The organism is Pseudomonas sp. Larv2_ips, from assembly GCF_963879675.1.
Classification (GTDB): domain Bacteria; phylum Pseudomonadota; class Gammaproteobacteria; order Pseudomonadales; family Pseudomonadaceae; genus Aquipseudomonas.
Window position 1 is genome coordinate 984044 of record NZ_CAWOAW010000027.1, and the last position, 115343, is coordinate 1099386.

Here is a 115343-nt window from a genome sequence, read left to right on the forward strand (position 1 = left end):
CCGACACCTATCTATCTGATTCACAGAAATCCAAATGTGGGAGTGGGCTTGCTCGCGAAGGCGGTGGGTCAGTCAGCTCATTTATCACTTACACACCGCCTTCGCGAGCAAGCCCGCTCCCACAAGTTGACCGCGTTCAGCCTTCAGCACCGCACTGCTTGGCTTTTCTGTGGGAGCTGGCTTGCCTGCGATGCGGACACCTCGGTGTATCAGGCACAACCAGTTGATGCCATCGCAGGCAAGCCAGCTCCCACATTTGATTGAGTTCATCTTCAAGAACCAGGTCGGCTGTCAGGCCGCCTCGCCTTCGCTTTTGATCTAACCACTCAGGTCGGCTACCAGGCCGCCGTGCTCTGCTGTTGATCTTGATCTGCTTTTGATTTTGATCTTAGGCGCCCCGTTAAACCACGCTGGCCGAACGCAGGCTTGAATCCGTGGGTAACCCGGCAGGACGCCGGGTTAGCCGTGTTGGGCCATGGATGGCCCGTCACGGCGGCCCACGGATTCAAGCCTGCGTGAGGGCACACCGAGCCCAGGCGAGGTGCCGAGTGGTGGGGCAAGAGCCCTTTGGTTACTTTGGGGCTTTTCCAAAGTGACCCGCCGTAAGGGCGGAACCCATACCCGCCATCACCCAAAAAACGGATATACACCCCAACCCTTAGCGATCAAAAAAGCCTACCCCCTGGCCGGCCCATTCCCGATCTGCCACACAAACGGCGGCTCAGTCCCGTTAATCACCCAGTCCCCGACAATCCGCGCCTTGTAGATCACCGGATTATGCGACGACACCGTCCGGGCATTCCGCCAGTGGCGATCGAGCGCTTTACCCTGGCGCACATCCGACGCCCCCAGCGCATTGAACAACTCCGTGGTGGCCCGCTGCACCAGCGCCGACACCACCACCTGCGCCGTCGCCGATTCAATCTCGGCTGCCACATTCGCCTCCCGCTCGGCCACCTCATCCCCCGCAAACCGCGCCAGGTACGCCTGTTGCGCCGGCACCGCCGCCTTCAACGCACTGGCCTCGGCGGCATACACCAGCGCCGCCACCTCACCCACCACTTGTTGAACCTGCGCATCCTGGCTGACATGCGCGGCATTGCCGTGGCTGTAGATGCGCTTGCGACTGCGCACCTGATGAGCCACGTCGCTCAGTGCCGCACGACCAATCCCGGCCAGGCTCGCCAGCAACACCAACTGATAAAACGCGGTCTGGTACTTGAACCGAGTGGCAAAGTCGATGACGTTTTCCGCGTCCACCACGGCATCGGTAAAACGGCTGGTGCCGCTGCCGGTGGTGCGCTGGCCAAAGCCATCCCAGTCATCGCTTTGCACCACGCCAGGCTGGCGCGTGCGGGTGGCGGCGATCACATCGGCGCCGGTATCGCTGCGCTGGGCGTACACGTCGATCCAGTCGGAGAAAAGGCTGCCGGTGCTGTAGAACTTTTCACCGTTGAGTTTCCATTTATCGCCGTCGGGGCTCACTTGAGTGGCCACCTCGCCAATGGCCACGTTGCCGATTTCGGTCCAGGCGCAGCCGACGATGTCGCCGTCGACAAAGCGCTTGAACCACAGGTCGCGGCCAGCGCTGGGTGGCGCATTCAGACGGTCCTCGGCGAAGGCGAAATGCCCGCGCAACGCCTGGGGCACATTCGAATCGGCAGCGGCCAGCTCGATCAGCAACTCGAACAACTGCGGCAGCGACGCGCCACCGCCGCCGTATTCCGCCGGCACCCGCACTGCGCCAAAGCCGGCCTGCTTGAGCCATTGGATCGGTTCATAGGGCAGGGCGCGGGTCTGTTCGCGCGCTACCGCACCCGCGGCAATGCGCTCGAATATCGGCCGAAAACGCGCGGCCAACGTGGGGTAATCAGCACCCGTGGACAGCGGGTTGATGACGTGTTGCTCGGTCATGGGGGCAGCTCCTTGGCAGTATCAGTCCTTGGGGGATTGCACAGTTCGTGCCGATGGCGGCAGCCCGTGTTTGCGGGGAAGGCGGGCCATTCACTGTTGCTCCGGCAACAGCGGATCGACAAACCGGTGTGATCCATGACATTGACAGCTCAGCCCTGCGAGATTGGCATTTTTACCGCGACGCCCATGGCCAGGGCGTTTGCACCGGCCTGGCACGCTTGCTGCTCTAGCCCTGGAACATCCCTTCGTGCGAGGTACTGCCAGATGAGTCAGCAAGCCGTGAAATTTGCCTATTGGGTGCCCAACGTCAGCGGTGGGCTGGTGGTCAGCAAGATCGAGCAACGCACCCATTGGGGCATCGACTACAACCGCAAACTGGCGCAGTTGGCCGAAGCGGCCGGTTTTGAATACGGCCTCACGCAAATTCGCTTCACCGCCGGCTACGGCGCCGAAAACCAGCATGAATCCGTAGCCTTCAGCCATGCGCTGCTGGCGGCGACCACCACGCTCAAGGTGATCGCCGCCATCTTGCCCGGCCCGTGGCAACCGGCATTGGCGGCCAAGCAACTGGCGACGATCGACCAGCTCACCAATGGCCGTATCGCGGTGAACATCGTCAGTGGCTGGTTCAAGGGCGAGTTCCAGGCCATCGGCGAACACTGGCTGGAACACGATGAGCGTTATCGCCGTTCCGAGGAGTTCATCCGCGCGTTAAAAGGCATCTGGACCCAGGACGACTTCACCTTCAAGGGCGACTTCTACCGCTTCAACAATTACACCCTCAAGCCCAAGCCCCTTGGCCAACCGGAAGTGTTCCAGGGCGGCAGCTCGCGCGCCGCGCGGGACATGGCGGCGCGCGTGTCGGACTGGTATTTCACCAACGGCAACACCCCGCAAGGCATCAAGGCTCAGGTCGATGACATCCGCGCCAAAGCGGCGGCGAATAACCATTCGGTCAAAGTCGGCGTAAACGCCTTTGTGATCGCCCGCGACACCGAAGAAGAAGCCCGCGCGGTGCTCGCTGAAATCATCGACAAGGCCGACCCGGAGGCCGTGAATGCCTTTGGTGACGCGGCCAAGCAGGCCGGCAAAGCCTCACCGGAAGGCGAGGGCAACTGGGCCAAATCCAGTTTCGAAGACCTGGTGCAGTACAACGACGGCTTCAAGACAGACCTGATCGGCACGCCGCAGCAGATTGCCGAGCGCATCGTCGCGCTCAAGGCCGTGGGCGTGGACCTGGTGCTAGCCGGCTTCCTGCACTTCCAGGAGGAAGTCGAATACTTCGGCAAACGCGTGCTGCCGCTGGTGCGTGAGCTGGAAGCCAAGGCCGGGATCAAGCAAGTGGCTTGAAGAGCACCACCGCCGCGCGCAACTTGTTATTGCCAAAGCGGCACATGCGTTCGAACTCCCCATGACTGACCGGCAAGTGCTGGCAGTCCAGGGGCTGGCGGTGCTGGCTGTGGTCCACATCCGGGTCGTGCAGGTAGACAAAGTCCTCGTCGCAATCGGTGACCATCACCCAGTGCGGCGATTTGGAGCGGGTGAGGCGGTAGCTGCTGATCAACACCAGCGGCTGCCCGCCATCGCGCAATACCTGCGGCAAATCCAACGCGCCGCCGAACACCTGCTCGACGTCGCTGCCGGCCAGTTCTTCTTCAAATGCTTCGTGCACCAGGCGCATGACGTCCTTTTTATGTTGGTCGCGCACGCCGTCCAGAAACAGCGGGCCGCGCACATTCACTTGCATGCGCACGCGAAAGCCCCGGCGCCATGCTGCCAGAGCCAAGCCTTGCGGGCTGCAGCCGCCGTGGCCGGCGGTCATGAACACGGTGGTCGCTTCACGCCAGATCTGCAGCTCTTCGCGCCGGCCGGCCACGCGCGTCGGCACCAGTGCGCCCATGGCCATCAGCAGGCACGCGGCGCCACAGGTGAAGTCGGTGGTTTGCTGGTAATACGGCACGTTTTGCGGGCGCGCGTCCTGGTGCTGGACGATGCGTTTTTCCAGGCGCAGGGCCGGTGCATGGTCTTCGTAATAGTCATTGATCAGCGCGAAGCGCCGGTAGCCATTGCGCTCGTACAAGGCGAGGGCGCCGGGGTTGTCGGTGCGCACTTCCAGGCGCAGGTAGGCGCAATCATGCGCCACGGCGCAGGCTTCGATGCGCGCCAGCAACTGCTTGCCCAGGCCCATGCCGCGCGCATGTTCGGCGATGGCGATGGAGTACAGGCGAGCCAGTGAGGTGCCGCGATGGAACAGCACCAAGGCGTAACCGAGCAAAACGCCGTCATTTTCGGCGACGAGCAACTGGCCATGAGCGCGGCTGATCATCCACTGGAAACTGCGCGGCGAAAGCCGGTCGGTGGTGAAACAGTGCTGTTCCAGTGCCACCAATTCGGGCACGTCAGCGGGGGTTGCAACGCGAAAGGAAAGAGCCATATGACCGCCGTAAAAGTTGCGTAACGAAACGGGACTTCTCTAAAAGATCGTGCTTAATAGAAAAGGTCGAGTTCTCTAAAGCGGATCAAATATTATGTCGGCGGTACAAAGTCATTGGCGTGAAGTATCCGAGCAAACTGTCGCGGCGACAATAACTTCCAAGGGTTATTTTTCTCCACCTCTTAAAGGCTCCAGTCAAGTCGTGATCATTGTCGAACGCAAGGAAGATTGGGCCTCCTACTTTCCCAGCGAAGACATCGTCACCGCCCAGGAATACCTCGAGCAAACCCGCGAGAACGAGACGGGCAAGCGCGTGCAGGTGATCAACCTGTGCCGCAGCTACAAGTACCTGGGACACGGTTACTACTGCTCGCTGCTGGCCGAGGCGCGCGGGCACAAGGTGATTCCGTCGGTGCGCACCATCAGTGAACTGACGAAAAAGTCGCTGTATGGTCTGTCGCTGGATGACCTGGATAAAACACTCGATAAAGCCTTGAGTCATCACCTCTACAGCAATACCGAAGGCTTTACCCTGACACTTTATTTTGGCCGGACCAATATAGAGCCGTTGCAGGAGTTGGCCCGTCAGTTGTTTGAAACCTTCCCGTGCCCGATTCTGTTAGTTGAGTTTCGCAAGAACAACGGCTGGCACATCGAAGGGGTCAAATCCGGCGTGTTGCACAAGTTGCGTGATGACCAGGAAGACCAGTTTGCCCACGCCCTCGACAACTTCAGCCGCAAGATCTGGCGCCAACCGCGTTCACGCAGGCTGGCCCGTTACGACCTGGCAATCCTGCACGATCCGCAGGAGCAATTGCCGCCCTCCAATGCCCGCGCCCTGGAAAACTTCGTGCGGGTCGGCAAGGGCCTGGGCATTGATGTGGAACTGATCGAGCGCAAGGATTACTCGCGCCTCGCCGAGTACGACGCCTTGCTGATCCGCGAGACCACCAGCGTCGATAATCACACCTACCGCTTCGCCAAGAAGGCCGAGAGCGAAGGCCTGGTGGTGATGGACGACCCGGCGTCGATTCTGCGCTGCACCAACAAGGTCTACCTCACCGACCTGCTCAACAGCCACCAACTGGGCATGCCGGCCACCGAGATTCTGTACAAGGAGCGACCGGAAGATTTCGAGCGGGTGGGCGAGCGCCTGGGCTTCCCGCTGGTGTTGAAGATCCCCGACGGCTGTTTTTCGCGCGGTGTGATCAAGGTGGAAAGCCAGGAGGCCTTGCTCAAGGCCACCGCTGAGTTGTTCGAGCATTCGGTGCTGTTGCTGGCCCAGGAATTTTTCTACACCGAGTACGACTGGCGCATCGGTGTACTCAACCGCAAGCCGATCTTTGCCTGCCAGTACTTCATGTCCAAGGGCCATTGGCAGATTTACAACCACAAGGCTATCGGCCAGGACATCAACGGCGAATGCCGCACCCTGGCGGTCCACGAAGCACCCAAGGCGGTGGTAGAGCTGGCGGTGAAGACCGCCAACCTGATTGGCGACGGCCTTTACGGTGTTGACCTCAAGCAGTCCGGCGACAAGGTGGTGGTGATCGAGGTCAACGACAACCCCAACATGGATGCCGGTATCGAAGACGCCTACCTGCAAGACGACCTATACGCCCTGGTGCTGGAGGAGTTCGTGCGGCGCCTGGAGTTGAAGCGCCAGGGCCAGGTGTGGTGACGCGCGATGATCCAGCGCTTTGAATTGACCGGTGGGAAGTTGTGCGGCGCGGGAAGTGATGATGCGCCGATCATGTTGTTCAACAACCCGGACCTGGCCGAACGCGAATGGCTGCGCGACCACCACAAGCTGGATGAACATGCCCTGGCCTCGGCCCTTGACCCGGATGAAGTGTCACGCATCGAATTTCATCCCGACAACCTGTTCCTGATCTGGAAACGCCCGGAAAACTACTCCGGCGGCGGCAACCTGGTGTTTGAGGTGTCGTCGTGCGGCTTGTTGTTTTCGCAGGATCGCCTGCTGGTGATCGCCACCGATGAAACCCCGCTGTCCGGGCTCGGCGCGCGCCGGCCGCTGCACACGCCGTTGGATGTGCTGCTGGATTTGTTGCTCAACAACATCCACCACTACCTGGGCCACCTCAAGGTGATCAAGCTGGTTGCGCGCGAATTGCAGCAGCAGTTCAACGCGTCGATGAGCAACCATCACCTGATGCAGATGTTCAGCCTCAGCGAAAGCCTGATCTATTACATCAATGCGCTGCACAGCAACGGCGCGGTGTTGTCGCGGTTGCGTAATCACGCTGAAAAAGAGCATTTCAGTGCTGAGATCCTGGGGTTGATCGATGACCTGATCATCGAGAACCACCAGTGCTACAAGCAGGCAGAGATCTACTCCAATGTGTTTTCCGGGCTGATCGATGCGCGCGGCAACCTGATGAACAACAGCATGAACAACCTGCTGCGCAAGTTGACCCTGATTAACGTGGTGTTCCTGCCGCTTAACCTGATTGCCAGTGTGGGTGGCATGTCGGAATTCAGCATGATGACGGCGGGTACGCCGTGGTGGGTGTCGTACCCGCTGCTGATGGCCGCGATGGCGTTGGGGGCGGGCTTGATGGTGCTGGCGCTGAAGCGAATCGCGGGCGGGGCAAGTGTGGTGTGAGTACACAGCCGTTGCTGCGCTAAGGCCCGTTTGGTAGTGCGCCTTACCCACGCTCCGGGCCCGCGTTGCACACCGAATCCCTTGGTGTAATCAGATCCAAAAATGTGGAGCGGGCTTGCTCGCGAAGGCGGTGGGTCAGTTACAAATGAGCTGACTGTTCCACCGCCTTCGCGAGCAAGCCCGCTCCCACAAGTTGACCGAATTCGGCTGGCAGCAATGCAGTGCTGGGCATTTCTGTGGGCGCTGGCTTGGCGGCGATGCAGGCACCTCGGTCCATCAGGTAAACAGGGTTGATGCCATCGCAGGCAAGCCAGCTCCCACATTTGATTGGGTTCAGCGTCTAAAATCAGGCCGCCACGGCTTTGCTCGTGATCTAACCACTTAACTGCTGTCACTCCAATAATGGAAAGGCCCCAGCACCAGTCGCCACACCCACATCTACACTTCTCAATCCGGCACCTGCAAGGTAAGCACCTCAAACCCGTCGGCCGTCACCGCCACGGTGTGCTCCCACTGCGCCGACAGGCTGTTGTCCTTGGTCACCACCGTCCAGCCATCTTTCAAGTCGCGCACCTTGGCGCTGCCCTGGTTAAGCATCGGCTCGATGGTAAACACCATGCCTTCACGCAGTTCCAGGCCGGTGCCGGGGCGGCCGAAGTGGAGGATTTGCGGTTCTTCATGCATCTGGCGGCCGATACCGTGGCCACAGTATTCGCGTACCACGCTGTAGCCGTTGGCCTGCGCATGGCTCTGGATCGCATGGCCGATATCACCCAGGCGCGCGCCCGGCCTGACTTGGCGAATGCCGGCCCACATGGCCTCAAAGGTCTGTTCCACCAGGCGCCGCGCCTTGGGCGCCACGGTGCCGATCATGTACATCTTGCTGGCGTCAGCGATAAAACCGCCTTTTTCCAAGGTGATGTCGATGTTGATGATGTCGCCGTCCTTGAGAATATCCTTGGCGCTGGGCATGCCATGGCACACCACCTCGTTGATCGAGGTGTTGATGCAGAAGGGATAGTCATATTGCCCCAGGCTTGCCGGGCGGGCGTTGAGGTCGTTACGAATGAACGCCTCGACGGCGCTGTCCAGCTCCAGGGTGGAGCGGCCGGCGGCGACAAAGCCGTCAAGCATGTCGAAAACCTTGGCCAGCAGGCGTCCGGATTCACGCATTACTGCCAGTTGGGCGGCCGTCTTGATCATCAGCTGCGCCCCCGGATCAGGTCGGGCTTGTCCAGCAACAGCTTGTTGATCAGCTCGTTGTAGGGCAGGTGCGGGTTGAGTTCGGCGAGTAGGCCGATCTTGATCCAGAACTCGGCCTGGGCGTTGATGGAGCGGTCCATGGCAGCGCTGGCCAAGCGGAGTTGTTCGTGCAATTGGTCGGTGATCTTGACGATGCCCATGACGTTCACTGTGTTGTATTGATATACAAAGCGTATACGTTTCGTATGCTTGCCGTAAACCCCTGCTGGATAATGGGTGGTTGGGCATTGACGTGGCCGGTGAGTGGCGGTTAATTTCGTGACATGACATTTCAAGCCTTCCGCAGCCAGCCAAGCATTATTACCGCCATTCCTCATTTGGCGGGATAGCACACGGCTGCACCCCAACCCGCCCTTGAGGCGGGTTTTGTTTTTCCGTCTCGGGGCCCTGTAAAAAAGCCAGGAGACACCCCATGAGCATGTGCCCCGTCCCCCACACCGCTGATACGGCATTGCTTGAACACTATGTGAAAAAGATTCTCGCCGCCCCGGTCTATGACCTGGCAGTGCGCACGCCCTTGCAAGCGGCACCGGCACTCTCGGCCTTGCTGGGCAATCAGGTGTTGCTCAAGCGCGAAGACCTGCAGCCGACTTTTTCTTTCAAAATCCGCGGGGCGTACAACAAGTTGGTGCAGCTCACGCAGGCGCAGAAGGCGCGGGGCGTGGTGACGGCGTCGGCGGGCAACCACGCCCAAGGTGTAGCGCTGGCGGCGCGCGAACTGGGGATCAAGGCAAGCATTGTGATGCCCTGCACCACGCCTGAGTTGAAGGTGCTCGGCGTGCGCTCCCGAGGCGCCGAGGCGGTGCTGCACGGCGAGAGCTTTCCGTTTGCCCTGGCGCATGCCCTGCAATTGGCCGAGACCTCGGGTTGCACCTTTGTTTCGCCATTCGATGACCCGGACGTGATCGCCGGCCAGGGCACCGTGGCGATGGAAATTCTGCGCCAGCAACAGGGCGCGCTGGACGCGATCTTCGTGCCGGTGGGCGGTGGCGGTCTGATCGCCGGGATCGCGGCGTATGTCAAATACCTGCGGCCTCAGGTGCGCATCGTGGGTGTCGAACCTGAAGGTTCCAGCTGCCTGTTGGCAGCGCTGCGCGCGGGCGAGCGTGTGGTGTTGCCCAGCGTTGACGGGTTTGCCGACGGCACGGCTGTGGCGCAGATCGGCGCGTATGGCTTCGAAATCTGCCGCGACTGGGTGGACGAAGTCATCACTGTCAGCAACGACCAGCTGTGCAGTGCGATCAAGTTGATCTATGACGATACGCGCTCCATCACCGAGCCATCCGGCGCGCTGGCGGTAGCGGGCATCCGCAAGTACGTGGCGCAAAACGCGGTGCGTGGGCAAACCCTGGTGGCGGTGAATTCCGGGGCAAATATCAACTTTGATAGTTTGCGACATGTTGCAGAAAGAGTCGCAGCCCAAGGTTCAACTTAGTGCATAACCGTTTCATCAACGCTGTTCGCCGAGGATTTGCGCTGAGTTTTCAGAGTTATATAAACCCGCGTGCCGCTTATGAGGAAAAGTTACAACGAGAATGGTTTTTGCCGAGTACGCTGGTGATTGTAAGCGTCTTCCAGGGTCGGTAAGACGTGGCAGGCACGCGCCTGCCGCACACATAACAATCTGTTGGCAGTCTCATGAAAGGAGAGGTTGGCCATGCTTTCGGAATTAGAACTTCGCAGTATTATTGAAGGAAGTTTCCTGCCTAAACGGTGCGAATGCACCAAAGCCGAAGATGCTTCGTTGACGATCAAAGTCTATGACGACCGTGACCGCGACCGGGTGGATTTGGAAGTAAAAGGTATAAACGCTGACAAACTCGACAGCAGCCGAGCCATTTGCAACCTGATCAGCGGCTTGCGCGAAGACCTCAAACACACCCATTCAACCGCTCTGCAAAGAGTGGGAGGGCGCGGCTAGTCATCAGCCGTTGTTGCGAGGTTGAGTCACTGGGGAACTGCGGGCCTGGTAGATGCCAGGCCCAATACGGTTCTGTCGCCAGTGCGAAGGATCAATTCTGGAAATCGCAGGCTTCGGACATTTTCCGGTAGCCGACGTCTTCGACTTTGCCCGCAGTATCGACGAACTTGATATCGGCGTTGATGACTTTGCACACGTTGGTGTCGGTTTCATGCATTGCAATCACCGTTTTAACGTTCATGGGCATGCCGTACTGGTAGGGCACCGGTTTGGTCGCAGTGGCTTGTGTGTCGGCCTGGGCCAGGCCAGAGACGGATGCCAGCGCCAATGCGCTGCCAAGCATCAAAGTGCGCAGTTTCATGGTAGTTCTCCGCAAGTGGGTACACCTTCACTGTCGGCTCGCGGGATTAACCATCGATTAATTTTGCCTTGGCTGACAAAACCTTCATCTATCAACCTTGCGGTGTTGGCTGACAAACAGCCCAACGCATTAGATGTGCCCGCCACCCGTCTCGGCCAGCAGGCTTTGTTCGCGCTGACGGCCCTGCGGGGGCGGCGTGCGTTCTGACAGCAGGCCACCAAAGACGTGGCCTGCTGTGATGGGTAATCAACCCAGCTGAGCGCGGTACGGCAGGTCCGGCCCGGTCTTGCCGCACGTCAGGGCGGCGGCGCGAATGGCGAAGCCGAGCATGCTGTCGATCTGCTCGCGCGACAGCTGTTGCAGGCCCTCTACCGAATCAAGCTGCTGCTCGGTCAGCCAGGCAATCAACGCCGCCTGGAAGGTGTCACCGGCACCCACGGTATCGGCCATCACCACCTTGACCGCCGGTGCAGACCAACTGCCGTACTGGCGACTGAACACCGTTGCGCCGTCGCCGCCTCGGGTGAGAAACACCAGTTGGCAGCGGTGCTGCAACCAGCCTTGCAGCACGCTTTCCGGCGACTGGTCGGGGTAGAGCAGGTGCAAGTCTTCGTCGCTGACTTTGATCAGGTCGGCATGCTTGACCAACTCGCCCACGCGATCACGCCACAATTGGATATCCGGCTGCGGGTTCAGCCGCACGTTGGGGTCCAGGCTGATCAGGCGTTTGCCGCTTTCGCGCTTGACCAGGTGCAGCAGCGTGTCGCCGATGGGTTGTACCACCAGCGAAAACGAACCGATGTGCAGCCCGCGAATTTCATGGCCCAGCGTGGGCAAGTGCACCACCCGCAACTGGCGATCGGCGCAGCCTTCGCCGCGAAAGCTGTACTGCGGTGAGCCATTGGCGCCCACAGCCACCATCGCCAGGGTGGTCGGCGCGGGAAATTCGACCAGAAATTGCTCGCTGACGCCCTCGTCCTTGAGCACGTGCAGCAAGCGCTGGCCGAGAAAATCATTGGACAACCCGCCGAACAACGCGGAGTCGATGCCCAGACGGCGCAAGCCCACGGCCACGTTGAACGGCGAGCCGCCGGCAATTGCCTTGTAATTGACCTTGGACGCCTGACCGCTGGCATCCTCCTCGCTGAAAAAATCAAACAGCGCTTCGCCACACACCAGATACATAGTCGTTCGCTCTTAAAGGGTTGCCACGAGTTGTTGATAGCGCTCGTAAGCGTGTTGGTAGGCACTGACACTGGCCGCCACCGGCAGCGTGCGGCTGGCCGGGTCGACGCTTACGCATTTGTCGCACAAGCTGGCCAGTGACTCGCCGGACTGGCTCCACGCCGCCTGGATCGCCGCGCCCAGGGCGGCGGCTTCGCTTTGTTCGGTGCAGACGACTTCGGTGTTCATGATATCGGCGACCATCTGGCGCCACACCGGGCTTTTTGAACCGCCGCCGATCAGGCGGATGCGCAGGCTTTGCAGGCCGGTCTGGCGCAGCAGGTCCAGGCCATAACGCAGGCCAAAGGTGGTGCCCTCGACCACCGCACGGCAGAGGTTGGCGCGCGTCAGGTTGGTCATGGTCAAGCCGTGCACGCTGCCGGTGGCGTGGGGCAGGGCGGGCACACGTTCGCCATTCAGAAAGGGCAGCATGCTGACGCCGTCGGCGCCAATCGGTGCCTGGGCGACCAGGGCGTTGAAGGCGGCCAGGTCGAGGTCGAACAGTTCGCGAATCACGCCGGTGGCGTTGGTCAGGTTCATCGTGCAAATCAATGGCAACCAGCCGCCGCTGGAGGCGCAGAAAGTCGCCACCGACGCTTGGGGGCTCACAGTCGGCTGATCGGCAAACGCATACACGGTGCCCGACGAACCCAGGCTCATGGTAATCACGCCCGGTGCGATGTTGCCGGTGCCGATGGCGCCCATCATGTTGTCGCCGCCGCCACTGGAGACGCGGGCGTTGGGGTTGATGCCCAGGCGTTCGGCGATGGCTGGCAGGATCGTGCCCACGCCTTGATGCGCCTCGATCAGTTCAGGCAAGGCAGCTTGCAGGCGGCCGCTGGGGTCGATGTGCTGAAGCAGCGCCACGTCCCATTCGCGCGTGCGCACGTTGAAATAGCCGGTGCCCGACGCATCGCCGAACTCTGCGACGGCGCGGCCGGTGAGCCAGAAGTTGAGGTAATCGTGGGGCAGCAAAATATGCGCGATGCGTGCGAACACGTCCGGGTGCTGCTCGCGCGTCCACAGCAGTTTGGACACGGTGTAACCCGGCGCAATCGCCACGCCGAGGCGTTCCAGGGAGCCGCTTTCGCCACCCAGGTGTTGCAGCAGGCGGTCGTTTTCGGGTGCGGTTTCGGTGTCGCACCACAGTTTGGCCGGGCGCAGCACCTGGCCTTGGTCATCCAGCAGCACCAGCCCGTGCTGCTGGCCGGAAACGCCGATGCCGAGGATGTCCTGGCCGTCCACGCCGGCCTGTTGCAAGGCGCGGTGCGTGGCTTCGGTAAAGGCGTCCAGCCATTCCTGGGTATGTTGTTCACGCCGGCCATTGGCGCCGCTGATCAGCGTGTGCGCGGCGGCGCCCAGGCCCAGTACCTTGCCGCTGGTGGCGTCGAGGACGATGGCTTTGGTGCCTTGGGTGCCGCAGTCGATGCCAAGGTAAAGGTTTTGCTGGGTCATGGTGGAGTGCTCAGCAGTGTGGTTTTTTGGATTGAAAACCCGATCAAATGTGGGAGGGGGCTTGCCCCCGAAAGCAGTGGGTCAGTGAAGGGTATTTGACTGATACACCGCCATCGGGGGCAAGCCCCCTCCCACATTGTTAAGCCGATTTCTTCAAGAGGTTTTGCAGGGTTTGGGTAACGCCCTTGTCGCGCAGGCTTGCATAGCACCGCTCAAACGCTGCCACAAACTCGGGAGAATTGGGAATAGCCTTGCCGAAAATCTCCTCCACACCCAACAACCGCTGGCTGATCAGCGCATCATCACTCACCAAATCCTGGCAAAACTGCGCACGCGGATCCGGGATCGTGTAGCTCACCCCATTCTCATCCACACCTTTCAAATACAGCGCCCAGGCCGCGACCACCAGCGCCGCGCGGTCAGTCTCACGCCCATCGGCAATCAAGCGATTGATCGTGGGCACGGTGAACTTGGGAAACTTCGACGAGCCGTCCGAACACACCCGCTCCAACTGGTCGGCAATCGCCTGATTGGAGAAGCGATCCACCAGTGTCTGCTTGTACTCGGTCAGGTCGATGCCCGGCACCGGCGCCAGGTTTGGCGTGACGTCCAGGTCCATATAGGCGCGCATGTAAGCGACAAACACCGGGTCGTTCATGGTCTCGTGCACAAACCGGTAACCCTTGAGAAAACCCAGGTACGTCAGGGCCAGGTGGCTGCCATTGAGCAGGCCAATCTTCATCTCTTCGTAGGGCGTGACGTCATCGGTGAACTGTACGCCGACCTTTTCCCAGGCCGGGCGTCCATTGACGAACTTGTCTTCCAGCACCCACTGCACGAATGGTTCGCACACCACCGGCCAGGCATCGTCGATGCCATGCTCGTCATGCAGCTGCAAGCGGTGGGCGGTGCTGGTCATCGGCGTGATGCGGTCGACCATGGCGTTCGGGAAGCTCACGTTGGCCTTGATCCAGTCGTGCAGCTCGGCGTTGTGCAGGGCGGCGAAGGCCAGCAGCGCTTTGCGCGTGACGGCGCCGTTGTGCGGCAGGTTATCGCAGGACATGACGGTAAACGCCGGCACACCGGCCGCGCGGCGTTGGGTAAGCGCCGCGCAGATAAAGCCGAACACGGTTTTCGGCGATTTGGGGTGCGCCAGGTCATGCTGGATCTGCGGCAAGTGGGCCATGAACTCGCCGTTGCTGTCGTCGATGCAGTAGCCGCCTTCGGTGATGGTCAATGAAACGATGCGAATCTGCGGGTCGGCGAGCTTTTCGATCAACGCCTGGGCGCCGTCTTCGGCCAGCAGCATGTCGCTGATCGAGCCGATCACGCGCACTTCGGTGTCGTCGGTGTCGCCCAGTTCATACAGGGTGAACAGGTAATCCTGGCCAGCCAGGTCATCGCGAGCCTTGCGGTCTTCGGCGCGCAGGCCGACCCCGCAGATACTCCAGTCAAGGCCCTCGCCCGTGTTCATCAAGGCATCGGTGTAATACGCCTGGTGCGCGCGGTGGAAACCGCCGACGCCGATATGCGCGATGCCCTGCGTGGTGCTGGCAATCGCATAGGACGGGATCTTCACTTGCGGCGCCAGTTGGGTCAGGTTCTGCTTATTCAGTTTCATCACAAATCTCGCGAAATCAGGCGGCAGCGCGCAGTGGACGGGCCACGGCCACGCCGTCGGTGTCGAACAGATGGCAGTGCGCCGGGTCCAGGTGCAGGTGCAGGGTCTCGCCATACTGGCTGGCCATGTCGCCACGAATCCGCATGGTCAGCGGCTCGCCGTTGGCGGTGATCACGTGGCAGAAGGTGTCGCTGCCCAGGCGTTCGCCGACGTCGGCGGTGACGGTCAGCGTGGTTTGGCCGGGCGAGGCGATTTCCAGATGCTCCGGACGAATGCCCAAGGTCACCGCGCTGCCGACGCTCAGGGTGGCGCCGCTCAATGGCAGGCTGATGGTGGTGCCGGCGTCCAGTTGCACCTCGCAGCCCTGGCCTTCGACCCGGGTGACCTTGCCCTTGAGAAAGCCCATTTTCGGCGTGCCCAGAAAGCCTGCCACAAACAGGTTGGCCGGCTGGTGGTACAGCTCCAGCGGCGAGCCGACTTGTTCAATGCGGCCGCTGTTGAGCACCACCACTTTGTCGGCCAGCGTCATGGCTTCGACCTGGTCGTGGGTCACGTAAATCATGGTCGCCTGCAGCTCTTTATGCAGGCGCGCCAGTTCCAGGCGCATCTGCACGCGCAGGGCGGCGTCGAGGTTGGACAGCGGTTCATCGAACAGGAAGATCTTCGGGTTACGCACAATCGCGCGGCCGATGGCCACACGCTGACGCTGGCCGCCGGACAACTGTTTGGGCTTGCGCTCCAGCAGCGGGCCGAGCTCGAGAATGCGCGCCGCTTCGCTGACCTTGCTTTCCACCAGCTTCTTGTCGACGCCGGCCAGGTCCAGGGCAAACGACATGTTCTTGCGCACGCTCATGTGCGGGTACAGCGCGTAGGTCTGGAACACCATCGCCAGGTCGCGCTTGGCCGGGGTGACTTCGGTGATGTCGCGGCCATCCAGCTCGATGGTGCCTTCGGTGACTTCTTCCAGGCCCGCGATCAAACGCAGCAGGGTGGATTTGCCGCAGCCCGACGGGCCAACGAACACGACGAATTCCTTGTCGTTCACTTCCAGGTCGATGCCCTTGATGATGGAAAAGCCTTCGAAGCCTTTTTGCAGATTCTTGATTTTCAGGTTGGCCATGGGATGGGCCTCCACTTGGAATTTTTATAAGAAACCGTTACTTGACGGCGCCGAAGGACAAACCGCGCACCAGCTGTTTCTGGCTGATCCAGCCGAAAATCAGGATCGGCGCACAGGCCAGGGTCGACACGGCGGACAATTTGGCCCAGAACAAGCCTTCGGGGCTGGAGTAGGAGGCGATCAGCGCAGTCAGCGGTGCGGCATTCGAGGAGGTCAGGTTCAACGACCAGAACGCCTCGTTCCAGCACAGGATCAGCGACAGCAATACCGTGGAAGCCAGGCCGCCCTTGGCAATCGGCAGCAGCACGCGGACCATTTCCTGCCACAGCGTGGCGCCATCCAGGCGCGCGGCTTCGAGGATGTCCTTGGGGATGTCTTTGAAGTAGGTGTAAACCATCCACACCACAATCGGCAGGTTGATCAGGGTGTAGATGATGATCAGCGCGATGCGCGTGTCCAGCAGGCCAAAGCTCTTGGCCAGCAGGTAGATCGGCATCAGCACGCCCACCGGCGGCAGCATCTTGGTGGACAACATCCACAGCAGCGTGCCCTTGGTGCGCTGGGTTTCGTAGAACGCCATGGAGTAGGCGGCCGGTACCGAAATCAGCAGGCACAAGGCCGTGGCGCTGAACGAAATCACCACTGAGTTCCAGGCGTAGGCGAAGTAGTTGCTGCGCTCGTTGATGTGCAGGTAATTCTCCAGCGTCGGCGTGAAGATGAACTGCGGCGGGGTGGCGAACGCGTCGATTTCGGTCTTGAAGCTGGTCAGCACCATCCAGAAGATCGGGAAGAAAATCAGGATCGCGATGGCCCAGGCCAGGGTGCCGAGCAGCAGGCTTTGCAGGCGGCGGGATTGTTGAAGCGTCATGGCGCGGCCCTCAAGGCTTGTCAGTCAGGTTTTTGCCGATCATCCGCACCAGGATGATCGCCGCGATGTTGGCGATGACCACGGCAATCAAGCCGCCGGCCGAGGCCATGCCCACGTCGAACTGCACCAGCGCCTGGTTGTAGATCAGGTAGGCGAGGTTGGTCGAGGCGTAACCCGGACCACCGTTGGTGGTGGTGAAGATTTCGGCAAACACCGAGAGCAGGAAGATGGTTTCGATCATCACCACCACGGCAATCGGGCGCGCCAGGTGGGGCAGGGTCAGGTGCCAGAAGATCGCGATGGCGCCGGCACCGTCCAGGCGTGCGGCTTCCTTTTGTTCCTGGTCCAGGGACTGCATGGCGGTCATCAGCAGCAGGATGGCGAAGGGCAGCCATTGCCACGACACGATGATGATGATCGACAGCAACGGGTAGTGTGCCAGCCAGTCCACGGGCTCGGCGCCGAACAGCTTCCACACGGCGGCGAGAATCCCCGACACCGGGTGAAAAATCAGGTTCTTCCAGATCAGCGCACCGACGGTGGGCATGATGAAGAACGGTGAAATCAACATCACCCGCACCACGCCGCGGCCGAAAAACTCACTGGCCTCGAGCAGGGCGCTGATCAACACGCCGAACACCACGCTGATCAACAGCACGCTGCCCACCAGCAGCAAGGTATTGGTGGCGCCGGGCAGGAAGCCCGAATCGGTGATGAAGTAGGTGAAGTTTTCCAGGCCCACGAATTGGTTTTCGCCGGGGTAGAGCAGGTTGTAGCGAATCAGCGAAAAGTACAGGGTCATGCCCAGCGGCACGATCATCCACAGCAGCAGCAAGGCCACCGAGGGGCTGACAAGGAACCAGCCGGGGTTGGCCAGGCGGCTTTTGCGCGGCTTTTCAGGCGCGGCGGTTTGCACTTTGGCAGTGGTGGTATTCATAGGATCAGAACCAGTCAGGTACATGCAAAACTAGAGTCGAAGCGCGGGCAATGTGGGCGCTGGCTTGTGTGGGAGCTGGCTTGCCTGCGATGGCATCAACTCGGTTTAAACAGAAAGACCGAGGTGTCTGTATCGCAGGCAAGCCAGCTCCCACATGAAAGCAGCGCCTACATAAAGCCGTTCCCACATTGACAGGGATAAACCCGGCTTATTTGGGATAGCCCGCCCGCTTCATTTCACGCTCGGTGGTGGTCTGCGCGGCGGTCAAGGCTTGATCCACCGTTTGCTGACCGGTCAGCGCGCCCGAGAAGAACTTGCCGACCTGGGTACCAATGGCCTGGAATTCAGGAATGGTCACCAACTGGATACCGATATACGGCACCGGCTTGAGGGTCGGTTTGGTCGGGTCGGCGACTTTCAGCGATTCCAGCGTTACCTTGGCAAACGGCGCGGCCTTCATGTATTCGTCGCTGTAGGTCGACTTGCGCGTGCCTGGCGGTACGTTGGCAATGCCGTCGGTCTTGGCCACGAGCTGGCTGTATTCCTTGGACGTTGCCCAACTGGTGAAGACCTTGGCGGCGTCCTTGGCTTTGGAGCTGGTGGGAATCGCCAGGCTCCAGGAGTACAGCCACGACGTGCCCTTGTCGGTCGTCTCGTGCGGGGCAAAGGTGAAGCCCACGTGATCGGAGACCTTGCTCTGAGTCTTGTCGGTGACAAACGAGCCGGCCACGCTGGCATCGACCCAAATCGCGCACTTGCCGCTGTTGAACAGCGCCAGGTTTTCGTTGAAACCGTTGCTGGATGCACCCGGCGGGCCGGATTTCTTCATGTTGTCGACGTAGAAGTTCAGCGCGTCCTTCCACTCGGGACCGTTGAATTCGGGTTGCCACTTCTCATCGAACCAGCGCGCGCCGTAGCCGTTGGCCAGGGTCGTGATCAGCGCCATGTTCTCACCCCAACCGGCTTTGCCGCGCAGGCACAGGCCGTACTGTTCTTTGGTCTTGTCGGTGAGTTTGGCCGCGAACTCGCCGATCTGGGTCCAGGTCGGGTGCTCGGGCATGGTCAGCCCGGCGTCCTTGAACAGGTCGGTGCGGTAGTAGGTGATCGAGCTTTCGGCGTAGAACGGCAGGGCGTACAGCGAGCCCTTGACGGACAAACCGTCACGCACTGAAGGGAAAACATCGTCGAGGTCGTAGGACGCCGGCAGATCTTTCATCGGCTCCAGCCAGCCCTTGGCGCCCCAGAGTGCGGCTTCGTACATGCCAATGGTCAACACGTCGAACTGTCCGCCCTGGGTGGCGATGTCGGTGGTCAGGCGTTGGCGCAGCACGTTTTCTTCGAGCACCACCCAGTTCAACTTGATGTCCGGATGCTCGGTTTCGAAGGTCTTCGAGAGTTTTTGCATGCGGATCATGTCGCTGTTGTTGACGGTGGCAATGGTCAGGGTTTGCGCGCCAAAACTGACGGCGCTGAGGGTCATGCATACAGTCATGCAAGAACAGGCAAGCAGCGTTTTTGCTGTGAACTTCATCGCGCACTCCATTTCTGCGCCCAGGGGCTACAGAAGGACAGTTATTGTTGTTGTGTCTTCCTACGAACAGTCAGGAAGAGTGTGCGTTGATTACAGCCTTCAAATGGGGTTATGACAAATCCTTGGGCGCACTTGGACTGATACTTTTTTGCACTCATCAGCCAGGTCGCTGAAACAGTTAAGCCAGGTTTTGTTCCGTCAGCCGCTGCACCGCCAGGCGTCGGTAGTGGGAGGGCGTCATGCCCTTGAGCTGCTGAAAGCGCCGATTGAAGTTGGAGATGTTGTTGAAACCCGACTCGAAGCACACGTCGGTCACGGCTTTATCGCCGTCTGCCAGCAATTCGCAGGACTTGCTGATGCGCAACCGGTTTACGAACTCGATAAACGTGCGCCCCGTGGCCTGTTTGAATACGCGGGAAAAATACGTCGGCTTCATCCCCAGGTATTCGGCGACTTCCTCCAGCGATAACTCGCGGGCGTAGTGGGCGAAAATGTAGTCCACCGCGCGGTTGGTGCGGTCGATGCTGTGCTCATCCGCCAGTTGCGGCGTGGTCACGCCAGACAATAATTGGTAGTGCTCACACGCACTCAGCACTTCCAGCAAGATAAAAAAGTGCCCCAGGCGCGCCATGCCCTGGGCGTCTTCGATGCGCTGCATCAACGTCATGGTCTGGGCGATGGTTTTTTTGCAGCGGAACTCGATGCCGTATTGTGCGCGCTCAAGCAACGGCGCGAGGCTCTTGAGCTCGGTAAAGATCTGACTGCCGCCCTCGAACAGCTCATCGGTAAAGTTGACCAGCATGTCGCGCTTGGGCACGACCTCGTCTTCCTCCACCTGGCTGATCCAGTTGTGGGGCAGGTTGGGGCCGGTGAGGAACAGGCTTTCCGGATAAAAATTGCCGATGTAATCGCCGATAAACACCTTGCCGGAGCTGGCGACAATCAAGTGCAGCTCGTATTCCTTGTGGAAATGCCAGCGCACCAGCGGGCACGGGAAGCCGTGTTGGCGATAGATGATGGACAGACCGTTGTGATCGTCCATCAGCTCGTAGGAAGGGTCGGTGATTCGCGTTGCTCGGGTCATGCTGCCGTCGCTTTATTGTGGTTGCTGCCAGGGATAATGCCCCCTTGCGCGCGACCTCGCTAGCCTCGATGGTTAGACGCTGCGGTTTTTGGCCTCGATCCACTGGGACATGTACTGCGTACTTTTATGCGCATGGTGGCGCAGCATGCTGCCGGTGAAATTGTCCCGGCGATGGGCCGCGAGCCGGAGGCGGCACTGCTCCAGGCATTGCACCAGCGCCGGGCCGTGCAGGGCCTGGTCGTAGCGGCGGGCAAGCAGGCGCCGGCCATCCTCCTGGGCCTGGGTCCACCGTTCGCGGTCCTGGTACAGCGCCACGGCGGCGGCAGCCAGGGCCGGCGCGCTGTGTTCGATCGCACCCGGCCACGGTTGCTCATCACCCATGCCTTCGGCACCGATGGGCGTGGTGACATTCGGCGTGCCGCAGAGCATTGCGTCCATCAGCTTGCCCTTGATCCCGGCGCCGAAGCGCAGCGGCGCCAGGCAGATACGCGCGGCGCTCATGACTTGCAGGGCGTCTTCGGCCCAGTTCATCACATGAAACCCCTGCGCCGGGTTGTGCAATGCCGTGGCCTTGGGCGGAGTGTAGGAACCGTAGATATGTAGCTGCGCGCCTGGTAATTGCTGACGGATCAGCGGCCACAGGCTGCTCTTCATCCACAACACCGCATCCCAGTTGGGCGCATGGCGGAAGTTGCCAATGCTCAGAAAGTGCGCGCGGTCCTCGAACGGTGCGAAAGGTTCGGTCGGCGGTTCCAGCATCAACGGGCACCCGTGGAGCAGGGCGGCGGGCACCTTGAACTGTTCGGTGAGCAGGCGGATTTCAACGTCGGAGATCACCAGGCTGATATCACAGCGGTAAATCGCCGCGATTTCGCGCTTGGCCAGGTCGGTGTCGGCCATCCGCCGGAATTCTTCCTTTAACGCTGGATTGAACAGCGCACTGAAGTCATCGCTCTCGGGATGGGCCTTGAGGTGGTCCTTGAAACGCTGGTGGCGAGCGTCACGCAGGCTTTGCAAATCGGACGTTTCCAGCACGCGCAGGGCGTCGGGGCAGCATTTCTCTACGCGCCAGCCGAATTGCTCTTCCATCATGAAGCGGTCGAACACCACGATATCCGGGGCCAGCTTGCGAATAAAATCATCGAAACTGCTGTTATTGAGTTCGATGGCGCATTCGGTGATGCCCAGCGCCGGCAAGTCGGCCTTGTGCTCGCCCACAGTTGCCGGGCTGCTGAACGTGATGTCCAAGCCCTGGTCCAGGAAGCTCTGCAATATCTGCATCATGTGCCCGCCGGCGGCCGAGGAGCGTGGTTCCGGCCAGACATAACCAATGACCAGGACTTTGGTGGCGGGCTGATTCATCAACAACGGATTCCTTGAAGGGCGGGCGAAAAGCGCGCAATTAAACCATAGCCGTTGTTAATCGGGCGCCCGCATGACAATTTACGCCCGGCCATAGGTAGCTTCGCCCGTTTGTGGTTAACTTCTGCGTCTCGAATTCGTTTCAATAAACCCAGCACAAGGATTCTCTTCATGGCTCAAGTCACCCATCGTGGTAACCCAATCAAGGTTGAAGGCGAGCTGCCGCAAACCGGTACCCAGGCCCCCGATTTCATCCTGACTGCCGGCGACCTGTCGGACGCAACCCTGGCCACATTCGCCGGCAAGCGCAAAGTACTCAACATCTTCCCAAGTGTTGACACCCCAACCTGCGCCACTTCGGTACGCAAGTTCAACGCTCAGGCCAACGACCTGAACAATGCCGTGGTGCTGTGCATTTCCAGCGACCTGCCGTTTGCCCAGGCCCGTTTCTGCGGCACTGAAGGCCTGGAAAACGTGAAGAACCTGTCGGATTTCCGCGACCCGGGCTTCGCCGTTGACTACGGTGTGTCGATTGTCGAAGGCGCGCTGCGCGGCCTGACCGCCCGTGCCGTTGTGGTACTGGACGAAAACAACAACGTGCTGCACAGCGAGTTGGTCAGCGAAATCGGCCAAGAGCCGAACTACGAAGCCGCCCTGGCTGTTTTGAAGTAACTGTTTCAGCGCATTACTGTCTTTTCGCAGTAACACGCTTGATAGATGATTGCGGCCTGGCCTAGTCCAGGCCGTTTTCATTTAGAGTCAGCGGCTTAGCTAAATAGCCCATAAACTAAGGCCAGAAGTTAAAAGTTGTAATCCAAGGTAAATAGCCGGTAAAGGCGCTTTTCTTAATGCGCCTCAGTGCTTATCTTTCAGCCTCCCAAAGTAGAAGCTCTCGCGCCCAATGGTTGATCACTCCATGCAATCCTCCCCCCGCAACTCCCGCCGCTGGCTGTTCGGCCTGCTCGTGCTGCTGGTTATCGCCGTCCTGTGCTGGAAGTTCTGGCCCGGCAGCCACAAGGATGCCGGCGAGAAAAAACCGGCCGGGCATGCCGGCAAGTCGGGGATGATGCGCCCGGGCTTCGGGGGTTCCACCGGCCCGATTCCCGTGCGCGTGGCGCCGGCGGTGCTGGGTGAGTTCCCGGTGTACTACAAGGCATTGGGCACGGTCACCGCGCTCAATACCATTAACGTACGCAGCCGGGTGGGCGGTGAGCTGGTGAAGATTGCCTTTGAAGAAGGGCAGATGGTCAAGGCTGGCGACCTGCTGGCGGAAATCGACCCGCGCAGCTACCAGAATGCCTTGCTGCAGGCCCAGGGCACGCTGTTGCAGAACCAGGCGCAGTTGAAAAACGCCCAGGTTGATGTCCAGCGTTACCGCGACCTGTATGCCCAGGACAGTATCGCCAAGCAGACCCTGGACACCGCTGAAGCGCTGGTCCTGCAATATCAGGGCACGGTCAAGACCAACCAGGGCGCAGTGGACGACGCCAAGCTCAACCTCGAATTCACCAAGATCCGCGCGCCTATCGGTGGCCGTGTGGGCTTGCGCCAGGTCGACGTGGGCAACCTGGTGGCGGCCAACGACACGACCTACCTGGCGGTGATCACCCAGACGCAGCCGATCAGTGTGGTCTTCACCCTGCCGGAAAACACCCTGGACACCGTCCTTGCCCGTTACCACGCCGGCAACAAGCTGCCGGTGGAGGCCTGGGACCGTGGCGACGCCAAAAAACAGGCCGTGGGTGTGCTGCAAAGCCTGGACAACCAGATCGACGTGACCACCGGTACCCTGAAATTCAAGGGCCGTTTCGATAACAAGGACCAGGCGCTGTTCCCCAACCAGTTCGTCAACGTGCACCTGCTCGCCGACACCCTGCACAACGTGGTGCTGGCGCCGTCTGCCGCGATTCAGTTTGGCAACAACGGCACCTTCGTCTACAAGCTCGACGGCGACAAGAAGGTCAAGGTCCAGCCACTGGTGGTCGGCGATACCGATGGCGACAACACCGTGATCAAGGAAGGCCTGGCGGCCGGCGACCGTGTGGTGATGGAAGGCACCGACCGCTTGAAGGATGGCAGCGAAATCGAAGTGGTCAACGACAGCAGCGACGTGCCGACCACCCCGACCGAGCACCTGCAAGGCAAGCCTGCGGCAAAAGGGGAGACCGGCGCTAACGCCGGCAAGGCGCAAAAGGTCGGTTCATGAACCTGTCGCGGCTGTTTATCCTTCGCCCGGTTGCCACCACGCTGAGCATGCTGGCCATTGTCCTGGCCGGCATCATTTCCTATCGCTTGCTGCCGGTGTCGGCCTTGCCCCAGGTGGATTACCCGACCATCCGGGTGATGACCCTGTACCCCGGCGCCAGCCCCGATGTGATGACCAGCGCCGTCACCGCGCCGCTTGAGCGCCAGTTCGGGCAAATGCCCGGCCTGACCCAAATGGCGTCCACCAGCTCGGGCGGTGCGTCGGTGCTGACCTTGCGTTTCAACCTCGACATCAATATGGATGTCGCCGAGCAACAGGTGCAGGCCGCGATCAACGCCGCGACCAACCTGCTGCCCAAGGATTTGCCGGCACCGCCGGTGTACAACAAGGTCAACCCCGCGGACACCCCGGTGCTGACCCTGGCGATTACCTCCAAGACCATGCTGCTGCCCAAGCTCAACGACTTGGTGGATACGCGCATGGCGCAAAAAATTGCCCAGATCAGTGGCGTCGGCATGGTCAGCATCGCCGGCGGCCAACGCCAGGCCGTGCGCATCAAGGTCAACCCCGAGGCCCTGGCCGCCAATGGCTTGAACCTGTCGGACGTGCGCACGCTGATCGCCGCGTCCAACGTCAACCAGCCTAAAGGCAACTTCGACGGCCCGACGCGGGTGTCGATGCTGGACGCCAACGACCAGTTGGTCTCGCCCCAGCAATACGCCGAATTGATCCTGGCCTACAACAATGGCGCACCCCTGCGCCTCAAGGATGTGGCACAGATCGTCGACGGCGCCGAAAACGAGCGCCTTGCCGCCTGGGCCAACGAAAACCAGGCCGTGCTGCTGAATATCCAGCGCCAGCCGGGCGCCAACGTGATTGAGGTCGTCGACCGTATCAAGGCGTTGCTGCCGAGCATCACCGACAACCTGCCGGCCGGCCTGGACGTGACGGTGCTCACCGACCGTACCCAGACCATCCGCGCCTCGGTCACCGATGTGCAACATGAATTGCTGATCGCCATTGCCTTGGTGGTGATGGTGACGTTTCTGTTTTTACGCCGTGTCAGCGCCACGATCATTCCGTCCATCGCCGTGCCGCTGTCGCTGATCGGCACCTTTGGCGTGATGTACCTGGCCGGCTTCTCCGTCAACAACCTCACGCTGATGGCCCTGACCATCGCCACCGGTTTTGTGGTGGACGATGCCATCGTGATGCTGGAGAACATCTCGCGCTATATCGAAGAGGGCGAGACGCCGCTCAATGCTGCGCTCAAGGGCGCCAAGCAGATCGGCTTCACCCTGATTTCCCTGACCCTGTCGCTGATCGCGGTGTTGATCCCGCTGTTGTTCATGGCTGACGTGGTGGGGCGGCTGTTCCGCGAGTTCGCGATCACCCTGGCGGTGGCGATCCTGATTTCCCTGGTGGTCTCGCTGACGCTGACGCCGATGATGTGCGCGCGGCTGCTCAAGCGCGAACCCAAGGAAGAAGAACAGGGCCGTTTCTACAAGGCCAGCGGCGCCTGGATCGACTGGCTGATCGAAGCCTACGGGCGCAAGTTGCAGTGGGTGCTCAGGCACCAGCCGCTGACCTTGCTGGTGGCCATCGCCACCCTGGGCCTGACGGTGGTGCTGTACCTGGTGGTGCCCAAGGGCTTCTTCCCGGTGCAGGACACCGGGGTCATCCAGGGTATTTCCGAAGCGCCGCAGTCGATTTCGTTTGCCGCGATGAGCCAGCGCCAGCAAGAGCTGGCCAAGGTGATCCTGGCTGATCCAGCGGTGGAAAGCCTGTCGTCCTATATTGGTGTGGATGGCGATAACGCCACCCTCAACAGCGGGCGCCTGTTGATCAACCTCAAGGCGCACGGCCAGCGCGACTTGAGTGCGGCCCAGGTGATCACACGGCTGCAGCCGGAAATCGACAAGCTGGTGGGCATTCGCCTGTTCATGCAGCCGGTGCAGGACCTGACGATCGAAGACCGCGTCAGCCGTACCCAGTATCAATTCAGCATGTCGTCGCCCGACGCCGACCTGCTGGCGCTGTGGAGCGACAAGCTGGTACACGCCCTCAGCCAGTTGCCGGAACTTACCGACGTCGCCAGCGACCTGCAGGACAAAGGCCTGCAGGTGTTCCTGGTGATCGACCGCGACGCCGCTTCGCGCCTGGGCGTCAGCGTATCGACCATCACCGACGCACTGTACGACGCCTTCGGCCAGCGGCAGATTTCCACCATTTATACGCAGGCCAGCCAGTACCGCGTGGTCTTGCAGGCCCAATCCGGTGAAACCCTCGGCCCGGCGGCGCTGAACCAGATCCACGTGAAGACCGCCGACGGCGGCCAGGTGCGCCTGTCGAGCCTGGCCCACGTGGAGCAGCGCCAGGCGCAGTTGGCGATCGCGCACATCGGCCAGTTCCCGGCGGTGATGATGTCGTTCAACCTGGCCCCCGGCGTCGCGCTGGGCAAAGGTGTGGAGCTGATCAACCAGACCCAGAAAGACATTGGCATGCCAGTGGGGGTGCAGACCCAGTTCCAAGGCGCGGCCCAGGCCTTCGAAGCGTCGCTGTCGAGCACCTTGCTGCTGATCCTGGCGGCGGTGGTCACCATGTACATCGTGCTGGGCGTGCTCTACGAGAGCTACATCCACCCGATCACGATCCTTTCGACCTTGCCGTCGGCAGCGGTGGGGGCCTTGCTGGCATTGCTGCTCAGCGGCAATGACCTGGGCATGATCGCGATCATCGGCATCATCCTGCTGATCGGTATCGTGAAAAAGAACGCGATCATGATGATCGACTTCGCCCTCGACGCCGAGCGTAACCAGGGCCTGGACCCGCAGACCGCGATCTACCAGGCGGCGCTGCTGCGTTTCCGGCCGATCCTGATGACCACCCTGGCCGCCCTGTTCGGTGCGGTGCCGTTGATGCTCGCCACCGGCTCCGGCGCCGAGCTGCGCCAGCCCCTGGGCCTGGTGATGGTCGGCGGCTTGCTGGTGAGCCAGGTATTGACCCTGTTCACCACGCCGGTGATCTACCTGTACTTCGACCGCCTTGGCCGCCGCTGGCGCAAAGAGCCGCAAAGCCTGGAGCCGGTTGAGTCATGAACCTGTCCGGACCGTTCATTCGCCGGCCGGTAGCGACCATGCTGCTGAGCCTGGCGATCATGTTGCTCGGCGGCGTCAGCTTCAACTTGCTGCCGGTGTCGCCGTTGCCGCAGATCGACTTCCCGGTGATCGTGGTCTCGGCCAGTTTGCCCGGGGCCAGCCCCGAGGTGATGGCGTCCACCGTGGCCACGCCGCTGGAGCGCTCGTTCGGCGCGATTGCCGGCATCACCACCATGAGCAGTTCGTCGAGCCAGGGCTCGACGCGGGTAATCCTCGCCTTTGACTCCGACCGGGATATCAACGGCGCGGCGCGCGAAGTGCAGGCGGCCATCAACGCTTCGCGCAACCTGCTGCCCAGCGGTATGCGCAGCATGCCGACCTACAAGAAGATCAACCCGTCCCAGGCGCCGATCATGGTGCTGTCGCTGACCTCCGACGTGCTGCAAAAGGGCGAGTTGTACGACCTGGCCTCGACCATTCTTTCGCAAAGCCTGTCGCAGGTGCCGGGTGTGGGTGAAGTGCAGATCGGCGGCAGCTCCCTGCCGGCGGTGCGCATCGAGCTGGAACCCAAGGCCCTCGACCAGTACGGCGTGGCCCTGGATGACGTGCGCAACACCATCGCCAATGCCAACCAGCGCCGGCCCAAGGGCTCGCTGGAAGACAGCGAGCGCAACTGGCAGATCCAGGCCAACGACCAACTGGAAAAGGCCAAGGATTACGAGCCGCTGCTGATTCGCTACCAGAACGGCGCGGCCTTGCGCCTGGGCGACGTGGCAAAAATCAGCGACGGTGTGGAAGACCGCTACAACAGCGGCTTTTTCAACAATGATTCGGCGGTGCTGCTGGTGATCAACCGCCAGTCCGGCGCCAACATCATCGAGACGGTGCGGCAGATCAAGGCCCAGCTGCCGGCGTTGCAGGCGGTGTTGCCGTCCAGCGTCAAGCTCAACCTGGCCATGGACCGTTCCCCGGTGATCACCGCGACCCTGCATGAAGCCGAGATGACCTTGCTGATTGCCGTGGCCCTGGTGGTGCTGGTGGTGTACCTGTTCCTGGGCAATTTCCGTGCTTCATTGATCCCGACCCTGGCGGTGCCGGTGTCGTTGGTGGGCACCTTTGCGGTGATGTACCTGTTCGGCTTCTCGCTGAACAACTTTTCGTTGATGGCGCTGATTCTGGCCACGGGCCTGGTGGTGGACGATGCCATCGTGGTGCTGGAGAACATTTCCCGGCATATCGACGATGGCGTGCCGCCGATGAAGGCGGCGTATCTGGGCGCGCAGGAAGTCGGCTTCACCTTGTTGTCGATGAACGTGTCGCTGGTGGCGGTGTTCCTGTCCATCCTGTTTATGGGCGGTATCGTCACCAACCTGTTCCGAGAGTTTTCCATCACCTTGTCGGCGGCGATCATCGTCTCGCTGATCGTCTCGCTGACCTTGACCCCGATGCTCTGCGCGCGTTGGCTCAAACCGCACATCAAGGGGCATATGAGCGGTTTGCAGCGCTGGAGCCACAGGATCAACGAGCGCATGGTGGCGGTGTATGCCACCAGCCTGGACTGGGTACTGCGTCACCGACGCCTGACTCTGCTGAGCCTGTTGCTTACCGTGGGCGTGAACATCGCGCTGTACGTGGTGGTGCCGAAAACCTTTATGCCGCAGCAGGACACCGGTCAGTTGATCGGCTTTGTGCGCGGCGACGACGGGCTGTCGTTCAACGTGATGCAGCCGAAGATGGAGACCTTTCGCAAGGCGGTCCTCAAGGACCCGGCGGTGCTCAGCGTGGCCGGCTTTATCGGCGGCAACAACGGCACCAACAACGCGGTGATGCTGGTGCGCCTCAAGCCTATCGCCGAGCGCAAGATCTCGGCCCAGGCGGTGATCGAGCGTATTCGCAAGGAAGTACCGCTGGTGCCGGGCGGTCGCTTGTTCCTGATGGCCGACCAGGACCTGCAATTTGGCGGCAGTCGCGACCAGACCAGCGCGCAGTATTCCTACATCCTGCAAAGTGGTGACCTGGCCGCGTTGCGCCTGTGGTACCCGAAAGTGGTCGCCGCGTTGCGCGAGCTGCCGGAGCTGACCGCCATCGACGCCCGTGAAGGCCGTGGTGCAGCGCAGGTAACGCTGGTGGTCGACCGTGACCAGGCCAAGCGCTTGGGCATCGACATGAGCATGGTCACGGCGGTGCTGAACAATGCCTACAGCCAACGGCAGATTTCCACCATCTACGACAGCCTCAACCAGTACCAGGTGGTGATGGAGGTCAACCCGAAATACGCCCAGGACCCGATCACCCTGAACCAGATGCAGGTGATCACCTCCACCGGTGCGCGGGTGCCGTTATCGACCATTGCCCATTACGAGAACAGCCTGGCCGACGACCGGGTCAGCCACGAAGGCCAGTTCGCCTCGGAAAACATCGCGTTTGATATGTCGCCCGGGGTAACGGTGGAGCAGGGCACGGCCGCCATCGAGCGCGCGATTGCCAAGGTCGGCTTGCCCGAAGACGTGATCGCCAAGATGGCCGGCACCGCCGACGCGTTTGCGGCGACCCAGAAGGGCCAGCCGTTCATGATCCTCGGCGCGCTGGTGGCGGTTTATCTGGTGTTGGGCATTCTGTATGAAAGCTACATTCACCCGCTGACCATCCTCTCGACCTTGCCGTCGGCCGGTGTCGGCGCGTTGCTCTCGATCTACCTGCTGGGCGGCGAGTTCAGCCTGATCTCACTGCTGGGCTTGTTCCTGTTGATCGGGGTGGTGAAGAAGAACGCGATCCTGATGATCGACCTGGCCCTTCAGCTGGAGCGCCATGACGGCATGAGCCCGTTGGAATCGATCCGCAGTGCCTGCCTGTTGCGCCTGCGCCCGATCCTGATGACCACGCTGGCCGCCATCCTCGGCGCCTTGCCATTGCTGCTCGGCTCCGGCGATGGCGCGGAAATGCGCCAGCCGCTGGGCCTGACGATTATCGGCGGCCTGGTGTTCAGCCAGATCCTGACCCTTTACACCACCCCAGTGGTTTACCTCTATCTTGACCGCGCGCGCCATCGCTTCAACGCCTGGCGCGGCGTGCGTACCGATGCTGCCTTGGACACTGCGCTATGAGCGATTCAACCTTGACCCAATTGGCCATGAGCATGCCCCGTGGTTTGCGCGTTGCCAGCCTCCTGCTGTGCGGCGCATTGCTCAGCGCTTGCGCCATCGGGCCTGACTACAAACGCCCGGATGTCATCGAGCCGGTGCAGTTCAAAGAAGCCCAGGGCTGGAGCCAGGCCACGCCCAGCGATTCGCTGGCGCGGGGCGCCTGGTGGGAGCTGTACGGCGACCGCCAGCTGAATGACCTGGTGACGCGCCTGAACAACGCCAACCAGACCGTGGCCCAGGCCGAAGCACGTTTCCGTCAGGCCCAGGCCCAGGTGCGCAGCGCGCGCGGTGCGTTCTTTCCAACGGTGGACCTGAGTGCCGGAAAAACCCGCGCGAGCCAGGGTACCGGCAGCAGTAACGCCAGCCTGAGCAGTTCCAGCAGCGGTATCCGCGACACCCTCAACGCGCAACTGGGCGTGAGTTGGGAAGCGGATGTGTGGGGCAAATTGCGCCGCGGTCTGGAAGCCAATGAAGCCACGGCCGAGGCCAGCTCGGCGGATTTGGCGGCGATGCGCTTGAGCCAGCAATCGGAGCTGGTGCAGGACTACTTGCAACTGCGTGTCATGGATGAACAGACGCGGTTGTTGCAAGCCACGCTGGACACTTATCAGCGTTCGCTGCAAATGACCGAAAACCAATACCGCGCCGGTGTGTCCGGCAAGGACGCGATCGCTCAGGCGCAAACTCAGCTCAAGACCACCCAGGCCAGCCTGATCGACTTGATCTGGCAGCGGGCCCAGTTGGAAAACGCCATCGCGGTGTTGATCGGCGAGGCACCGGCCAACTTCAACCTGGCGGTGAGCAAAGATATTCCAGCGTTGCCGCAGATTCCCGTGAGCCTGCCGTCGCAACTGTTGGAGCGCCGTCCGGACATTGCCTCGGCTGAGCGCGCGGTGATCGCTGCAAACGCAAATATCGGTGTGGCCAAGGCGGCTTATTATCCGGATTTGACCTTGAGTCTGGCGGGCGGCTATTCCAGCAGCACCTACGCCGACTGGATCAGCTTGCCGAACCGCTTCTGGTCGGTGGGGCCGAAGTTGGCGATGACGTTGTTCGACGGTGGGCAGCGTTCGGCGGAGGTTGATCGCAGCGTGGCCTCGTATGACGAGACGGTAGCCAAGTATCGCCAGACGGTGCTGGATGGTTTTCGCGAGGTGGAAAACTACATGGTGCAGTTGAAGGTGCTGGAGGACGAGGCGGTCGTCAGCAATGAAGCGCTGGAAGCTGCGCGCGAATCGCTGCGGTTGACGCAGAATCAGTACAAGGCCGGGTTGATTGCGTATCTGGATGTCGTCACGGTGCAGGCTACGGCCCTGAGCAATGAGCGGACTGTACTGACGTTGTTGCAGACGCGGTTGGTGGCCAGTGTGCAGTTGATTGCGGCGCTGGGCGGTGGATGGGATGGGCAGGTAGCGTTCAAGGAGTGATTGAGCAACTGTCCGTTGCTGCCATCTGCAGGTGGGAGGCGGCAAGCCCCTCCCGGAGCCGAAGACGTCGATACAGACGCAACTTCAACCCCCGAGCACCGCAATGTTAAGCCAGTAGATTGACGTCAAAACGCCACTAGTGGCCCCATGATAATTAATCAACGCGCCCCTAATTATTCTCGCTACAATCGCCCGCTTTGCCACTTGGCACGGGCGCTCCAGGCCCGTCAGTTCTGAGAAATTCCATGCTGATCGGTAGCTATTCCCCCTCCCTGGTCGTGATTTCCCTGTTCGTCGCGATCCTGGCGTCCTACACCGCGCTGGACCTTGCCGGCCGTCTTGCGACCGCCCGGGGCCGCGCCGCGTATGTATGGATGACGGGCGGCGCGTTGGCGATGGGCGTAGGCGTGTGGTCCATGCACTTTATCGGCATGTTGGCCTTGCGCCTGCCGTTTGCCCTCGGGTTTGACCTGGGCATTACCGCGCTGTCCCTGCTGATCGCCGTGTTGTCCAGCGGCTTTGCCTTATGGCTGGTCAGCCAGCCACGCCTGCCGGTGTGGCAACTGGCGTTCGGTGCGCTGATCATGGGCGCGGGCATCAGCAGCATGCACTACACCGGCATGGCCGCGATGCGCATGACGCCGGGCATCGACTACGACCCGACCCTGTTCGGCGCCTCATTGTTGATCGCGGTCGTCGCGTCCGGCGCTGCGCTGTGGATCGCCTTCAACTTGCGTCGCAGCACGCCTTACGTACGCCTGGCACGCGGTGGCGCAGCCGTGGTGATGGGCATTGCAATCGTGGGCATGCACTACACCGGCATGGCCGCCGCGCGCTTTGATGACAACAGCTTCTGCGGCGCCGCACTGACGGGCCTGAGCGGCAAGGGCCTGGACAACCTGGTGCTGGTGACCACGCTGGCGGTGTTGATCATCGCGTTGCTGACTTCGTTGCTTGACGCTCGCCTGGAGGCGCGCACCGCCGTACTCGCCGACTCCCTGACCCTGGCCAACCAGGAACTGACGCACCTGGCCCTGCACGACATGCTCACCGGCCTGCCCAATCGCACGTTGCTCGCCGACCGTATCCAGCAAGCCATTCAGGCGGTGAAGGAGCAGGGCGGTTGTTTTGCCCTGATGTTTATCGACCTGGATGGGTTCAAACCGGTCAACGACGCGTTTGGTCACCACATGGGTGACCAGTTGTTGCGCGAGGTGGGCCTGCGCTTGCGCGAAGACCTGCGCGGCCATGACACGTTGGCCCGTATCGGCGGGGATGAGTTTGTGTTGCTGGTGCAATTGACGCAGCCGGACGACGCCGTTGGCCTCGCCGAACGTCAGGTCGGCCTGATCAACCGTGCCTTCAAGGTTGCCGAGCATGAACTGAAAATCTCCGCCAGCATCGGTATCGCGCTGTTTCCGGGCAATGGCAGCAACCCGCAAGAGTTGTTGATGAACGCCGACGCCGCCATGTACCACGCCAAGGGCATGGGCAAGAACGGCTACAGTTTCTTCGATGTGTCGATGAACACCAACGCACGCAAGCAGTTGCAGTTATTGCAGGACCTGCGCAACGCCCTCGAGCACGAGCAATTTTGTCTGTATTACCAGCCCAAGTTCGATGCGGTGAGCGGCATCCCGGTCGGCGCCGAAGCCTTGCTGCGCTGGGAGCATCCGCAGCAGGGGCTGTTGTTGCCTGCGACGTTTATCGACCTGGCGGAAAAGACCGGTTTGATTATTCCTATCGGCGAGTGGGTATTGAACGAAGCCTGTCGTCAGATGCGTCTGTGGTATGCGCAGGGCTATGAAGACTGGCGCATTGCGGTAAACCTCTCGGCCTTGCAGTTTTGCCATGCCGGGCTGGTCAAGAGTGTTGCCGCAGCCCTGGACCGTCACCAGTTGCCGGCCAATAGCCTGACCCTGGAAATTACCGAAACCACTGCCATGAGTGACGCCGACGCGAGCATGACGGTGTTGCAGCAGTTGTCGGACATGGGCGTTGATCTGTCTATCGATGACTTCGGCACCGGCTATTCGAGCCTGATGTACCTCAAGCGTCTGCCCGCCAATGAGCTGAAGATCGATCGCGGGTTTGTCCGCGACCTGGAACACGACAGCGACGATGCCGCCATCGTTTCGGCCATCGTCGCCCTCGGTCAGGCCCTGGGGCTGCGGATTGTCGCCGAGGGCGTGGAGACCGATGTGCAGCAGAGTTTCCTCACCCGCCTGGGGTGCAACTCGCTGCAAGGCTATCTGCTGGGGCATCCCTTGCCGGCTGACGGTTTCATGGCTGACATCCAGCGTGCCGAAGAGGCGGTAGCGCCTGACAAAAGCCGTGCGTGACGAGTATTCTTGGCCCCAACCCTAAACATCAGGTTGAGTCAGGAGACCGCACGCATGGACAAAGTCGTCATCATCACTGGGGGCAGCCGCGGCATCGGCGCCGAGACGGCATTGCTGGCCGCTCGCGAGGGTTACCGCATCTGCATCAACTATCAGTCCGACGAAAACGCCGCCCATAGCGTGCTCGAACAGGTTCGCGCCCTCGGCGCCCAGGCGATTGCAGTGCGTGCGGATGTCAGCATCGAAGATGAAGTGGTCGCGCTGTTCAGTCGCGTGGATGCCGAGCTGGGCCGCGTCACCGCGCTGGTGAACAACGCCGGCACCGTGGGGCATAAGTCGCGGGTCGACGAGATGTCCGAATTCCGCATCCTCAAGATCATGAAGACCAACGTGCTCGGGCCGATTCTGTGCGCCAAGCATGCGGTGCTGCGCATGTCGCCAAGGCATGGCGGGCAGGGTGGCAGTATCGTCAACGTGTCGTCAGTGGCGGCGCGCCTGGGTTCGCCGGGTGAATACGTCGACTATGCCGCCTCCAAGGGAGCACTGGACACCTTCACGCTGGGGCTGTCGAAAGAAGTTGCCGGTGAAGGGATCCGCGTTAACGCCGTGCGGCCCGGCTATATCTTTACCGACTTCCACGCCCTGAGTGGCGACCCGGACCGGGTCAGCAAACTTGAATCCGGCATTCCGATGGCCCGTGGCGGGCGCCCGGACGAAGTGGCCGAGGCGATTATCTGGTTGCTGTCGGACAAGGCCTCGTACACCACCGGCACCTTCCTGGACCTGGGCGGCGGTCGCTGATCACCGCTGTTGGCCGGCTGTTGAGTGAGGCACCCAAGGGGCGCCTCACGGTGACGTTCAGGGCAGCTTGATCTGATACGCCGCCAACTGGGCCTTGTGTTGCGCCTCCACCGAGCTTGGGTCGACGCGTTTGGCAAACTGGTTCAAGTCGCGTCGAGCGTTTTCCTTGTCGCCCAGCCGGTCATAGGCCAGCGCTCGCTGGTAGTAGGCCCACGCGTAGTCAGGCTGCTTGATCAGTCCGGCGCTGTAGGATTCGGCGGCTTCGCGGTACTGGCCGAGGTCGTAGAGCGCCAGGCCCAAATGATAGAACGTCGGCATGTTGAACCCGGCGCCTTTGCCATTCTCACCCAGGCCGGCATCCAGATTGGACTGCACCAGTTCGAGGGCTTTTTGCGGGTTGCCATTGAGGCGGTACAGGTAGCTCAGCTCCAGGATCGCGCGCGGTTCTGGGTGCGGGTTGGTGGCGATGGATTTTTCGCGTGCGCTGATGGCTTGCGGATACTGCTTGAGGTTTGTGTAGGCCACTGACTGCAACAGGTACACGGTGCTCTTGATTTTGGGCGGCAGGGTGTTCTTCGTCAGGCACAGCTCTGACTCTTGAATCACCTGCTGATTTTGCTCGGCTCTCATGGCCTTGCTGGTGTTGACGCAATGCTGCAGGTTGAGTTCGGCGGGGGTTGGCTGGTGCGCGCAACCGGTGACAACTGCGGCAACGGCCAGCAGGGCGAAACCACGAATAGAGGCGTTAGGCATGCTTGGTCAGTCCAGCAGATTGGCGTTGAGGTCGGGGCGATAGACTTGCAGCAGGGCAGGCGTGACGGTGCCTTGCAAGGAGCAGAAGATCTTCGTACGCCCCTCGGTCGGACCTTTTTCCAGGCTCAGCGTACGCTCTACAAAGCCAAAGGGCGTGGCCACGCCCGGTCCCGCCAAACCTTCGGTGCGCCATTGGCCGATCGGGTCGCCTACCCGGCGAATATCGGCGCGGCTGACACTGCCTCGTTCTGCTACCAGGCGTGCGTGGTCGGCGACCAAAGGCTTGAGGTGCTCGGCAACATCGCTCACCGAACCTTCGGCGACGAATCCCCAGAACAGCAAATTGCCGACATTGGGCAGCGACATGGCTTCATTGTGATACCCCACAAGGCGCACGCCGTTGACCATCAGCGGTTGCTCAAAGGCCTGATAGCGACCACCTTCCTGCAGTGGGTTCATGACCACTGGAGCGCTGACGTTGCCCTGTTTGGCCACGCGCAGGGTGCCGGCGGGCAGGGAAGCGGTGTTGAGGGTTTCGAAAAAGCGTGCGTCACAGCGGGAGAAATCGCTGAACAGCTGATCAGGGGTGGCGGCAGTGGTTTGGCCCAGGGCCTGGCTGGCAAGCGCCAGCAAGCAAAGGGCGGATAACAGTGGGCGAAGCATCGGCGTCATCCATGAGCGTTGAGGGGCGGCGAGTGTAACAAGGCTGAAACGTCTTCGCTAACCGGAGGGGCGTTGCCCGACGGTCTGGCTGCGGCGAGCCTGTTCAAAACGAGCGCACGATCCGCCCCAGCGTTTCCATTGCTTTCTCCGACGCCTCGGTCCACGGGCTGCCGTAATTCAAGCGGATGCAATTTCTGAAGCGCTGGGTCGCCGAGAAAATCGGCCCCGGCGCAATGCTGATGCCTTGGGCCAGGGCCATCTGGAATAACTTCAGCGAGTCGGTTTGCTCCGGCAGTTCGAGCCACAAAAAATACCCGCCAGCCGGCTGGCTGACCCGTGTCTGGGCCGGGAAATAGCGGGCGATGGCCGCCAGCATCGCGCTTTGCTGTTCTTCCAGGGCATAGCGCAACTTGCGCAAATGGCGGTCATAGCCACCGTGCTGCAGGTAGTCGGCAATCGCCGCCTGCGCCGGCATTGATGGGCACAACGAGGTCATCAGCTTCAAGCGCTCGACCTTCTGCGCATAGCGCCCGGCAGCCACCCAGCCAACGCGGTAACCCGGGGCCAGGCTTTTGGCAAAGGAGCCGCAGTGCATCACCAGGCCTTCGGTGTCGAAGGCCTTGGCCGGTTTGGGCGCTTGTTGCCCGTAATACAACTCGGCGTACACGTCGTCTTCGATCAGCGGCACTTGGTGACTGCGCAGCAGTTCCACCAACGCCTGCTTTTTGGCCTCCGGCAGGGTTGCGCCCATCGGGTTCTGGAAGCTGGTCATGGTCCAGCAGGCCTTGATCGGGTAGCGCTCAAGGCTTTGCGCCAAGGCGTTGAGGTCGATGCCGTCGCGTGGGTGCACCGGAATTTCCACGGCCTTGAGCTTCAGACGTTCGAGCACCTGCAGGCAGGCATAAAACGCCGGCGCTTCGATGGCTACCAGATCGCCCGGCTCGGTCACGGCCTGCAGGCACAGGTTCAGGGCTTCGAGCGCGCCGTTGGTGATCAGCAACTCTTCCATCGGCAGCATCAGGCCGCCGACCATGTAACGCAGGGCAATTTGCCTGCGCAGCTGCGGGTTGCCCGGTGACATGTCGGTCACGACCAGGCGTGGGTCCATTTCGCGGCTGGCACTGGCCAGCGAACGTGCCAGGCGTGGCAAAGGGAACAGCATCGGGCTGGGAAAGGCCGAACCGAAGGGGACGGTGTTGGGGTCTTTGATGGAGTCCAGTACCGAAAACACCAGTTCACTCACATCGACTTCGGTGGATTCGTGCACATGCTCGCTCACCACCGGCTCGGAAAACGGGCTCGGTGCATGGGTGTTGACGAAGTAACCGGAACGCGGCCGCGCGCGGATCAGCCCACGGCGTTCGAGCAGGTAATACGCCTGGAACACCGTGGACGGGCTGACGCCGTAGGTCTGGCTCGCATAGCGCACCGACGGCACGCGCTGGCCGGGCCCGAGCACGCCGGAGCGGATCAGTTCTGCGATGTCATCGGCGAATTTTTCGTAGCGTTTCATGAAGACCTTAAAAACAGTTTTCTCATTATGAACACAGGGCAAACAGTGGCTGGGGGCCTGTGTCGGTTAGACCTCAGCGGTTCATCGGCGCCACAAAGCGGCTGTCGGCCGCACTGTAGATCCACGGCTCATCCACGTCTGTCACCTTGAACCGCAGGGTCTGTGAACTGCTCGCCGGCTTGTCGGCCAACAATGCCACCGACACCGGCACATCGCTGATTTCCCCCGGCGCCAGGCTGAGCTCGGTCTTGCCTTGCAGCACGAAACCCTCGGCGTCCACCAACGCCAGGCGATAGTCCTGGCGCTGCTGGGTTTTGTTGATGACCTTGAGGCTGTAAATGTTTTCGATCAAGCCCTGGCTGTTTTCGCGAAACATGCCGCGGTCCTTGGTGACGTCGAGCGACACCATCGGCCGTCCTACCAGGGCCACCACCAGTGCGGCGATCATCACCAGCAGCACGGCACTGTAGCCGATCAGTCGCGGCCGAAGCAGGTGGGTTTTGCCGCCCTGCAGTTGATGCTCGGAGGTATAGCTCACCAGGCCGCGGGCATAGCCCATTTTGTCCATGATCGAATCGCAGGCGTCGATGCAGGCCGCGCAGCCGATGCACTCCATCTGCAAGCCGTCGCGGATATCAATGCCGGTAGGGCACACCTGCACGCACAGCTGGCAGTCGATGCAGTCACCCAGGCCGACGTCGGCGGGCGTCACGTCTCGTTTGCGCGGGCCGCGGTGTTCTCCACGCGCCGCATCGTATGAAATGGTCAGGGTGTCCTTGTCGAACATCACGCTCTGGAAGCGCGCATAGGGGCACATGTGCATGCACACCGCTTCACGCAGCCAGCCGGCATTGATGTACGTGGCCGCGGTGAAAAACAGCACCCAGAACAGGCTGACGCCGCCCATTTGCCACGTCAGCAGCTCCAAGGCCAAAGGGCGGATGGGCGTGAAGTAGCCGACAAACGTCAACCCGGTCAACACGCTGATGCCCAGCCACAAGGCATGTTTGGCCGAGCGCCGCGCCAGCTTGTTCAGGCTCCACGGCGCTGCGTGGAGCTTGATGCGCTGGTTACGTTCGCCTTCGGTGACCTTTTCACACCACATGAACAGCCAGGTAAACGAGCTTTGCGGGCAGGTGTAGCCGCACCATACTCGGCCTGCGAACACGGTGATGGCAAACAGGCCAAAGGCGCAGATGATCAGCAGCGCCGACAACAGGATGAAGTCCTGGGGCCAGAAGGTTGCGCCGAAGATGTGGAATTTGCTCTCGGCCAGGTCCCACAGCACGGCCTGGCGCCCACCCCAGTTCAGCCATACGGTGCCGAAAAAGGCCAGGAACAGCACCGCGGCGCCGGCTATGCGCAAGGTACGAAACAGGCCGGTAAAGCTGCGGGTATGGATCAGGTTGTCGCTGGATTTGGCCTTCACCTTCTTTGGGTGTATGGGCTCAAAGGTTTCCACGGTTGGGATTCTTTCGCTCATGGTCGTTCGCTCATCAGCCTCCATCAGGCGGATGAACTATGGACGCCGCTCTGTGTGCATAACAGACTCAGCTAGGGCGATAAAAAGCGGATCAGATGGGGTTCGTCTACAAGGCTGTGGCCGGTCGCTGCACTCCGTGGCGCCAGGAGCGCAGCGCCAATCAGCGCACATTGATACAGATCAATCAAATCACCGAATCACTGTCGGTCGCCTTCAAGTGTTTGCGTCCATCCACGGCGCCGGCGACGGTCAAAGCATCGGCTTCGGCCTCGGTGATGTAGATCCTGTCGTTATCCAGCGTCACAAAAGACATGGCTTTGAGGCTGTCGGTACTGACCGTCACCTCGGGCGCAGGCAGGCTGCGCTCCTGGCCGTTTTCATCGACCTTGAAGTAGCACGTCTGGTTATCGATACGTACAGGCATGGTGATCTCCTTTTCCATTGGCGGGTGATCATTAGGGTTCACCCGGTTGCCCGGCGTTCCAGGCAACTGACTGGCGGTCGCCGTTGTCCATGCTAGACCCATAATCACAAAGGACCGCTTTCCATGGATGCCTGGTGGAGCGAAGTGTGGCAAACCCTGCAAGCCGAATTTGCCGACATCGGCGATGCGAAACAACTCACCCAGATCACCGTGCGCTTGCTGATCGCCGCGCTGCTGGGCGGTATTCTCGGGTTCGAACGGGAACAGAAGGGCAAGGCGGCCGGTGTACGCACCCACATGCTGGTGGCGTTGGGCGCCGCGCTGTTTGTATTGGTGCCGCAGACGTCCGGCAGCCAGGCGGATGCGATGAGCCGGGTGCTTCAAGGCGTGATTGCCAGCATCGGATTTCTCGGCGCCGGCACCATTCTCAAAGGCAAGGAAGATGAGCAGGGCCAGCACGTCAAAGGCCTGACCACCGCTGCCGGCCTGTGGATGACTGCGGCAATCGGGGTTGCCGCCGGCATGGGCCGCGAATCGACAGCGGTGCTCAGTACCTTGCTGGCCTTGGCGGTATTCAGCGTGATGCCCCGGATCGTCAGGGCATTCGAGATTGAGGATGACCGCCGATCAGGTGAGTAGATCGTTTTCTTTGACCTGACCAAATATCTTTGCAACCAGCGCAGGCTCCCCCTGGTTGCCGGCAATCACCAGCACGCTGGCGTTGTGCGCACGCGAGTATTTCAACTGCATCTCACCACTGGCGCCGGATAACTGGTTGACCCAGTGCAGCGGTTTATTCAGTTGCCGGCGAATGCCGGTGACGTCCAGCTTGTCCCGGTCGGTGACAAAGTGCCTGATTTCACACGGGTGCTCGAGCGTGGACTCAAGCGTGTTAGTGAAACTGTAGGTCTTGGGGTGGTTTTTACAGTCGGACTCGTAGAGGTCCCGTCGCTGCCAATCTTCAAGATGCGCATATTGCAACGGCTCGGTCACCTTCCGGACCTGAGTGGCAATGTCGCAGAGGTGTTTGCTCTTAACCTGCAGGCTATGCATATAGTCCTGAATGCTCGTCAGGGGCGCGTGTTCCTGGCGGGAGAACGCGCGAACCATATCAAAGCGACTGCTCGGTGAGGCTTTCATCAAGCTGGCTTTCAACGCGAACAGCGCCGCCTCCACATAGCTGCGATAGGCGCCGACCTGCTCGGTTTCAATGGGACTCAAGACCGTGTCAAGCGAACCTTTGTTGAGTTGGGTTTCGATCCTGGCGAGGATCTTGATACAGGACGTTGCGTTGGGGCCGTTCAACAGGCACTTGAGGTTGTCGGGGGTCAACAGCCTGTCGATGGTGTTGAAGGTGTCTTTTGACTCGCTGGACTCAGGGTCGCGCATCAGGCGCTCAACGGTTTTGCGGTCCAGGTGGTCGCAGAGTTGCTTGAGCTGTTTTTCCAGCGCAGCCTGGTCGGCGGGTGCGGCTCCATCTGCACGCATCGGCTCGCGGGTGGTGTTTGGCGCCGACCGGAGCAGGGCGTCCAGCGCTTGAGCAGACACGCTCACGGGTGATGGCGGCATGGGGTGGGAATGAAGGTGGCCTGGGATGAGTTCGGCGCGGGCGCGAGACGGCTGCTGGATAATCGACATGATGAATCCTCAAAAACCAATCGGACGAGCGCTGGGGCCAGGGGCCTGGAAATGAAGTCAGCGCAAAATCAGTATGAGAACGATCACATCGGTTGGAATTAGGGCTTTGCCTTTCAAGTGAGTGGGAATTTTCTGCGTCAACGCCTGCTCGCGAGTCACGGTTCAACGGCCAGTACTGCGTCGGCAGTACCCGCCGTGCCTTGCGAGCGGACGCTGAACCTATAAGGATCTGGTCACAGAATGGCCGGCGGCTCGCTCGTTGGCGGTTCCTGCACCGGCGGTGGATCGTTTTCAGGGGGTTCCTGTTCAGGGATCGGCTTCGGCTCAGCGGGCGGTAACGTTGGGTCGTCGATGTTCGGATCGGGTGTTTCAGCCGGAATCGGGATATTCATCGGTGTGGCCTCCTTTGTGCTTTGCTCTTGCGGTGGACATCCGCCTGGGGGAATTGATTCCCCGCCCAATGGCGACATATCCACCTGAACTTTTCACCTGACGCCAGGCTCGGACCTATTACGGCCCTGCTCAGGGAGAGCGTTGCCATATCAGAATTCGGATCAAGCAAAGAGCGTCCACAGGGCGTAAGGGGAAGATGCTCGATGACTGCTGAAACACTGGCTCCAGACGATTCCATTTTGCCGCTGTCCCAGGCGTTGTTATTGCCCAGGATCGCTATCGAAAGTACCGCGCCCGTGATCGACGGCGGCGAGTTTGCCGTGAAAGCCGTGGTCGGCCAGCGCATCAATGTCACCAGCAAGGTCTTTGCTGATGGCCACGACAAGCTTGCCGTACTGATCCGCTGGCGCCCGTTGCAGGACGAAAGCTGGCACAGCGTGGTGATGACCGACGTCGGCAACAATGGCTGGGAAGGCGCGTTCACCGTGACGCAGCAAGGCCCCCACCAATATTGCATCGAAGCCTGGATCGATACCTTTGCCAGCTTCTGTTATGAGCTGCGCAAAAAACACGAGGCCGGCGTGCCAGTCAGCCTTGAGCTGCAGGAAGGTCGCGGTCTGGTGTTGCAGGCCGCCGAGCGCAGTGACAACGAGCTGCGCGATCGCCTGATGCTGTTGCACCACGAATTGTCCGGTTTGCTGGAAACCGAGCAGGTCGCGCAGTTTCTGCACGAAGACAGTGCACACCTGATGACCCAGGCCGACCACCGTGCCTACTTGAGCGTCAGCCCGGTCTATCCGGTTGATGTCGAGCGCACGGCGGCGCAGTTTGCCAGCTGGTACGAGCTGTTTCCGCGCTCGATCACCGACGATCCTGCCCGCCACGGCACGTTCAACGACGTGCACTCTCGGCTGTCGATGATCCATGACATGGGCTTTGACGTGCTGTACTTCCCGCCGATCCATCCCATCGGGCGCAGCCATCGCAAAGGCAAGAACAACTCCCTGACCGCCGGCCCCGATGATCCCGGCAGCCCGTACGCGATTGGCAGCGAGGAGGGCGGCCATGAAGCCATCCACCCGCAACTGGGCAGCCGCGATGACTTCCGTCGGTTGGTCAAGGCCGCCGCCGACCACGGCCTGGAAATCGCTCTGGACTTCGCCATCCAGTGTTCCCAGGACCACCCGTGGCTCAAGCAGCACCCGGGCTGGTTCAACTGGCGCCCGGACGGCACGATCAAATACGCCGAGAACCCGCCGAAGAAATACCAGGACATCGTCAACGTCGACTTCTATGCCGCCGACGCGATTCCGAGCCTGTGGACTGAGTTGCGCGACGTCGTGCTGGGCTGGGTGGAAGAGGGCGTGAAGACCTTTCGGGTCGACAACCCTCACACCAAACCGCTGCCCTTCTGGCAATGGCTGATCAGCGACGTGCGCGGCAAACACCCTGACGTGATATTCCTCGCCGAAGCGTTCACCACGCCTGCAATGATGGCGCGCCTGGGCAAGGTCGGTTATTCGCAGAGTTACACCTACTTTACCTGGCGCAATACCAAGGCCGAGTTGAGCGAGTACTTTGCGCAATTGAACGAATCGCCCTGGCGCGAGTGCTACCGACCGAATTTCTTCGTCAACACGCCGGACATCAACCCCGGCTTCCTGCACGAATCCGGGCGGCCGGGTTTCTTGATCCGCGCCGCACTGGCCACCATGGGCTCGGGCCTGTGGGGCATGTATTCGGGGTTCGAGTTGTGCGAAGCCGCGCCGGTGCCGGGCAAGGAAGAGTACCTGGATTCAGAGAAGTACGAGATCCGCCCGCGCGATTTCACGGCGCCCGGCAACATCATTGCCGAGATCGCGCAGCTCAATCGTATCCGCCGGCAGAATCCCGCGTTGCAAACGCACCTGGGGTTGAAGCTCTACAACGCCTGGAACGACAACATTTTGTACTTCGGCAAGCGCAGTGAAGACGGCAGCAATTTCATCCTCGTCGCGGTGAACCTCGACCCGTTCAATGCCCAGGAAGCCCATTTCGAGTTGCCGCTGTGGGAGCTAGGCTTGCCGGACGACGCCCAGACCCAAGGCGAAGACTTGATGAACGGGCACCGCTGGACCTGGTACGGCAAGAATCAGTGGACGCGGCTGGAGCCGCACATGCCGTTTGGAATTTGGAGAATCACCAGCTCCTGAAACCAGCCAGTCACCTGCAGGCGTCGACACACGGCGCCTGCTGGGAGCGTGTTCCACCAGTTGGTTTTTTCAGAATTTTCAGGAGTTTCCAATGGCGAAGAAACCCAAGGCTGCCACCTTTATCAAAGACCCGCTCTGGTACAAGGACGCGGTGATTTATCAGGTTCACGTCAAATCCTATTTCGACTCCAACAACGACGGCATCGGTGATTTTCCCGGGCTGATCGCCAAGCTCGATTACATCGCCGACCTGGGCGTGAACACCATCTGGCTCTTGCCGTTCTACCCCTCGCCACGCCGCGACGACGGCTATGACATTGCCGAGTACCGTGGCGTGCACAGCGACTACGGGACCATGGCCGACGCCAAGCGGTTTATTGCCGAAGCCCACCAACGCGGCCTGCGGGTCATCACCGAACTGGTGATCAACCACACCTCCGACCAGCATCCCTGGTTCCAGCGTGCGCGCAAGGCCAAGCCGGGTTCAGCCGCGCGCGACTTCTATGTGTGGTCCGATGACGACCAGAAATACGACGGCACCCGCATCATCTTTCTCGACACCGAAAAATCCAACTGGACCTGGGACCCGGTCGCCGGTCAGTACTTCTGGCACCGTTTCTATTCCCACCAGCCGGACCTCAACTTCGACAACCCGCAGGTGATGAAGGCGGTGCTGTCGGTGATGCGTTATTGGCTGGACATGGGCATCGACGGCCTGCGCCTGGACGCCATTCCGTACCTGATCGAACGCGACGGTACCAATAACGAAAACCTCCCGGAAACTCACGACGTCCTCAAGCAGATCCGTGCCGAGATCGACGCGCATTATCCCGACCGCATGCTGCTCGCCGAGGCCAACCAATGGCCGGAAGACACGCAGCTGTACTTCGGTGACAAAAAGGGTGACGACGGCGATGAATGCCACATGGCGTTCCACTTCCCGCTGATGCCGCGCATGTACATGGCGCTGGCCCAGGAAGATCGCTTCCCCATCACCGATATTTTGCGCCAGACCCCGGAGATTCCCGCCAACTGCCAGTGGGCGATCTTCTTGCGCAACCACGATGAATTGACCCTGGAAATGGTCACCGACAAAGAACGCGACTACCTGTGGAATTACTACGCCGCCGACCGTCGCGCGCGGATCAACCTGGGTATTCGTCGACGCCTGGCGCCACTGATGGAACGTGATCGCCGCCGTGTCGAACTGCTCAATAGCCTGCTGTTGTCGATGCCGGGCACGCCGACCCTGTATTACGGCGATGAGATCGGCATGGGCGATAACATCTACCTGGGCGACCGCGACGGCGTGCGTACGCCGATGCAGTGGTCCATCGACCGTAACGGCGGCTTTTCCCGCGCCGACCCGGCAAGCCTGGTGCTGCCGCCGATCATGGACCCGCTTTACGGCTACCAGTCGGTCAACGTCGAAACCCAGGCTCAGGACCCGCACTCGTTGCTGAACTGGACCCGGCGCATGCTCGCGGTGCGTAAGCAGTCCAAGGCCTTCGGCCGTGGCAGCTTGAAAATGCTCTCGCCGAGCAACCGCCGCATCCTGGCCTACACCCGTGAATTCACCGGCGAAGATGGCCGCACGGAAATCATCCTGTGCGTGGCTAACGTGTCACGCAGTGCCCAGGCCGCCGAACTGGACTTGTCGGCGTTCGCCGGCATGGTGCCGGTGGAGATGCTCGGCGGGAATGCCTTCCCACCCATTGGCCAGCTCAATTTCCTGCTGACCCTGGCGCCTTACGGTTTCTACTGGTTTGTGCTGGCGGCGGAAAACCAGATGCCGAGCTGGCATGTGGAACCGGCGCAGAGCATCCCGGACTTCACCACCCTGGTATTGAAAAAACGCATGGAAGAACTGCTCGAAGAACCGTGCCGCAGCACGCTGGAACAAACCTCGTTGCCCACCTGGTTGCCCAAGCGGCGCTGGTTTGCCGGCAAGGACACGGCCATCGACAGCGTGCGCATTGCCTACGGCGTGCGCTTTGGCGACCCGCAGCACCCGGTGCTGCTCAGCGAAATCGAGGTGAGCAGCGCTGGCCAGGTCAGCCGCTATCAACTGCCATTCGGCTTTCTGGGCGAAGACCAGTTCACCAGCGCGTTGCCGCAGCAGTTGGCACTCGCCCGTGTACGCCGTGCGCGTCAGGTCGGCCTGGTAACCGACGCCTTCAGCCTTGAGCATTTTATTCGCGCGGTGATCCATGGCCTGCAAGCCGGCACCGTGCTGAACACCGGCGAAGGTGACTTGCGCTTTGAGGCCACGCCGCATCTGGCCAAGCTGCAACTGAACGACGAATCGCAGGTGCGCTACCTGTCCGCCGAACAGTCCAACAGTTCGGTGGTCGTGGGCGAGAGCCTGGTGCTCAAGCTCATCCGCAAAGTCAGCGCCGGCGTGCACCCGGAGCTGGAAATGAGCGCTTACCTGACCGAAGCCGGTTACCCCAACATCTCGCCGTTGTTGGGCTCGATGGTGCGTCGTGACGGTGAAGGGCAAGACAACCTGTTGATGATTGCCCAGGGCTACCTCAGCAACCAGGGCGATGCGTGGGCCTGGACGCAAAATAGCCTGGAGCGGGCGATTCGTGACGAGCTGGCCGAAGCCATGTCCGAACAGGAACAGCACTACAACGCCCTTGGCGAACTGCAGGACTTTGCCGGTTTGCTCGGCCAGCGCCTGGGTGAGATGCACGCGGTCTTGGCGGCGACAACCACCAACAAAGACTTCAAACCCGAAGTCACGAGCGTCAAGGACACCCAGGCCTGGGCCAAGGACGTTGGCGCGCAGATCGACCGCGCGCTGCACTTGCTCAAGCTTCATCAAAGTCAATTGAACCCTGCCGATCAGGCGCTGGTCAGTGAATTGCTGACGCAGAAAAAAGCCATCGGCGCGCACGTTCAGGCCCTGGCGAAAGCCACGGCCGGCGGGTTGCGGATCCGGGTTCATGGTGACTTGCACCTGGGCCAGGTACTGGTGGTCAAGGGCGATGCTTACTTGATCGACTTTGAAGGCGAACCGGCGCGTGCGCTGCATGAGCGACGCGGCAAGCACAGCCCCTATAAAGATGTCAGTGGCGTGCTGCGCTCGTTCGATTACGCCGCCGCCATGGCCTTGAATGTGCAAGGTGTGGATCACTCGCCCGAAGCGGACATTGCCCGCAAGCGCGTGACCGACCGGTACTTGAGTGAAGCACGTCAGGCATTTACCCAGGCTTATCATCAGGCGACGTCTACACTGGCGCATGACTGGCAGGATGCCAAAGGCCAAAGCGCTGCGCTGACGTTGTTCAGCCTGGAAAAGGCCGCGTATGAAGTGGCCTACGAAGCGGAAAATCGCCCGACCTGGTTGCCGGTGCCGTTGCAAGGTTTGCACGGTCTGCTCGGCGGGCTAACACCTATATCGAAAACTGCACGCGGTGGGGAGACGTCATGAGCTTTACAAATAAAGAACCGCTGCAACCGAAACTGACTGCAATGCCGGCGTCCAAGGACGTTGAAGCACTGGTACGCGCCGAGCACCATGACCCGTTCTCGATTCTCGGGCCACATGATGACGAGCAAGGCGGCCAGTTCATCCGCGCGTTTCTGCCCGAAGCCCTGAGTGTTCAGGTGCTGGCGCGAGACAGCGGTGAGACACTCGGCAACCTGGACGCCAGCCCGGTGCCAGGTTTGTTTGTCGGCCACTTCAAGACGCGCCAAAGCTACCTGCTGAAAATCCAGTGGGCCGGCGGCGAGCAGATCACAGAAGACCCTTACAGTTTCAGCCAGTTGCTGCTCGGTGAAATGGACTTGTACCTGTTTGCCGAAGGCAATCACCGCGACCTGAGCAGTTGCCTCGGCGCGCAAGTGACCAGCGTCGATGGCGTGCAAGGTGTGCGCTTTGCCGTGTGGGCGCCGAACGCCCGGCGCGTGTCGGTGGTGGGTGATTTCAATATCTGGGATGGCCGCCGCCATCCGATGCGGTTGCGTCACCCCTCGGGCGTCTGGGAAATCTTCATCCCGCGCCTGCAACCGGGCGCGGCCTATAAGTACGAGATTCTCGGTGCCCACGGCATTCTGCCGCTCAAGGCCGACCCGATGGCGCTGGCGACCCAGCTGCCGCCTGACACCGCCTCGAAAGTCGCCGCGCCGTTGCAGGTGGACTGGCAAGACCATGAGTGGATGCAGTCGCGCGCCGACAAGCAGAAGCCCTCGGCGCCGTTGTCGATTTACGAGCTGCATGTCGGCTCCTGGCAGTGTGAGCTCGACGAGGCCGGTGAAGTCTCTCGCCAGTACGGTTGGCGCGAGCTGGCCGAGCGCTTGGTTCCGTATGTGCAGCAATTGGGCTTCACCCACGTTGAGTTGATGCCGATCATGGAGCACCCGTTCGGCGGTTCCTGGGGTTATCAGGCGCTGTCGCAGTTTGCCCCGACTGCGCGCTTTGGCTCGCCGGAAGATTTCGGCTTCTTCGTCAACGCCCTCCATCAGGCCAATATCGGTGTGATCCTTGACTGGGTTCCGGCGCATTTTCCGACCGATACCCACGGTTTGGCCCAGTTCGACGGCACCGCGCTGTACGAATATGCCAACCCGCTGGAAGGCTTCCATCAGGATTGGGACACGCTGATCTACAACCTGGGCCGCACCGAAGTGCACGGGTTCATGCTGGCCTCGGCGCTGCACTGGCTCAAACACTTCCATATCGACGGCCTGCGGGTGGATGCCGTGGCCTCGATGCTGTATCGCGATTATTCGCGCAAAGCCGGCGAGTGGGTGCCTAACCGCCATGGCGGTCGCGAGAACCTGGAAGCCATCGACTTCCTGCGTCATTTGAACGACGTGGTGGCGCTGGAAGCGCCGGGCGCACTGGTGATCGCCGAAGAATCCACCGCGTGGCCGGGTGTGAGCCAAAGCACCCATCAGGGCGGATTGGGCTTCAACTACAAGTGGAACATGGGCTGGATGCACGATTCGCTGCATTACATCCAGCAAGACCCGGTGTACCGCGCTCACCATCACAACGAGCTGAGTTTTGGCCTGGTGTATGCCTGGTCCGAGCGCTTTATCCTGCCGATCTCCCACGATGAAGTGGTGCACGGCAAGCATTCGCTGATCGACAAGATGCCCGGTGACCGCTGGCAGAAGTTTGCCAACCTGCGCGCTTACCTGAGTTTCATGTGGATGCACCCCGGCAAGAAGCTGCTGTTCATGGGCTGCGAGTTTGGGCAGTGGCGCGAGTGGAACCACGACCAGCAATTGGATTGGTACCTGCTGCAATACCCTGAACACCAGGGCGTGCAGAAACTGGTGGGCGATTTGAACCGCCTGTACCGTGAGGAACCGGCGCTGCATGAGCAGGATGATGCGCCCCAGGGCTTCCAGTGGCTGATCGGCGACGATGCGATCAACAGCGTCTATGCCTGGCTGCGCTGGAGCAAGGACGGCAAAGCGGTGCTGGTCGTCGCTAACTTCACCCCGGTGCCGCGTGAAGCCTACGCCGTCGGCGTGCCGTTTGCCGGGCGCTGGAGCGAGGTGATCAACAGCGATGCCGACATGTACGCCGGTTCCAACTACGGCAACGGCGGGGAAGTATTCACGCAGGATGAGCCACGTCATGGGCAGCCGGTGTCGCTGTCGTTGAATTTGCCACCATTGGGTGTGCTGATTCTGCGGCCGGAATCGCTTTAAGGTCACCCAGGTGCCGGATTCGGTTGTCCGCGCTGCTGGCAGGGTGCCACAATGGCGCCTTTGTCGCGGCAGTCGAAGCAGGCGTATTGAATGAACGGCCTAGGGCGTGGGCAGGACCAGGATGGTTTGATAGAAGAGTTGGTGCGAACCGACCGCTTGCATCAACTGTTTCGTCAATCCTTCGCCGCCATTTTTGGCAGTTACCTGGCCGCCGTCATGCTTTGCTGGTTGTGCTGGGACCGCTTTGACCACACCGTCATGCTGGTCTGGTTATCGGTGTTGGCAGTGACCTCGCTGCTGCGCGTGCAGATGTTCATGCAATGGTTTCGCTGCCCGAACAGCGAACGTACACCCGACCGCTGGGAGCGTCGCTACTGGGTGACATTGATGCTGTCGGCGGGTGTGTGGGGCATTGGCGCGCTGGCGGTGATGCCCACCGACGACCGCGTCTCCCAGGTGCTGGTGATGTTGTTCACCGTGGGCATGTCGGTCAGCGCCGTCTCGTGTTATTCCGCCTACCGTTACATGACGCTGGGCTCCATGGTCCTGGTGCTGTTCCCCTGTACGCTGTGGTTGCTGTTCCAGCCCTCGTCGATGCAAGTGGGTGTGGGCGTGGCAGTGCTGGTGTTCTCGACCTTTGTGGCGAGCGCCACGCGCAAATTGGCGGATGCCCTGGAAAAAGCCTTTCGCCTGACCCGGCAGATGGAGCGTGCGCACTCGATTTCCACGCGCGCCGCCCAGACCGACGAACTGACCGGATTGATGAACCGCCGCGCATTCTTCGAGCATGCCCAGGTGCTGTACGCGCAATGTCGCCATAACCAGCAGCCGCTGTGCGCGCTGATGATGGACATGGATCACTTCAAAGCCATCAATGACACCTACGGTCACCAGGCTGGCGACCAGGTCTTGCGCCAGATTGGCGGGGTGATCAGTGCATCGTTTCGCCAGGCCGATGTGTATGGGCGGCTCGGCGGCGAGGAGTTTGCGGTGTTGTTGCCCAATACTTCGCTGGAAACCGCACGGGCTATCGCCGAGCAACTGATCAAGGCCATCTCTGGCCTCGCCGCCGAACCGGTGCAGGGCTTGACTGCCAGCCTCGGTGTGGCGACGACCCGCAGCCTCGATCAGGACCTGCACAGCCTGATGAACACGGCCGACAAGGCGCTGTATCGCGCCAAGGCCATGGGCCGTAACCAGGTGGCGATCGCGGAGTAGGCGTCAGGCGCGCTGCATCGACTTGGCCAGCACGCGTGCCACTTGGTCCGCGGAGTAGGGCTTGGCCAGGAACTCGACCCCTTCATACCCACTGTCGGCCAATTCTTCGCTGTAGCCGGAGGTCAGCACCACTGGCAGGTCCGGCCGACGCTGGCGCAGCAGTTTGGTCATCGCCACGCCGGTCATGCCCGGCATCACCACATCGGAAAAAATCGCGTCGAAGGCCATCACATCCGGGCCGGCCAGCGCGAGTGCCTGTTCGGCATCGGTGGCCCAAGTGGTCTGGTAACCGAGGTCCTGCAGGATCTGGTTGGCAAAGCGGCCCACTTCGAGGTTGTCTTCGACGATCAGGATATGCCGCTGCGCGGTGTCGTGGACCAGCGAGCGGTCCTGGTGTGGCAGGCTGGCCTGCACCGTCTCGGCTTCTGCTTCGGGCAAGTACAGGGTAAACACGCTGCCTTGGCCAAGGGTGCTGGCGACGTCGACGTTACCGCTCGATTGCTTGGCGAACCCGAACACCTGCGAAAGGCCAAGGCCTGTGCCTTTGCCCACCGCCTTAGTGGTAAAGAACGGTTCGAAAATGCGCTCGAGGGTGTCGTCGGCAATGCCGCTGCCGGTGTCGGCCAGCGCAATCGCCACAAACGGCTGCTGTACTTGCGCATCGCCACGGATCAGCGGCAACGCTGCCACCGTGGCGACGCTCAGTGTCAGGGTGCCGCGGCCGTCCATGGCGTCGCGGGCATTGAGCGCGATATTGATCAGCGCGGTTTCAAACTGGCTCGGGTCGACGCGCACATAGCAGGGCAGGCGGGGCAGTTCGATCTGCACAGTGATACGCGCGCCGGTCAAGCTTTCAAGCATCTCGCCGATGTTCTTGACCCGCTCGCACACATCGAAGACTTCCGGGTTCAATGGTTGGCGGCGGGCGAAGGCGAGCAACTGGCTGGTGAGCTTGCTGGCGCGCTCGACGGTGTCTGAAACCGCGCTCATGTAGCGTGTGCGTCGCTCTTCGGACAGCCCCGGCTGGCGCAGAAAATCCACCGAGGAGCGAATGATGGTCAGCAGGTTGTTGAAGTCATGGGCCACGCCGCCGGTCAACTGGCCGATCGCCTCAAGCTTTTGCGACTGGTGCAACGCCGCTTCAGCCTGGGTCAACGCGGCGGTGCGTTCTTCCACGCGTTGTTCCAGGGTGGCATTCAGCTCGGTGATCGCGGCCAGGCCCTCGCGTACGGCGGCGTCGGCGCGCACACGTTCTATGTGTGCCCAGGAGCGCTCGGTGACTTCGCCCACCAGCGCCAGGTCGTACGGTGACCACAGGCGCGCGAATTTATGGTGCACGGCCATCAATGCAGTCAGGCGCCCATCCTTGATCAACGGAAAGCACACCGTCGCCGTCACGCCCAGCGACTGGTAGGCGGCGGCTTCCTCGGGGCTGAACTCCACGCGGTTGTCATTCACCACAAACGGTTCGCCTGCACGCAGGCACTTTACGGCCTGCTCGCCGAAATCCGCGAGGCTGTAGCGCCCGACAATACTCGGCGAGCCAGGTGCGGCCCAGTTGTCGCGGATGGTAAAGCTGTCTTCGTCGGCTTCCATGTCGGCGTAGGCGCAGATGGACACGCCCATGTGCTCGGCGAGCAGGCGCGTGGTGAGGGTCATGATGGCTTCGGCGTCGGTGGCGTTGGCCACCGCGCTGCCAATCGCATCCAATACGGCCAGGCGTCGGCTGAGGAATACCGTTGCGGTGGTTTCGGTGACGGTATTGAGCATGCCCACGACTGCGCCCAACGGGTCGCGCACAGGGCTGTAGCAAAACGTGAAATACGATTGCTCCGGGCCGTTGCCACGTTCAATCACCAGCGGGAAATTCTCGATATAGGTCGCGTGGCCCTCAAAGGCCGCGCGGGCGATGGGGCTTACTTCATCCCAGACTTCACGCCAGGTTTCACTGAACGGGCGGCCCAACGAGTAGGGTTTATCGCCAAGAATGGGGACAAACGCATCGTTGTAGAGCGTGATCAGGTGTGGTCCCCAACTGATGGACTGGGGGAAGCTTGAGGCAAAGCACAGCGCGACCGTCGTTTTGAGTACGTCGGGCCAGTCTTCCAGCGGACCCAATGGCGTACTCGCCCAATCATGCTGACGCACGCGTTCGGCCATGTCGCTGCTGCCTTGCAGCCAATTCATCATTGGGAGAACACCTTGTTTGCCAGAGTCTTCAGCGCGCCTGAACATTCATGGCACCCAGCTACAGACACGGTTGATCGTTAGCAGTTCAGCGCAATTATCAATGAGATGGCACTTTGATGTCTTATCCATTTGAATAGGTGTGCTTGGGCCGGGTTGGGCGCTTGCCCAACCGCTATTGCGTGCCGAATAAACCGGTCCAGTAGATGCCCGCATCACTCTTGGGGTCCATTGCATAAGCGGCGCCCAACTCGCGAAATTGCGGGTTCATCAGGTTGGCGCAGTGCCCTGGGCTGGCGAGCCAGCCATCCACCACCTTGCGCGGCGTGTCGAGGCCGGCGGCAATGTTCTCGCCGATGTTTTTCGCGATATAGCCTGCCAGTTCAGCGCGATCGCCCGGGGTGCGGCCGTCGTGGTCCAGGTGGTCGAAGAAGTTGCCGTTGGCCATATTGCGGGTGTGGCTGTTGGCGGCGCTGGCCAGGTCGTCGTTCCACGACACGGGCGTGGTCGCGGCAAATGCCTGGGTGCCGCACTGGCGCGGCTGTTCACGGGCGGCGTTGATCAGGTTGAGCAACTGCCGGCCTTCGGTCTGCCAATCACCCAAACCACTGGAGAGCAGGGGGCGGGCAAGCACAATGCGCCAGTCCTCGCCGCTGTTGCTCACGCCGATGTCGACAAATTGCGGGTCCAGCACTACGCGGCAGAAACTTTCCCGCACCGCCTTCATGGCCGCCTGGGCATCCTTGGGCCCCGACAGGCTGATGGCTTGCACGTTGACCATCGGGTACGCAGCCCGCGCGAGCGCTTGCTGCAAATCGCCGACATTGGTGGCCGGCAGCACCAGCCGTGTGTCGCTGGCCAGCGGTGGCAGTTCCTGTGAACCCTGGTCACCGCAGCGCTGCACCTGGCTGCGGTACTGGTTGATCTGTTGCACCAACTGACTTTCTTCATTCGCCATCGCGCTGGCGCAGAACGCCAGACTGGCGGCCAGCGTCGTAAAACCCATCATCAATGACAGAACGCGCATGGACGTTACCCTTGAGCTTGAAAGTGCCCATGATGCGCGATGTAACCCGGTCTGGCGCAACGCCTTTTTTGTTTTTTTGCCTCAACGGGTGTTCTGCGCGCCGTTCACGGCGTTGTGGCGGCGCCAGGCGAAGCGGCGTGCGAGGATGATCGGCGCCAGTGCCACGGCAAAGGTCACGAGCAGGCCATTCGCCACGCTTTGCGCGGTTGCGTGGGTTATATCGGGCTGGCCCAGACAAATACTGCGCCCAGGGCCGAGGTGCCGGCTGATCGCCCGCGTGCCCGGACGCTACACCGCCCACCAGCGCGATGGGCTGTACCGCGTTGCGCTGCCGCTGACGCGTGCGTCGTTTACCGTGGCCATGCGCTGACACCCGCGGCCGGATGCCGACCTGGCCCACCGTGGGTTGCGCGGTTGTTTACGCGAGCTGTGCGGGCAATAAACGCGCAGCAGCAGGTACAATCGCCGCTGCCTTGACGCGAAACCCCAGGAATTTGCATGTTCAGCCTTACCCGCTACACCGCGCCGTGCCCCGAGCCGATCACCAGCCAGATCCTGCAGATGGTGGTGGATAACCTCACCGATATCAGCAGCGTCGCGCTGCCGCCCAGCAACCTGCTCTACAACATTTACCAGTACACCACCGGCTTTGAGGTGCACCTGTACCTGCAAGCGCTGGATGGCTCGAAGGGCATCGCCGTTGAACTGGTGGTGGCGATGGAGGAGGACACGCTGGTCGGCTTTTGCCTCTATCTGCCGGTCAAAGACGACCCTCAAGCCTGCGGTATCGCGTTCATGGCAGTGCAGGCGGGTAGGCGGCGCCAGGGTGTGGCGCGCGCAATGATGCAGGACGTGCTGGCGCGTTATCCCCACGCCGAGTTGGCGTGTGCCGTGGAAAAGGTCCCGGCGTTCACGGCCATGGGCTTTCAGGTACGCGGTGCGCGCGACACGCAGGTGCTGATGAACACGCGCGATTACGGCACTGACGGCCTGATGGGCGTGCTGGATGTGGCGGCGATCTATCGCTCGCTGGAAGTGCGGCAGATTCATACCTACCTGCTGCAAAAACACGGCAAGCGCGCCATGGTGGATGCCGAGAAGCAACGCGACCGCCATCTCGATCAGCTGGCGCGCAAGGTGCGACTATATGTGAATGAGCACTTGGCGTGAAAAGGCCAACCGGTGGCGAGGGCGTTTTCCCTCGCCACCGGTACGCTGCATTGGCCTCACACCTTATGGCTTGGCCAGGTTCCAATTACCGCCAACGCCGTCACCGGTGATGTCGCCCGGTTTGCTGTCCTTGACCCAGGTGTACAGCGCCTGGCCTTTGTAGGCCCATTGCTTGCTGCCGTCATCGCGGGTGATCACGCTGTAGCCGTCGGCATCTTTCGCGGTGGCCTGGGCAGTGAACGCGGGCCAGTTGGCCAGGCATTGGCCGTTGCACGCCGATTTGCCTGCGCTGTCTTTAGCGAAGGTGTAAAGGGTCATCCCCTTGCTGTCCACCAGCACTTTGCCCTTGGCGCTGTCGGCCACGTTGGCTGGAGCGGCGAAGGCCGTGGAAGCCGCACAGGCAATCAGGACGGCAGCAGCGAGGGAGAGTTTTTTCAGCATGACGAGCTCCTGGGTGTTTTTGGATTTAGGTACTGGCCTTGTGCTGTATTCACAAGCCGTACTCAGGTAAACACCCGTCGCGACGCTTTATTCCTGCGGCGTGAATAATTATTTACCCGCGGCTGCGATTGACCATGCCCAGGATCGTCGCGAGCAGCTCCTGCTGCGCCTCATCGCGACTGATCTCGCCGCTGGCTGCCGCCTGTGACAACGCCTCCGCCGCGCCGAGCATCGCCCGCAAGCCGGCTTGCGACACGGTTGCGCCGGGTGCAAACGGCGCCAGGGCGTCGCGGCACTTGTCGAGAAAGATCGCCTCGTATTTGCGCTTGAGGGTTTCCAGTTCCGGCGAACTGCTCAACGCGGCAATGACCCCCGGAATTTCCCGCCCCTGCAGCAACACACAATCGACATAGCACGTGGCGATCACCTGCGCGCGATCATCGAGTGTCGCGCCACTGCTGTCGAGGGCTTGGGCAAACAGCTGGTTCTGACGCCCGTCGAAATCTTCGTACAGCGCGGCGAGCAAGCCTGCGCGGGTGACGAAATGGTCATAGACCACCGGCTTAGTGACACCCGCCAGTTCCGCGAGACGGCCCAGGGTCAGCGCTTCGGTGCCTTCCTCGCGTACCAGTTGCCAGGCCACATCGAGCAATTGGCGCAGGCGATCTTCGCGCGCAAGGCGCCGGCGTGGAGCTGTGGATTCAGTGCTTGACATGCTTATATACCAAAAGTAACTTGAGGGAGTAACTTACTAAAAGTAGTTTAGCCCAGCCTAAACGCAAAGGGAGTCAATGTCATGCACGCTCTGATCGTTGTTGCTCATCACGACCCGCAATCGCTCACCCACAGCCTCGCCGCGCAAGTGGCTGCAGGCTTGACTGCCGCTGGCCACACGTTCGAGATCGCCGACCTCGCCGCCGAAGGTTTCGACCCGCGCTACACCGCTGCCGACCACCGTGTGCACCGCACCCGTGCCACGCCACCGGCCGACATCCTCGCTGAACAAGCACGCATCGACCGCGCCGACGCGCTGGTTATCGCCTTCCCGATTTATTGGTGGTCGCTGCCAGCCTTGCTCAAAGGCTGGATCGACCGCGTGTTCGTCAACGGCTGGGCCATCGACTACGGTCCCGATACGCCGGTGGTGAAGAAACTGCGGCACTTGCAGGTGCACCTGCTGGCCCTCGGCGCGGCGGATCACAGTGCGTTTGACCGCCATGGGTACACCCAGGCGATGCGTACGCAAATTGACTACGGGATTTTTGATTATTGCGGTGCTCAGGTGGTGACGTCCGCGCTGCTGTTGGAATCCGAGAGCGGCGGTGCGCAAGCGCATTTACAGGCGGCGAAGGTCGTGGGGCAGGGCCTGTTTGAGGACGAAACCGTGGCCGGGTGATTCAGCCTTCGCGAAACAGGTCGTGGGCATCGAGCAAGCGGTAGGCAATCTCCGGGCGTTTTTCCATGCCGCGACGAATCGCTGCGGGAATTGATTGCCGGGTCTTGCGACACATGCCCGGCAGGTCGTCGATGACGATCTGAATCCCGCGCATGCTCTTGACCTCTGTGTGGCCCGGTGCGACGTGTACGCGGATGCCCAATTGCTCGTACATCCGCTGTTGCATGTGTTCCAGGTCTTGCAGGCTTTTGAGGTCTTCGAGGCGCTCGAGCAGGCGTTTTTCTTCCTGGCGTGTCAGGTGAAGAATGCGCACGTCGGCGTCGGGCGCTTGCAGCAGTTGCTCACGGTCGCAGACGCAGGCGCCGGGTGGGCAGGGCGGGCGAATCGTCATGTGCATTCCCTCCCCATTCCGGCGCTGCTGCTTCAGTAGCTCAGTGCAACCCCAAGACTGCCCAAGGCCTTCCAGTACTCAGGGTAGGTCTTGGCCACGCAGTCCGGGTCTTGAATGCGGATTCCCGCGACCTTCAGCCCGGCCAGCGCAAAGCACATGGCAATGCGGTGGTCGGCATGGGTGTCGATCAGCGCGTTGCACGTGGTGCCGGCCAGTGCAGGGTCGCTGGCGACCAGCAGGTCATCGCCTTCGATGGTGGCCAGGCCTGGGCGAATTTCGTTGAGGCCATCGTGCAGCGCCTGCACCCGGTCACATTCCTTCACGCGCAGGTTGGCCAGTTCAGTGAAGCGCACCGGGGTGTTATTGAACGCGGCCAAGACTGCCAGGGTCGGGATCGCGTCCTGCATCTGCGAGCCGACCACGTTGGCCTGCATGTTCGGGAACTGGGCGATCACGGCCTGGGCCTTGGCGTCCGGCTGGGTGAAGTCCTGCGCCGCCACGCCGATGTCGATGCGCCCGCCGGTCAACACTTCAGCGGCCCACAGGTACGTTGCAGCGGAGGCATCGGGTTCGATCAGGTAGTCATGGGCGGTGTAGCCGGTGGGGGCGACGCGCCAGGTGGTGTCGTCGACCACTTCGACCTGTGCGCCAAAGGCACGCATGCAGTCCAGGGTCAGGTCCACGTAGCCACGGGCGCCGATGTCCTTGCCGGTCAGCGCCACTTCAATCGGCGCTTCGCCGCAGGCGGCAAGCATGAGCAAGGCCGACACATACTGGCTGGACAAACCGCCGTCGATTTCAAAGCGTTTGGCCTGGACCTTGCCCACGCCGTGCACGGTCACCGGCGGGCAACCCGTGGGGCTGTCGACGCGGATGCCATTCTGGCCAAGGGTGGCCAGCAGCGGGCCGATCGGGCGTTTTTGCATGTAGTCGTCGCCGTCCAGCACCACGGTGCCTTCGACCGTTGCCACGGCCGCCGTGAGAAACCGCATGGCGGTGCCGGCATTGCCGAGGAACAACGGCTGCGCGGGCAATTGCAGTTTGCCGGAGCCTGTGACCACGAAGGTGGTGTCATCCGGCTCATCGACGGTCACGCCCATCTGGCGCAGGGCCACCGACATGTGGCGGGTGTCATCGCTTTTCAGCGCGCCGCTCAAACGGCTGGTGCCCTTGGCCAGCGCCGCCAGCAACAGGGCGCGGTTGGTAATGGATTTGGAGCCGGGAGGAGCGACCTTGCCGTTCAGGGGGAAATTGGGCGGTGTCACGGTCACGGTTTTCTGCGAACTCAAGGTACAAGGCTCCTGATCAAGGCAAGGTGGTGTGGAGTGGCCGACGGGCGGACCCGAATAATCAGCCAAACACGCCACGCTTGTCGAGCAGGGATCGTTGTACGGCGCGTATTACGGCGTGATCAACTCGCGGACAGGGCGTCTAGCCTTACTGCCCTCAGCCGGGTAGGACAACCAACCCTTGCGTTGCAGGACAACGGCCTTTACGCCGCGAAACGGCGTCGCTGTACGAATGTTCCGAAAGAAGCATCGATTGGACAATAAAACCCACCACGGTAAGTTCGAGGCACGCCCCATGACGGGGCGCTTTCAATCAAGGAGTGAATGAAATGAACAAACCTCAGACGCAACTTAGGCACGGCCGTGTCGTGACCCCCGCCAGCCGAGGCTCGGTGGCCGTAGAGCGTGGGCTGCTGGGCAACTGGCAGGTCAACGAAATGGAAGGCGGCAAGAACTTCCCGGCACTCACCGCCGGGCCTTTCCCTGCGCCTTATCAAACCGATGATCAAAGCGTCACGCCGCCGGCCGACGGGCACATCCTGAGCGGCGGCAAAACCGATGAGCGCGATTGCGTCAACTTCACCGATGAGGAGATGAGCAAAAAGCTCAACACCCCGTTCACTTGGCCATTGCTCAATGTCGAGGCCGGCCAGGTGTTCAAGGTGCAGTGGCAATACACCGCTGCCCACGTCACCCGGGGTTATCGCTGGCTCATCACCAAGGATGGCTGGGACCCCAAGCAGCGCATCAGCCGCGCCCAGCTTGAGGCAAAACCATTCTTTGAAGACTTCTACACCCAGGTGCCGTATTACCAGCACGCCGACGAAATGAAAGCCAGGGTCGAGCACCAGGTGACCTTGCCCAAGGGCAAAAAAGGCCGCCACGTGGTGGTGTTGATGTGGATCGTGGCCAACACCGGCAACGCGTTCTATCAGGCGTTTGACCTGGACTTCAAATAAGCCCGGCTCAGCGTTTGCTCAACCAGTAATCATGTAGCGCCCGCGCAGCCGGTTCGATTGCGCTGACCCGCTGTTGATGGGCGTTTACATCCAGGTCCGCCGGCAATTCGAAGTTGTCCTGCTCGGCGCACCAGGAAATTTTCTCCAGTTGCCCGGCCAGTTCGGCGGGCAATTCGGGCCAGTGGCCGATCGCGGCGCCACGGATATAGCCAAAGCACCATTCCTCCGCCAGGGTGACGACGTGGCCCTGATGCTCCGTGTCATCAAAGCGAGCCTTGAAGCCTTGCGCGTCGGTTGCCAACTGCGCGGCCAGGGTATTCATATGGCGCACGCACAGTTCGAGAAAACGTTGGGCCTCTTCCACACTTTCCCAGTCCGGGTTCTGCCCACCCCAGATCGCCGGAAACCACTCAGCGACGTCCACTTGTGCCGGGCTTGAGACCAGCGCAGTGAAGTAGCCGTCGAGTTCGGCCAGGTTCAGCACCGAGTGATCGTCACCGTACTTGAGCAGGGTTTCGTCGATGAATTCGAAATCGGCGGGGGCGAGGGGTTGGGCGTGCATGGCAATTCCTTTGAGCGTCGAGCGCCGCTGCGGGGCGGCTTAAAGCGCGAAGGATGGCGCTTAGGCCGGCTTTTTTCCAGCGTTTTCCCAGCGCACAAGCAGTTTGCTCACGCACATCGAGCCGACCACCGCCAGGATGATCGGCACCAGAAAGTCATGGTCGATCCGGGTAAATTCCGCCACCAGCACAATCGCCGTCAGCGGCATGCTCATGCTCGCCGCCAGGAACGCCGCTGCGCCGATGATCGCAAACGCGCCCAGCGGCACGCCGGGCCACGCCAGGCTCCAGGCGCCGCCGAGGATGATCGCCAGCAACGCGCCATTGGCCAGGGCCGGGGTCAGCAGCCCGCCTTCGGCCCCGGCGCGCAGGCTGCTGGTCGTGATCAGCACTTTGACCAGCAGCAGGATGGCGGCCAGGCCGATTGTCAGCTCATTGTCGAAACCCAGTTGCGCCGGGCCCTTGCCGTTGCCGAGGATCTGCGGCAGCAGCATGGCCAACCCACCGATGAGGGTAAAGTTGATCAACGCCAGCTCCGGCAAACGCCAGCCGCGCGCGGCGTTCGCCCTGGCGGCGCCGGTAACGCGGCTGAAAGCGTAGGCCGCCACGCCAAACACCGGGCCACACACCACGGCCCAGGCGATCAACGCCGGGCTCAGCAGAAAATGCGGCACCACGTATTGCGACTCTGCGCCAAGGCCGATCCACGCCACCGCGGCCCCAATCGCCGACGTTGCCAGCGCAATCACCGCTGCTGGCCAGCTGAATGCGCCGACCAGCACTTCCAGCACAAACACCGCGCCGCCCAACGGCACGTTGTACACCGCCGCCAGGCCCGCACCCGCGCCGCAGGCTACGATCAGCCGATGCATCGACGGTTCCAGTCGCGCACGCTGCGATAACCATGTCGCCGCCAGTGCGCCGACTTCACGCGGCGCCACTTCACGCCCCAGCGGCGAGCCGAGGGCCACGGTGATGATTTGCAGGATGGCGTGGGCGAGGGTGGTCTTGGGCGGCATGATCGGCATCTTTTCGCCAACCGCCTGCTTGATGCTCACCAGCGGGCGGCCGTAGCGATAAATCGCCCACCAGCCCACACCCGCAACGAGGCCGCAAATGACCAAGACCAGTAACCGACGCTGTGGCGCGGCGGCGGTCACGCCCCACAGAAAGGTTTCATGGCTGACCAGGCTGTCGAGGCTGTACCCGTACGCCAGGTGCTGGATGCCGTGCAGCAGCAACGCCAGGAGCATCCCGCCAAGCCCGGCGCCGATGCCAGTCAGCACGACCACCAGGGCCAGAATCAACGATGAGCGAAACGTGGTCGGCATAGACGGCTCCAGAAGTGGCCCAGATTGTATAGCCGATAAAGTCGCGTTCCCGGGTGAAATGTATCGGCAGGCCATGAACCGCGGCCCCACAACATTTCATTACGTTTGCCAGTCCCGTTTTTGGCCGATGCGCCGCCGCGCTCCCTTGTTATAGTTCGGCCCTTATCACTCGCCAGTCAGGGATCACTGCCATGTCCGAATACCAAGCTTTCGTCGTCGAACTCACCGGCAACGTTGCCCATGTGCAGATCAACCGCCCGGAAAAGATCAACGCAATGAACGCCGCGTTCTGGACCGAAATCATCGACATCTTCCAGTGGGTCGAGGACACCGACGCCGTGCGCGCCGTGGTACTCAGCGGCGCCGGCAAGCATTTTTCTTCCGGCATCGACCTGATGCTGCTGGCCTCGGTGGCCAACGAATTCGGCAAGGACGTGGGCCGCAATGCGCGCTTGTTGCGCCGCAAAATCCTCGAGCTGCAAGCCTCGTTCAACGCCGTCGACCATTGCCGCAAACCGGTACTGGCGGCGATCCACGGCTATTGCATCGGCGGCGCCATCGACTTGATCAGTGCCTGCGACATGCGTTACGCCGCTGAAGACGCGCAGTTCTCGATCAAGGAAATCGACATCGGCATGGCCGCCGACGTGGGCACCTTGCAGCGCCTGCCGCGCATTGTCGGCGACGGCATGCTGCGTGAACTGGCTTACACCGGCCGCCAGTTCGGTGCTGAGGAAGCGCGCAGCATCGGCCTTGTCAATCGCGTGTATGCGGACTATGCAAGCCTGTTGGCCGGCGTCATGGACATCGCCCAGCAAATCGCCGCCAAGTCGCCGATTGCCGTGACCGGCACCAAGGCGATGATCAGCTACATGCGTGACCACACGGTCAATGATGGTTTGGAATACGTTGCCACCTGGAACTCGGCTATGTTGCAATCCAACGACCTGCGCGTGGCCATCGCGGCCCATATGAGTAAGCAGAAACCCGAATTCGTGGATTGACCGACATGACCCCAGGCTGGATTACCACAACGCTGCTGGACAACGACGCCCCCGGTGGCTGGGCGGTCGCCCGCAGCCGCGAAGGCTTTTTGCATGACACCAACGGCCCGCTGTTCCCGCGCGAATGGCTCAAGCGCCAGGACCTGTCGGTGTTCGCCGAACACGGCATCGGCCACCTCGACGGTGAGCCGGTGTACTTGCTGGAACTGAACTCGGCGAGTGACGTGCCAGGCTGCAGCTGGCAAGGTTTGCGCGCGTTCATGCTGCAGGGCGATCACACGTTGTACAAAGTGCTCGGCTACGCCGCGCAGATCGGCACCTGGGCGCGCGAGCACCGGTTTTGCGGCAGCTGCGGCCAGGCCATGGTCCAGGTGCCGCGTGAGCGTGCGATGCATTGCCCGGCCTGCGACCTGCGCAGTTACCCGCGCATTTCGCCGAGCATGATTGTGCTGGTGACCCGAGGCGACGAGATTCTGCTGGCGCGTTCGCCGCGTTTTGTCACGGGCGTCTACAGCACCCTGGCCGGGTTCGCCGAGCCGGGTGAGTCGGCCGAAGACTGCCTGATCCGCGAGGTGCGCGAGGAAGTGCAGGTGGAGGTCAAGAATATCCAGTACATGGGCAGCCAATGCTGGCCGTTCCCGCATTCGATGATGCTCGGCTTCCATGCCGAATATGCCGGTGGCGACATCGTGCCCCAAGCTGACGAGATCGAGGACGCGCAATGGTTCAACATCCACGACCTGCCGCCGCTGCCGGCGTCACGTTCGATTGCGCGTTACCTGATCGACCTCTACCTGGCGCGTCGTTTAGGCCACGCTGAACCAGTGTTGCCAGGCTAGACGCACGGTCAGGCCGAGGACCACGGTGATAAACACCGGGCGAATGAATTTGGCGCCGCCGCTGATCGCGCTGCGTGCGCCAAAGAACGCGCCGCACATTACCGAAAAGCCCATCGCCAGGCCGACGATCCAGTCCACCGAGCCGTTGAAGATGAACACCGACAGCGCCGCCGCGTTGCTGACGAAGTTCATGCTGCGCGCTACGCCGCTGGCCTTTACCAGGTCGATGGGGTGCAGCAGCATCGTGCTGACCGTCCAGAACGCGCCGGTGCCGGGGCCGGCCACGCCGTCGTAGAAGCCCAGGCCAAAGCCCTGGGTGGATTGCCACTTCTTCTTGATCGGCGCGTCGGCATCCAGCGGCGCCTTGGGCGTACCGCCAAACAGCAGGTACACACCGCAGCCGAATACGATCACCGGGAGCATTTTGTTCAGGGTTTCGGCCGGCAGGTAATGCGCGACGACCGCACCGGCCAGCGCGCCGATCAACGTGCCGACGATGGCATGCACCCACTGGCGGGGATGAAAAAGTTTGCGCCGGTAGAAGGTGAAGCTGGCGGTGGCCGAGCCGAAGGTGGAACTGAGTTTATTGGTGCCCAGCACCAGGTGGGGCGGCATGCCGGCGGTCAGCAGGGCGGGCGTGGTGAGCAGCCCGCCGCCGCCGGCGATGGCATCGATGAAGCCGGCGATAAAGGCCACGATGGCCAGGATGGCGAGGGTGGTGAGGTCGACGCTGAGTTCGAAGGGCATGGGCAGGGCTTATTATTGGCAGGGCACAGCGAAGGGGCTGCACCGAAGGCCCGCATCTTACCTGTCAGACAACAGAGAGCCAAATGTGGGAGCGGGCTTGATCGCGAAGGCGGCATGGTCAGTCAATATATCTATGACTGATCCACCGCTTTCGCGAGCAAGCCCGCTCCCACAGGTTTAACCGCGATCAACCGTGACGCTTGTCCAGCCACTCCAGCGCTGTGCGCCACACACAAATGCCGAGGAAATACGCCGACATCAGCGACCACAACCCGAACGTCCATGGGTTGGTATTCGGGTAGTCCACCACCATCAAAAAGCTGCACAGCAACCAGATCGTGGTCACGGCAATGTTGATCGGCATAAAGCGCTTGACCCGGAACGGGTGCAAAAACTTCATCGGCGTCACGGTCAGCAGCGCCAGGCCAATCACCGTCAGCAAGGTGACCCAGGCGTCCGGCTGGATGATGTACACGCACAGGGCAACCACGTTCCAGGCGGCGGGGAAGCCGACGAAGTAGTTGTCCTTGCTCTTCATGTTCACATTGCAGAAGCAGAACAGCGACGACACCAAAATCACCGACACTGTGAACAGATGAGTGAAGTCGGGCAGGTCGATATAGCGGTAGATGAACAACGCCGGAATAAACACATACGTCAGGTAATCAATCACCAGGTCCAGCACCGAGCCATCGAAGCTTGGCAATACCGTGCTGACGTTCACTCGTCGGGCCAGGGAGCCGTCTACGCCATCGACTACCAGTGCCAGGCCCAGCCAGAGCAGGCAAGCCTTGGGTGAGTTTTCCAGCAGCGCAAGCGTGGCCAGAAAGGCCAGCACGACGCCGGTGGCGGTAAAGCCGTGGGCGCCCCAGGCTTTGAGTCTGGCTACATGCAGGGTCGATATCACGGGCGTTTCTCCAAAAGGTCAAACAGGGCAGCCGACAACGTAACGCCGTCGAGTCTGGCCGGGGAATGCAGGTATCGACCGGGAAGGGGGGGATAAGGTTCACCGCCCCGGTGTATCACTTAGCGTAGCAAGCGCAGCACGTTTCAGCATCAACCCTGACGGAACACCAGCGCCTTCAAGCCACTTTGGGGGTCGATATCCGGAAATTCAGGCGGGTTTTGCAGCCGCTCCACAAAGCGCAGGCCCGGTGCTTCGCGGGTGACGCCGTCGATCAGGAAGTCTTCGCCAAACGCCGGGTCGTTCATGCACGCCAGTACGCAGCCCTGGGGCGTGAGCAAATCCGGCAGCCGGCGCAGCACGCGTTGGTAGTCCTTGGTCAGCAGGAAGCTGCCTTTCTGAAAGGACGGCGGATCGATGATGACCAAATCATAAGGCCCGCTATGGGTGACCTTGGCCCAGGACTTGAACAGGTCATGGCCCAGAAACGTAACGTTGCTCAGGTCGTGACCGTTCAGGCGATGGTTGTCGCGGCCACGGCTGAGGGCGCCACGGGCCATGTCCAGGTTCACCACATGGTCGGCGCCGCCTTCGATGGCCGCGACCGAGAACCCGCAGGTATACGCGAACAAGTTGAGTACGCGCTGGCCTTTGGCCTGCTCACGCACCCAGTTACGGCCGTAACGCATGTCGAGGAACAGCCCGCTGTTCTGTTTTTTTCCCAGGTCGATCAGGTAGCGCAGGCCGCCTTCGGTGATGGTCAGCTCCTCAACGGCGTCACCCACCAGCCATTCCGTGGTGCTTTGCGGCAGGTAGCGGTGTTGCAGGGCCACGGTATAGGTGCTGAGCTGTTCCTTGAGCATCTGTTTCAACGCGTCCAGCTGTTCGGCCTCCGGCGCTTTGAACAACGAAACCAGAATCACCCCTTGCAACCAGTCCACCGTCAGTTGTTCCAGCCCCGGCCAGCAGCGGCCACGGCCGTGGAACAGTCGCCGGGTCTCGGCGGGCGGGCTGGTCAGGGCGGTGAGCAGGTGGGCGTGCAGGGTGGCAAGTGCGTCTGGGGTCATCGGTCAGCGTCGGTCATTGAGCGGGCGGCATTTTAAACACAGTTGCGGCGTTGCGTGGGGCTTGAGCACAACGTGCTGGCAAAAAGCGGATTGGCAGTGATTCATGCTCAAAATGCTCGAACCTGCGCCTGATAACAGGCAAAAAATCCTTTAGCGCCAGCATAAACTGGAAAAAAAGCCCGGAGGTGCGCATGAATGGTTTCGCCAGTGCAGTCAATCACACGGCGTTGGATCAAGTAGAGCAGGACGAGTGGCGTGACGCACTGGCTTCGCTGGTGGCCAACGCCGGTCCCGAACGGGCGCGGCAGATCCTCGACCTGTTGGCCCGCGAAGGCAGCGCCCCGCATATCAACTGGAAACCGCGCCACGGCACGCCGTACATCAACAGCATCAGCGTTGAGCAGCAGCCGGTCTTTCTCGGTGACCTCGCCACCGAAGAGCGTCTGGCTTCCCTGGTGCGCTGGAACGCGCTGGCCATGGTGGTGCGCGCCAATCAGGCGTACGGCGAGCTCGGTGGCCATATCGCCAGCTACGCCAGTGCTGCCGATTTGTTCGAAGTCGGCTTCAACCACTTTTTCCGCGCCCGCAACCCAGACTTTGGCGGCGACCTGGTGTTCTACCAGCCGCATTCCGCGCCGGGCATTTATGCGCGCGCCTTCTTGGAGGGCCGCTTGAGCGAAGACGACCTCGCGCACTACCGCCAGGAGATCGGCGGGCTACAAGCGGGCGCACGGGGTCTGTCCAGCTATCCGCACCCGTGGTTGATGCCGGACTTCTGGCAGTTCCCCACCGGTTCCATGGGGATCGGCCCGATCAGCTCGATTTTCCAGGCGCGCTTCATGCGTTACCTGCAGCATCGTGGCCTGCTCGACACCACCGACCGTCACGTCTGGGGTGTGTTCGGCGACGGCGAAATGGACGAGCCGGAAAGCATGTCGGCACTGACCCTGGCCGCTCGCGAAGGCCTGGACAACCTGACCTGGGTGGTCAACTGCAACCTGCAACGCCTCGACGGCCCAGTGCGCGGCAATGGGCGCATCATCGATGAACTGGAGGCGTTGTTTGCCGGTGCCGGCTGGAATGTGATCAAGCTGGTCTGGGGTTCAGACTGGGACGCCTTGCTCGCCAAGGACAGTGACGGCTCGCTGGTGAGCACGCTGTCGCAGACCGTCGACGGGCAATTCCAGACCTTCGCCGCCAAAGACGGCGCCTACAACCGTGAGCACTTTTTCGGGCAGAGCGAGTCACTGGCCAAGTTGGTCGAGGGCATGAGTGACGAGCAAATCGACCGCCTTAAGCGTGGCGGCCACGACATGGTCAAGATCCACGCCGCCTACCACGCCGCGCGCCGGGTCAAGGGCCAGCCGACGGTGATCCTGGCGCAGACCAAAAAGGGCTTCGGCATGGGCGAAGCCGGGCAGGGCAGGATGACCACGCACCAACAGAAGAAGCTTGATCGGCAGGCGCTGATCGCCTTCCGCAATCGCTTCCAGTTGCCGCTGACGGACGAGCAGACCGAATCGCTGAGCTTCTTCAAACCGGCCGACGACAGCCTTGAATTGCGCTACCTGCATCAACGCCGCCAGGCGCTCGGCGGTTACGTACCGAGCCGCAGTCAGGTCGCAGCGCCGGTGGCGGTGCCGCCAGTGAAGGATTACGCCGGTTTCGCCACGGCGGCTGACGGCAAGGAAATGTCCACCACCATGGCCTTCGTGCGCATGCTCACCCACCTGCTCAAGGACAAGGCCCTCGGCCCGCGCATCGTGCCGATTGTGGCCGATGAGGCGCGCACCTTTGGCATGGCCAACCTGTTCAAGCAGATCGGCATCTATTCCAGCGTCGGCCAGTGCTACGAGCCCGAAGACATCGGCTCGATCCTCAGCTACCGCGAGGCCACCGACGGGCAGATCCTCGAGGAAGGCATCAGCGAAGCCAGTGCCATCAGCTCGTGGGTGGCAGCGGCCACCAGCTACTCGGTGCACGGCCTGCGCATGTTGCCGTTCTACATCTATTACTCGATGTTCGGCTTCCAGCGCGTCGGCGACCTGATCTGGGCCGCCGCCGACCAGCGCGCCCGCGGCTTCCTGCTTGGCGCCACAGCCGGGCGCACCACACTGGGCGGCGAAGGGTTGCAGCACCAGGACGGCAGCAGCCACCTCAGCGCCGCCACCGTGCCTAATTGCCACGCCTACGACCCGGCGTTTGCCGGCGAGTTTGCGGTGATCCTCGACCACGGCATGCGCCAGATGCTGGAACACGATGTGGACGCGTTCTACTACGTAACGCTGATGAACGAAAACTACCCGCAGCCAAGCCTGCCGCAGGGCGTGGAGTCAGCGATTATCAAAGGCATGTACCGCTTGCAAGGTGCGCCGGATGCCCAAGTGCGCTTGCTGGGTTCGGGCACGCTGCTGCGCGAGGCCCAGGCCGCCGCGCAGTTACTGGCCGAGGATTGGCAAGTGGCGAGCGAGGTGTTCAGCGTCACCAGTTACAGTGAGCTGGCGCGGGATGCGCGGGAAGTGGAGCGGTGGAATCGCTTGCATCCCCAGCACGCCAAGCGCGTCAGCCATGTGAGTGACTGCTTGCCCAACGGCGCGCCGGTGATTGCGGTGTCCGACTATGTGCGGGCGGTGCCGCAGATGATCACTTCTTACCTGAGCTGCAGCTACACCGTGCTCGGCACCGACGGTTTTGGTCGCAGTGATACACGGGCAGCGTTGCGTGATTTCTTTGAAGTGGATCGCCATCACCTGGTGCTGGCAGCGCTGACGGCGTTGGCGGAGCAGGGGAGTCTGGCGCGAGAGGTGTGTCAGCAGGCGATTGAGCGCTATGGCTTGCAGACGGAGCGCGAAGCGTCCTGGGTTTGCTGACTGGCGAAAATCCAAATGTGGGAGCGGGCTTGCTCGCGAAGGCGGTGAATCAGTCAGCAGATTTATTAACTGACAGACTGCATTCGCGAGCAAGCCCGCTCCCACACTTTAGGGTTGCGGTGGTGTTAGAACGTGGCAATCAGGGCTGGCCCAAACGCGTCCTTCAGAAACCCCGGCGCGATGTAGCGCTCGTAGTGCGCCTCGGACAACAGGAAAAATTCCCGATCAATCGCATCACGCAAATCCGCAAGGTTGCGCTCACGAAACTCCGGCAACAACGCCAAGCCGTACGCATCCAGCTTGGAAATCACCCGCGCGCCCCGCGCTATCAACTGGTACGCCCAGCAATACGGCGACTGGTGCGGCATAAAGCGAATCTTGCGGTCTTCCAACTGCTGGCGCAGGCGTTGTGGGTCGAACACTTCCAGCTTGCTGGCCATCACCTGCACCAGCAACTGCTCCAGGCGCAGCCACACCGCCTGCTTCTCGTCGGCGTTGTAGCCATTCCACTGAATCACCTCATGGTGATAACGCTTGCAGCCCCGGCAGACCAGGTCACCGTAAACGGTAGAGCACAGGCCGACGCAGGGGGTCTTGATGGTGTGATTGGGCATAAAGGGCAATTTGCAGAGTCTATAGAGCACCGCAGACCCAATGTGGGAGCGGGCTTGCTCGCGAATGCGGTGAGTCAGTCACCGGATGCATCGACTGACACGCTGTATTCGTGAGCAAACCCGCTCCCACACGTTTAGATCTGTGTTGTTGATCAGTCCCAGCTCAACGCGCCGCCGGTCTGATACTCGATCACGCGGGTTTCGAAGAAGTTCTTCTCTTTCTTCAAGTCCATAATCTCGCTCATCCACGGGAACGGGTTGGTGGTGCCTGGATACTCTTCCTTCAAGCCAATCTGCGACAAACGACGGTTCGCGATGAACTTGAGGTAGTCCTCCATCATCGCCGCGTTCATCCCCAACACGCCGCGAGGCATAGTGTCACGAGCATATTCAATTTCCAGCTGAGTCCCTTGCAGGATCATCTGGGTCGCTTCTTCTTTCATCTCGGCATCCCACAAGTGTGGGTTTTCGATTTTGATCTGGTTGATCACATCGATACCGAAGTTCAGGTGCATCGACTCGTCGCGCAGGATGTACTGGAACTGCTCGGCCACGCCGGTCATTTTGTTGCGACGGCCCATGGACAGGATCTGGGTGAAGCCGCAGTAGAAGAAGATGCCTTCCAGGACGCAGTAGTAGGCGACCAGGTTGCGCAGCAGTTCTTTGTCGGTTTCGACGGTGCCGGTTTCGAACTTCGGATCGGAGATGGAGCGGGTGTACTTCAAGCCCCAGGCGGCCTTTTTGGCGACCGATGGAATCTCGTGGTACATGTTGAAGATCTCGCCTTCATCCATGGCCAGCGATTCGATGCAGTACTGGTAGGCGTGGGTGTGGATCGCTTCTTCGAAGGCCTGGCGCAGGATGTACTGGCGGCACTCCGGGTTGGTGATCAGGCGGTACACGGCCAGCACCAGGTTGTTGGCAACCAGGGAGTCGGCGGTGGAGAAGAAGCCGAGGTTGCGCATGACGATGCGACGCTCGTCGTCGGTCAGGCCTTCGGGGTTTTTCCACAAGGCGATGTCGGCGGTCATGTTGACCTCTTGCGGCATCCAGTGGTTGGCGCAGCCGTCGAGGTATTTCTGCCAGGCCCAGTCGTACTTGAAGGGTACGAGTTGGTTGAGGTCGGCGCGGCAGTTGATCATGCGCTTTTCGTCAACGGCGACGCGGGCGGCGGAGCCTTCCAGCTCGGCGAGGCCTTCGGCGACGTCGAGTTTGTCCAGGGCGGCCTTGGCGCGCACGATGGCGGCGGAGTCACTGGCGGTGACGGCGCGGGCTTCGATGGCGGCGGCGGCGCCGGCACCGTCGAGGCGGTCCATGTTGGCTTCGGTGGCGTGGCCGGCGTTGGCGCCTTTAGCGGCTACTTCGCCTTCTTCTTCTTTGTCGAATTCGTCCCAGCTCAGCATGACGTGTCGTCTCCTGCGTGAGGGCTCAAAGGTGCCCGTGTGAAACCGGATGGTTGGGTGTTCACACGGCCCAGAGGCCGCGGTGGATCTTAAGAAATCGTTTGTTGCAACAGCTCGCGCAGGCATTAAACGGAATTGGGTAACGGGTGCTCTGCGTGAGGCTGAGGGGCGGAGCGACTGGTGCATGCTCCAGCGGGAGGCCTCAGGTCTGGCTCTTCATCCCAGTGTAAAGGGATATTGCAGGCCCGATTTACCCGCGCATTATAGGGAAAAAATCGGCTTTGTGTTGCGGCGGATGGTCACGATTGAGCGCCAAAATGGCTTGGTTTTCGGCCAAGGCGCGTGTTTGCAAGGCTTTGCCGGGATAGGAAATTTTTGACGGGCGGTGGGATGTTTTTTGTAGGGCGGGGGAAGTGGGCTTCCGGGGAGTAAAAATGCAGGGAAGGGTGCAGGGTTTTGAGGTGTTGGTGTGGCCGGTATCGCTTTCGCGAGCAAGCCCGCTCCCACATTTGGACCGAGGTGTGTCAGCTGGCTCTTTGCCGCAAGAACGATTTCTTGCGGCGAATAAGATCAGGGTTTAACGCCTTTATAAGAAGCTGTTATCCGTTAGAACAACCATTACCCATTACTTGGTAATTAAGAATATGACGTTGACCCTGCGAGTCTTCATATTCCATTTGTACCGGTACAACCTGGCAGACTTCCGGAACAGTACTCATGGACAATACTTTGGCCACATCCAAATGAGTGCTGTAAGTGTAATCCTCAACAATCGGGGCGTTCTGGCCGGCCAGCTCGGTCGGGGCCTCATCGGCCAGGGCGGCGGTGGCGCACAAGCTGCTGAGGGCCATAACTACGAGAGCTTTCATTTCTTTACTTACCTTCTTCAGGGCGAAAGGGGTCACGGGGCCCTTGTGAGGCCACGTGTGTAACTTAAGAGTTGGGAAGTTCGGATTAACGTTGCCTTCGTGGGGGCTGTTACGTTGTTAATCACAGTGTCTTGTTGACGGCGTTGATTTTAGGCGCACGCGTTATATTCATATACCCGTGCTTTTGATAAACACTATTGGCGGTTTTTGTAACAATCCCCTGATAAAGGTTTTTTCACCCAGCCGGAAAGCCACGCAGGGCGCGGGCCAGAGCCGTAAACGGGCATGGCAGGGCAATTTGTAGGGGCTTGTTACTACCATCGTCGAATGGTTCTATGGGGGCGCCCCGGCTACAACAGGGCATACAAAAACAACTATTGTCACCGAGGTAAGAAAGATGAGTGCGGCTTCCCTGTACCCCGTTCGCCCCGAAGTAGCAGCCAACACGCTGACCGACGAGGCGACCTACAAGGCCATGTACCAGCAGTCGGTGGTCAACCCCGATGGCTTCTGGCGCGAGCAAGCCAAGCGCCTTGACTGGGTCAAGCCTTTCACCGCGGTCAAGCAGACTTCTTTCGACGACCACCATGTCGACATCAAATGGTTCGCCGATGGCACCCTCAACGTTTCCTACAACTGCCTGGACCGTCACCTCGCCGAGCGTGGCGACCAGGCGGCGATCATCTGGGAAGGCGATGACCCTTCCGAAAGCCGCACCATCACCTACCGCGAGCTGCATGAAGAAGTCTGCAAGTTCGCCAACGCCTTGCGTGGCCAGGATGTGCACCGCGGCGACGTGGTGACTATCTATATGCCGATGATCCCCGAAGCCGTGGTCGCCATGTTGGCCTGTACCCGCATCGGTGCGATCCACTCCGTGGTGTTTGGCGGTTTTTCGCCGGAGGCGCTGGCCGGTCGCATCATCGACTGTAAGTCTAAGGTGGTGATCACCGCCGACGAAGGTATCCGCGCCGGTAAGAAAATTCCGCTGAAGGCCAACGTCGACGACGCGCTGACCAACCCGGAAACCAGCAGCATCCAGAAAGTCATCGTGTGCAAGCGCACCAATGGCAACATCAAGTGGAACCAGCATCGCGACATCTGGTACGAAGACCTGATGAAAGTGGCGGGCACCGTGTGTGCGCCCAAAGAGATGGGCGCCGAAGAGGCGCTGTTCATCCTCTACACCTCCGGCTCCACCGGCAAACCCAAAGGCGTGCAGCACACCACCGGCGGCTACCTGCTGTATGCGGCCCTGACCCACGAGCGCGTGTTCGACTACCGCCCCGGCGAAATCTACTGGTGCACCGCCGACGTCGGTTGGGTCACCGGCCACACTTATATCGTGTACGGCCCATTGGCCAATGGCGCGACCACGCTGCTGTTCGAAGGCGTGCCGAACTACCCGGACATCACCCGTGTCGGCAAGATCGTCGACAAGCACAAGGTCAATATCCTCTACACCGCGCCCACTGCGATCCGCGCGATGATGGCATCCGGCACCGCCGCGTGCGAAGGCGTGGACGGCAGCAGCTTGCGTCTGCTCGGTTCAGTCGGTGAGCCGATTAACCCGGAAGCGTGGGACTGGTACTACAAAAATGTCGGCCAATCCCGTTGCCCGATCGTCGACACCTGGTGGCAGACCGAAACCGGCGCCACCCTGATGAGCCCGCTGCCGGGTGCGCACGCGCTCAAGCCGGGCTCGGCGGCGCGGCCATTTTTCGGTGTGGTGCCTGCGTTGGTGGACAACCTTGGTAACATCATCGAGGGCGCTGCCGAAGGCAACCTGGTGATCCTCGATTCGTGGCCTGGCCAGGCGCGTACGCTGTACGGCGACCATGACCGCTTCGTCGACACCTACTTCAAGACCTTCCGTGGCATGTACTTCACCGGTGACGGCGCGCGTCGCGATGAGGATGGCTACTGGTGGATCACCGGCCGTGTAGACGACGTGTTGAACGTGTCCGGCCACCGCATGGGCACTGCCGAGATCGAAAGTGCGATGGTTGCACACCCGAAAGTCGCCGAAGCGGCGGTGGTGGGCGTGCCCCATGACATCAAGGGGCAGGGCATCTATGTGTATGTCACGCTCAAAAATGGTGAAGAGCCGAACGAAGCGCTGCGCCTGGAGCTGAAAAACTGGGTGCGCAAAGAGATCGGGCCGATTGCGTCGCCGGATGTGATCCAGTGGGCACCGGGCTTGCCGAAGACGCGCTCGGGGAAAATCATGCGGCGGATTTTGCGCAAGATCGCCACGGCTGAATATGACGGGTTGGGGGATATCTCGACCTTGGCTGATCCGGGGGTGGTGGCGCATTTGATTGAAACGCACAAGACCATGAACGCCGCGTAAGGCGGGGTTGGTGGGACAGGGCCCCATTTGGCGTGAGCCGGGTGGGGCTTTTTTGTGGGAATTCGAAACCGATGCAAATCCCCTGTGGGAGCGGGCTTGCTCGCGAATGCGGTGCACCAGCTAGCAGATGTGCAGCTGACCCAGCGCATTCGCGAGCAAGCCCGCTCCCACATTTGGAATGTATTTCATGGGCAAGGCGGTGTAGGTCTGACAGACCCGCACAACCCCCAAGCCAATAAATATCGACTTAGCGCGTAGGACGTTTCTGAATGTTACCGGGCGCCCTAAATGTGTAACCCAACGCCCAAACCTGAGGCAAAGTGCTACGCCCGCGTCCCTAAAAGCCCCGTTTTAGACACCCTCTGAAATAAGATTAAACGCCAGACTTGCCGTGCTAGAAGGGTTTGCGAATAATAGGCCCGCAATTTGCAGCATCAACAGGTTTAATATCTTTTGTCTCTGCATAAAAATCAGAGGCTGTCAATGTGCTGGAACCGCTTTCTCAGTGCTTCTGTAAATTGTTGTCGCATTGAGGAAATATCGGCTTCCGGCCTGTCGTTAGAATGCCGATCACTCGCTCGTCGTCTCCAATGCTGAACCGGGGTAGGACGCAGCACCGCTATTCGGTTTCACTTAAGTCGCATCGTGGGCCACGGCTCATTCTGCTTTTTGCCCTACCGATGGAGTCCCAAGATGAAGAAACTTGTGCTGTTGGGCGCCCTGGCGCTGTCCGTGCTGTCGATGCAGGCCTTCGCTGATGAAAAGCCCCTGAAGATTGGTATCGAAGCGGCTTACCCTCCGTTTGCCTCGAAGGCGCCGGATGGCAGCATCGTCGGTTTTGACTACGACATCGGCAATGCCCTGTGCGCCGAGATGAAGGTCAAGTGCGTCTGGGTCGAGCAAGAATTCGACGGCCTGATCCCTGCGCTCAAAGTGCGCAAGATCGACGCGATCCTGTCGTCCATGTCCATCACCGAAGACCGCAAGAAATCCGTGGACTTCACCAACCGCTACTACCTGAGCCCAGCGCAGCTGGTGATGAAGGAAGGCACCACGGTCAGCGACAGCCTGGATGAATTGAAAGGCAAGAAAATCGGCGTGCAACGCGGTTCGATCCACGATCGCTTCGCCAAGGAAGTCCTGGCCCCTAAAGGCGCCACGGTCGTGCCTTACAGCTCGCAGAACGAAATCTACCTGGACGTGGAAGCCGGTCGCCTCGACGGCACCGTGGCAGACGCCACCCTGCTGCAAGACGGCTTCCTGAAAACCCCGGCCGGTAAAGGCTACGCGTTCGTGGGCCCACAGTTCACCGACGCCAAGTACTTCGGCGACGGCATCGGCATCGCGGTACGTAAAGGCGACAAGGCCGAGCTGGACAAGATCAACGCGGCCATCGCAGCGATCCGTGCCAACGGCGAATACAAGAAAATCCAGGACAAATACTTCGACTTCGATATTTACGGCGCTGACCCTAAGTAACTCGTCCTAGCTGTCTGTCCAGAATGGCGCAAGCAACAGAATTCCTGCGGTTTGCGCCATTTTTTCATCCCCCTTTTCGAGGACCTGAATCATGTTGAAAGGCTACGGGGCCGTCATCCTCGATGGCGCATGGTTGACGCTTCAGCTCGCCTTGTCGTCCATGGCCTTGGCCATTGTTCTGGGTCTGATCGGGGTCGCGTTACGCCTGTCGCCGGTGCGCTGGTTGGCCTGGCTGGGTGACTTGTACTCCACGGTGATCCGCGGGATCCCCGACCTGGTGCTGATCCTGCTGATTTTCTACGGCGGTCAGGACTTGCTGAACCGCGTCGCGCCGATGCTCGGCTACGACGACTATATCGACTTGAACCCCTTGGCCGCCGGTATCGGCACCCTGGGTTTCATCTTTGGCGCCTACCTGTCGGAAACCTTCCGCGGCGCCTTCATGGCCATTCCCAAGGGCCAGGCCGAGGCCGGCCTTGCGTATGGCATGAGCAGTTTCCAGGTGTTTTTCCGGGTGATGGTGCCGCAGATGATTCGGCTGGCGATCCCTGGTTTTACCAACAACTGGCTGGTACTGACCAAGGCCACCGCGCTGATTTCGGTGGTGGGCCTGCAAGACATGATGTTCAAGGCCAAGCAGGCGGCAGACGCCACCCGCGAGCCTTTTACCTTCTTCCTCGCAGTGGCGGCGATGTACCTGGTGATCACCAGCGTGTCGTTGCTGGCCCTGCGCTATCTTGAGAAGCGCTACTCGGTAGGCGTAAGGGCGGCTGATCTATGATCTTCGACTACAACGTCATCTGGGACGCCATGCCGCTGTACCTTGGCGGTTTGGTGACCACCCTGAAATTGCTCGCCATCTCGCTGTTCTTCGGCTTGCTCGCCGCCTTGCCCCTGGGCTTGATGCGCGTGTCCAAGCAGCCGATCGTCAATGGTGCGGCCTGGCTCTACACCTACGTGATTCGCGGCACGCCGATGCTGGTGCAGCTGTTTTTGATCTACTACGGTCTGGCCCAATTCGAAGCCGTGCGCGAAAGCTTCCTGTGGCCGCTGCTGTCCAGCGCCACGTTCTGCGCGTGCCTGGCCTTTGCGATCAACACCAGCGCCTACACCGCCGAGATCATCGCCGGTAGCCTCAAGGCCACGCCGAACGGTGAGATCGAAGCGGCCAAGGCCATGGGCATGTCGCGCTACAAGCTGTACCGCCGCATTCTGCTGCCGTCGGCCCTGCGCCGTGCGCTGCCGCAGTACAGCAACGAAGTGATCATGATGCTGCAAACCACGAGCCTGGCGTCCATCGTCACCTTGATCGACATCACCGGTGCCGCGCGCACAGTGAACGCCCAGTTCTACTTGCCGTTCGAAGCCTACATCACGGCCGGCGTGTTCTACCTGTGCCTGACCTTTATCCTGGTACGCCTGTTCAAGTTGGCCGAGCGCCGCTGGCTCAGCTACCTGGCGCCACGGAAGCACTGATATGGAACGTATCGATCACCTGTTGCCCTGGGGCCACCTGGGCTGCGAGCGCCAGCTGAGCGTGTTTCGTTTTGGCAGCGGCGAGCGCAAGGCCTACATCCAGGCCAGCCTGCACGCCGATGAATTGCCCGGCATGCGCGCGGCCTGGGAACTGAAAAAACGCCTCACCGAACTGGAACAGCAAGGTGCGCTCAATGGCGTGATCGAGCTGGTGCCCGTGGCCAACCCGATGGGCCTGGGCCAGCTGTTGCAAGGCAGCCACCAGGGGCGTTTCGAAGTCGGCAGCGGCAAGAACTTCAACCGTGATTTCGTCGAGTTGAGCGAGCCGGTCGCCGCGTTGCTCCAGGGCAAGCTGGGCGATGACCCACACGCCAATGTGCGCATGATCCGCCAGGCAATGAGCGATGCACTCAATGCGTTGCCCGAGCCGAGCAGCCAGCTGCAAGGCATGCAGCGCGTTTTGCTCAGCCACGCCTGCACCGCCGATATCGTCCTCGACCTGCATTGCGACGCCGAAGCCGCGCTGCACATGTACGCGTTGCCGCAACACTGGCCGCAATGGCGTTCGCTGTCGGCGCATTTGAATGTAAAAGTCGGCCTGCTGGCGGAAGACTCCGGCGGCAGCTCGTTTGATGAAGCCTGTTCGCTGCCCTGGCTGCGTCTGTCCCGGGCGTTCCCCGAGGCGCAGATTCCGCTGGCGTGCCTGGCGACGACGCTGGAGCTGGGCGGCCAGGCCGACACCGGCCGTGATGACGCGATCTTCCACGCTGAAGGCATTCTCGCGTTCCTGGCCGAACAAGGTCTGATCAAGGGCGAATGGCCCGCGCCGCAGCACGAGCCGTGCGAAGGCCTGCCGTTCGAGGGGACCGAGCTGTTGTTTGCGCCCCATGCCGGCGTGATCAGTTACCTGCGTAAAGCCGGTGACTGGGTGGAGACCGGCGAGCCGATTTTTGAAGTGATTGATCCCTTGACCGACCGCGTCAGCATTGTGTGTGCGGGCACGTCCGGGGTGTTGTTTGCCGTTGAACGGCTACGTTATGCCCAAGCGGGTTTCTGGCTGGCCAAGGTGGCGGGGCGCGAAGCGCTGCGTCACGGGCGCTTGCTCAACGACTGACCACCTGTTTTTGTGAGAACCGACCGCATGTACAAACTTGAAGTCCAAGACCTGCATAAACGCTATGGCAGTCATGAAGTGCTCAAAGGTGTGTCCCTGGCCGCCGCGGCCGGTGATGTGATCAGCATCATCGGTTCCAGTGGTTCAGGCAAAAGTACCTTTTTGCGCTGCATCAACCTGCTCGAGCAACCTCACGCCGGCAAGATTCTGCTCAACAACGAAGAGCTGAAACTGGTGGCCAACAAGGACGGCGCCATGAAGGCTGCCGACCCGAAACAACTGCAACGCATGCGTTCGCGCCTGTCGATGGTGTTCCAGCATTTCAACCTGTGGTCGCACATGACCGCGCTTGAAAACGTGATGGAAGCGCCAGTGCATGTGCTGGGCATGTCGAAAAAAGACGCGCGTGAAAAAGCCGAGCATTACCTGGCCAAAGTTGGCGTGGGCCATCGTAAGGATGCGTTCCCCGGCCACATGTCCGGCGGCGAGCAGCAACGTGTGGCGATTGCCCGCGCCCTGGCGATGGAGCCTGAGGTGATGCTGTTCGACGAACCGACCTCGGCGCTCGACCCGGAACTGGTCGGCGAAGTACTCAAGGTCATGCAGGACCTGGCCCAGGAAGGCCGCACCATGGTGGTGGTGACTCACGAAATGGGCTTTGCCCGTGAGGTGTCGAACCAGCTGGTGTTCTTGCACAAAGGCATCGTTGAAGAGCGTGGCAACCCGCGTGAAGTGCTGGTGAACCCGCAGTCTGAGCGGTTGCAGCAGTTCCTTTCGGGCAGCCTGAAATAATCAAGACTGCTTTTGTGCACTGAATTAGTGCAAGCTGCGCAGCTTTAAGGCTGGCCTCGATCCCCTGTGGGAGCTAGCTTGCCTGCGATGGCGGCGTGTCTGTGCCAGAGAGGCAGACTGACCCACCGGTATCGCAGGCAAGCCAGTTCCCCCATTAGATCTCATATGTTTTGAGATTTGTGTTGGTTTCCGGGCTAGCATTGGCCCTTGTCTTCATTACCGTTCTTCGTTTCGGATAGCATTCCATGACCGCCCACAAAATTGGTTTCCTGATTTGGCCCAGCACAAAAGCACTGACGCTTGCGCTGGCTGAGGAGGCCTTGCGCGTTGCTCAGCGGGTGCATCCGGACGTGGTCTACGAGTTGTCGTTCCTGCTCGCCGAGCCTGCCACCGAAGGCGCCTGGCAATTGCCGGGCGAGCCGTGGGCCGGCAAGCTTGAAGGCTTCCAGAAACTCTTCCTGCTGGCGGACGAGCCGCCGACCGTCATCGCCTCTCAACTGAGCGCTGCGCTCAAGCAGCTTGTGCGGGCGGGTTGCGTGATCGGGGGCTTGTCGGCGGGTGTGTATCCGCTGGCGCAACTCGGTCTGCTCGACGGCTACCGCGCCGCCGTGCATTGGCGCTGGCAGGACGATTTCGCCGAGCGCTTCCCCAAGGTCATTGCCACCAGCCATCTGTTCGATTGGGACCGTGATCGCCTGACCGCCTGCGGCGGCATGTCGGTACTCGACCTGTTGCTGGCCGTGCTGGCCCGTGATCATGGCGCCGAACTGGCCGGCGCTGTCTCCGAAGAACTGGTGGTCGAGCGCATCCGCGAAGGCGGCGAGCGCCAGCGCATTCCCTTGCAGAATCGCCTGGGCTCCAGCCATCCGAAGTTGACCCAGGCCGTGTTGCTGATGGAAGCCAACATCGAAGAGCCGCTGACCACCGACGAAATCGCCCAGCACGTATGTGTGTCGCGACGACAGCTTGAACGCATCTTCAAGCAATACCTCAATCGCGTTCCCAGCCAGTACTACCTGGAATTGCGCCTGAACAAGGCGCGCCAGATGCTTATGCAAACCAGCAAGTCGATCATCCAGATCGGCTTGTCGTGCGGTTTCTCGTCGGGCCCGCACTTCTCCAGCGCCTACCGCAACTTCTTCGGCGCTACCCCGCGTGAAGACCGCAACCAGCGACGCAGCAGCAGCCCGTTCGAGTTGTCGTCGGTGCCGTCCGAGCGCGGCTGACCGCTGTTATTCCTCCATGGGTTCGGGTGTGGACGGTGGCGTCAGGGGCGCGCCCTGGGCGTTCAGGCCGGCTTCATCCACCTGCAGATCATTGCCTGTCTGGCGAAAATACTGCCGAAGGCGGTCCAGGCTGTCCTCAGACAGCGGGTTGCCGCTGAGGTCGGACTCGTCGTCCCACGGCTGGCGCATGCTTAGAATGTCGTCCGGGACCTGGGTGATCAGGTTGTCGCTCAAGTCCACGGTGCGCAAATAAGGGCGGTCAAACACCCCGAACGGTACTTCGCTGAGCTCGCAGTTTTGCAGGTAGAGGCATTCCAGCTTGGGCATATTGTCCAGCTCTGGCGCCCGGCCCAGCGGGTTGTCACTCAAGTCCAGGTACTCCAGGTTACGCAGGTCTCGCAACTGGGCGCGGGCCCGCGGGCTGAGGCGAAGCCGGCTCTGCGTCAACGTCAGGCTGGTCAGCCTCGGCAGGTTGAAGATCAGCTCGGGGATCTCTTCCAGGGCGTATTTATCCAGCGCCAGCGTGCTCAGGTTAGGGAAGGCACGCACCAGGCCTTCAACGTTGGTGGTGGTTCCTTCGCCGATGAGCTCCAGATGCGACACATGTTCGAACCGTGCGCTCAAGGTGGGCAGCTCGCCAAAAATCGACGTATGGCACGTCAGTTTATGGGTCACGGCATACCCGCCATTGAAATCGTCGATCTCGCTCTCGCGGCGCCAGCCTTCTTCCAGCGTTGCCTTGATGGCAAGGCGCCGGATTTGCTCCTCGGCCGCCGTTTGTTCGTCCAGTGCTACATCAAGGACGGGATGCCGTTCGGGCACGGTCAGTGCCCAGACGGTGAGGTCAGCACTGAGGCGCGCGTATTCGCTTTCCAGGCGACGGATGGCGCCCTCGATCGCATCCAGATCGCCGGGCAGGCTGAAGATAAAGGCGTTGACCTCCGCAGCGGTGAACGTCGGGTACAAGGCTGCGATGCGGGCGTTATAGCCGCCAGGCGCATCGACCTGGAGGTGCTCGCCGCGGGTTTGGCAATAGCGCTTGAGCTGTTCCAGGGTCGCTCGTGACAACGGATTGGCAGACAAGTCAAACGCGCTGGTAACCGAGGCCGGCCTTTGCAGCAGCGGTTCGGGGATCTGCGTGATCAGGTTGTGGCTCAGGTCGACGAGGTTGCGTTCTCGGGCAGTGAGCAGGCTGCGCGGAATATCTGTGAGGTGGGTGTTGCGCAGTCCCAGGCTGTCCAGGGATGTCATCGAGGTAAAGTCCGGGAGTTGCTCCAGAGGGTTATGGCTCAGGTTCAGCCGTGCCAGGTTGCGCTGGGTCTCCAAGGCTTTGACGGTTTTCGCTGACAGTCGCAGGTTGCAGCGTTCAAGGCTGAGGGCCGTGAGCTGTGGCAGCTGGAAAACCGGCTCGGGGATATCCTCCAGCGCGTAGTCTTCAATGATCAGATGCTGCACGTGCGAAAAGCTCGCCAGCCAGTTTCCTACGTCCAACGGCTGAGCATCGCCACTGAGCCTGAGGGTCGACACGTGAGTGAACCGGCTGCTGAGTGTGGGCAATTTGCCGCTTATGGGGGCAGAGATGTCCAGCGCGTAGGTGGGATGAATGTCGTTGCCGTGTTCGTCCTGCTTCAGTTGCCGACGCCATCCAGCGAGCAACGCTTGTTTGAACGCCTCGCGCTGATAGTGGGCGGTTTCGCCGAAGCCGGGGCTGTTCACCCAGGCGTCCAGCTCGTGGTTCAGCTGCTTGTAGTCAAGGTCTCGCCGCGCCAGTTCGATTTTGCCCATTTCCAGGTTACCCGGCAGACCGAAAATCAGACGGTTGATTTCGTCACTGCTCAAGGTGGGGTAAAGCATCTTCGCGCTGGCAATGTCCACCGGGGCCGCATTGGCCTCCCAGTAACTGCCGGTGCGCTGGAAGTAGGTTTTGACCTGCTCAAGGGTCTGCGCAGACAGCGGGTTGCCGGAAAAGTCGAACGAATGGCTGGTTGCCACGGGCAGCTCGAAAAGTGCGTCGGGCAATGCAGCAATGCGGTTGTCCCGAAACAGCGCGGTCTCCAGCTGGGGGCGCTGCAAAATCCCGGCAGGCAATTGCGTGATACCGGTGTTGCTCAAGTCGAGGAAGTGCAGGCCAGGCATGTTCTCGACACTGGGCAGGAGCCCCAGCGGGTTGTTGAAGAGGTCGAGGGTCTTGAGCTGGGTCATGTTTTCAAGCGCGGTGCGGGTCTGCGCTGTCAGGGTAATGTTGCAATCGCTGAGTACCAGTTCATTGAGGCTGGGTAGGGCGGTGACGCCATCGGGCAGTCTGTCGAGGTTGAAGTTGCGCACGGTCAGGCGACGCAGGAACGGGAACATCGACAAGAACGTGTTGATCTCCAGCGGCCCTTGCTCGCCCTGCAGCGACAGGCTGGAGATATGACCGAAACGTCCGGGCAGCACGGGAGGATTGCCGGAAATCGGCCAGTTCAAGTGCAGTTGGTAGCCATTGGGGGCAGGCGGCTCGTAGTACGCGTCGAGCGGGGTTTCCAGGCGCCAGGCCCGGCGCAGTTCATCGGCCCAGGCCGTGCGGTTGCGCCGGGCATAGGCAAGTTCCTGGCGACTGATGCGCACTTGTGGGTCAGCGCTCAGGCGCGGCGTGGCAGTGATCCAGGCCTGCAAGTCGCGCTCAAGTTGCTGGTATTCGTTGCCCATGGTGCTCAGCGCCGTCGTCACCCCGCCGGGCGCTTGTTCCAGGCTGCGCACAATGTTGTCGATATGCGCGCGGGGCAGCGCCGGGAACAGGTGTTGGGCGTGTTCATGTGCTGTCAGCTCGTGTTGCGCACCGGGCGCGGGTGCTGCTCGATAGCCCGGCATGCCGCCGCGCAGGCGCATGGTGCTTGGGTCGTAGGCGGGTTTGCCGACGGGGGCGTCCGCGAGCAACTCGCGCAGATGCCAGTGGTGCAGGGCATGACGAGCAAGCGCCTGGCGCAGGGCCGGGCCCTGGCCGATATGAATGCCCAGCGCAGCGCGCGCCTGGTCGGGCAGCGCCTGGAGCAGGGCGGTGTAGAAGTCGGTTTCGCCAAACAGCGGGCCGCTGCTGTCGGTGGGCACATAGCCGCCGTTGGCGGTGTAAACCAACGTGCGTTGAACGCGGGCGCGGTCATCACCGATCACGTCGCGCAACGGCCCATCAGCGGTGTCGTTTCTGACGCTAATGCGCAGCCCCGCGGGCCAGTCCGGCAAATCGGGCAGGGAGTGCAGGGCCAGGCGGTAAGTGTCCAGGTTGTCGATGCTGTCCAGGTACAGCCCTTCGTAGGCACGGCAGGCGCGTATTTCTCGCTGGGCTTCGCGCGCCAACTCGATCAGGCGCCGGGGCACCCGGCCCTGATCGAGGGCGCGCAGCTCCTCCGGGCTGGCGATGGCACGCAGGGTTTCGGCGGCGCTCACCGGCAAGCCCGGCGACGCGTCGACAAGCGCGCTCAGCTGCGCATCGCCGGTACGTTGCAGGGCGCGATATGCCGACTCGAACAGCGCCCAGCGTTTTTCCCGAGCCAGTTGGGCAAGTGTTTGCCTGAGGACACCCGTACGTGCTTGAAGCGAGGCTGTGGGATGGCTGGACGCTTCCCCAAGCAACGTCCTTCTCTGCGGTTCGTCCAGCGCTTCGAGCAGGGTCTGGAGCAAGTCGCCATTGTTGAGTTGGTGCTCGTGAATCTGGGTGACGCTGGCGTCTTTGGCGCCCGGGATTTCCCAGTGCGTGCGTCCCTGGCTGTCGATCAGGCGCAAGGTTCTGGTGGTGGGCCACAGCCCGTAGTTGGTCAAGAGCAGCAGTTGGGTCTGGGCATCGGCCAACGCCTGGACACGAGGGTCATCACTGTTCATTTGGTCGATGAAGGTTTGCAGGTCCTGGTCGATTTTGAAGCGCTTGAAGGTGTCGGCCAGCAGCGGTGGCAGGGGTTCGCGGGTCATGTAGAGCTTGCGCAGCGCCGCGTCTTCGACGCCGCTGACGTGGCGAATCTGTGCCAGTTGCAGGTCGCTGAAGCTTTGCGCCTGATGGCCCAGACGGCGCATCAACTGGGCGCTGTCCCAACTCAGCGGTTGGTCCAGCTCACTTACCCAGGCGCCTTGGCCATTGCTGTATGCCGTTGGGCGGTAGGCATTGGTGCGGGTGGGATGCTTGAAGTAATGCGTGTGGGTGCCGGGGTCGAGGCCCAGCGCGTAATGCGCGCCGGACAGGGGCAGGATGTCTTGCTCGCCATGCGCGTGCAGGCCGAGCGGGTTGGCGCGCGAGCCTTCGGGCAGCGTCACCGCATGGGCGTAAGGCGCAAGGTCCGGTCGCCACAGCCGGGACTGGCCATCGGGCAAGGTGACGGGTTTGAGGCGGTCGAAAAACTGCCAGAGTTCAGCGGGCAAGTGCTGGCGCAACAACCCTTCGGCAAGCGGCGGGCCGAGGGCGAACATGCCCAGTTGGACCATCTGCTCCAGCACTGACATCAGGTGCCCGAACGCCTGGGTTTTAAGGCCTTCGGCCCAGTCGACGATACCCTCGAACGTGTCATCCAGCAGCTGATACGCGGTGTAACCCAGCATCAGTAAACCCACCGGCGGTACGAACGGCGCCGCGACCAGCGCGGCAATCTGCAGCAGGGCCGAGCCGATCTTTTCGAACAGGCTCCAGCGCTGCCAGCGGGTTTTCTGGTCGGCGTTGGCAGTGGACACAGCTTGAGCGCGTGCGTCGTTGAAGAGTTTGCTCAGGGTGGTCTGGTAAAGGTGTTCGAGCACCGAGCCGCTGATCGGTGTGACGGCAAACTGCAGCCCAGGCCTGTCCACCGGTGTATCCCGCCAGGCCGGGCGCGGGTCGCCGCGGGTGTGCGCATGCCAGGTGACGCGGGACAGGCGCTGGCCGAGGTCGGCGAAAAAATGCCCGCGTTCGTCGTGGTTCACGAAACGGCTGAAGAATTGCTGGTACGCAGGCAGGCGCAGGTCGGCGGTCAGGGCCTGCATGAACTGCACGCTGGAGCGGTACTCCTTGAGCGGGTGTTGCGGGTCGTGCGGAATATAGGCAATGACGGGCACCACGTGATTGGCCCGCTCAAGGTCCGCGTGGGCAAACAGCACAATGCCTGTCAGCGGGCTGGACAGCATGCTCAGGGCGTGACAACGCAGTGCGTTGCAGCCCCCCGGATTGCTCAACAATTGTTGCAGGCGCTGCGAGCTGGCTTGCGACAGGTCGCCCCGCAGGCGCGCCATGTGCAGGGCGAGTTTCAGGTCGGCGACCTGGCTGGCATCGAAGCGGTGTTGCAGGTGTGCAATGGCGACGGGGTTGTTGAGGTCCAGGGAGTGCTCGAGGTAGGCACTGTATTGGCCGCCGATGTCCAGTTCGCGGCACAGGCGGGTATAGGCCGGCACGCTGATACGTGTGTCTATGTCGGGCAGGGTATCGAAATGCCCGGTGGCGGTGGGCGGGGTGATAAAACCGGATGGCGGCTCGTAGGCGTCGTCAGCGGTTTCGCCGGCTTCAAAGTTATGCAAGGCGGCGTCCAGCAGCGACACGGTCCAGGTTCGCACTGCGCCGGAGCGCACGGGGAACCAAGGGATGGTCGCCGGTATAGACAGGCGCAGGTAGGTGTTGCGCACATCGCACTCCACACCGAAGCGCTGTTTGAGCGCCTGCTGCAGCACGGGCGCGGCGAAGTCGGCGGGTGACTTGAGTGCGTCCATGGCCTTGTCGAGCAGGTTTTGGGTGACCCAGGCCTCACGGATCAGGCCTTTGAGCGCCGTGTCCTGCTCGGCTGAGGGCTGGGCGTACCCTGCCGGTGCGCTGGTTTTAAGGGCGTTGCGACGTGCGGCCGACGCGTCGCCCAGCCAGTCGGGGATCGCGTTTTTGAGCGTTTCATGATGAACGTCGCGCGCAGGGATCAGCCGGTCGAAAGCGGGCACGCTGGGTTGCTGGCTCATTGCAAAGCTTCCTGAGGATCAAATGATGCCCTCAGCAGAACAGTTCGCCGTCGCCGATCCGTGTTAGATAATTAAGCGCGAGCCGTAAATCGGTGCCGCTGGGCGAGCCCACGGTTTAAACTGCGCCATTGCGATGCTATTTGTCGCATTGGCGTAAACCCGCTGAAAACGCGGGTTGGCGCTATAAGAAGTTGTCGCTTGGCGGCAAGGCCGCACTGAAAACTGTCCTTACAATCCCTGCATCGCCCGCCAGTTCCAGGCAGGCGTTCCTCTTCAGGAGACTCCGATGTCCGTTGAGCAAGCCCCGGTGCAACGTGCCGATTTCGACCAGGTCATGGTTCCCAACTACGCACCTGCCGCATTCATCCCTGTGCGTGGCGCGGGTTCGCGCGTTTGGGACCAGGCGGGTCGCGAGCTGATCGACTTTGCCGGCGGCATCGCGGTTAACGTATTGGGCCACGCCCACCCGGCGCTGGTCGGTGCACTGACCGAACAAGCCAACAAGCTGTGGCACGTCTCCAACGTCTTCACCAATGAGCCGGCCCTGCGCCTGGCGCATAAGCTGATCGACGCCACCTTTGCCGAGCGCGTGTTCTTCTGCAACTCCGGCGCCGAAGCCAACGAGGCCGCATTCAAGCTGGCCCGCCGTGTGGCGTTCGACCGTTTCGGCACCGAGAAGTACGAGATCATCGCCGCGCTGAACAGCTTCCACGGCCGTACCCTGTTCACCGTTAACGTTGGTGGTCAGTCGAAGTACTCCGACGGTTTCGGGCCTAAGATCACCGGCATCACTCACGTGCCTTACAACGACCTGGACGCGCTGAAAGCCGCCGTGTCGGACAAGACCTGCGCCGTGGTGCTCGAACCGGTCCAGGGCGAAGGCGGCGTTTTGCCGGCTGAGCTGGCGTACCTGCAAGGCGCCCGCGAGCTGTGCGATGCGAACAACGCGCTGCTGGTGTTCGACGAAGTGCAAACCGGCATGGGCCGCAGCGGTCACCTGTTCGCCTACCAGCATTACGGCGTGACGCCGGACATCCTCACCAGCGCCAAGAGCCTGGGCGGCGGTTTCCCGATTGCAGCCATGCTCACCCGTGAAGACCTGGCCAAGCACCTGGTGGTCGGCACCCACGGCACCACGTACGGCGGCAACCCGCTGGCGTGTGCAGTGGCGGAAGCGGTCATCGACGTGATCAACACCCCAGAAGTGCTGGCCGGCGTGAACGCCAAGCACGAGCTGTTCAAGGCACGCCTGCAACAGATCGGCGAGAAATACGGCATCTTCACCGAAGTGCGCGGCATGGGCCTGCTGATTGGTTGCGTGCTCAGCGACGCGTTCAAAGGCAAGGCCAAGGACGTGTTCAATGCGGCCGAAAAAGAAAACCTGATGATCCTGCAAGCCGGGCCCGACGTGGTGCGTTTCGCCCCGAGCCTGGTGGTCGAAGATGCAGACATCAACGAAGGCCTGGACCGTTTTGAGCGTGCCGTGAAGACGCTGACGCAAGCCTGATAGCGACACATTTTGCTGGTTGGACTGGTCAAAAATGTGGGAGGGGGCTTGCCCCCGATAGCGGCGGATCAGTCACTGGATTTATCAACTGACAGACTGCTATCGGGGGGGCAAGCCCCCTCCCACATTGGATCTGTGTGAGCTCAGATCCCGTGTCCGGCATTTTTCCCTCTATGAGTTTTTCGAGTTAAGGAGTGACACCATGCTGGTGATGCGCCCCGCGCAAATGGCTGATCTGGGCGAGGTACAGCGTCTGGCTGCGGACAGCCCGATTGGTGTCACCTCCTTGCCGGATGATGTGGAACGCCTGAGCGACAAGATCGCCGCCAGCGAAGCGTCCTTCGCGGCCGAGGTCAGTTTCAACGGCGAAGAAAGCTATTTCTTCGTGCTTGAAGACACCGAGACCGGCGAGCTGGCTGGCTGCTCGGCCATCGTCGCGTCGGCCGGTTACTCGGAGCCGTTCTACAGCTTCCGTAACGAAACCTTCGTGCACGCGTCCCGCGAGCTGAAGATCCACAACAAGATTCACGTGCTTTCCCAATGCCACGACCTGACCGGCAACAGCCTGCTCACCAGTTTCTACGTGAAGCCTGCGCTGGTCGGTTCGCCGTGGTCGGAACTCAATTCCCGTGGCCGCCTGTTGTTCGTCGCCAGCCACCCCGAGCGCTTTGCCGACTCGGTGGTGACCGAGATTGTCGGCTACAGCGACGAGAACGGTGATTCGCCGTTCTGGGACGCCATTGGCCGCAACTTCTTCGACCTCAACTACGCCGCTGCCGAACGCCTGTGCGGGCTCAAAAGCCGCACCTTCCTCGCCGAGCTGATGCCGCATTACCCGATCTACGTGCCGCTGCTGCCCGACGAAGCCCAGGAAGCCATGGGCCAGGTGCACCCGCGTGCGCAGATCACCTTCGACATCCTGATGCGTGAAGGCTTCGAGACCGACCATTACATCGACATCTTCGACGGCGGCCCGACGCTGCACGCGCGGGTCTCGGGCATTCGCTCGATTGCCCAAAGCCGCGTGGTGCCGGTGAAGATCGGTGAAATGGTCAAGGGGGCTGGCCGCCAGTACCTGGTGAGCAACGCGCAGTTGCAGGATTACCGCGCGGTGATGCTGGAGCTGGACTACGCGCCCGGCAAACCGGTGACCCTGGACCTGGCCGCGGCCGAAGCCCTGGGTGTCGGCGAAGGTGCCAGCGTGCGCCTGGTCGCTGTTTAAAGCAGAGTTTTGCGGGTGGCCTGGAGCAGGCGGCCCGTCTGAGGAGATAGCATGATCGTTCGTCCCGTACGCAGCAGCGATTTACCGGCCCTGATTGATCTGGCGCGCAGCACCGGCACCGGCCTCACCACCTTGCCGGCCAACGAAGAGCGCCTGACCCACCGGGTTGGCTGGGCGGAAAAAACCTTTCGCGGCGAAGCCGGGCGCGGCGATGCCGACTACCTGTTTGTGCTGGAAAACGACGAAGGCCGCGTGGTGGGTATTTCCGCCATTGCCGGCGCCGTTGGCCTGCGCGAGCCGTGGTACAACTTCCGGGTCGGCCTGACCGTCAGCGCCTCCCAGGAACTGAACATCTACCGCGAGATTCCGACGCTGTTTTTGGCCAACGACCTCACCGGCAACTCCGAATTGTGCTCGTTGTTCCTGCACGCCGATTACCGCAACGGCCTCAATGGCCGCATGCTGGCCAAGGCGCGCATGCTGTTTATCGCTGAATTTCCGCAGCTGTTCGGTAACAAGATCATTGCCGAAATGCGCGGCGTGTCCAACGAGGCTGGGCGCTCGCCGTTCTGGGAAAGCCTGGGCCGGCATTTCTTCAAGATGGAATTCAGTCAGGCCGATTACCTGACCGGCGTGGGCAACAAGGCGTTTATCGCTGAGCTGATGCCCAAGTTTCCGCTGTACAGCTGCTTCCTCTCTGAAGACGCGCGCAATGTCATCGGCAAAGTCCACCCGGACACCGAGCCGGCGCTGAGCATGCTCAAGAGCGAAGGCTTCAGCTACCAGGGCTATGTCGATATCTTCGACGCCGGCCCGGCGGTGGAATGTGAAACCAGCAAAATCCGTGCGGTGCGCGACAGCCAGTCACTGGTGTTGGCCATCGGCACCCCAGGGGACGACGCCACGCCGTTCCTGATTCATAACCGCAAGCGTGAGGAGTGCCGTATCACGGCCGCTCCGGCCCGTCTGGCGGCAGGCACGCTGGTGGTCGATCCTCAGACCGCCAAACGCCTGCAACTGGTGGTGGGTGATCAAGTGCGCGCTGTTGCGTTGTCTGCTGCTCGGGAGTCGAAATAATGAATTCGCTGTATATCGCAGGTAGCTGGCTGGCGGGCCAGGGTGAACTGTTCGAGTCGCGCAACCCGGTGACTCAGCAGGTGCTGTGGGCCGGCAATGGCGCGACCGTCGAACAGGTTGAATCCGCCGTGCAGGCCGCGCGCCAGGCGTTTCCAGGCTGGGCCCGGCGCCCGCTGGAAGAACGTATCAGCGTGCTGGAAACCTTTGCCGCCACGCTGAAAAGCCGCGCCGACGAAATCGCCCGTTGCATCGGCGAAGAAACCGGCAAGCCGCTGTGGGAATCGGCCACCGAAGTCACCAGCATGGCCAACAAGATTGCTATCTCGGTGCAAAGCTACCGTGAGCGCACCGGCGAGAAGAGCGGCCCGCTGGGCGACGCCACCGCCGTGTTGCGCCACAAGCCGCACGGCGTGGTGGCGGTGTTTGGCCCTTACAATTTCCCTGGCCACTTGCCGAACGGGCACATCGTCCCGGCGTTGCTGGCAGGCAATACCGTGCTGTTCAAGCCGAGCGAGCTGACCCCCAAAGTCGCCGAGCTGACCGTGCAATGCTGGATCGACGCCGGCTTGCCGGCGGGCGTGTTGAACCTGCTGCAAGGCGCGCGGGAAACCGGTATCGCGTTGGCGGCCAACCCCGGTATCGATGGGTTGTTCTTCACCGGCTCCAGCCGCACCGGCAATCACCTGCACCAGCAGTTTTCCGGGCGCCCGGACAAGATCCTCGCGCTGGAAATGGGCGGCAACAACCCGCTGGTGGTCGACGAAGTGGCCGACGTGGATGCGGCGGTGTACACCATTATCCAGTCGGCGTTTATTTCGGCCGGTCAGCGTTGCACCTGCGCGCGTCGCTTGCTGGTGCCCGAAGGTGCCTGGGGCGATGCGTTGCTGGCGCGCCTGGTGGCGGTCAGCGCGACGATTGAAGTGGGGCCGTTTGATCAGCAGCCAGCGCCGTTCATGGGCTCGGTGATTTCCCTCGGCGCGGCCAAGGCCTTGATGGACGCCCAGGAGTTGATGTTGGCCAATGGCGCCGTGGCGCTGTTGGAAATGACTCAGCCGCAGGATCAGGCCGCGTTGCTGACGCCTGGCATTATCGACGTGACCGGCGTGACCGAGCGCGAAGATGAAGAGCTGTTCGGCCCGCTGCTGCAGGTGATCCGCTACGCTGATTTTGCCGCTGCGATCACTGAGGCCAACAACACCCAGTACGGTTTGGCCGCGGGCTTGTTGTCGGATTCCGAAGCACGCTACCAGCAGTTCTGGCTGGAAAGCCGCGCCGGCATCGTCAACTGGAACAAGCAACTGACAGGTGCTGCCAGCACCGCGCCGTTCGGTGGGGTAGGGGCGTCGGGCAACCATCGCGCCAGCGCCTATTACGCGGCGGATTATTGCGCGTACCCGGTGGCGTCTCTGGAAACGCCAAGCCTGGTGGTCCCGGCAACGCTGACCCCAGGTATTACGCTGATCTAAAGGTGGGAGCGGGCTTGTGGGGGAGCCGGCTTGCCTGCGATGCGGGCAACTCGGTCCTTTAGTCAAACCGCGCCGCTGCCATCGCAGGCAAGCCAGCTCCCACAGTTGATCGGGTTTACAGATAGAGAGTAGCGGTGGTGTGAAGACTGCTATTGATGCCTATAAAAACAGATGTTCGTGGAGCCTCGCCGATGAAATCCTGTGAAGTCAATTTTGACGGTCTCGTGGGGCCGACCCATAACTACGGCGGTTTGTCCTACGGCAACGTCGCGTCCCAGAGCAACAGCCAGCAGTCTTCGAACCCGAAGGAAGCGGCGTTGCAGGGGCTGCAGAAAATGAAAGCCCTGATGGACATGGGCTTTGTGCAAGGTGTGCTGGCGCCGCAGGAACGTCCTGACGTGGCCGCGTTGCGCAACCTTGGTTTCAGCGGCACCGACGCGCAGGTGATTCAGCAGGCGGCCAAGCAGGCCATGCCGCTGCTGGTTGCCAGTTGCTCGGCCTCCAGCATGTGGGTAGCCAACGCCGCCACTGTCAGCCCGAGTGCCGACACGGCGGACGGCCGCGTGCATTTCACTGCCGCCAACCTCAACTGCAAATACCATCGCAGCATCGAACACCCGACCACCAGCCGCGTGCTGGGTGCGATGTTCGCCGACCAAAAGCACTTCGCCCACCACGCCGCGTTGCCGGCGGTGGCGCAGTTCGGCGACGAAGGCGCGGCCAACCACACGCGTTTCTGCCGTGATTATGGCGAGGCCGGCGTCGAGTTCTTCGTGTTTGGCCGCAGCGCGTTCGACACCCGTTACCCCGCGCCGCAGAAGTACCCGGCGCGCCAGACCCTTGAAGCCTCACAAGCCGTCGCGCGCCTGCATGGCCTGAAGGATGACGGCGTGGTCTACGCCCAGCAGAACCCGTCTGTGATCGATGCCGGCGTGTTCCACAACGACGTGATCGCGGTGGGCAACGGCGAGGTGCTGTTCTACCACGAGGACGCGTTTCTCAATACCGAGCAGATGCTCGCCGAGCTGCAAGGCAAGTTGGGCAAACTGGGCGGCAACTTCCAGTCAGTGTGCGTGCCGCGCGCCCAGGTCAGCGTCGAGGACGCCGTGCGGTCCTACTTGTTCAACAGCCAGTTGCTGACCCGCACCGACGGTTCGATGCTGCTGATCGTGCCGGAAGAGTGCCGCGCCAACGAGCGCGTCTGGCAGTACCTGCAAGGCCTGACGGCCTCCGGCGGGCTGATCCGTGAAGTGAAGGTGTTTGACCTCAAGCAAAGCATGCAGAACGGCGGTGGCCCGGCGTGCCTGCGCTTGCGCGTGGCGTTGAATGAAACTGAGCTGGCGGCGGTGAACCCAGGGGTTATCATGACCGCGCCGTTGTATGACACGCTGACCCAGTGGGTCGACAAGCACTACCGCGACAGCCTGCGTGAAACCGACCTGGCTGATCCGCAATTGCTGCTTGAGTGCCGGACGGCACTGGATGAACTGACGCAAATCCTTAAACTGGGCTCGGTTTATCCTTTCCAGATCAACTAGCGCCACTTTTTTACACCCTATGGCTGAGAACTTTTTATGACCACCGACACCCTGAAACTGATTCTTGAAGACACCGACGGCACCCAGCTGGAAACCTCCTGCACCCGCGTCGCCGTGGTCTGGCAGGGCAAGGAAATCTGGATCCAGCACGACGGCCGTGGCCAGTTGCTGATTGGTGTGGACGTGGAAGAAGGCGACGCTGAGTACGCCAACCTGCTGATGCGTCCACTGGCCACCAACCTGATGAGCCTGCAACTGGAAATGGAACCGGCCGACGTTGAAGGTGATGACGACGATCACGTTCACGGCCCTGGCTGCAACCACTAAGGAAGCTGCTTATGCTCGCCCTCGGCAAATTGCTTGAACTGACCCTCGCCGGTCGCGAACCGGCGCAAAAAATTCAACTGACTGTCGACGGCGTGCAGATGCGCTGGCTCAGCAAGGGCGCGCTCGAAGTGCGCCCGCCGCAAGCGCTGGACAACGGCAGCGACCTGCTGCTGTCGTCCGGCATCCATGGCAACGAAACCGCGCCGATCGAATTGCTCGACCGCCTGTTGCATGGCATTGCCCGTGGGGAAATCAAACCCCGCACCCGCATTCTGTTCCTGTTCGGTAACCCCGAGGCCATGCGCCGCGGCGAGCGTTACCTCGAGCTGGACGTCAACCGGCTGTTCAATGGCCGCCACGAACAAAACATTGGCCCTGAGGCCATGCGCGCCGCTGAGCTTGAGCAGTTGGCCCGCACGTTCTTCAGCCTGCCTGATCGCTCGCGCCTGCATTACGACCTGCACACGGCCATTCGCGGCTCGAAGATCGAGCAATTCGCGCTGTACCCGTGGAAAGAAGGTCGCCAGCATTCACGTCACGAGCTGGCGCGCCTGTGTGCTGCCGGCATGCAAGCGGTGCTGTTGCAGAATAAGACGTCGATCACCTTCACCGCGTTCACCTATGAGCAACTGAACGCCGAGGCTTTCACCCTGGAACTGGGCAAGGCGCGGCCGTTCGGCCAGAACCAGGGCGTGGATGTTTCCCGCCTGGAGACGCGCCTGACGCAAATCATCGAAGGCAGCGAGCCGGCCACTGACAGCCTGGACGGCCTGCAACTGTTTGCGGTATCGCGTGAAGTGATCAAGCACAGTGATGCCTTCCTGCTGCACTTGCCGGCGGACGTGGAAAACTTCTCGCCGTTGGCCAAGGGCTACCTGCTGGCCGAAGACGTTGCCAAGACCCGCTGGGTAATCGAGGAGGAGGGCGCACGCATTATCTTCCCGAACCCGAAAGTGAAGAATGGTTTGCGGGCCGGGATTCTGATTGTGCCCACCACCGACGCGGCGCTGGTCTAGTTCCCTCAAGGCTTCGCCAGGTACGCGTCGCGAGCCGGCAACCCGAATTCCTTGCGCAGCGCATTTTCCGTAAAGGCCTCGGGGTTGGTCCGCGTGGGCGGGGTGTCTGGGTTCAGATCGAAGTCAAAAGGCGCCAGATCAATGGGCAGGCCCACGGCTTGCCGCTCCACGTTTTTGATCGCAACGCTTTTGCCTGCGTGATTTTCATCGGTGGTGCCGGGCGCCACGGTACCGGTAACGGCGTTATAGGCGTGACACAGCTCGTGATAGAGCCCGATGATCGGCAGCGAGCCCGCTGGGCTGAAAAAGGGGTTGTACTCGATCAGCCCGCCGTAGGCCGGCGTGCCGGGCTGGCCGTCGCGGATCATCAACGTGTCGGCGTCGGTGGAGGGCGTGAACCTGGCATTGTTTTCGTCACCCGGTTCAATGCTGACGGGTTGCCCACTGCGTTGTGCCGCCATATCCAGTGCGTGGAGCAGTTTTTGCCCATTGGGTGATACGCGCAGCACGCTGAGATCGGATTCGACGCGCGCAACAAACTGCCTGTTTCCCCCAATCGACAGACCCGTTTTACCGGCCTCGCCGGACGCCATGAGCGGTGGGTGGACTGTGTCGAGGTCTGTGGGGAGCAGCACCGCCATCACCTGGTCGAGCGACGGGGTTTGCAGGCTGGCGAGTTTTTCAAGCAACCACGCGTAGCGTTCGTCGTTGGTCATGGCGACCAGGGTGTCGCCGGGCAGGCCATAAACCCGGTCTGTCGTCTTGAGTTTGCTGACATGGTCATGGCCGTTACCCGGATAGATGACGTTAGTGCCGCTGCCGGCCTTGATGGTGTCATTGCCGTCGCCGCCGCTGATTAGGTGATGGCCGCTGCCACCGACAATCACGTCGTCGCCCGGGCCGCCATCGATAAAGTTGAGCCCGGCGCCGCCGTGAATGCTGTCGGCGCCGTCACCCGCGTAGATACGGGCGGTGCCGGCGCCGATGACTTGCGTGCTGTCATTACCGGGGCCGCTGTCGACGGTGCAGTCCTCGGCGCTGATCCGTAGCGTGTCATCGCCCTCGCCGGACAGGATCGTCGAGTGACGGCCGCCGACGCGCAGGTAGTCGTCGCCAGCGCCTGCATCAATGCTGACGGGGTTCTGGAGGCTGTCATCGACATGGATGCAGTCGGCGCCATGGCCGGTGACTAGCTCGATGATTTGCGTCGGCGAAGACGGCGTTATCTGATAGAGCGCCGTGCCGACGTACAGGTGCAAGTGATCGCCCGCCGCGCTGAGCCAGAGCTCGCGTTGATCGGCGGTGAATGCAAACCTCAAGGTATCTCTGCGCGGCGCTTTATCCTGGCGGGTCTGCTGCCTGCATCGTTCGACCCGAACGACCGTGTCCCGATAGACCTGCGCACGCGCTGGGGCACCGCCCAGGTTGGCGGTTTTTTCTGCGTCGGTGGGCGTCAGGTTTCCCCCGTGCACGGTGTGAATGGCGCTGGGGGTGTCGGGTACAAAAAGAGGGCGGTGCATGGCGTGATGGCTCTCGGTCAGGTGAGAAGGCGGGCGGTTGCCCGGCGTGTGGCTCACTAGACCGCAGATACATCATGGCGCGGTGGTAGATGCTTGAACGAAAAACGCCCCGCTCACCAGGGTGGGCGGGGCGTTTTCGGGGGCGACTTACACCGCCAGTTTCTGCTCGCTGCGACGGATTGCACGCACTTTGTGCAAGGTGTCGGCGCAGGTGCGCGCGGCTTCCTGGCCCTTGTGGACGAAGTGCTCGTAGAAGAAGGTGTGGTGTTCGCTGCCCGCGTGGAAGTGATGCGGCGTCAGGGACACCGAGAACACCGGCACTTCGGTTTCCAGCTGCACTTGCATCAGGCCACTGACCACCGATTGGGCGACGAATTCGTGACGGTAGATGCCGCCGTCCACCACCAGTGCAGCTGCGACGATGCCGGCATAGCGGCCGGTCTTGGCCAGCAGTTTGGCGTGCAGGGGCAGTTCAAAGGCGCCGCCGACTTCGAAGAAATCGATGTCCGATTCCTGGTAACCCTGGGCGATCATTTCGGCGAGGAAGCCTTTACGCGATTGGTCGACAATATCCTTGTGCCAGCAGGCCTGGATAAACGCGACGCGCTCGCCGTGATGGTTCTTGAGTTTGCTGTCGATTGCGGTGGGTTGCATGTTCTGACTCCTGTTTAAGAAAAAAACAGGGCGTTATGAATCGAATGGGATTTAAGGGTACGAACCACTGCCTCATGCAAGCATGAACACAGCGCGCGGCCCTTAGGTGCCAATCCCGTTCTCTCTTCATCCGGACTATGACCGTCGGCCCCGGGATCACACCGGGTCTGCTGACCTTGTCGCCGTCCTGCGTGAGCAGTTCGAGGCGCCAAGCGCTCGCGGGCTATGCACATTGCGTGCAATTACCGCCGGTGGGGAATTACACCCCGCCCTGAGAACGTTGCCACCAGAACCCTGGCGGCGGAGAGTTTTTAACATGGTTTTTCAAAAACTGCACGAGCGCCGTATTGATAACCTATATCGGTTTGTTTGGTTGGTATTCGATTGAAGCCAATTGGGGCTTGATATTCCGTGGCTTTGCCCGCAGTAATCACCCACAAGAGCACATCACACTACCCCGTTAGAGGCCTGTTTCATGTCTGTGATCGACCTGCGTAGCGACACCGTGACCCAACCCAGCCCCGGCATGCTCGACGCGATGGCCAGCGCCGTCAGTGGTGATGACGTCTACGGCGAAGACCCCAGCGTCAATCTGCTGGAGGCCGAGATGGCCAAGCGTCTGGGGTTCGAAGCTGCGCTGTTCGTGCCCACCGGCACCATGAGCAACCTGCTGGCGTTGATGGCTCACTGTGAGCGTGGCGAGGAATACATCGTCGGCCAACAGGCCCACACCTACAAATACGAAGGCGGTGGCGCGGCGGTACTCGGTTCGATCCAGCCGCAGCCGCTGGAGGTGCAGGCGGACGGCTCGCTGGACCTGGACCATGTGCTGGCGGCGATCAAACCGGATGACTTCCACTTTGCCCGCACCCGCCTGCTGGCGCTGGAAAACACCATGCAAGGCAAGGTACTGGCGCTGGACTACCTGGCGAAAGCGCGGGCGTTTACCCGTGAGCATGGGCTGTCGCTGCACCTGGATGGCGCGCGGATCTACAACGCCGCGGTCAAGCTTGGGGTGGACGCGCGGGAAATTGCTCAGCACTTCGACTCGGTTTCGGTGTGCCTGTCCAAGGGCCTTGGTGCACCGATTGGCTCGGTGTTGTGCGGCTCGCGCGCGTTGATCGCCAAGGCGCGTCGTCTGCGCAAAATGGTCGGCGGCGGTATGCGCCAGGCCGGCTCGCTGGCGGCGGCCGGGCTGTATGCCCTGGATCATCAGGTGCAGCGCCTGGCCGATGACCACGCCAACGCCCAGTGGCTGGGCGATGAACTGCGCAAGATCGGTTATGCGGTGGAGCCGGTGCAGACCAACATGGTCTACGTACAGATCGGTGACCGCGCCGACGCGTTGAAAGCCTTTGCTGCCGAGTGCGGCATCAAGTTGAGCGCTGCGCCGCGTCTGCGCATGGTCACTCACCTGGATGTCAGCCGGGCACAGATCGAGCAAGTCGTGCAGACATTTGCCGAGTTTTCACGCAAATGACGGTGCAGACCGTCTAATTGACTGTTTCTATCACATAAACACGCTGTACCACCGGCAAAGGGCCGATATAATGCGGCCCTTTGCCGTCGCTCCGTCTGATGATGTTGCGCACTGGCCTTTGGCCGCAGACTCCGTGGAAGAACCTAATGAAAAGCGCAGAAATCCGTGAAGCCTTCCTTCGCTTCTTCGAAGAGCAAGGCCACACCCGTGTAGCCTCCAGCTCCTTGATCCCAGGCAATGACCCCACCCTGCTGTTCACTAACGCGGGGATGAACCAGTTCAAGGACTGCTTCCTGGGCCAGGAAAAGCGCGCCTACACCCGCGCGACCAGCAGCCAGAAGTGCGTGCGCGCCGGCGGCAAGAACAGCGACCTGGAAAACGTCGGTTACACCGCCCGTCACCACACTTTTTTCGAGATGCTGGGTAACTTCAGCTTCGGCGACTATTTCAAGAAAGATGCGATTACCTTCGCCTGGACCTTCCTGACCGGCGTGTTGAAGCTGCCCAAGGAAAAGCTCTGGGTCACCGTCTACGCCACGGACGACGAAGCGTATGACATCTGGACCAAAGAAGTCGGCGTGCCGGTCGAGCGCATGATTCGTATCGGCGACAACAAAGGCGCGCCTTACGCCTCCGATAACTTCTGGACCATGGGCGATACCGGTCCATGCGGCCCGTGCACCGAGATTTTCTACGATCACGGCGCCGACATCTGGGGCGGCCCACCGGGCTCGCCGGAAGAAGACGGTGACCGTTACATCGAGATCTGGAACAACGTGTTCATGCAGTTCAACCGCACCGCCGATGGCGTGTTGCATCCGTTGCCAGCCCCGTCGGTCGACACCGGCATGGGCCTGGAGCGGATCAGTGCGGTGATGCAGCACGTTCACTCCAACTATGAAATCGACCTGTTCACCAACCTGCTGAGCGCTTCGGCCGCCGCCATCGGCTGCGCCAACGAAGGTCAGTCTTCGCTCAAGGTGGTGTCTGACCACATCCGCTCCTGCAGCTTCCTGATCGCCGACGGCGTACTGCCATCGAACGAAGGCCGCGGCTACGTGCTGCGCCGGATCATCCGTCGCGCCTGCCGTCACGGTAACAAGTTGGGTGCCAGCGGCAGCTTCTTCTACAAGATCGTTGCCGCGCTGGTGGCCGAGATGGGCGATGCCTTCCCGGAACTCAAGCAGCAGCAGTCCAACATCGAGCGCGTGCTCAAGGCTGAAGAAGAGCAGTTCTCCAAGACCCTGGAACACGGCTTGAAGATTCTGGAGCAGGACCTGGCCGAGCTCAAAGGCACCGTGGTGCCGGGCGACGTGGTGTTCAAGCTGTACGACACCTACGGTTTCCCTATGGACCTGACTGCCGACATCGCCCGCGAGCGCGAGCTGACCGTCGATGAAGCGGGTTTTGAGCGTGAGATGGAAGCCCAGCGCGTGCGCGCTCGCTCTGCCAGCTCCTTTGGTCTGGACTACAACACGCTGGTCAAGGTTGATGTGCCTACCGAGTTCATCGGCTACAAGGCGACCGTTGGCGCGGCGAAGATCGTGGCCATCTATAAAGACGGCAAATCGGTCGACGTGCTCAATGAAGGCGAAGAGGCTGTTGTGGTCCTGGACCAGACGCCGTTCTACGCCGAATCCGGTGGCCAGGTGGGCGATTGCGGCTACCTGAGCTCGACGTCCGGTCGTTTTGAGGTGCGCGACACCACCAAGACCGGCGGCGCATTCCTGCACCACGGCGTGTTGGTGTTGGGCAACTTGACCGTCGGCGCGCCGGTAGACACTCAAGTGGATGCCGACGTGCGGCATGCAACTGCTTTGAACCACTCCGCCACTCACTTGCTGCACGCCGCCTTGCGCCAGGTGCTGGGTGAGCACGTGCAGCAGAAGGGTTCGTTGGTTGATAGCCAGCGCCTGCGTTTCGACTTCAGCCACTTTGAAGCGATCAAGCCTGAGCAGATCAAGGCGCTGGAAGACATCGTCAACGCCGAAATTCGCAAGAATACTCCGGTGGAAACCGAAGAAACCGACATCGAAACCGCCAAAAACAAAGGCGCCATGGCGCTGTTTGGCGAGAAGTATGGCGACGAAGTACGCGTACTGAGCATGGGCGGCAGCTTCTCGGTGGAGCTGTGTGGCGGTATCCACGCCAATCGTACCGGCGACATCGGTCTGCTGAAAATCATCAGCGAGGGCGGTGTGGCCTCTGGTGTACGGCGTATTGAAGCGGTCACCGGTGCTGCGGCACTGGCCTACCTCAATGCGGCCGAAGAACAACTCAAGGAAGCGGCCAGTCTGGTCAAGGGCAGCCGCGACAACCTGATCGACAAGCTCTCTGGGGTACTGGAGCGCAACCGCCAGCTGGAAAAACAGCTGGAGCAGTTGCAGGCCAAGGCTGCCAGCGCAGCGGGCGACGATCTGTCGGCCTCTGCCCTGGACGTCAAGGGCGTGAAGGTCCTGGCCGTGCGCCTGGATGGTCAGGACGGCAAGGCGCTGTTGGCCTTGGTCGATCAGTTGAAGAACAAGCTCGGCCGCGCAGTGATCCTGCTCGGCAGTGTCCATGAGGATAAGGTCGTTCTGGTTGCCGGTGTAACCAAAGACCTGACTGGCCAACTCAAGGCTGGTGATTTGATGAAGCAAGCCGCCGCGGCAGTGGGCGGGAAGGGCGGCGGTCGTCCGGACATGGCGCAAGGCGGTGGTGTAGACGCCGGTGCCCTGGACGCGGCCCTGGCCCTGACTGTGCCGTTTGTCGAGGCCGGTATTTAAGGCACTGTTAATGAGCCCATGGTCTAGTCATGGGCTTGTTCAGTTGCTGGAAGATTTGTTTATTGGGCGCCCCTTTACGGGCTGAGGCGGCTTAGAAATGGCTTTGATCGTACAGAAATTCGGAGGCACCTCGGTCGGTTCTGTCGAAAGAATCGAGCAGGTCGCCGACAAGGTTAAGAAATTCCGCGACGCCGGCGACGACCTGGTGGTGGTGCTGTCGGCCATGAGCGGCGAGACCAATCGCCTGATCGATCTGGCCAAGGCGATCAGCGGTGATCAACAGCCGCTGCCGCGTGAGCTGGATGTGATCGTGTCCACCGGTGAACAGGTCACTATTGCCCTGTTGGCCATGGCGCTGAACAAGCGTGGTGTACCGGCGGTGTCCTACACTGGCAGCCAGGTGCGCATCCTGACCGACAGTGCACATACCAAGGCGCGCATCCTGCAGATTGATGATCAGAAAATCCGCACAGATCTGAAAGCCGGGCGCGTAGTAGTTGTAGCCGGTTTCCAGGGTGTGGACGAGCAGGGCAATATCACGACCCTGGGGCGTGGCGGTTCAGACACCACCGGCGTGGCGCTGGCAGCGGCCCTCAAGGCTGACGAATGCCAGATCTATACCGATGTGGACGGCGTCTACACCACCGACCCACGTGTGGTGTCCGTGGCCCAGCGTCTGGACAAGATCACCTTTGAAGAGATGCTGGAAATGGCCAGTCTCGGTTCCAAGGTGCTGCAGATCCGCGCGGTGGAGTTCGCCGGCAAGTACAACGTTCCGCTGCGCGTATTGCACAGCTTCAAAGAGGGTCCGGGCACCCTCATTACTATTGATGAAGAGGAATCCATGGAACAGCCGATCATTTCCGGCATCGCTTTCAACCGCGATGAAGCCAAGCTGACGATCCGTGGCGTGCCGGATACTCCGGGCGTGGCCTTCAAGATCCTCGGTCCTATCAGTGGCGCGAACATTGAAGTCGACATGATCGTGCAAAACGTTTCGCACGATAACACCACCGATTTCACCTTCACCGTGCACCGTAACGAGTACGATGCGGCGGAGCGGATCCTGCAGAACACGGCGAGCGAGATTGGCGCCCGTGAAGTAGTCGGCGATACCAAGATTGCCAAAGTGTCGATCGTGGGCGTGGGCATGCGTTCTCATGCCGGCGTTGCCAGCCGCATGTTTGAGGCGCTGGCCAAGGAAAGCATCAATATCCAGATGATCTCCACCTCGGAAATCAAAGTCTCGGTGGTGATCGAAGAGAAGTACCTGGAACTGGCTGTACGCGCGCTGCATACCGCTTTTGAGCTGGACGCTCCGGCCCGACAGGGCGAGTGATGCGATGCCAGGAAGGCGCGGTTTACCGCGCCTTTCATTTTTTTGTGGGGCGCATGGTCTTTTGCGTGTGCTCGACAATACTTAGGCCGTTAGGGCTACGGCTTTCACGTCGTAGGTCGAACGCCTTTTTTTTGCAGACTGTTGTTCCTGAACTGAAATGCGTGAGGAGAAAGGTATGCTGATTCTGACTCGTCGGTGCGCAGAAAGCCTGATTATCGGTGATGGCGAAATCACCGTGACCGTGCTCGGCGTCAAAGGCAATCAAGTACGTATCGGGGTTAACGCTCCGAAAGAGGTAGCGGTCCACCGCGAGGAAATTTACCTGCGGATCAAGAAAGAGAAGGACGAAGAACCAAGCCTTTAATTTTTATCGTTTTTTATGTTTGCAAACGGGGATGAACGTGGTTAATATACGCCCCGTGTTGCGGAGAGCTGGCCGAGTGGCCGAAGGCGCTCCCCTGCTAAGGGAGTACACCTCAAAAGGGTGTCGGGGGTTCGAATCCCCCGTTCTCCGCCATTATTTGCTTAGTACGTTGCAATCTGGTTTTTTCGGTAAGTTGTTGAAATTACTCGAAAAAATAGCTTTACATAGAGATTGAACGGCCTATAATGCGCGGCAACAAATGCACTCGTAGCTCAGCTGGATAGAGTACTCGGCTACGAACCGAGCGGTCACAGGTTCGAATCCTGTCGAGTGCACCATTTAAGAGTCAGTTGCAGCAATGCAGGTGACTCGGCTTCAACCAGTTGTGATCTGGTCTAAAAACACAATTTGCACTCGTAGCTCAGCTGGATAGAGTACTCGGCTACGAACCGAGCGGTCACAGGTTCGAATCCTGTCGAGTGCACCATACAAACAAAAAGCCCGCCTAGTGCGGGCTTTTTGCCGTCTGGGGTTTGTGTGGGATTTTATCTTTTTCTCCTGCGCCATGTGTTTTCCTTATCCGCCGTGTCGTCGCAGTTCATAGATGCAGCCAATGCTCAGCTTTGGCTCGCAAGCGCTTGTTCTTTCCAGTTTTTTAACGTTTAAACCGGACGCACGGTGTATCATTGCGCCCGTCAGCCCCGCCGGGGCTTGTGGAATACCTCCATGGACTTACCCAGTAGTTACTTAGTACCCCGTTTTACCAATCATGAATTGACTGATTGATCCTTCCGGCGTGCCCCGCTGCTGGGAGTGGAGTTCGCCTATGACCGAAGTAGAAGTAAAGAAAACACAAGACAGCCTGCAGGATCGCCTGGCTCAAGTTATTGAGCTGCTGCAGCGCCAGCGCGTGGTCGAAGACCTCACGCACCGCCAGGAAGGTCCGCATCACGACCGCGTCGAAAACCTGGTGCACCGGCAGAACCTCGTCGAGCTGCAACGCAAGCTCGATGACCTGCACTCCGCCGACGTTGCTTATATCCTCGAAGCCTTGCCGCTGGATGATCGACTGACCCTCTGGCAGTTGGTCAAGGCCGACCGCGACGGCGATATTCTCCTCGAGGTATCCGACTCGGTTCGTGAAACCCTGATCGCCGACATGGACGATCATGAGCTCCTGGCTGCAGCCAAGGAGATGGACGCCGACGAACTGGCCGACCTGGCTCCTGAGCTGCCCCGTGATGTTGTCCATGAGCTGATGGAAGCGCTCGACAGCCAGCAGCGTGAGCGTGTGCGCTCCGCGCTGTCCTACGACGAGGACCAGGTCGGCGCGTTGATGGACTTCGAGATGGTCACCATCCGCGAAGACGTCAGCCTGGAAGTAGTGCTGCGTTATCTGCGTCGCCTGAAAGAGTTGCCCGGTCACACCGACAAATTGTTTGTGGTCGACTACGAAGGCATTCTCAAGGGCGTGCTGCCAATCAAGCGTCTGCTGGTAAATGATCCGGACAAGAAAGTTGCGGATTTGATGGCCAGCGACACCGTGAGCTTTCACCCGGATGAGGATGCCTACGAGGCGGCGCAGGCGTTTGAGCGTTACGACTTGATCTCGGCGCCGGTGGTCGACAAGAACGGCAAGCTGATTGGCCGTTTGACCATCGACGAAATGGTCGACCTGATTCGTGAAGAGAGTGAAACCGAAGTCCTCAACATGGCCGGTTTGCGCGAAGAGGAAGACATTTTTGCGTCGGTCTGGCGCTCTCTGCACAACCGTTGGGCCTGGCTGGCGATCAACCTGATCACAGCCTTCATCGCCTCGCGCGTGATCGGGCTGTTCGAAGGTTCGATCGAGAAGCTGGTGGCCTTGGCGGCGCTGATGCCGATTGTGGCGGGTATCGGCGGCAACTCCGGTAACCAGACGATCACGATGATTGTGCGCGCGATGGCATTGGACCAAGTGAGTACGGCCAATTCCTCGCGACTGTTGCGCAAAGAGTTGGCCGTGGGCCTGATTAATGGCCTGGTGTGGGGTGGCGTGATCGGCGTGGTGGCTTACTTGCTGTATGGCAGTTGGTCGCTTGGCGTTGTGATGACCGCCGCGATGACCCTCAACCTGCTACTGGCGGCGTTGATGGGGGTGTTGATCCCCATGACCCTGGCGCGCCTTGGGCGTGATCCGGCGATGGGTGCCAGTGTGATGATCACTGCCATGACCGACAGCGGCGGCTTCTTCATCTTCCTGGGCCTGGCGACGATCTTTCTGCTCTGATCCCCCTCGGCGGGAGCACCTCTGCTCCCGCTTTACCGTCTGTTCTCGGCATTCCTTTATCAAATCGCAGGCAAAAAAAAGCCAGCACATGGCTGGCTTCGGCTTTCAACTGCAGATCAATTGGCTTCTGCGGCCGCCTCGACGTCGTGCGCAATAAGCGAGACGAGAGCATTTTGCTGGCGGTGGGAGAGCTGACGAAAACGCTGCAGCAGTTCGCGTTCGTGCAGTGACAGCTCGGGGCTGTCCAGGCGCATGCTCAACTCTTCGCCCAGCGCACCTTCCTGAATAAGGCTCTGTTCCAGGCGCGCGATGATTTCGGAGTTCATGCTGCGGTGATGATTGCGAGCCACCTCGGCAATGCGTTCCCGCATTCCGTCTGGCAGACGTACGACGAACTTGTCAGCCGTACGGCTGGAATAAATTGCCTGTTTCAATGGGCGCATATATTTAACCGGTTAGTTCAGGGGAGCGGTTTTTGGAATTGGCCGCAAGATGAGTGTTAAGACAAGGCTCACGACCAAAGTTCAACCCGAATTGCAAAGAGGCCGCATCATGCCTCAGATTTGACATTTCCTTGGCGTCAATTCTGTGACAAATATTGAACTGCCTAAAGGCTTTATGCCAGCACTCATTTGCATTTTTGCGGACTGGTTTGAAAACTTTTCAATGAGTAATTCCGCAAAGGAACTTCTCGCAAGTCCAGGCCGCGACGGGGTTTGAGGCCGCACATCCTATAGCAATATGGCCTTTTGCCCTCGTGTTTAAGACTAGTGGCAATTTGCCGATTTTCTAGCACGAGGCGACATAAGGTAGGGGGATAAGCAGGAGGGAAGGATCAGCGCAAGACGGGGTCGAATTTGATTCTGCGGCCCACGATGAGCGTCAGCAGCAGGAGACTTGCACATACACCGGCAGCAACAAAAGCAGTGGTTTGCGCATCTTGGGCGTCGGCGCCAAGGCCTGCGATGCCGGTTGCAACGGTCAGGCACAAAAACAGCCAGGCAGATTTAGTCATTCACGATCCCTCAGAAAACCCAGTGTTCAGATGCTGGCGCGGCCTGACTGCCCTGGGTCAGGTGTACCGGCGATTGTGCGTTGGGCGTCATCACCGCCAATTGTGGGCGTTGTTGCAAGTGGTGCGGCACCGCCTGGCTGATCTGTGCAGGATCATTGCTGCCAGTCGATTGAAAATGGAAGGTCACCAGTGCAGCGAGGGCTACGGTGTTGAGGGCTAACAGAAGGGCACTGTTCATGGTCATGTTCTCCGCTTAACGCCGTGGCCGATTAGGTTTTGTAGGAGAAGTATTGCAGGTCTCGTGCCAAACTATTATTTCAATAAAATCAGTGCCTTAAGTCTACTTTAATGGCCCGTAAGGTTGCAATTTGCAATGCTGGCATTTTGGGGGAGTGCATTTTGCACGACGGAGACGAATCCCCCGGTTTTACGGACTCAGACGGCGCTCTGCAGAACAAGGACAGGCCTACGCGCAAAAAGCCAACGGACGACATGACAAAACCTACCTCGGCCGTTAACATGCACGCCGTCCGTCGCCGCGCCCCTGGTCCGGTGGCTGTCATTTGTCCCAGTAGCTCAATTGGATAGAGCATCCCCCTCCTAAGGGGAAGGTTGGCCGTTCGAACCGGCCCTGGGACACCAGATTCAGCACCTGTGAAAAAGCCCCGCCCAGAGCGCTCTGGCGGGGCTTTTTTGTGCGCGCTTGGTGAACACCGGTCGAACCTTGCCGCTGTTGAGGGTTCACAGCAGGTGCGCGGTGTATTTATCGCAAACTGTGTACCTTGCACACGGCCAGGCAGCGTCTGAGCCATATGCAAAATATTCCCCGGATACAGCCGATATCGCCTGTCCGGACCCGGCAACCCCGGACTATCATGCCGATAGCCCTGACTCTCACTGCAAGGAGCCGCTCGGAACGCCGATGCGCCAGATCTGGAAATCTTTTCGAGCCCTTTATTTCGCCTCCTTGATGATGTTGATCGGGTCCGGCCTGCTCAGCACCTACCTTGCCTTGCGCCTGGCAGCCGACCACGTCGACAGCCTGTGGGTGGGTGCGCTGATGGCGGCTAACTACTTTGGCCTGGTGCTGGGCGGCAAGATCGGGCACCGCCTGATCGCTCGCGTCGGGCATATTCGCGCCTATGCCACCTGCGCCGGGATTGTCGGGGCGGCCGTTTTGGGCCATGGCCTGATCAACTGGCTGCCCGCCTGGATCGTACTGCGGATGATCGTGGGCCTGGGGATGATGTGCCAATACATGGTCATCGAGAGCTGGCTCAACGAGCAGGCGGACGCCAAGCAGCGTGGCGTGGTGTTCAGCGGCTATATGATTGCCTCCTACCTCGGGTTGGTGCTGGGTCAACTGATCCTGGTGATGCACCCGGAGCTCGGCCTCGAGCTGCTGATGTTGGTCGCGCTGTGCTTCGCCCTGTGCCTGGTGCCTGTCGCGATGACCCGGCGCATTCACCCGGCGCCTTTGCATCCTGCGCCAATGGAGCCGCGCTTCTTTATAAAGCGCGTGCCTCAGTCACTTAGTACCGTGCTGGGCGCGGGGCTGATCGTCGGCTCGTTCTATGGTCTGGCGCCGCTCTATGCTTCGCAGCAAGGCCTGACTACCGAGCAAGTGGGTCTGTTCATGGGTAGCTGCATTTTCGCCGGGCTGGTGGTGCAGTGGCCTTTGGGCTGGCTGTCGGACCGTTATGACCGCGCCTTGCTGATTCGGTGTTTTGCCTTGTGCCTGGCAGTGGCAGCGTTGCCGCTGGCGCTGCTGACCAAGGTGCCTCTGGAAGTGCTGTTCGTGGCCGGGTTCTTGTGTTCCCTGGTGCAGTTCTGCCTTTATCCGTTGGCGGTGGCGTTCTCCAATGACCACGTCGAGGGCGATCGGCGGGTGTCGTTGACCGCGATGTTGCTGGTCACCTACGGCATCGGCGCCAGTGTCGGACCGTTGCTGGCGGGCGTGGTCATGAAGCTGTTCGGCAGCCATATGTTGTATGCGTTTTTCAGCCTGTGTGCGTTGATTCTGGTGTGGCGTATCCGGCCGAAGGCAGTGACCAACCTGCACCAAGTGGACGATGCGCCGCTGCACCACGTGGCGATGCCTGACAGCATGTCCAGCTCGCCGCTGGTGGCATGCCTGGATCCTCGGGTAGATGAGGCGGTGGTGCAGGAGCAAATGCAGACTACCGTGCCCGATCCTGAGCCTGACGCTGATCCACAGCCGCCCGCAGACGAGCCAGCCTTCGAAGGCCCGCCGGAACCTCTGGGGCCGGAGGAGCATCCTCACGATTTGAGCAGGGCGCGCCCCTGAATGCAAAAACGGGCAGATCCCATCAGGATCTGCCCGTTTTTTTTGCCGTAATCATTAACGCTTAAAGATCGTCGTCCTTGTCAAAGCGTCGCGCTTCGCGCTGCAGTTGGTACACAAACCGCTCCACCTGGCGCTGCACCAGTCCGCTCATGTTGTGAAAGCGCACACCGGCGAAGGTGGTGTTGATCTTGTCTTCGAAGTGCAGGTAACGCAGCTCGACAGAGGTGGTCATGCTGCCAAAGGGCAGGGCGGCAATAAAACGGTCATAGACCTGGCCCAGTTGCAGGCGCTCGGAAATGTCGCCTTCAAAGCGCAATTTGCAGCCGGTGGCGGAAATGTCCAGGAGCTTGCCGCTGATCGGCGCCTTGAGCTTCTCGCCGCCCAATTCGATGCTGACCAGTTGTGCCAGCTTCAACGCCGCGCGAAAGGCATTGCGGCGTTGGTGGTAGACCACCTCGTCGGGCATGCTGCCGGTGTAGATGCGGTGGCCGTCTTTTTCACTGATGGTCAGTGTGCCGTTGCTTTCCCAGGCGACGCGTACGCCATCGTGGAAGCCTTCGATGCGGAAAGGTTCGCCATTCTCGAGGTAGCGTTCACCGTCACGCGGAATCATTTCGTCCAGGATCAGCGTCTTGCTGTCCCGGTCAACGTCCACCAGGTAGCTCTGAAAGCGCTGGCTGCGTTCATGGAATGTAATGATCAGTGGATCATGGCTTTCTTGCAGCATCCGCAATGTGCTGGCGATTTCCAGAGGCGTGGTGAGCACCTTGGGTGGCTGCGGAGCATCTTCCGCATTAAGGGCGTTGAACACGGTTCTTCCATCTCCAGACAAAATACGACTACACGCAAGAACCGGCATTTTGCCAGCATGTAGCGCGCCTTGGATAGGGCGCGCTGTAAACCACTGTCAGGCTTGGCTGCGGGTGCTTGGCTTGACCAGGCGCGAGGTGGAACCCTGGGCGTTGTACAGCGCCGGGGGTTCTCCGCCGTGAAGTATGCGCAACTGGTTGGCAGTCGTCGCTTGCTGCAGCTGGATCGACTGACCGTTGAGCAGGTTGGCTTCCTGGCACTGGGCAAGCAATTGATTAAGTGCGGTGCTCTGCGCCAGCAACTGATCGCCCACCGAAGAGTGGCTGGCCAGTTGTGCGAGGCCGTCGTGATCAGCCGGGAGGCCCAGGCTGACAAGAATTTCGCTACGCTTTTTGCCATGCTGTTCAAGCAGCACAATCAGCGACTGCTTGCGCGCCAGGATTTCTTCCAGCAAGCGCATGTCCCGGCCATACAGGGCCAGGGATTCTTCCTTTAGCAGCTCGAGCAGATGTTGCGTCGGCGCCAGATCATCAATGATCAGTTGAAGCAAATGTTCGTCGTGGTGCATGGCTGGCCTTGGGTTTTAAGCGTCCAAAAGCCCTGCGCAGGCCTTTGCCTAGCGCTCGGCTTCGAAGTTGAGCAGCTTGCTGGCTACACGGTTGCTGTCGACTTTATAGCTGCCATCGGCGATGGCCTGTTTCAACTCGGCCACACGGGCTTTATTGACAACCGGCTGGTCGCGCAGCGAGTCAGTGACCTTTTGCAACTGTTGAGCCTCATTGCTCAGGTGAACCGATTCCCCGCTCTGGCTGGCGCCGGCCTGTTCGGTCTTGGCGGGCGCTGGCTGGGCCTTGGCTTCTACGCTGTCCTTGGCACCGCTGGTGCGCGTATTGCCGGGCAATGCCGGGGTGTTATTCAAACGACTGAAATCGATGACCATGATAAAAAAACCTCTGGGTATTTGGACGCTTGCCATGTTTTCGGCCATACCCGGACAAACTTTAGGCTCGATTGACAATAAACCTGTACAGGTCGACATCCAACGCACAGTGTAGGAAAAGCTGGCGCTTGATACCAGTGATCTATAAAGCGACCTCGACTTGGCCTGGCGCCATCACCTGTGCCTTGATCACGCGATTGGAATTGAGGTTTTTGACCCGAATCTGTTCGCTCATGCCGCCATTGGACAGCGCCTCGCCCGGCATCTTTACCGTCAGCCCGCCACTGCTGGCGGAAATCACCACCTGGTCGCCCTTGCGAATTACCTCGGCCTGTTCCAGATGCACCAGCGTAATCACTTGGTCGGTGACCATTGGTCGGGTAAGTTTTTGCCCGACGGCCTGGTCCACCGAGGTGAGATAACCCTGATTGATCGAGCTGATATCCCGTTCACGCAGCGCAACGTCTTCAAACCCGATGATGCCCGTCCGTTTGAGCGGGCGTGTGACAACCACTACATCACGAAACAGTTTGACCTGCGCCGGGACGAACACGGTCCAGGGCGAGGCGCCGTCGCAGCGCACTTTGACCGTCACGCGGCCGATGGGCTGGGCGGGGCTTTCCAGCGTGGCTGTCAATTCCTTGTCGCACATGGGCATGCGCAGGCGCGGGTCCAGCGGGTTCACCTGAATTTCATAACGCCCCGGCGCCTGCGTGGTCGCCAGATAATCTTCTACAGTGAATTCAAGAAAGCCTTGAGTGACGCCGATAAGGAGATCAGGCAAGGTGACATTATCTGCACGGGCCGTGGTGCCTGCGCCCAAGGCAAGCAATGCCAGCCAGACGCAGACAACTCTGCGGTAGCGTGGGATGCGTCGGGAAACTGTCGTTTTAAGGTTCATAAATCAATAAATAGCAAAGCTCGTGCCGTTTAGTGTTGGGTACGCGTCGTACCCCTAAGGTTTTTGCGTAGGAGTCTGGGCATGGCAGGAGTAATGGATTCAGTAAACCAGCGCACACAGCTGGTAGGGCAGAATCGCCTGGAGTTGTTGCTTTTTCGCCTGGACGGCAAGCAGCTGTATGGCATCAACGTGTTTAAAGTGCGGGAAGTGTTGCAGTGTCCCAAGCTGACGATCATGCCCAAGTCCAGTCCGGTGGTGTGTGGCGTGGCCAACATCCGTGGTGCGACCATCCCCATTCTTGACCTGGCCTTGGCCACCGGCTCTGCGGGGCTGCAGGACCGCCAGAACCCGTTCGTGATCATTACCGAATACAACACCAAGACCCAGGGTTTCCTGGTGCGCTCGGTGGAACGCATCGTCAACATGAACTGGGAAGAAATCCACCCGCCGCCCAAGGGCACGGGGCGCGATCACTACCTGACGGCGGTGACTCGGGTCGATAACCAGTTGGTGGAAATCATCGACGTGGAGAAGATCCTCGCGGAAGTGGCACCGACCTCCGAATCGATTTCGGTGGGCGTCGTCGACGCCGAAACGGCGCACAAGGCAATCTCGCTGCGCGTGCTGACCGTGGACGATTCCTCGGTTGCGCGCAAACAGGTGAGCCGTTGCCTGCAAACCGTCGGCGTGGAAGTGGTGGCCCTCAACGATGGTCGCCAGGCCCTGGATTACCTGCGCAAGCTGGTGGACGAAGGCAAGAAGCCGGAAGAAGAATTTTTGATGATGATCTCCGACATCGAGATGCCGGAAATGGATGGCTACACGCTCACGGCCGAGATACGCAACGATCCACGCATGCAAAAACTGCATATCATCCTGCATACTTCGTTGTCGGGCGTATTCAATCAGGCGATGGTCAAGAAGGTCGGTGCCGATGACTTTCTGGCCAAATTCCGCCCTGATGACCTGGCATCCCGGGTAGTCGACCGGATCAAGGCAGCAGATCACGGCTAAGGGGAGTTCCCCTGGCGGTCACACGATTTAAGAGGCGGTATCATTGTCTACGGGTAATTTGGATTTCGAACAGTTCCGGGTCTTCCTGGAAAAAGCCTGTGGCATATTGCTCGGTGAAAACAAGCAGTACCTGGTATCCAGCCGTCTCAACAAACTGATGGAGCAGCAGGGCATCAAGTCCCTGGGCGAGTTGGTCCAGCGCATTCAGGGCCAGCCGCGCAGTGGGCTCAAGGAAATGGTGGTGGATGCCATGACCACCAACGAAACCCTGTGGTTTCGGGATACCTACCCCTTCGAAGTGCTCAAGAACAAAGTGCTGCCGGAGGCCATCAAGGCCAGTCCGGGCCAGCGCTTGCGTATCTGGTCGGCCGCTTGCTCCTCGGGGCAGGAACCGTACTCGATCTCGATGTCCATCGACGAGTTCGAGCGCACTAACATGGGCCAGTTGAAGGCCGGGGCGCAGATTGTCGCCACTGACTTGTCCGGCACCATGCTCACCAATTGCAAGACCGGTGAGTACGACAGCCTGGCCTTGGGCCGCGGTTTGTCTCAGGAGCGCCTGCAACGTTACTTCGACCCCAAAGGGGCGGGACGCTGGGCGGTCAAGGCACCGATCAAGAGCCGGGTAGAGTTTCGTTCGTTCAACCTGCTCGACAGCTACGCCAGCCTGGGCAAGTTCGACATGGTGTTCTGCCGCAACGTGCTGATCTATTTCTCGGCCGAAGTGAAGAAAGACATCCTGTTGCGCATCCACGGCACGCTCAAGCGTGGTGGGTACCTGTTCCTCGGTGCGTCCGAGGCGCTGAACGGGTTGCCGGACCATTACCAGATGGTGCAGTGCAGTCCCGGTATCATTTACCAGGCCAAGTGATCGGCCCATGAGCATTAAAAAACGGGAGGCCCCCAAAGGCCTCCCGTTTTTTATGTGCGCGATTCGGCAGGGTTCATGTCGATGACTGCCTGAGCGCTGGCGTCGCCGGCCCTAAACAGGTGTTCAGCCGCAAAGCGCTTCGCCGAATCCTGTTCGAACCCAGGTGACGCAATGATCAGTGTTCAGGCCGCTGTATTGAAGGGCTGCCTGCTGAGCCTGGCGTTCAAGCAGCCGTGTCACTACCGGCAGTCTGCATAAAAGCGGCAACTGGTATTGCCGCTTTACTGGCGCCACGCGGAAGGCCGTTGCCGCTTTTCTGGCATTGCCACCGGCAAACTCCCCGCAAACCCTTGAATTACGGGCCCCGAAGGAATTGGCATGCACCTTGCTATAACCCTGTTACGAAAAGCAGGTCAGCCTAAAGGTTTCCGCCATGAGCATCAGCTTCGATAAAGCGCTCGGTATCCACGAACAAGCCCTGGGCTTCCGCGCCCAGCGTGCCGAAGTCCTGGCCAACAACATTGCCAACGCCGACACCCCGAACTACAAGGCTCGGGACCTGGACTTCTCTGCCGTGCTCGCCGCACAGCAGGACAAGACCAAGAACGGCACCTTCGCCTTGAACATGACCAACAGCCGTCATATCGAAGCGCAAGGCTTGAGCAATGGTGACGAGTCGTTGCTGTATCGCACGCCGATGCAGCCATCGATCGACCAGAACACCGTCGACGCCCAGCTGGAGCAATCGGCCTACGCCGAAAACTCGGTGAACTTCCAGGCCAGCTTCACCCTGCTCAACAGCAAATTCAAAGGGCTGATGTCAGCCCTGCGTGGAGAGTAAGCCATGTCCTTAGCCAGTGTTTTCAATATTGCCGGCAGTGGCATGAGCGCGCAGACCACGCGCCTGAACACCGTCGCCAGTAACATCGCCAACGCCGAGACCGTGTCTTCGAGCATTGACCAGACCTACCGTGCCCGTCACCCGGTGTTCGCCACCATGTTTCAGGACGGCCAGAGTGGCCAGAGCGGTAGTGGCGACTCGCTGTTCCAGAACCAGGATGCCGCAGGCCAGGGCGTGCAGGTGCTTGGCGTGGTCGAAGACCAAAGCAATCTGGAAGCCCGCTACGAACCCAACCATCCCGCCGCGAACGAAAAGGGTTACGTGTACTACCCCAACGTCAACGTGGTCGAGGAAATGGCCGACATGATTTCCGCCAGCCGCTCGTTCCAAACCAACGCGGAAATGATGAACACCGCCAAAACCATGATGCAGAAGGTCCTGACCCTGGGTCAGTGATAAGGGGCGCCAAATAATGGCCATTGTTGATACCACTTCTACGACACCCAACACGCCGGTTCAGGACCTTTTCAACTCCAAGGTCAAGACCGCGACAGACAACAGCGGCCTCGCTTCGGCGGCCAGCGCGGCCACCGGTAACCAGGCGCTGGGTAAAGATGCATTCCTGCAGCTGCTGGTCACCCAGCTGAAAAACCAGAACCCGCTGTCGCCACAGGACAACGGCGCGTTTGTGGCCCAGCTGGCTCAGTTCAGCAGCCTGGAAGGCATCAATACCCTGAACGACTCGGTAAATGCGATTTCCAGCAACTTCAGTTCCTCGCAAGCGCTGCAGGCATCGTCGCTGGTCGGGCGTTCGATCATCACCCAGACCGACAAGGCCATGGTTGATACCAGCAAGAGCATGACTGGCTCGGTGGCGGTGACCGCGGCGACGGGCAACGTCTCCGTGAAGATCACCGACAAAGACGGCAACGTGGTCCGCACCCTCGACATGGGCGCCCAAAGCGCCGGTGATTCCAGCTTTATCTGGGATGGCAAGGACGACAAAGGCGAGGTCGCCCCCGCCGGGACTTATACCTTCGCGGCCAGCACCAAAAATGATACGGGCGACTCGGTTGCCTTGTTGACCTCGCTGCCGGCAACAGTGACCAGCGTGACGTTGAGCAAGACCGGCGGCGAAATGCTGCTCAACCTTGCCGGCGGCATGGGCAGCGTCAAGCTGTCGCAAATTCAGACTATCGGTACATAGAGCCGGCTAAATACGGCAGAAGGAGAGAAACATGTCTTTTAACATCGGCCTTAGCGGCCTCTATGCGGCCAACAAACAGCTGGACGTGACCGGCAACAACATCGCCAACGTCGCGACCACGGGCTTCAAATCGTCCCGTGCCGAGTTCTCGGACATCTACGCCGCGTCCAAGCTGGGCACCGGCCAGAACAGTGTCGGCAGTGGTGTGAACCTGGCGGCCGTTTCCCAGCAGTTCACCCAGGGTGACGTCAACAACACCGGCGGTCTGCTGGACATGGCGATCCAGGGCGGCGGCTTCTTCGTTCAGAAGGGCAGTGACGGCTCGCTGGAATACACCCGCAGCGGTGCCTTCCGTTCGGATAAAGACGGCTACGTCACCAACAACACCGGCACCTCGCGCCTGCAAGGCTACGCGGCGGACGCCGACGGCAATATCATCAAGGGTGCGCTGACCGACCTGCAATTGAACCTGTCGAACCTGCCGCCCAAGGCTTCCACCAAAGTCGACTCCACCAGCAACCTGAACTCGTCGTCGCCGGTGATTGATCAGACGACCAAGCCGTTTGATCCAACTGACTCCACCACGTTCAGCACTCAATACAACACCACCTTGTATGACACCCAGGGCAACGCCCACCCAATGGTGCAATACCTGGTGAAAACGGATTCCAACACCTGGAAATCCTACACCCTGATCGATGGCCGTAACCCTGACGGTTCGGCGCCTACCGGCACAGGCTCGACGCCGCCGGTCGCCTCGACGTT

General features: G+C 60.9%; 93 protein-coding genes, 4 tRNA genes, 2 pseudogenes and 1 riboswitch (1 of these 100 cut by a window edge). Of the genes and pseudogenes, 54 read left to right on the forward strand and 45 right to left on the reverse strand.

What is annotated here, in order from left to right; all coding sequences use genetic code 11:
* Positions 1–264 (forward strand): annotated as a pseudogene (locus AACV02_RS31000) (hypothetical protein); the annotation flags it as partial.
* Positions 265–675: 411 nt separating this feature from the next.
* On the opposite strand, the gene AACV02_RS21445 reads toward AACV02_RS31000, so the two are convergent.
* A complete protein-coding gene (locus tag AACV02_RS21445; RefSeq protein WP_119741874.1) occupies positions 676–1914 on the reverse strand; it encodes an acyl-CoA dehydrogenase family protein in 1239 nt (412 codons plus the stop codon).
* Between the two features lie 264 nt (positions 1915–2178).
* On the opposite strand from AACV02_RS21445, the gene sfnG reads away from it, so the two are divergent.
* The gene (gene sfnG, locus AACV02_RS21450) at positions 2179–3264 is read left to right on the forward strand and encodes a dimethylsulfone monooxygenase SfnG (RefSeq protein ID WP_106577869.1); all 1086 of its coding nucleotides are present in this window, start codon (positions 2179–2181) and stop codon (positions 3262–3264) included.
* Here sfnG and AACV02_RS21455 read toward each other — a convergent pair.
* Positions 3248–4348 (reverse strand): GNAT family N-acetyltransferase/peptidase C39 family protein, encoded by a 1101-nt coding sequence (locus AACV02_RS21455; RefSeq protein WP_119741876.1) that lies wholly within the window; start codon positions 4346–4348, stop codon positions 3248–3250. The two genes, sfnG and AACV02_RS21455, sit on opposite strands and share 17 nt — an antisense overlap.
* Before the next feature lie 94 nt (positions 4349–4442).
* Here AACV02_RS21455 and AACV02_RS21460 point away from each other — a divergent pair, with 94 nt between their 5' ends.
* Together AACV02_RS21460 and AACV02_RS21465 are read left to right on the forward strand one after the other, a co-directional pair.
* Positions 4443–6029 (forward strand): RimK family protein, encoded by a 1587-nt coding sequence (locus AACV02_RS21460; RefSeq protein WP_094953807.1) that lies wholly within the window; start codon positions 4443–4445, stop codon positions 6027–6029.
* Between the two features lie 6 nt (positions 6030–6035).
* Positions 6036–6974: a magnesium transporter CorA family protein gene (locus AACV02_RS21465; protein ID WP_119741878.1), complete on the forward strand. Its 939-nt coding sequence runs from the start codon at positions 6036–6038 to the stop codon at positions 6972–6974.
* A 447-nt stretch (positions 6975–7421) separates the two neighbouring features.
* On the opposite strand, the gene map is transcribed toward AACV02_RS21465, so the two are convergent.
* A complete protein-coding gene (map, locus tag AACV02_RS21470; protein WP_106577873.1) occupies positions 7422–8177 on the reverse strand; it encodes a type I methionyl aminopeptidase in 756 nt (251 codons plus the stop codon).
* Positions 8177–8377 (reverse strand): ParD-like family protein, encoded by a 201-nt coding sequence (locus AACV02_RS21475; RefSeq protein ID WP_003190946.1) that lies wholly within the window; start codon positions 8375–8377, stop codon positions 8177–8179. The genes map and AACV02_RS21475 overlap by 1 nt, the downstream gene beginning before the upstream one ends.
* A 278-nt stretch (positions 8378–8655) precedes the next feature.
* On the opposite strand from AACV02_RS21475, the pseudogene ilvA reads away from it, so the two are divergent.
* Positions 8656–9648 (forward strand): annotated as a pseudogene (ilvA, locus tag AACV02_RS21480) (threonine ammonia-lyase, biosynthetic); the annotation flags it as partial.
* Between the two features lie 246 nt (positions 9649–9894).
* The gene (locus tag AACV02_RS21485; protein ID WP_106577875.1) at positions 9895–10158 is read left to right on the forward strand and encodes a DUF1652 domain-containing protein; all 264 of its coding nucleotides are present in this window, start codon (positions 9895–9897) and stop codon (positions 10156–10158) included.
* 91 nt (positions 10159–10249) lie between these two features.
* On the opposite strand, the gene AACV02_RS21490 is transcribed toward AACV02_RS21485, so the two are convergent.
* From AACV02_RS21490 to AACV02_RS21535, 10 genes are all read right to left on the reverse strand, one after another.
* Positions 10250–10519 carry a DUF2790 domain-containing protein gene (locus AACV02_RS21490; protein ID WP_119741883.1) on the reverse strand — a complete coding sequence of 90 codons (270 nt, stop codon included), beginning with the start codon at positions 10517–10519 and terminating at the stop codon, positions 10250–10252.
* A 246-nt stretch (positions 10520–10765) separates the two neighbouring features.
* Complete coding sequence (locus tag AACV02_RS21495; protein ID WP_119741885.1) at positions 10766–11704, reverse strand: carbohydrate kinase family protein; 939 nt, start codon at positions 11702–11704, stop codon at positions 10766–10768.
* Positions 11705–11716: 12 nt separating this feature from the next.
* Positions 11717–13198: a xylulokinase gene (xylB, locus tag AACV02_RS21500; RefSeq protein WP_119741888.1), complete on the reverse strand. Its 1482-nt coding sequence runs from the start codon at positions 13196–13198 to the stop codon at positions 11717–11719.
* A 139-nt stretch (positions 13199–13337) separates the two neighbouring features.
* Entirely contained in the window at positions 13338–14819 is a 1482-nt protein-coding gene (locus AACV02_RS21505; RefSeq protein ID WP_119741890.1) for a mannitol dehydrogenase family protein, read from the reverse strand.
* A 16-nt stretch (positions 14820–14835) separates the two neighbouring features.
* On the reverse strand, positions 14836–15939 hold the full coding sequence (locus AACV02_RS21510; RefSeq protein ID WP_106577880.1) for an ABC transporter ATP-binding protein: 1104 nt from the start codon (positions 15937–15939) through the stop codon (positions 14836–14838).
* Positions 15940–15976: 37 nt separating this feature from the next.
* Positions 15977–16807, reverse strand: a complete 831-nt coding sequence (locus AACV02_RS21515) for a carbohydrate ABC transporter permease (RefSeq protein ID WP_016968929.1) — start codon at positions 16805–16807, stop codon at positions 15977–15979.
* Between the two features lie 10 nt (positions 16808–16817).
* On the reverse strand, positions 16818–17744 hold the full coding sequence (locus AACV02_RS21520) for a carbohydrate ABC transporter permease (RefSeq protein WP_106577881.1): 927 nt from the start codon (positions 17742–17744) through the stop codon (positions 16818–16820).
* A 208-nt stretch (positions 17745–17952) separates the two neighbouring features.
* On the reverse strand, positions 17953–19236 hold the full coding sequence (locus AACV02_RS21525; RefSeq protein ID WP_371924143.1) for an ABC transporter substrate-binding protein: 1284 nt from the start codon (positions 19234–19236) through the stop codon (positions 17953–17955).
* Positions 19237–19453: 217 nt separating this feature from the next.
* Positions 19454–20359, reverse strand: coding sequence for an AraC family transcriptional regulator (locus AACV02_RS21530; protein ID WP_119741892.1), 906 nt, complete (start codon positions 20357–20359; stop codon positions 19454–19456).
* Positions 20360–20431: 72 nt separating this feature from the next.
* Complete coding sequence (locus tag AACV02_RS21535) at positions 20432–21721, reverse strand: glycosyltransferase (RefSeq protein ID WP_119741894.1); 1290 nt, start codon at positions 21719–21721, stop codon at positions 20432–20434.
* A gap of 171 nt (positions 21722–21892) precedes the next feature.
* Between AACV02_RS21535 and tpx the strand changes: the two genes are divergently transcribed.
* The 7 genes from tpx to AACV02_RS21570 all read left to right on the forward strand — a co-directional run bounded on the left by tpx (position 21893) and on the right by AACV02_RS21570 (position 34738).
* Complete coding sequence (gene tpx / locus AACV02_RS21540) at positions 21893–22393, forward strand: thiol peroxidase (protein ID WP_106577885.1); 501 nt, start codon at positions 21893–21895, stop codon at positions 22391–22393.
* 229 nt (positions 22394–22622) lie between these two features.
* On the forward strand, positions 22623–23927 hold the full coding sequence (locus AACV02_RS21545; protein WP_119741896.1) for an MdtA/MuxA family multidrug efflux RND transporter periplasmic adaptor subunit: 1305 nt from the start codon (positions 22623–22625) through the stop codon (positions 23925–23927).
* Complete coding sequence (locus AACV02_RS21550) at positions 23924–27025, forward strand: MdtB/MuxB family multidrug efflux RND transporter permease subunit (RefSeq protein ID WP_106577887.1); 3102 nt, start codon at positions 23924–23926, stop codon at positions 27023–27025. The genes AACV02_RS21545 and AACV02_RS21550 overlap by 4 nt, the downstream gene beginning before the upstream one ends.
* Complete coding sequence (locus AACV02_RS21555) at positions 27022–30129, forward strand: efflux RND transporter permease subunit (RefSeq protein ID WP_119741899.1); 3108 nt, start codon at positions 27022–27024, stop codon at positions 30127–30129. Before AACV02_RS21550 ends, AACV02_RS21555 begins: the two co-directional genes overlap by 4 nt.
* On the forward strand, positions 30126–31595 hold the full coding sequence (locus tag AACV02_RS21560; RefSeq protein WP_106577889.1) for an efflux transporter outer membrane subunit: 1470 nt from the start codon (positions 30126–30128) through the stop codon (positions 31593–31595). Before AACV02_RS21555 ends, AACV02_RS21560 begins: the two co-directional genes overlap by 4 nt.
* Positions 31596–31840: 245 nt before the next feature.
* Positions 31841–33937 (forward strand): putative bifunctional diguanylate cyclase/phosphodiesterase, encoded by a 2097-nt coding sequence (locus AACV02_RS21565; protein WP_119741901.1) that lies wholly within the window; start codon positions 31841–31843, stop codon positions 33935–33937.
* Between the two features lie 54 nt (positions 33938–33991).
* Positions 33992–34738, forward strand: a complete 747-nt coding sequence (locus tag AACV02_RS21570) for an SDR family oxidoreductase (protein WP_106577891.1) — start codon at positions 33992–33994, stop codon at positions 34736–34738.
* A 57-nt stretch (positions 34739–34795) separates the two neighbouring features.
* Here the strand turns inward: AACV02_RS21570 and AACV02_RS21575 are convergent, their stop codons facing one another.
* The 5 genes from AACV02_RS21575 to AACV02_RS21595 form a co-directional block, all read right to left on the reverse strand.
* The gene (locus AACV02_RS21575; protein WP_119741903.1) at positions 34796–35491 is read right to left on the reverse strand and encodes a tetratricopeptide repeat protein; all 696 of its coding nucleotides are present in this window, start codon (positions 35489–35491) and stop codon (positions 34796–34798) included.
* 6 nt (positions 35492–35497) lie between these two features.
* Positions 35498–36154: a hypothetical protein gene (locus AACV02_RS21580; RefSeq protein ID WP_256680542.1), complete on the reverse strand. Its 657-nt coding sequence runs from the start codon at positions 36152–36154 to the stop codon at positions 35498–35500.
* Between the two features lie 103 nt (positions 36155–36257).
* Positions 36258–37667 (reverse strand): GntR family transcriptional regulator MpaR, encoded by a 1410-nt coding sequence (gene mapR / locus AACV02_RS21585; RefSeq protein WP_106577894.1) that lies wholly within the window; start codon positions 37665–37667, stop codon positions 36258–36260.
* A 73-nt stretch (positions 37668–37740) separates the two neighbouring features.
* A complete protein-coding gene (gene ccoG / locus AACV02_RS21590; RefSeq protein ID WP_119741907.1) occupies positions 37741–39150 on the reverse strand; it encodes a cytochrome c oxidase accessory protein CcoG in 1410 nt (469 codons plus the stop codon).
* A gap of 184 nt (positions 39151–39334) precedes the next feature.
* Positions 39335–39574, reverse strand: a complete 240-nt coding sequence (locus tag AACV02_RS21595) for a DUF3203 family protein (protein WP_119742811.1) — start codon at positions 39572–39574, stop codon at positions 39335–39337.
* 123 nt (positions 39575–39697) lie between these two features.
* Here AACV02_RS21595 and AACV02_RS21600 point away from each other — a divergent pair, with 123 nt between their 5' ends.
* Positions 39698–40213 (forward strand): MgtC/SapB family protein, encoded by a 516-nt coding sequence (locus tag AACV02_RS21600; RefSeq protein ID WP_119741909.1) that lies wholly within the window; start codon positions 39698–39700, stop codon positions 40211–40213.
* On the opposite strand, the gene AACV02_RS21605 is transcribed toward AACV02_RS21600, so the two are convergent.
* Both AACV02_RS21605 and AACV02_RS21610 read right to left on the reverse strand, forming a co-directional pair.
* A complete protein-coding gene (locus tag AACV02_RS21605; RefSeq protein WP_119741911.1) occupies positions 40202–41212 on the reverse strand; it encodes a M10 family metallopeptidase C-terminal domain-containing protein in 1011 nt (336 codons plus the stop codon). The genes AACV02_RS21600 and AACV02_RS21605 overlap by 12 nt on opposite strands.
* Before the next feature lie 233 nt (positions 41213–41445).
* Entirely contained in the window at positions 41446–41604 is a 159-nt protein-coding gene (locus AACV02_RS21610; RefSeq protein WP_164487928.1) for a hypothetical protein, read from the reverse strand.
* A 204-nt stretch (positions 41605–41808) separates the two neighbouring features.
* Here AACV02_RS21610 and AACV02_RS21615 point away from each other — a divergent pair, with 204 nt between their 5' ends.
* From AACV02_RS21615 to AACV02_RS21630, 4 genes are all read left to right on the forward strand, one after another.
* Entirely contained in the window at positions 41809–43797 is a 1989-nt protein-coding gene (locus AACV02_RS21615; RefSeq protein ID WP_119741914.1) for an alpha-1,4-glucan--maltose-1-phosphate maltosyltransferase, read from the forward strand.
* A gap of 91 nt (positions 43798–43888) precedes the next feature.
* Positions 43889–47236, forward strand: coding sequence for a maltose alpha-D-glucosyltransferase (gene treS, locus AACV02_RS21620; protein WP_119741916.1), 3348 nt, complete (start codon positions 43889–43891; stop codon positions 47234–47236).
* Entirely contained in the window at positions 47233–49470 is a 2238-nt protein-coding gene (gene glgB, locus AACV02_RS21625) for a 1,4-alpha-glucan branching protein GlgB (protein WP_119741918.1), read from the forward strand. Before treS ends, glgB begins: the two co-directional genes overlap by 4 nt.
* Before the next feature lie 90 nt (positions 49471–49560).
* A complete protein-coding gene (locus AACV02_RS21630; protein ID WP_119741920.1) occupies positions 49561–50688 on the forward strand; it encodes a GGDEF domain-containing protein in 1128 nt (375 codons plus the stop codon).
* 3 nt (positions 50689–50691) lie between these two features.
* Here AACV02_RS21630 and AACV02_RS21635 read toward each other — a convergent pair whose 3' ends face one another.
* Positions 50692–52878: a response regulator gene (locus tag AACV02_RS21635; RefSeq protein ID WP_119741922.1), complete on the reverse strand. Its 2187-nt coding sequence runs from the start codon at positions 52876–52878 to the stop codon at positions 50692–50694.
* Positions 52879–53050: 172 nt separating this feature from the next.
* The gene (locus AACV02_RS21640) at positions 53051–53902 is read right to left on the reverse strand and encodes a CAP domain-containing protein (RefSeq protein ID WP_119741924.1); all 852 of its coding nucleotides are present in this window, start codon (positions 53900–53902) and stop codon (positions 53051–53053) included.
* Positions 53903–54400: 498 nt separating this feature from the next.
* On the opposite strand from AACV02_RS21640, the gene AACV02_RS21650 reads away from it, so the two are divergent.
* Entirely contained in the window at positions 54401–55072 is a 672-nt protein-coding gene (locus AACV02_RS21650) for a GNAT family N-acetyltransferase (protein ID WP_106577904.1), read from the forward strand.
* Between the two features lie 63 nt (positions 55073–55135).
* Here the strand turns inward: AACV02_RS21650 and AACV02_RS21655 are convergent, their stop codons facing one another.
* The gene (locus AACV02_RS21655; RefSeq protein WP_119741926.1) at positions 55136–55513 is read right to left on the reverse strand and encodes a COG4315 family predicted lipoprotein; all 378 of its coding nucleotides are present in this window, start codon (positions 55511–55513) and stop codon (positions 55136–55138) included.
* Positions 55514–55625: 112 nt separating this feature from the next.
* The gene (locus tag AACV02_RS21660) at positions 55626–56228 is read right to left on the reverse strand and encodes a TetR/AcrR family transcriptional regulator (RefSeq protein ID WP_119741928.1); all 603 of its coding nucleotides are present in this window, start codon (positions 56226–56228) and stop codon (positions 55626–55628) included.
* Positions 56229–56309: 81 nt separating this feature from the next.
* Between AACV02_RS21660 and AACV02_RS21665 the strand changes: the two genes are divergently transcribed.
* On the forward strand, positions 56310–56909 hold the full coding sequence (locus AACV02_RS21665) for an NAD(P)H-dependent oxidoreductase (protein ID WP_119741930.1): 600 nt from the start codon (positions 56310–56312) through the stop codon (positions 56907–56909).
* A 1-nt stretch (position 56910) separates the two neighbouring features.
* Here the strand turns inward: AACV02_RS21665 and AACV02_RS21670 are convergent, their stop codons facing one another.
* Both AACV02_RS21670 and AACV02_RS21675 read right to left on the reverse strand, forming a co-directional pair.
* Entirely contained in the window at positions 56911–57300 is a 390-nt protein-coding gene (locus AACV02_RS21670) for a hypothetical protein (protein WP_106577908.1), read from the reverse strand.
* A 32-nt stretch (positions 57301–57332) separates the two neighbouring features.
* On the reverse strand, positions 57333–58589 hold the full coding sequence (locus AACV02_RS21675) for a 3-phosphoshikimate 1-carboxyvinyltransferase (protein ID WP_119741932.1): 1257 nt from the start codon (positions 58587–58589) through the stop codon (positions 57333–57335).
* Positions 58590–58918: 329 nt separating this feature from the next.
* Here AACV02_RS21675 and AACV02_RS21680 point away from each other — a divergent pair, with 329 nt between their 5' ends.
* Positions 58919–59548, forward strand: coding sequence for a lytic polysaccharide monooxygenase auxiliary activity family 9 protein (locus AACV02_RS21680; RefSeq protein WP_119741934.1), 630 nt, complete (start codon positions 58919–58921; stop codon positions 59546–59548).
* Between the two features lie 7 nt (positions 59549–59555).
* Here AACV02_RS21680 and AACV02_RS21685 read toward each other — a convergent pair whose 3' ends face one another.
* Complete coding sequence (locus AACV02_RS21685) at positions 59556–60110, reverse strand: UPF0149 family protein (RefSeq protein WP_119741937.1); 555 nt, start codon at positions 60108–60110, stop codon at positions 59556–59558.
* 60 nt (positions 60111–60170) lie between these two features.
* Positions 60171–61439, reverse strand: coding sequence for a chloride channel protein (locus AACV02_RS21690; RefSeq protein WP_119741939.1), 1269 nt, complete (start codon positions 61437–61439; stop codon positions 60171–60173).
* Between the two features lie 191 nt (positions 61440–61630).
* On the opposite strand from AACV02_RS21690, the gene AACV02_RS21695 reads away from it, so the two are divergent.
* Both AACV02_RS21695 and nudC read left to right on the forward strand, forming a co-directional pair.
* On the forward strand, positions 61631–62443 hold the full coding sequence (locus AACV02_RS21695; protein ID WP_119741942.1) for a crotonase/enoyl-CoA hydratase family protein: 813 nt from the start codon (positions 61631–61633) through the stop codon (positions 62441–62443).
* 5 nt (positions 62444–62448) lie between these two features.
* Complete coding sequence (gene nudC / locus AACV02_RS21700; protein WP_119741944.1) at positions 62449–63282, forward strand: NAD(+) diphosphatase; 834 nt, start codon at positions 62449–62451, stop codon at positions 63280–63282.
* Here nudC and AACV02_RS21705 read toward each other — a convergent pair.
* From AACV02_RS21705 to AACV02_RS21715, 3 genes are all read right to left on the reverse strand, one after another.
* Complete coding sequence (locus tag AACV02_RS21705) at positions 63250–64029, reverse strand: TSUP family transporter (protein WP_119741946.1); 780 nt, start codon at positions 64027–64029, stop codon at positions 63250–63252. The genes nudC and AACV02_RS21705 overlap by 33 nt on opposite strands.
* Positions 64030–64216: 187 nt before the next feature.
* Entirely contained in the window at positions 64217–64936 is a 720-nt protein-coding gene (pcsA, locus tag AACV02_RS21710; RefSeq protein ID WP_106577916.1) for a phosphatidylcholine synthase, read from the reverse strand.
* 149 nt (positions 64937–65085) lie between these two features.
* Positions 65086–66000, reverse strand: a complete 915-nt coding sequence (locus tag AACV02_RS21715; RefSeq protein ID WP_119741948.1) for a class I SAM-dependent methyltransferase — start codon at positions 65998–66000, stop codon at positions 65086–65088.
* 191 nt (positions 66001–66191) lie between these two features.
* Between AACV02_RS21715 and mdeB the strand changes: the two genes are divergently transcribed.
* Positions 66192–68870, forward strand: coding sequence for an alpha-ketoglutarate dehydrogenase (gene mdeB / locus AACV02_RS21720; RefSeq protein WP_119741950.1), 2679 nt, complete (start codon positions 66192–66194; stop codon positions 68868–68870).
* A 125-nt stretch (positions 68871–68995) separates the two neighbouring features.
* On the opposite strand, the gene AACV02_RS21725 is transcribed toward mdeB, so the two are convergent.
* From AACV02_RS21725 to AACV02_RS21735, 3 genes are all read right to left on the reverse strand, one after another.
* Positions 68996–69484, reverse strand: coding sequence for a DUF1289 domain-containing protein (locus tag AACV02_RS21725; RefSeq protein ID WP_119741952.1), 489 nt, complete (start codon positions 69482–69484; stop codon positions 68996–68998).
* Positions 69485–69636: 152 nt separating this feature from the next.
* Positions 69637–70887, reverse strand: a complete 1251-nt coding sequence (locus tag AACV02_RS21730) for a ribonucleotide-diphosphate reductase subunit beta (RefSeq protein WP_032879817.1) — start codon at positions 70885–70887, stop codon at positions 69637–69639.
* A 599-nt stretch (positions 70888–71486) separates the two neighbouring features.
* Positions 71487–71756: a DUF2790 domain-containing protein gene (locus AACV02_RS21735; protein WP_106576108.1), complete on the reverse strand. Its 270-nt coding sequence runs from the start codon at positions 71754–71756 to the stop codon at positions 71487–71489.
* 397 nt (positions 71757–72153) lie between these two features.
* Between AACV02_RS21735 and acs the strand changes: the two genes are divergently transcribed.
* The 7 genes from acs to argR all read left to right on the forward strand — a co-directional run bounded on the left by acs (position 72154) and on the right by argR (position 80196).
* Positions 72154–74109, forward strand: coding sequence for an acetate--CoA ligase (gene acs / locus AACV02_RS21740; protein WP_106576109.1), 1956 nt, complete (start codon positions 72154–72156; stop codon positions 74107–74109).
* A gap of 693 nt (positions 74110–74802) precedes the next feature.
* Positions 74803–75588 (forward strand): ABC transporter substrate-binding protein, encoded by a 786-nt coding sequence (locus tag AACV02_RS21745; RefSeq protein WP_106576110.1) that lies wholly within the window; start codon positions 74803–74805, stop codon positions 75586–75588.
* Positions 75589–75679: 91 nt separating this feature from the next.
* Complete coding sequence (locus AACV02_RS21750) at positions 75680–76369, forward strand: ABC transporter permease (RefSeq protein ID WP_032886746.1); 690 nt, start codon at positions 75680–75682, stop codon at positions 76367–76369.
* Positions 76366–77064, forward strand: coding sequence for an ABC transporter permease (locus AACV02_RS21755; RefSeq protein WP_106576111.1), 699 nt, complete (start codon positions 76366–76368; stop codon positions 77062–77064). The genes AACV02_RS21750 and AACV02_RS21755 overlap by 4 nt, the downstream gene beginning before the upstream one ends.
* 1 nt (position 77065) lies before the next feature.
* Positions 77066–78178, forward strand: a complete 1113-nt coding sequence (locus AACV02_RS21760; protein WP_119741954.1) for a succinylglutamate desuccinylase/aspartoacylase family protein — start codon at positions 77066–77068, stop codon at positions 78176–78178.
* Between the two features lie 27 nt (positions 78179–78205).
* Positions 78206–78970, forward strand: coding sequence for an ABC transporter ATP-binding protein (locus AACV02_RS21765; RefSeq protein ID WP_003214336.1), 765 nt, complete (start codon positions 78206–78208; stop codon positions 78968–78970).
* 245 nt (positions 78971–79215) lie between these two features.
* The gene (argR, locus tag AACV02_RS21770) at positions 79216–80196 is read left to right on the forward strand and encodes a transcriptional regulator ArgR (RefSeq protein ID WP_106576113.1); all 981 of its coding nucleotides are present in this window, start codon (positions 79216–79218) and stop codon (positions 80194–80196) included.
* Between the two features lie 6 nt (positions 80197–80202).
* Here argR and AACV02_RS21775 read toward each other — a convergent pair whose 3' ends face one another.
* Positions 80203–86127 (reverse strand): leucine-rich repeat domain-containing protein, encoded by a 5925-nt coding sequence (locus AACV02_RS21775; protein WP_119741956.1) that lies wholly within the window; start codon positions 86125–86127, stop codon positions 80203–80205.
* A 286-nt stretch (positions 86128–86413) separates the two neighbouring features.
* Here AACV02_RS21775 and AACV02_RS21780 point away from each other — a divergent pair, with 286 nt between their 5' ends.
* The 7 genes from AACV02_RS21780 (at position 86414) to astE (ending at position 94280) form a co-directional block, all read left to right on the forward strand.
* Entirely contained in the window at positions 86414–87634 is a 1221-nt protein-coding gene (locus tag AACV02_RS21780) for an aspartate aminotransferase family protein (protein WP_106576115.1), read from the forward strand.
* Between the two features lie 202 nt (positions 87635–87836).
* Positions 87837–88856: an arginine/ornithine succinyltransferase subunit alpha gene (gene aruF / locus AACV02_RS21785; protein WP_106576116.1), complete on the forward strand. Its 1020-nt coding sequence runs from the start codon at positions 87837–87839 to the stop codon at positions 88854–88856.
* A gap of 51 nt (positions 88857–88907) precedes the next feature.
* The gene (gene astA, locus AACV02_RS21790) at positions 88908–89933 is read left to right on the forward strand and encodes an arginine N-succinyltransferase (protein ID WP_106576117.1); all 1026 of its coding nucleotides are present in this window, start codon (positions 88908–88910) and stop codon (positions 89931–89933) included.
* Positions 89930–91399 (forward strand): succinylglutamate-semialdehyde dehydrogenase, encoded by a 1470-nt coding sequence (astD, locus tag AACV02_RS21795; protein WP_177413716.1) that lies wholly within the window; start codon positions 89930–89932, stop codon positions 91397–91399. The genes astA and astD overlap by 4 nt, the downstream gene beginning before the upstream one ends.
* Positions 91400–91590: 191 nt before the next feature.
* The gene (gene astB, locus AACV02_RS21800; protein WP_119741961.1) at positions 91591–92937 is read left to right on the forward strand and encodes an N-succinylarginine dihydrolase; all 1347 of its coding nucleotides are present in this window, start codon (positions 91591–91593) and stop codon (positions 92935–92937) included.
* Between the two features lie 36 nt (positions 92938–92973).
* Positions 92974–93264, forward strand: coding sequence for a hypothetical protein (locus tag AACV02_RS21805; RefSeq protein ID WP_003214319.1), 291 nt, complete (start codon positions 92974–92976; stop codon positions 93262–93264).
* Between the two features lie 11 nt (positions 93265–93275).
* Positions 93276–94280, forward strand: a complete 1005-nt coding sequence (gene astE, locus AACV02_RS21810; protein WP_119741963.1) for a succinylglutamate desuccinylase — start codon at positions 93276–93278, stop codon at positions 94278–94280.
* A 5-nt stretch (positions 94281–94285) separates the two neighbouring features.
* On the opposite strand, the gene AACV02_RS21815 is transcribed toward astE, so the two are convergent.
* A complete protein-coding gene (locus AACV02_RS21815; protein WP_157986856.1) occupies positions 94286–95800 on the reverse strand; it encodes a M91 family zinc metallopeptidase in 1515 nt (504 codons plus the stop codon).
* Between the two features lie 147 nt (positions 95801–95947).
* Entirely contained in the window at positions 95948–96454 is a 507-nt protein-coding gene (locus tag AACV02_RS21820) for a 6,7-dimethyl-8-ribityllumazine synthase (protein WP_119741967.1), read from the reverse strand.
* Positions 96455–96567: 113 nt separating this feature from the next.
* Positions 96568–96737: riboswitch (FMN riboswitch) on the reverse strand.
* 192 nt (positions 96738–96929) lie between these two features.
* Between AACV02_RS21820 and ltaE the strand changes: the two genes are divergently transcribed.
* The 8 genes from ltaE to mgtE all read left to right on the forward strand — a co-directional run bounded on the left by ltaE (position 96930) and on the right by mgtE (position 104671).
* The gene (ltaE, locus tag AACV02_RS21825) at positions 96930–97934 is read left to right on the forward strand and encodes a low-specificity L-threonine aldolase (protein ID WP_119741969.1); all 1005 of its coding nucleotides are present in this window, start codon (positions 96930–96932) and stop codon (positions 97932–97934) included.
* Between the two features lie 146 nt (positions 97935–98080).
* Positions 98081–100699 (forward strand): alanine--tRNA ligase, encoded by a 2619-nt coding sequence (gene alaS, locus AACV02_RS21830; RefSeq protein WP_106576124.1) that lies wholly within the window; start codon positions 98081–98083, stop codon positions 100697–100699.
* Between the two features lie 97 nt (positions 100700–100796).
* Entirely contained in the window at positions 100797–102038 is a 1242-nt protein-coding gene (locus AACV02_RS21835) for an aspartate kinase (protein ID WP_056861669.1), read from the forward strand.
* 175 nt (positions 102039–102213) lie between these two features.
* Complete coding sequence (csrA, locus tag AACV02_RS21840; protein WP_003175645.1) at positions 102214–102402, forward strand: carbon storage regulator CsrA; 189 nt, start codon at positions 102214–102216, stop codon at positions 102400–102402.
* 62 nt (positions 102403–102464) lie between these two features.
* Positions 102465–102555: transfer RNA gene (locus AACV02_RS21845), tRNA-Ser, on the forward strand.
* A 108-nt stretch (positions 102556–102663) separates the two neighbouring features.
* Positions 102664–102740: transfer RNA gene (locus AACV02_RS21850), tRNA-Arg, on the forward strand.
* A gap of 72 nt (positions 102741–102812) precedes the next feature.
* Positions 102813–102889, forward strand: a tRNA-Arg gene (locus tag AACV02_RS21855).
* A gap of 339 nt (positions 102890–103228) precedes the next feature.
* Entirely contained in the window at positions 103229–104671 is a 1443-nt protein-coding gene (gene mgtE / locus AACV02_RS21860; RefSeq protein WP_053257609.1) for a magnesium transporter, read from the forward strand.
* Between the two features lie 116 nt (positions 104672–104787).
* On the opposite strand, the gene AACV02_RS21865 is transcribed toward mgtE, so the two are convergent.
* The 3 genes from AACV02_RS21865 to AACV02_RS21875 form a co-directional block, all read right to left on the reverse strand.
* Positions 104788–105114 carry an Arc family DNA-binding protein gene (locus AACV02_RS21865; protein ID WP_003193592.1) on the reverse strand — a complete coding sequence of 109 codons (327 nt, stop codon included), beginning with the start codon at positions 105112–105114 and terminating at the stop codon, positions 104788–104790.
* A gap of 392 nt (positions 105115–105506) precedes the next feature.
* Entirely contained in the window at positions 105507–105686 is a 180-nt protein-coding gene (locus tag AACV02_RS21870) for a PA3371 family protein (RefSeq protein ID WP_106576125.1), read from the reverse strand.
* A 10-nt stretch (positions 105687–105696) separates the two neighbouring features.
* Complete coding sequence (locus AACV02_RS21875) at positions 105697–105924, reverse strand: hypothetical protein (RefSeq protein WP_106576126.1); 228 nt, start codon at positions 105922–105924, stop codon at positions 105697–105699.
* A 327-nt stretch (positions 105925–106251) separates the two neighbouring features.
* Here AACV02_RS21875 and AACV02_RS21880 point away from each other — a divergent pair.
* Together AACV02_RS21880 and AACV02_RS21885 are read left to right on the forward strand one after the other, a co-directional pair.
* Positions 106252–106328, forward strand: a tRNA-Arg gene (locus AACV02_RS21880).
* A gap of 280 nt (positions 106329–106608) precedes the next feature.
* A complete protein-coding gene (locus AACV02_RS21885; protein ID WP_106576127.1) occupies positions 106609–107994 on the forward strand; it encodes an MFS transporter in 1386 nt (461 codons plus the stop codon).
* 61 nt (positions 107995–108055) lie between these two features.
* Here AACV02_RS21885 and AACV02_RS21890 read toward each other — a convergent pair whose 3' ends face one another.
* The 4 genes from AACV02_RS21890 to flgA all read right to left on the reverse strand — a co-directional run bounded on the left by AACV02_RS21890 (position 108056) and on the right by flgA (position 110645).
* Positions 108056–108805, reverse strand: coding sequence for a flagellar brake protein (locus tag AACV02_RS21890; protein ID WP_119741971.1), 750 nt, complete (start codon positions 108803–108805; stop codon positions 108056–108058).
* Positions 108806–108901: 96 nt separating this feature from the next.
* Positions 108902–109372, reverse strand: coding sequence for a flagella synthesis protein FlgN (locus AACV02_RS21895; protein ID WP_106576129.1), 471 nt, complete (start codon positions 109370–109372; stop codon positions 108902–108904).
* Positions 109373–109420: 48 nt separating this feature from the next.
* Positions 109421–109744 carry a flagellar biosynthesis anti-sigma factor FlgM gene (gene flgM / locus AACV02_RS21900; protein WP_106576130.1) on the reverse strand — a complete coding sequence of 108 codons (324 nt, stop codon included), beginning with the start codon at positions 109742–109744 and terminating at the stop codon, positions 109421–109423.
* Between the two features lie 142 nt (positions 109745–109886).
* Complete coding sequence (gene flgA / locus AACV02_RS21905) at positions 109887–110645, reverse strand: flagellar basal body P-ring formation chaperone FlgA (RefSeq protein WP_106576131.1); 759 nt, start codon at positions 110643–110645, stop codon at positions 109887–109889.
* Positions 110646–110726: 81 nt separating this feature from the next.
* Here flgA and AACV02_RS21910 point away from each other — a divergent pair, with 81 nt between their 5' ends.
* From AACV02_RS21910 to flgE, 6 genes are all read left to right on the forward strand, one after another.
* Entirely contained in the window at positions 110727–111659 is a 933-nt protein-coding gene (locus AACV02_RS21910) for a chemotaxis protein CheV (protein ID WP_106576132.1), read from the forward strand.
* A gap of 43 nt (positions 111660–111702) precedes the next feature.
* Positions 111703–112530 carry a protein-glutamate O-methyltransferase CheR gene (gene cheR / locus AACV02_RS21915; protein WP_119741973.1) on the forward strand — a complete coding sequence of 276 codons (828 nt, stop codon included), beginning with the start codon at positions 111703–111705 and terminating at the stop codon, positions 112528–112530.
* A gap of 433 nt (positions 112531–112963) precedes the next feature.
* Complete coding sequence (gene flgB, locus AACV02_RS21920; protein WP_010208346.1) at positions 112964–113371, forward strand: flagellar basal body rod protein FlgB; 408 nt, start codon at positions 112964–112966, stop codon at positions 113369–113371.
* A gap of 3 nt (positions 113372–113374) precedes the next feature.
* On the forward strand, positions 113375–113827 hold the full coding sequence (gene flgC / locus AACV02_RS21925) for a flagellar basal body rod protein FlgC (protein WP_106576134.1): 453 nt from the start codon (positions 113375–113377) through the stop codon (positions 113825–113827).
* A gap of 16 nt (positions 113828–113843) precedes the next feature.
* A complete protein-coding gene (gene flgD / locus AACV02_RS21930) occupies positions 113844–114578 on the forward strand; it encodes a flagellar hook assembly protein FlgD (protein WP_106576135.1) in 735 nt (244 codons plus the stop codon).
* Positions 114579–114609: 31 nt separating this feature from the next.
* Positions 114610–115343, forward strand: the 5' portion of a protein-coding gene (flgE, locus tag AACV02_RS21935) for a flagellar hook protein FlgE (RefSeq protein ID WP_106576136.1). It continues 577 nt past the right edge of the window; the window shows 734 of its 1311 coding nt (coding positions 1–734); the start codon lies at positions 114610–114612; its stop codon lies off the right edge, out of view.

Coding starts and splice junctions, on each gene's coding strand:
- AACV02_RS21445 (WP_119741874.1), bottom strand. CDS start 1,914: ATGACCGAGCAACACGTCATCAACCCGCTGTCCACGGGTGCTGATTAC.
- sfnG (WP_106577869.1), top strand. CDS start 2,179: ATGAGTCAGCAAGCCGTGAAATTTGCCTATTGGGTGCCCAACGTCAGC.
- AACV02_RS21455 (WP_119741876.1), bottom strand. CDS start 4,348: ATGGCTCTTTCCTTTCGCGTTGCAACCCCCGCTGACGTGCCCGAATTG.
- AACV02_RS21460 (WP_094953807.1), top strand. CDS start 4,443: ATGTCGGCGGTACAAAGTCATTGGCGTGAAGTATCCGAGCAAACTGTC.
- AACV02_RS21465 (WP_119741878.1), top strand. CDS start 6,036: ATGATCCAGCGCTTTGAATTGACCGGTGGGAAGTTGTGCGGCGCGGGA.
- map (WP_106577873.1), bottom strand. CDS start 8,177: ATGATCAAGACGGCCGCCCAACTGGCAGTAATGCGTGAATCCGGACGC.
- AACV02_RS21475 (WP_003190946.1), bottom strand. CDS start 8,377: ATGGGCATCGTCAAGATCACCGACCAATTGCACGAACAACTCCGCTTG.
- AACV02_RS21485 (WP_106577875.1), top strand. CDS start 9,895: ATGCTTTCGGAATTAGAACTTCGCAGTATTATTGAAGGAAGTTTCCTG.
- AACV02_RS21490 (WP_119741883.1), bottom strand. CDS start 10,519: ATGAAACTGCGCACTTTGATGCTTGGCAGCGCATTGGCGCTGGCATCC.
- AACV02_RS21495 (WP_119741885.1), bottom strand. CDS start 11,704: ATGTATCTGGTGTGTGGCGAAGCGCTGTTTGATTTTTTCAGCGAGGAG.
- xylB (WP_119741888.1), bottom strand. CDS start 13,198: ATGACCCAGCAAAACCTTTACCTTGGCATCGACTGCGGCACCCAAGGC.
- AACV02_RS21505 (WP_119741890.1), bottom strand. CDS start 14,819: ATGAAACTGAATAAGCAGAACCTGACCCAACTGGCGCCGCAAGTGAAG.
- AACV02_RS21510 (WP_106577880.1), bottom strand. CDS start 15,939: ATGGCCAACCTGAAAATCAAGAATCTGCAAAAAGGCTTCGAAGGCTTT.
- AACV02_RS21515 (WP_016968929.1), bottom strand. CDS start 16,807: ATGACGCTTCAACAATCCCGCCGCCTGCAAAGCCTGCTGCTCGGCACC.
- AACV02_RS21520 (WP_106577881.1), bottom strand. CDS start 17,744: ATGAATACCACCACTGCCAAAGTGCAAACCGCCGCGCCTGAAAAGCCG.
- AACV02_RS21525 (WP_371924143.1), bottom strand. CDS start 19,236: ATGACTGTATGCATGACCCTCAGCGCCGTCAGTTTTGGCGCGCAAACC.
- AACV02_RS21530 (WP_119741892.1), bottom strand. CDS start 20,359: ATGACCCGAGCAACGCGAATCACCGACCCTTCCTACGAGCTGATGGAC.
- AACV02_RS21535 (WP_119741894.1), bottom strand. CDS start 21,721: ATGAATCAGCCCGCCACCAAAGTCCTGGTCATTGGTTATGTCTGGCCG.
- tpx (WP_106577885.1), top strand. CDS start 21,893: ATGGCTCAAGTCACCCATCGTGGTAACCCAATCAAGGTTGAAGGCGAG.
- AACV02_RS21545 (WP_119741896.1), top strand. CDS start 22,623: ATGGTTGATCACTCCATGCAATCCTCCCCCCGCAACTCCCGCCGCTGG.
- AACV02_RS21550 (WP_106577887.1), top strand. CDS start 23,924: ATGAACCTGTCGCGGCTGTTTATCCTTCGCCCGGTTGCCACCACGCTG.
- AACV02_RS21555 (WP_119741899.1), top strand. CDS start 27,022: ATGAACCTGTCCGGACCGTTCATTCGCCGGCCGGTAGCGACCATGCTG.
- AACV02_RS21560 (WP_106577889.1), top strand. CDS start 30,126: ATGAGCGATTCAACCTTGACCCAATTGGCCATGAGCATGCCCCGTGGT.
- AACV02_RS21565 (WP_119741901.1), top strand. CDS start 31,841: ATGCTGATCGGTAGCTATTCCCCCTCCCTGGTCGTGATTTCCCTGTTC.
- AACV02_RS21570 (WP_106577891.1), top strand. CDS start 33,992: ATGGACAAAGTCGTCATCATCACTGGGGGCAGCCGCGGCATCGGCGCC.
- AACV02_RS21575 (WP_119741903.1), bottom strand. CDS start 35,491: ATGCCTAACGCCTCTATTCGTGGTTTCGCCCTGCTGGCCGTTGCCGCA.
- AACV02_RS21580 (WP_256680542.1), bottom strand. CDS start 36,154: ATGCTTCGCCCACTGTTATCCGCCCTTTGCTTGCTGGCGCTTGCCAGC.
- mapR (WP_106577894.1), bottom strand. CDS start 37,667: ATGAAACGCTACGAAAAATTCGCCGATGACATCGCAGAACTGATCCGC.
- ccoG (WP_119741907.1), bottom strand. CDS start 39,150: ATGAGCGAAAGAATCCCAACCGTGGAAACCTTTGAGCCCATACACCCA.
- AACV02_RS21595 (WP_119742811.1), bottom strand. CDS start 39,574: ATGCCTGTACGTATCGATAACCAGACGTGCTACTTCAAGGTCGATGAA.
- AACV02_RS21600 (WP_119741909.1), top strand. CDS start 39,698: ATGGATGCCTGGTGGAGCGAAGTGTGGCAAACCCTGCAAGCCGAATTT.
- AACV02_RS21605 (WP_119741911.1), bottom strand. CDS start 41,212: ATGTCGATTATCCAGCAGCCGTCTCGCGCCCGCGCCGAACTCATCCCA.
- AACV02_RS21610 (WP_164487928.1), bottom strand. CDS start 41,604: ATGAATATCCCGATTCCGGCTGAAACACCCGATCCGAACATCGACGAC.
- AACV02_RS21615 (WP_119741914.1), top strand. CDS start 41,809: ATGACTGCTGAAACACTGGCTCCAGACGATTCCATTTTGCCGCTGTCC.
- treS (WP_119741916.1), top strand. CDS start 43,889: ATGGCGAAGAAACCCAAGGCTGCCACCTTTATCAAAGACCCGCTCTGG.
- glgB (WP_119741918.1), top strand. CDS start 47,233: ATGAGCTTTACAAATAAAGAACCGCTGCAACCGAAACTGACTGCAATG.
- AACV02_RS21630 (WP_119741920.1), top strand. CDS start 49,561: ATGAACGGCCTAGGGCGTGGGCAGGACCAGGATGGTTTGATAGAAGAG.
- AACV02_RS21635 (WP_119741922.1), bottom strand. CDS start 52,878: ATGATGAATTGGCTGCAAGGCAGCAGCGACATGGCCGAACGCGTGCGT.
- AACV02_RS21640 (WP_119741924.1), bottom strand. CDS start 53,902: ATGCGCGTTCTGTCATTGATGATGGGTTTTACGACGCTGGCCGCCAGT.
- AACV02_RS21650 (WP_106577904.1), top strand. CDS start 54,401: ATGTTCAGCCTTACCCGCTACACCGCGCCGTGCCCCGAGCCGATCACC.
- AACV02_RS21655 (WP_119741926.1), bottom strand. CDS start 55,513: ATGCTGAAAAAACTCTCCCTCGCTGCTGCCGTCCTGATTGCCTGTGCG.
- AACV02_RS21660 (WP_119741928.1), bottom strand. CDS start 56,228: ATGTCAAGCACTGAATCCACAGCTCCACGCCGGCGCCTTGCGCGCGAA.
- AACV02_RS21665 (WP_119741930.1), top strand. CDS start 56,310: ATGCACGCTCTGATCGTTGTTGCTCATCACGACCCGCAATCGCTCACC.
- AACV02_RS21670 (WP_106577908.1), bottom strand. CDS start 57,300: ATGACGATTCGCCCGCCCTGCCCACCCGGCGCCTGCGTCTGCGACCGT.
- AACV02_RS21680 (WP_119741934.1), top strand. CDS start 58,919: ATGAACAAACCTCAGACGCAACTTAGGCACGGCCGTGTCGTGACCCCC.
- AACV02_RS21685 (WP_119741937.1), bottom strand. CDS start 60,110: ATGCACGCCCAACCCCTCGCCCCCGCCGATTTCGAATTCATCGACGAA.
- AACV02_RS21690 (WP_119741939.1), bottom strand. CDS start 61,439: ATGCCGACCACGTTTCGCTCATCGTTGATTCTGGCCCTGGTGGTCGTG.
- AACV02_RS21695 (WP_119741942.1), top strand. CDS start 61,631: ATGTCCGAATACCAAGCTTTCGTCGTCGAACTCACCGGCAACGTTGCC.
- nudC (WP_119741944.1), top strand. CDS start 62,449: ATGACCCCAGGCTGGATTACCACAACGCTGCTGGACAACGACGCCCCC.
- AACV02_RS21705 (WP_119741946.1), bottom strand. CDS start 64,029: ATGCCCTTCGAACTCAGCGTCGACCTCACCACCCTCGCCATCCTGGCC.
- AACV02_RS21715 (WP_119741948.1), bottom strand. CDS start 66,000: ATGACCCCAGACGCACTTGCCACCCTGCACGCCCACCTGCTCACCGCC.
- mdeB (WP_119741950.1), top strand. CDS start 66,192: ATGAATGGTTTCGCCAGTGCAGTCAATCACACGGCGTTGGATCAAGTA.
- AACV02_RS21725 (WP_119741952.1), bottom strand. CDS start 69,484: ATGCCCAATCACACCATCAAGACCCCCTGCGTCGGCCTGTGCTCTACC.
- AACV02_RS21730 (WP_032879817.1), bottom strand. CDS start 70,887: ATGCTGAGCTGGGACGAATTCGACAAAGAAGAAGAAGGCGAAGTAGCC.
- AACV02_RS21735 (WP_106576108.1), bottom strand. CDS start 71,756: ATGAAAGCTCTCGTAGTTATGGCCCTCAGCAGCTTGTGCGCCACCGCC.
- acs (WP_106576109.1), top strand. CDS start 72,154: ATGAGTGCGGCTTCCCTGTACCCCGTTCGCCCCGAAGTAGCAGCCAAC.
- AACV02_RS21745 (WP_106576110.1), top strand. CDS start 74,803: ATGAAGAAACTTGTGCTGTTGGGCGCCCTGGCGCTGTCCGTGCTGTCG.
- AACV02_RS21750 (WP_032886746.1), top strand. CDS start 75,680: ATGTTGAAAGGCTACGGGGCCGTCATCCTCGATGGCGCATGGTTGACG.
- AACV02_RS21755 (WP_106576111.1), top strand. CDS start 76,366: ATGATCTTCGACTACAACGTCATCTGGGACGCCATGCCGCTGTACCTT.
- AACV02_RS21760 (WP_119741954.1), top strand. CDS start 77,066: ATGGAACGTATCGATCACCTGTTGCCCTGGGGCCACCTGGGCTGCGAG.
- AACV02_RS21765 (WP_003214336.1), top strand. CDS start 78,206: ATGTACAAACTTGAAGTCCAAGACCTGCATAAACGCTATGGCAGTCAT.
- argR (WP_106576113.1), top strand. CDS start 79,216: ATGACCGCCCACAAAATTGGTTTCCTGATTTGGCCCAGCACAAAAGCA.
- AACV02_RS21775 (WP_119741956.1), bottom strand. CDS start 86,127: ATGAGCCAGCAACCCAGCGTGCCCGCTTTCGACCGGCTGATCCCTGCG.
- AACV02_RS21780 (WP_106576115.1), top strand. CDS start 86,414: ATGTCCGTTGAGCAAGCCCCGGTGCAACGTGCCGATTTCGACCAGGTC.
- aruF (WP_106576116.1), top strand. CDS start 87,837: ATGCTGGTGATGCGCCCCGCGCAAATGGCTGATCTGGGCGAGGTACAG.
- astA (WP_106576117.1), top strand. CDS start 88,908: ATGATCGTTCGTCCCGTACGCAGCAGCGATTTACCGGCCCTGATTGAT.
- astB (WP_119741961.1), top strand. CDS start 91,591: ATGAAATCCTGTGAAGTCAATTTTGACGGTCTCGTGGGGCCGACCCAT.
- AACV02_RS21805 (WP_003214319.1), top strand. CDS start 92,974: ATGACCACCGACACCCTGAAACTGATTCTTGAAGACACCGACGGCACC.
- astE (WP_119741963.1), top strand. CDS start 93,276: ATGCTCGCCCTCGGCAAATTGCTTGAACTGACCCTCGCCGGTCGCGAA.
- AACV02_RS21815 (WP_157986856.1), bottom strand. CDS start 95,800: ATGCACCGCCCTCTTTTTGTACCCGACACCCCCAGCGCCATTCACACC.
- AACV02_RS21820 (WP_119741967.1), bottom strand. CDS start 96,454: ATGCAACCCACCGCAATCGACAGCAAACTCAAGAACCATCACGGCGAG.
- ltaE (WP_119741969.1), top strand. CDS start 96,930: ATGTCTGTGATCGACCTGCGTAGCGACACCGTGACCCAACCCAGCCCC.
- alaS (WP_106576124.1), top strand. CDS start 98,081: ATGAAAAGCGCAGAAATCCGTGAAGCCTTCCTTCGCTTCTTCGAAGAG.
- AACV02_RS21835 (WP_056861669.1), top strand. CDS start 100,797: ATGGCTTTGATCGTACAGAAATTCGGAGGCACCTCGGTCGGTTCTGTC.
- csrA (WP_003175645.1), top strand. CDS start 102,214: ATGCTGATTCTGACTCGTCGGTGCGCAGAAAGCCTGATTATCGGTGAT.
- mgtE (WP_053257609.1), top strand. CDS start 103,229: ATGACCGAAGTAGAAGTAAAGAAAACACAAGACAGCCTGCAGGATCGC.
- AACV02_RS21865 (WP_003193592.1), bottom strand. CDS start 105,114: ATGCGCCCATTGAAACAGGCAATTTATTCCAGCCGTACGGCTGACAAG.
- AACV02_RS21870 (WP_106576125.1), bottom strand. CDS start 105,686: ATGACTAAATCTGCCTGGCTGTTTTTGTGCCTGACCGTTGCAACCGGC.
- AACV02_RS21875 (WP_106576126.1), bottom strand. CDS start 105,924: ATGAACAGTGCCCTTCTGTTAGCCCTCAACACCGTAGCCCTCGCTGCA.
- AACV02_RS21885 (WP_106576127.1), top strand. CDS start 106,609: ATGCGCCAGATCTGGAAATCTTTTCGAGCCCTTTATTTCGCCTCCTTG.
- AACV02_RS21895 (WP_106576129.1), bottom strand. CDS start 109,372: ATGCACCACGACGAACATTTGCTTCAACTGATCATTGATGATCTGGCG.
- flgM (WP_106576130.1), bottom strand. CDS start 109,744: ATGGTCATCGATTTCAGTCGTTTGAATAACACCCCGGCATTGCCCGGC.
- flgA (WP_106576131.1), bottom strand. CDS start 110,645: ATGAACCTTAAAACGACAGTTTCCCGACGCATCCCACGCTACCGCAGA.
- AACV02_RS21910 (WP_106576132.1), top strand. CDS start 110,727: ATGGCAGGAGTAATGGATTCAGTAAACCAGCGCACACAGCTGGTAGGG.
- flgB (WP_010208346.1), top strand. CDS start 112,964: ATGAGCATCAGCTTCGATAAAGCGCTCGGTATCCACGAACAAGCCCTG.
- flgC (WP_106576134.1), top strand. CDS start 113,375: ATGTCCTTAGCCAGTGTTTTCAATATTGCCGGCAGTGGCATGAGCGCG.
- flgD (WP_106576135.1), top strand. CDS start 113,844: ATGGCCATTGTTGATACCACTTCTACGACACCCAACACGCCGGTTCAG.